The 96,167-nt window shown below is 52.6% G+C and carries 78 protein-coding genes, 1 tRNA gene and 1 riboswitch; of the genes, 34 read left to right on the top strand and 45 right to left on the bottom strand.

All coding sequences use genetic code 11. The features are described from left to right. The 6 genes from H5T67_06220 to H5T67_06195 form a co-directional block, all read right to left on the bottom strand. On the bottom strand, nt 1–2,321 hold a 2,321-nt coding region (locus tag H5T67_06220; GenBank protein MBC7244915.1), incomplete at its 3' end, for a TIGR03663 family protein. Between the two features lie 37 nt (nt 2,322–2,358). After that, nucleotides 2,359–4,104 (bottom strand): glycosyltransferase family 39 protein, encoded by a 1,746-nt coding sequence (locus H5T67_06215; protein MBC7244914.1) that lies wholly within the window; start codon nt 4,102–4,104, stop codon nt 2,359–2,361. Nucleotides 4,105–4,177: 73 nt separating this feature from the next. Continuing rightward, nucleotides 4,178–6,769 carry a hypothetical protein gene (locus H5T67_06210; protein MBC7244913.1) on the bottom strand — a complete coding sequence of 864 codons (2,592 nt, stop codon included), beginning with the start codon at nt 6,767–6,769 and terminating at the stop codon, nt 4,178–4,180. A 101-nt stretch (nt 6,770–6,870) separates the two neighbouring features. After that, on the bottom strand, nt 6,871–11,625 hold the full coding sequence (locus tag H5T67_06205; GenBank protein MBC7244912.1) for a glycosyltransferase family 39 protein: 4,755 nt from the start codon (nt 11,623–11,625) through the stop codon (nt 6,871–6,873). Between the two features lie 37 nt (nt 11,626–11,662). Further along, on the bottom strand, nt 11,663–13,753 hold the full coding sequence (locus H5T67_06200) for a glycosyltransferase family 39 protein (GenBank protein ID MBC7244911.1): 2,091 nt from the start codon (nt 13,751–13,753) through the stop codon (nt 11,663–11,665). Nucleotides 13,754–13,769: 16 nt separating this feature from the next. Continuing rightward, nucleotides 13,770–15,791, bottom strand: coding sequence for a glycosyltransferase family 39 protein (locus tag H5T67_06195; GenBank protein MBC7244910.1), 2,022 nt, complete (start codon nt 15,789–15,791; stop codon nt 13,770–13,772). Between the two features lie 260 nt (nt 15,792–16,051). On the opposite strand from H5T67_06195, the gene H5T67_06190 reads away from it, so the two are divergent. Further along, nucleotides 16,052–16,816 carry an FkbM family methyltransferase gene (locus tag H5T67_06190; protein ID MBC7244909.1) on the top strand — a complete coding sequence of 255 codons (765 nt, stop codon included), beginning with the start codon at nt 16,052–16,054 and terminating at the stop codon, nt 16,814–16,816. On the opposite strand, the gene H5T67_06185 is transcribed toward H5T67_06190, so the two are convergent. The 4 genes from H5T67_06185 to H5T67_06170 form a co-directional block, all read right to left on the bottom strand. Then, nucleotides 16,801–17,946, bottom strand: coding sequence for a glycosyltransferase family 4 protein (locus H5T67_06185; GenBank protein ID MBC7244908.1), 1,146 nt, complete (start codon nt 17,944–17,946; stop codon nt 16,801–16,803). The genes H5T67_06190 and H5T67_06185 overlap by 16 nt on opposite strands. Before the next feature lie 33 nt (nt 17,947–17,979). Then, complete coding sequence (locus tag H5T67_06180; protein MBC7244907.1) at nt 17,980–18,981, bottom strand: flippase-like domain-containing protein; 1,002 nt, start codon at nt 18,979–18,981, stop codon at nt 17,980–17,982. 61 nt (nt 18,982–19,042) lie between these two features. Then, nucleotides 19,043–20,866 carry a glycosyltransferase family 39 protein gene (locus tag H5T67_06175; GenBank protein ID MBC7244906.1) on the bottom strand — a complete coding sequence of 608 codons (1,824 nt, stop codon included), beginning with the start codon at nt 20,864–20,866 and terminating at the stop codon, nt 19,043–19,045. 85 nt (nt 20,867–20,951) lie between these two features. Further along, nucleotides 20,952–21,284, bottom strand: a complete 333-nt coding sequence (locus H5T67_06170; protein ID MBC7244905.1) for a cyclic-di-AMP receptor — start codon at nt 21,282–21,284, stop codon at nt 20,952–20,954. A gap of 183 nt (nt 21,285–21,467) precedes the next feature. On the opposite strand from H5T67_06170, the gene H5T67_06165 reads away from it, so the two are divergent. Next, on the top strand, nt 21,468–21,935 hold the full coding sequence (locus H5T67_06165; GenBank protein MBC7244904.1) for a DUF3795 domain-containing protein: 468 nt from the start codon (nt 21,468–21,470) through the stop codon (nt 21,933–21,935). A 5-nt stretch (nt 21,936–21,940) separates the two neighbouring features. Here the strand turns inward: H5T67_06165 and H5T67_06160 are convergent, their stop codons facing one another. The 4 genes from H5T67_06160 to H5T67_06145 form a co-directional block, all read right to left on the bottom strand. After that, nucleotides 21,941–23,038: a M23 family metallopeptidase gene (locus H5T67_06160; GenBank protein ID MBC7244903.1), complete on the bottom strand. Its 1,098-nt coding sequence runs from the start codon at nt 23,036–23,038 to the stop codon at nt 21,941–21,943. Beyond that, entirely contained in the window at nt 23,038–24,300 is a 1,263-nt protein-coding gene (gene rho / locus H5T67_06155; GenBank protein ID MBC7244902.1) for a transcription termination factor Rho, read from the bottom strand. The genes H5T67_06160 and rho overlap by 1 nt, the downstream gene beginning before the upstream one ends. Nucleotides 24,301–24,877: 577 nt before the next feature. Then, nucleotides 24,878–24,959, bottom strand: a tRNA-Leu gene (locus tag H5T67_06150). Nucleotides 24,960–25,279: 320 nt separating this feature from the next. Further along, complete coding sequence (locus tag H5T67_06145; GenBank protein MBC7244901.1) at nt 25,280–25,954, bottom strand: PspA/IM30 family protein; 675 nt, start codon at nt 25,952–25,954, stop codon at nt 25,280–25,282. A 301-nt stretch (nt 25,955–26,255) separates the two neighbouring features. Between H5T67_06145 and rpmH the strand changes: the two genes are divergently transcribed. Genes rpmH through H5T67_06100 form a run of 9 tightly spaced genes read left to right on the top strand, consistent with a single transcriptional unit; the run spans nt 26,256 to nt 32,253 of the window. Beyond that, a complete protein-coding gene (gene rpmH / locus H5T67_06140) occupies nt 26,256–26,393 on the top strand; it encodes a 50S ribosomal protein L34 (protein ID MBC7244900.1) in 138 nt (45 codons plus the stop codon). A 57-nt stretch (nt 26,394–26,450) separates the two neighbouring features. After that, complete coding sequence (gene rnpA / locus H5T67_06135; GenBank protein MBC7244899.1) at nt 26,451–26,810, top strand: ribonuclease P protein component; 360 nt, start codon at nt 26,451–26,453, stop codon at nt 26,808–26,810. Then, a complete protein-coding gene (gene yidD / locus H5T67_06130; protein ID MBC7244898.1) occupies nt 26,810–27,019 on the top strand; it encodes a membrane protein insertion efficiency factor YidD in 210 nt (69 codons plus the stop codon). The genes rnpA and yidD overlap by 1 nt, the downstream gene beginning before the upstream one ends. 48 nt (nt 27,020–27,067) lie before the next feature. Continuing rightward, complete coding sequence (locus tag H5T67_06125) at nt 27,068–28,144, top strand: PQQ-binding-like beta-propeller repeat protein (GenBank protein MBC7244897.1); 1,077 nt, start codon at nt 27,068–27,070, stop codon at nt 28,142–28,144. 13 nt (nt 28,145–28,157) lie between these two features. Continuing rightward, nucleotides 28,158–28,946 (top strand): membrane protein insertase YidC, encoded by a 789-nt coding sequence (locus H5T67_06120; GenBank protein ID MBC7244896.1) that lies wholly within the window; start codon nt 28,158–28,160, stop codon nt 28,944–28,946. Continuing rightward, complete coding sequence (locus H5T67_06115) at nt 28,930–29,670, top strand: protein jag (GenBank protein ID MBC7244895.1); 741 nt, start codon at nt 28,930–28,932, stop codon at nt 29,668–29,670. Before H5T67_06120 ends, H5T67_06115 begins: the two co-directional genes overlap by 17 nt. 42 nt (nt 29,671–29,712) lie before the next feature. Beyond that, complete coding sequence (locus H5T67_06110) at nt 29,713–30,561, top strand: ribokinase (GenBank protein ID MBC7244894.1); 849 nt, start codon at nt 29,713–29,715, stop codon at nt 30,559–30,561. A 10-nt stretch (nt 30,562–30,571) separates the two neighbouring features. Continuing rightward, the gene (locus tag H5T67_06105) at nt 30,572–31,336 is read left to right on the top strand and encodes a ParA family protein (GenBank protein ID MBC7244893.1); all 765 of its coding nucleotides are present in this window, start codon (nt 30,572–30,574) and stop codon (nt 31,334–31,336) included. 47 nt (nt 31,337–31,383) lie between these two features. Then, a complete protein-coding gene (locus H5T67_06100; protein ID MBC7244892.1) occupies nt 31,384–32,253 on the top strand; it encodes a ParB/RepB/Spo0J family partition protein in 870 nt (289 codons plus the stop codon). Between the two features lie 59 nt (nt 32,254–32,312). Here the strand turns inward: H5T67_06100 and H5T67_06095 are convergent, their stop codons facing one another. From H5T67_06095 to H5T67_06085, 3 genes are read right to left on the bottom strand one after another with little or no spacing between them, the layout of a single operon-like run. Then, on the bottom strand, nt 32,313–32,687 hold the full coding sequence (locus H5T67_06095; GenBank protein MBC7244891.1) for a phage holin family protein: 375 nt from the start codon (nt 32,685–32,687) through the stop codon (nt 32,313–32,315). Continuing rightward, nucleotides 32,684–33,703: a GNAT family N-acetyltransferase gene (locus H5T67_06090; GenBank protein MBC7244890.1), complete on the bottom strand. Its 1,020-nt coding sequence runs from the start codon at nt 33,701–33,703 to the stop codon at nt 32,684–32,686. The genes H5T67_06095 and H5T67_06090 overlap by 4 nt, the downstream gene beginning before the upstream one ends. Before the next feature lie 31 nt (nt 33,704–33,734). Continuing rightward, complete coding sequence (locus H5T67_06085; GenBank protein ID MBC7244889.1) at nt 33,735–33,986, bottom strand: DUF2089 family protein; 252 nt, start codon at nt 33,984–33,986, stop codon at nt 33,735–33,737. Between the two features lie 596 nt (nt 33,987–34,582). Between H5T67_06085 and H5T67_06080 the strand changes: the two genes are divergently transcribed. Then, nucleotides 34,583–35,677, top strand: a complete 1,095-nt coding sequence (locus H5T67_06080) for a hypothetical protein (GenBank protein MBC7244888.1) — start codon at nt 34,583–34,585, stop codon at nt 35,675–35,677. Nucleotides 35,678–35,765: 88 nt separating this feature from the next. Here the strand turns inward: H5T67_06080 and H5T67_06075 are convergent, their stop codons facing one another. Next, a complete protein-coding gene (locus H5T67_06075; protein ID MBC7244887.1) occupies nt 35,766–36,542 on the bottom strand; it encodes a biotin--[acetyl-CoA-carboxylase] ligase in 777 nt (258 codons plus the stop codon). 178 nt (nt 36,543–36,720) lie between these two features. On the opposite strand from H5T67_06075, the gene H5T67_06070 reads away from it, so the two are divergent. Genes H5T67_06070 through H5T67_06055 form a run of 4 tightly spaced genes read left to right on the top strand, consistent with a single transcriptional unit; the run spans nt 36,721 to nt 39,406 of the window. Beyond that, nucleotides 36,721–37,368, top strand: a complete 648-nt coding sequence (locus tag H5T67_06070) for a histidine phosphatase family protein (GenBank protein ID MBC7244886.1) — start codon at nt 36,721–36,723, stop codon at nt 37,366–37,368. Between the two features lie 12 nt (nt 37,369–37,380). After that, nucleotides 37,381–38,052 (top strand): HAD family hydrolase, encoded by a 672-nt coding sequence (locus H5T67_06065; GenBank protein MBC7244885.1) that lies wholly within the window; start codon nt 37,381–37,383, stop codon nt 38,050–38,052. Between the two features lie 3 nt (nt 38,053–38,055). Next, entirely contained in the window at nt 38,056–38,502 is a 447-nt protein-coding gene (gene rnhA / locus H5T67_06060; protein ID MBC7244884.1) for a ribonuclease HI, read from the top strand. A 55-nt stretch (nt 38,503–38,557) separates the two neighbouring features. Then, nucleotides 38,558–39,406 carry an HD domain-containing protein gene (locus H5T67_06055; GenBank protein MBC7244883.1) on the top strand — a complete coding sequence of 283 codons (849 nt, stop codon included), beginning with the start codon at nt 38,558–38,560 and terminating at the stop codon, nt 39,404–39,406. Nucleotides 39,407–39,431: 25 nt separating this feature from the next. On the opposite strand, the gene H5T67_06050 is transcribed toward H5T67_06055, so the two are convergent. Both H5T67_06050 and H5T67_06045 read right to left on the bottom strand, forming a co-directional pair. After that, nucleotides 39,432–40,244: a carbon-nitrogen hydrolase family protein gene (locus H5T67_06050; GenBank protein MBC7244882.1), complete on the bottom strand. Its 813-nt coding sequence runs from the start codon at nt 40,242–40,244 to the stop codon at nt 39,432–39,434. Nucleotides 40,245–40,581: 337 nt separating this feature from the next. Beyond that, on the bottom strand, nt 40,582–41,454 hold the full coding sequence (locus tag H5T67_06045) for a hypothetical protein (protein ID MBC7244881.1): 873 nt from the start codon (nt 41,452–41,454) through the stop codon (nt 40,582–40,584). An 8-nt stretch (nt 41,455–41,462) separates the two neighbouring features. On the opposite strand from H5T67_06045, the gene H5T67_06040 reads away from it, so the two are divergent. From H5T67_06040 to H5T67_05985, 12 genes are all read left to right on the top strand, one after another. Continuing rightward, complete coding sequence (locus H5T67_06040; protein MBC7244880.1) at nt 41,463–44,135, top strand: hypothetical protein; 2,673 nt, start codon at nt 41,463–41,465, stop codon at nt 44,133–44,135. A 5-nt stretch (nt 44,136–44,140) separates the two neighbouring features. Continuing rightward, nucleotides 44,141–44,638, top strand: coding sequence for a tRNA (adenosine(37)-N6)-threonylcarbamoyltransferase complex ATPase subunit type 1 TsaE (gene tsaE / locus H5T67_06035; GenBank protein ID MBC7244879.1), 498 nt, complete (start codon nt 44,141–44,143; stop codon nt 44,636–44,638). A gap of 63 nt (nt 44,639–44,701) precedes the next feature. Continuing rightward, nucleotides 44,702–45,358: a tRNA (adenosine(37)-N6)-threonylcarbamoyltransferase complex dimerization subunit type 1 TsaB gene (tsaB, locus tag H5T67_06030; protein MBC7244878.1), complete on the top strand. Its 657-nt coding sequence runs from the start codon at nt 44,702–44,704 to the stop codon at nt 45,356–45,358. 46 nt (nt 45,359–45,404) lie between these two features. Further along, complete coding sequence (gene rimI, locus H5T67_06025) at nt 45,405–45,977, top strand: ribosomal protein S18-alanine N-acetyltransferase (GenBank protein ID MBC7244877.1); 573 nt, start codon at nt 45,405–45,407, stop codon at nt 45,975–45,977. A 108-nt stretch (nt 45,978–46,085) separates the two neighbouring features. Further along, a complete protein-coding gene (locus H5T67_06020) occupies nt 46,086–47,480 on the top strand; it encodes an undecaprenyl-phosphate glucose phosphotransferase (GenBank protein ID MBC7244876.1) in 1,395 nt (464 codons plus the stop codon). 199 nt (nt 47,481–47,679) lie between these two features. Further along, nucleotides 47,680–48,723 (top strand): heat-inducible transcription repressor HrcA, encoded by a 1,044-nt coding sequence (gene hrcA, locus H5T67_06015; GenBank protein ID MBC7244875.1) that lies wholly within the window; start codon nt 47,680–47,682, stop codon nt 48,721–48,723. An 83-nt stretch (nt 48,724–48,806) separates the two neighbouring features. Further along, nucleotides 48,807–49,463: a nucleotide exchange factor GrpE gene (gene grpE, locus H5T67_06010; GenBank protein ID MBC7244874.1), complete on the top strand. Its 657-nt coding sequence runs from the start codon at nt 48,807–48,809 to the stop codon at nt 49,461–49,463. 21 nt (nt 49,464–49,484) lie between these two features. Continuing rightward, complete coding sequence (dnaK, locus tag H5T67_06005) at nt 49,485–51,377, top strand: molecular chaperone DnaK (protein ID MBC7244873.1); 1,893 nt, start codon at nt 49,485–49,487, stop codon at nt 51,375–51,377. A 117-nt stretch (nt 51,378–51,494) separates the two neighbouring features. Further along, a complete protein-coding gene (gene dnaJ / locus H5T67_06000; protein MBC7244872.1) occupies nt 51,495–52,607 on the top strand; it encodes a molecular chaperone DnaJ in 1,113 nt (370 codons plus the stop codon). Between the two features lie 39 nt (nt 52,608–52,646). After that, nucleotides 52,647–53,687, top strand: coding sequence for a 50S ribosomal protein L11 methyltransferase (locus tag H5T67_05995; GenBank protein MBC7244871.1), 1,041 nt, complete (start codon nt 52,647–52,649; stop codon nt 53,685–53,687). Further along, on the top strand, nt 53,617–54,504 hold the full coding sequence (locus tag H5T67_05990) for a 16S rRNA (uracil(1498)-N(3))-methyltransferase (GenBank protein ID MBC7244870.1): 888 nt from the start codon (nt 53,617–53,619) through the stop codon (nt 54,502–54,504). The genes H5T67_05995 and H5T67_05990 overlap by 71 nt, the downstream gene beginning before the upstream one ends. A gap of 59 nt (nt 54,505–54,563) precedes the next feature. Further along, a complete protein-coding gene (locus tag H5T67_05985; protein ID MBC7244869.1) occupies nt 54,564–57,431 on the top strand; it encodes a hypothetical protein in 2,868 nt (955 codons plus the stop codon). Between the two features lie 14 nt (nt 57,432–57,445). Here the strand turns inward: H5T67_05985 and H5T67_05980 are convergent, their stop codons facing one another. From H5T67_05980 to H5T67_05960, 5 genes are all read right to left on the bottom strand, one after another. Continuing rightward, entirely contained in the window at nt 57,446–57,907 is a 462-nt protein-coding gene (locus H5T67_05980) for a response regulator (GenBank protein ID MBC7244868.1), read from the bottom strand. A 29-nt stretch (nt 57,908–57,936) separates the two neighbouring features. Further along, the gene (locus H5T67_05975; GenBank protein MBC7244867.1) at nt 57,937–58,152 is read right to left on the bottom strand and encodes a hypothetical protein; all 216 of its coding nucleotides are present in this window, start codon (nt 58,150–58,152) and stop codon (nt 57,937–57,939) included. Nucleotides 58,153–58,161: 9 nt separating this feature from the next. After that, entirely contained in the window at nt 58,162–58,650 is a 489-nt protein-coding gene (locus H5T67_05970) for a DUF5317 domain-containing protein (protein ID MBC7244866.1), read from the bottom strand. A gap of 175 nt (nt 58,651–58,825) precedes the next feature. Further along, nucleotides 58,826–58,963 carry a hypothetical protein gene (locus H5T67_05965; protein ID MBC7244865.1) on the bottom strand — a complete coding sequence of 46 codons (138 nt, stop codon included), beginning with the start codon at nt 58,961–58,963 and terminating at the stop codon, nt 58,826–58,828. Nucleotides 58,964–59,170: 207 nt separating this feature from the next. Continuing rightward, nucleotides 59,171–62,419, bottom strand: coding sequence for a tetratricopeptide repeat protein (locus H5T67_05960; protein MBC7244864.1), 3,249 nt, complete (start codon nt 62,417–62,419; stop codon nt 59,171–59,173). Nucleotides 62,420–62,601: 182 nt separating this feature from the next. Here H5T67_05960 and H5T67_05955 point away from each other — a divergent pair, with 182 nt between their 5' ends. From H5T67_05955 to H5T67_05945, 3 genes are all read left to right on the top strand, one after another. After that, on the top strand, nt 62,602–63,306 hold the full coding sequence (locus H5T67_05955; GenBank protein MBC7244863.1) for a DUF2085 domain-containing protein: 705 nt from the start codon (nt 62,602–62,604) through the stop codon (nt 63,304–63,306). Nucleotides 63,307–63,433: 127 nt separating this feature from the next. Then, entirely contained in the window at nt 63,434–64,567 is a 1,134-nt protein-coding gene (gene dnaN / locus H5T67_05950) for a DNA polymerase III subunit beta (protein MBC7244862.1), read from the top strand. 49 nt (nt 64,568–64,616) lie between these two features. Next, on the top strand, nt 64,617–65,693 hold the full coding sequence (locus H5T67_05945) for a GHMP kinase (GenBank protein MBC7244861.1): 1,077 nt from the start codon (nt 64,617–64,619) through the stop codon (nt 65,691–65,693). Here H5T67_05945 and H5T67_05940 read toward each other — a convergent pair. From H5T67_05940 to H5T67_05900, 9 genes are all read right to left on the bottom strand, one after another. Next, nucleotides 65,690–67,024 carry a glycoside hydrolase family 1 protein gene (locus H5T67_05940; GenBank protein ID MBC7244860.1) on the bottom strand — a complete coding sequence of 445 codons (1,335 nt, stop codon included), beginning with the start codon at nt 67,022–67,024 and terminating at the stop codon, nt 65,690–65,692. The genes H5T67_05945 and H5T67_05940 overlap by 4 nt on opposite strands. 48 nt (nt 67,025–67,072) lie before the next feature. Next, nucleotides 67,073–68,368 (bottom strand): asparagine--tRNA ligase, encoded by a 1,296-nt coding sequence (asnS, locus tag H5T67_05935; GenBank protein ID MBC7244859.1) that lies wholly within the window; start codon nt 68,366–68,368, stop codon nt 67,073–67,075. Continuing rightward, nucleotides 68,368–72,420, bottom strand: coding sequence for an oligosaccharide flippase family protein (locus H5T67_05930; protein ID MBC7244858.1), 4,053 nt, complete (start codon nt 72,418–72,420; stop codon nt 68,368–68,370). Before H5T67_05930 ends, asnS begins: the two co-directional genes overlap by 1 nt. Nucleotides 72,421–72,751: 331 nt before the next feature. Beyond that, nucleotides 72,752–73,645, bottom strand: coding sequence for a thiamine diphosphokinase (locus tag H5T67_05925; protein ID MBC7244857.1), 894 nt, complete (start codon nt 73,643–73,645; stop codon nt 72,752–72,754). Nucleotides 73,646–73,744: 99 nt separating this feature from the next. Then, the gene (locus H5T67_05920) at nt 73,745–74,527 is read right to left on the bottom strand and encodes an ABC transporter ATP-binding protein (protein ID MBC7244856.1); all 783 of its coding nucleotides are present in this window, start codon (nt 74,525–74,527) and stop codon (nt 73,745–73,747) included. 163 nt (nt 74,528–74,690) lie between these two features. Then, nucleotides 74,691–75,686 carry an ABC transporter substrate-binding protein gene (locus H5T67_05915; GenBank protein MBC7244855.1) on the bottom strand — a complete coding sequence of 332 codons (996 nt, stop codon included), beginning with the start codon at nt 75,684–75,686 and terminating at the stop codon, nt 74,691–74,693. A gap of 99 nt (nt 75,687–75,785) precedes the next feature. Beyond that, complete coding sequence (locus H5T67_05910) at nt 75,786–76,598, bottom strand: ABC transporter permease (protein MBC7244854.1); 813 nt, start codon at nt 76,596–76,598, stop codon at nt 75,786–75,788. After that, nucleotides 76,591–76,866: a thiamine-binding protein gene (locus H5T67_05905; protein MBC7244853.1), complete on the bottom strand. Its 276-nt coding sequence runs from the start codon at nt 76,864–76,866 to the stop codon at nt 76,591–76,593. The genes H5T67_05910 and H5T67_05905 overlap by 8 nt, the downstream gene beginning before the upstream one ends. Further along, nucleotides 76,863–77,567: a class I SAM-dependent methyltransferase gene (locus tag H5T67_05900; GenBank protein MBC7244852.1), complete on the bottom strand. Its 705-nt coding sequence runs from the start codon at nt 77,565–77,567 to the stop codon at nt 76,863–76,865. The genes H5T67_05905 and H5T67_05900 overlap by 4 nt, the downstream gene beginning before the upstream one ends. Before the next feature lie 55 nt (nt 77,568–77,622). Further along, nucleotides 77,623–77,733: riboswitch (TPP riboswitch) on the bottom strand. Between the two features lie 308 nt (nt 77,734–78,041). On the opposite strand from H5T67_05900, the gene H5T67_05895 reads away from it, so the two are divergent. Then, the gene (locus H5T67_05895) at nt 78,042–79,196 is read left to right on the top strand and encodes a DUF362 domain-containing protein (protein ID MBC7244851.1); all 1,155 of its coding nucleotides are present in this window, start codon (nt 78,042–78,044) and stop codon (nt 79,194–79,196) included. Here the strand turns inward: H5T67_05895 and H5T67_05890 are convergent. Genes H5T67_05890 through H5T67_05880 form a run of 3 tightly spaced genes read right to left on the bottom strand, consistent with a single transcriptional unit; the run spans nt 79,186 to nt 82,757 of the window. Then, the gene (locus tag H5T67_05890; protein MBC7244850.1) at nt 79,186–79,497 is read right to left on the bottom strand and encodes a DUF3467 domain-containing protein; all 312 of its coding nucleotides are present in this window, start codon (nt 79,495–79,497) and stop codon (nt 79,186–79,188) included. The genes H5T67_05895 and H5T67_05890 overlap by 11 nt on opposite strands. A 25-nt stretch (nt 79,498–79,522) precedes the next feature. Beyond that, entirely contained in the window at nt 79,523–80,839 is a 1,317-nt protein-coding gene (locus tag H5T67_05885; GenBank protein MBC7244849.1) for a hypothetical protein, read from the bottom strand. A gap of 16 nt (nt 80,840–80,855) precedes the next feature. Then, complete coding sequence (locus H5T67_05880; protein MBC7244848.1) at nt 80,856–82,757, bottom strand: DUF5107 domain-containing protein; 1,902 nt, start codon at nt 82,755–82,757, stop codon at nt 80,856–80,858. A 265-nt stretch (nt 82,758–83,022) separates the two neighbouring features. Between H5T67_05880 and H5T67_05875 the strand changes: the two genes are divergently transcribed. Continuing rightward, nucleotides 83,023–85,068 (top strand): hypothetical protein, encoded by a 2,046-nt coding sequence (locus H5T67_05875; protein MBC7244847.1) that lies wholly within the window; start codon nt 83,023–83,025, stop codon nt 85,066–85,068. A gap of 116 nt (nt 85,069–85,184) precedes the next feature. Here the strand turns inward: H5T67_05875 and H5T67_05870 are convergent, their stop codons facing one another. After that, nucleotides 85,185–86,873, bottom strand: coding sequence for a long-chain fatty acid--CoA ligase (locus H5T67_05870; protein ID MBC7244846.1), 1,689 nt, complete (start codon nt 86,871–86,873; stop codon nt 85,185–85,187). Nucleotides 86,874–87,037: 164 nt separating this feature from the next. On the opposite strand from H5T67_05870, the gene H5T67_05865 reads away from it, so the two are divergent. Next, a complete protein-coding gene (locus tag H5T67_05865; GenBank protein ID MBC7244845.1) occupies nt 87,038–88,186 on the top strand; it encodes a deoxyguanosinetriphosphate triphosphohydrolase in 1,149 nt (382 codons plus the stop codon). A 57-nt stretch (nt 88,187–88,243) separates the two neighbouring features. Here H5T67_05865 and H5T67_05860 read toward each other — a convergent pair whose 3' ends face one another. The 7 genes from H5T67_05860 to H5T67_05830 form a co-directional block, all read right to left on the bottom strand. Next, nucleotides 88,244–89,293 carry a hypothetical protein gene (locus H5T67_05860; GenBank protein MBC7244844.1) on the bottom strand — a complete coding sequence of 350 codons (1,050 nt, stop codon included), beginning with the start codon at nt 89,291–89,293 and terminating at the stop codon, nt 88,244–88,246. A gap of 64 nt (nt 89,294–89,357) precedes the next feature. After that, nucleotides 89,358–90,422 carry an aminopeptidase P family protein gene (locus H5T67_05855; GenBank protein MBC7244843.1) on the bottom strand — a complete coding sequence of 355 codons (1,065 nt, stop codon included), beginning with the start codon at nt 90,420–90,422 and terminating at the stop codon, nt 89,358–89,360. A gap of 22 nt (nt 90,423–90,444) precedes the next feature. Further along, complete coding sequence (gene xerC, locus H5T67_05850) at nt 90,445–91,428, bottom strand: tyrosine recombinase XerC (GenBank protein MBC7244842.1); 984 nt, start codon at nt 91,426–91,428, stop codon at nt 90,445–90,447. Continuing rightward, a complete protein-coding gene (gene topA, locus H5T67_05845; GenBank protein MBC7244841.1) occupies nt 91,346–93,748 on the bottom strand; it encodes a type I DNA topoisomerase in 2,403 nt (800 codons plus the stop codon). Before topA ends, xerC begins: the two co-directional genes overlap by 83 nt. A gap of 44 nt (nt 93,749–93,792) precedes the next feature. Then, nucleotides 93,793–94,506 carry a lipoyl(octanoyl) transferase LipB gene (gene lipB, locus H5T67_05840; protein ID MBC7244840.1) on the bottom strand — a complete coding sequence of 238 codons (714 nt, stop codon included), beginning with the start codon at nt 94,504–94,506 and terminating at the stop codon, nt 93,793–93,795. 90 nt (nt 94,507–94,596) lie between these two features. Then, a complete protein-coding gene (locus H5T67_05835) occupies nt 94,597–94,866 on the bottom strand; it encodes an HPr family phosphocarrier protein (GenBank protein MBC7244839.1) in 270 nt (89 codons plus the stop codon). Between the two features lie 166 nt (nt 94,867–95,032). Further along, the gene (locus H5T67_05830) at nt 95,033–95,962 is read right to left on the bottom strand and encodes a methionyl-tRNA formyltransferase (protein ID MBC7244838.1); all 930 of its coding nucleotides are present in this window, start codon (nt 95,960–95,962) and stop codon (nt 95,033–95,035) included. Nucleotides 95,963–96,167: the final 205 nt, after the last annotated feature.

Below are 96,167 nucleotides of genomic sequence, written 5' to 3'. Positions count from 1 at the left end.
TCGTTGAACTGCCCTGCCCCTGTGCCAAAACTGCCCCAGGTCAGCACCGCCGAAACTTGAATGCGCCGCTTCTCGTATTCATCCTCAGGCAGTTCAAGCCCTATGCCTGCCACCTCAGGCCCATAGTCCCACAACTGCGCCGCAATGTCCTTGCGCACGTACAAGGCAAAGCGATGAACATAGGGCCACGATGTAGTGGATTGCGGATATTTGCGCGACCAGATGATATCCCACCAGAACTTACGCCTGGCTGGGTCGCGCAGATCGCTCCATATCTTGCCAGGAGTGAGATTGGAATACACATCTTGGTTGGGCCACCAGATAAGCCGGTAGTCTCGTCGTAGATACTTTGCAGTGAGTTGGGATTTCAGCTTGGACTCGTTCTCAGGGCCAATGATGACCACCTGCGCATCGCCTGACAGTCCTGTATCACCAGTGAAGAAAATGGCATTACGGTAATCCCGCAGGTACCAGACAAAAGGCCAACTGGATTCGTTGTCGTATGCCACCTTGAGATCCTTGTCGCCGGCAAGACGGCTCGACATCGCATCCAGTTCGTGCATCACTGCGCTTGTGTCGGGAGTCGAATCGGCGTACATCAGAAACTCGGTCGCATAGTCCTGATTGATAAAGGTGAGCATCCAGGCAAAGCGCACGGTTACCGCTGCCAGTACGACGAAAACCGCTGCTAGAATCATCCGCTCCCATCCACTTCGGCCCAGCGTTCGCCCAAAGCGGTACATCAAAGCCACAGCAATCAGCAACAGCACCAGAGACAACAGCCAACGCAGTGTCACCTCGAGCTGAACAATGGTCATGCCGCTGAACGGGCGAATTGATCCCGTCAGAGTAGAGAGCAAGACTAGCAAAGAGAAAAAGGCGATAGGCATCAATACCATCACATGCCCCGCTCCTTGTGCTAGCAACTTGCGCCAATCAGTGGATTCCCACATCTTACCGATGAACCAGCCCCCTAGCAATCCCAGCGGCAGGACCAAGTGCATGTTCTGCCAAGGCATTTTTTCACCCGCCCAGGTCCAGATGGCAAAGTTCGTCAGCGTCCAATACACGAGGAATGGCACGAATGCTTCTGTTCCATCCCTTATCGCTGCGCTCACTGGTGCCTCCTCCCGCTTAGCTACCCTGCGCCTGCGCCCTACTTGTACTGGTGCAGGGGCTATGGTCACCTGCTGCCCCCGTTCTGCCATCGTCTTGGGCAACCGACGCCATGTCCAGAAGTAATACACGATAGCTGCTCCCGACAGCAAAGAGGGCAAAAATTCGTACAGTGCATTCAGGAAAAAGAAGTAGTACCACGGCTGCCCGCCGCGCCGTACTCCTTGCTGCGACAGCCAGTATCCCAACATGCCCACCATGCCGGTGGCAATGCCGCGCGTATTGGTGAACAATGTCGTGTAAAAGAGAATGAAGATGACATAGTAGATTGCGGCACAAGTCAGCCAGACCTTGCGCTTCCACCACACCCCGATGGCTATCGAAACAGCCAACAATAGCAGCACCACGGTCCCCGTACGCACAATGCCAGTCGAACTATAGTCCAGGGGATTCCACTTGAACACACTGACAACCACAGGCGCAATGAGCGGTAGAGCCAGAGTCCCCAACAACAATATAATATCAAAGACTGGGTGCCCCTTCAGTTCCTTCAGTGGCTGCCGTGTGCGCACCCACTCCAGCAGCAAATACAGCACCCAGAAACTGCCGAAAATAGCGCCATAAATGAAAGCAATTGCCTTGCTGCACATCGCCACCGCTAACGCACCCGCTGTGATGTACAGCCAACGCTCCTTCCGGTCCCTCAGGTAATGGAAGAAACAAATCACCATGACCAACTCCGCCACCATCAGCCAGATGTCATGGCGGAAGTAACGTCCGCGGTACATCAAGGTTGGCGAGATGGTGAGCAGGAACATGGCTGCGATCGCTCCTGCCCGTCCTAGCCACCTACGCAGCGGCCAGACCAACAGCACCAGAGCGATGCTGAACAAGGCAGGCGCGATGCGCGCCGTGGTGTCGCTAACGCCGAAGAGGAAGAACACAAAGGCCACCACATGGTAGCCAAATGGCCCGTGATAGACGGGATCGTGGCGATAACCCTGGCCGGTGAGCAATCTCCAGGCTTCCCAGGCATGCGTGCTTTCATCGTGAGAATAGGAACGATTGCCCAGGTCACACAGGCGTGTCAACACCAGCGCCAAGACAATGAGAAACAGTACCACTGTCTTTCCATTGAGTTGCAAAACAGAGAACAGCGGCTTGTCCAAGAAACTAGGTTCGGTAGCGGCTTGATCCTTACTCATCACTCCTCACTCATTACTCCTCATCACCTCTCATTCATCACTTCGCGGTCGTACCCCTGACCCAGAGCACAACCTCCTCTGTCTGTGGCGCAGCCAGTGCTGATCTCAATCCTATCCACCAACGTAGCCACTCAAGCAGTGGATATTTCCCACCGAGCCAAGCCGAGCGCAGCCCAAAGTGCAAACCAATGTACTTTGCCGGGGCTGATGCTCCAACTGGCAAGATCACCCCTGCACCTTCTAGCTCCGCGGGCATCCTGCTGCTATAACTCACCTGCTCAAAGTCGCGCAAGTACCAGCCCAAGGGAATCTCCAGGCGCTCATCCACTAGCCAGTTCATGGCGCGCGGATCGCCCTCGAGATGGCTGGACATCTCAGCAGCTTGCTCAGCCAGTTCCAGTATCTCAGGCGAGGTCGTCGTACCCACTATGGGCTCGCGTGGGTCGCGTGCCTGGATATAGTTCAAGCGCACCCCTGTGCGCACCAGCATCAAGAACAACAACAATAGCAACGAAAGACTCGCTGCGCGCAGTGGAATCTCAGACCCAGCCATGCTCCAGAACAGAGCGTAGGCAGAAACCATGAATATCACCAAGGCAGCAATACGCAGCAGATAAACGGATACGGCTACAGTCAAATAGCTCACGAGCTGCATGAAGACTGCAGCCGAGATCACCATGCTGAGTGCTACCAATACCCAAAACACGGGCTCTTTCATGGCCACCTGCAATCCACGCCATGTCCTTTCGATAGCCTGGCCTGCAGCTAAGACGAACGGCAATAGGACCAGCAACACACTATTCGGCGGACGATACCCAGGCACAATGGTGAACAGGAGAGCAAAGACCACCCAGTAGCGCAACAGAAGGGTGAAAGTATCACAACGTTTCCGCTCCAAGAGAAACCCAGCCAGTCCACAGAACAGTGCGAGGCTTTCGTAAAAGAACAGCAATAGCAAAGCGCGGTACCACGGAGATTGTCCCAGGAAAACGAAGCCGCCAAGCCACTGGCCCAACTGGTCTAGAGTCAACTGTAATCCCAAGGGATTGTATAGAAAGGCCAGGCCAAAAACGAGAAAAAGCAAGGCAGCCAAGGTCAGCGCCCAGCGCCAAGGAGATGAATCCGCAAATGCATCGCGCCAGACCTGACGTACTTCATCGAGAAGCCTGTCCTTAGTAAACCTGGCCCGAATGCGTAAGAAGATGGGAAACGTGAGCCACAGAGTGAGCACCGTATAGGACAAAGGGCCAGCCAGAAGAGCCAACATCACCAAAACGACTGCTGCCGGGATATGCCATGTTCGTCGTTCTTCCAGATAGCCCATGAAAACGACAAGCAGACCCAGCGCAGCAAAAGCAGCGATTACACTGCCCTCCACCGCTCTGGAGAAATAGGTAAAGCTAGGGGAAATGGCCAACAACAAAGCACTGGCTAGAGCACCTATGCGGCCCAGATAGCGGCGCAGTCCATATGGCAAGAGCACAAGCAGCGAACCAAACAGAACACACCACAGACGTGCTTGGCTATCGCTGCCACCCGTGAGGAAAAACAGCAGCGCATTCAGATGGAAGAGCAAAGGACTGTGCCCACGCAGGGAGGCTGGAAGACCTCGTGCAAACCGCCAAGCAGCCAGAGTCAGCGCTGCTTCCTGCTCCAGCAATGGCCAGCGCCCCAAAGCAAAGAGGCGCAATGCCAGCGCTAGTGCCAAAATCAGACCGTAGAGGCCCACTTCTACGGTCAACACAGACCATTTATCCGCTCGCTCGCTAGTCGTTTCCGTCATCCATGTACCCCTGTTTCTAAAGCTTCACATCGTTTGGCAGCACCTAACCCTGCAATCTACGTGCCTGCCGCAATCAACGTCGGTAGATGCGGACGTTACCTACCTCATAGACCTTCTCCAAAAAGCGCGCAAATCGTTCCGCGGTGTTGGGAGGCAAGTTGTATTTGCTCGTTTCCACCGGCCCCAAATAGACATAGCGCACATTGTATTGCTCCAACAGGGACAAGACCTGCTTGACATCCGTGCTCCGGTATATCTGCTCAATATCGGGCCGGCGCTTATTGGCTTCTATCGAGTTACCTCGCCATTGATGCTCATGAAAATCCCAGCCAAGGATGGTTGGCAAGCCAGTAAAGGCGGAAACCCAGGCTGTCTCCGTATAGGAGCCGCCCGTGGATTCAACAATATACGCCACACCCCGCACATTGGATTGCAACCACTTGATAGCGGCATAATCATCGAGGCGGGCATTCTGCAGAAAGGCCATGCCATCGAGCGTAGGTTTGCCTCGGAAACCTCCTGTCTTATTGGGAATGCCCAACAATGGATAGACCATTCCCACCAATACCAGCACAACGAAGGCAACTAGCCAGAAACCACGCAGGGCTGGGTTTGCCAGCAAGGATGGCTTTGCACGCCCAAGAATGTAGTAACTACCATAGGCTGCAGCAATCGCCATCATCACCCAGGCCTGGTAGTAGAATTTGAACACTGTGTTCATGCGTGTGCCGAACGAATCGCGCAAGTACACGAATTCCACGGCCAGAGTGAGCAAAAAGCCAATCCCTGCAACCAGATAGACAAATAACAGAGCCCTTTCTGAACGACTAGACTCACCCTGCCAAGAGCGCTGAACGAGGTAGAGCAGCGCTGCGATCAGGACCGCCAGGAGCAAAAACGTCCATGGGTTGGTCAAACGCATCCAAACGGCCTGGCGCAACAACCCCATCACACCCGTGCTTCCTATCAGTGCCTTTACCCGCTCATCGGCCAGCACGCCTTGCAGGAACTGCTTGCCCGCCGGAGTGAGCATAACGGAGAGAACAGCCAATACAATTAACAACAACGGTCCTACCACTAGCCACAGGAACCAGTTCAAGAAATCGAATGGGAATCTACGCCGCTCCTCAGCGGGCAAGGACTTCACGGTTCTGACCACCTGTAGCACAATGAGAGTTCCAATGACGAAGACAAACAGACCGAACATCAGCAGATACTGGTGTACCCGTGTGACATTGAACAACACGGGTAGAACACCCCCTGCCTGTGATTGAAAGCCCAGGTAAAAAGGCAAATAGAGCAAGACGGCTGGCACTATCAGAGACAAAGCAAATGCCACGGTTGATACCAGCCATCGCGCGCACTGATGAAAGCGCTGTCCAATGAAGAATGCTCCTAAGACTGCTACAAGATGAATCGGAAAATCCCACGTGTTCAAAAAACCTAATGCGCCTAGGCAAAAACCCGCGAGCACCAAATCAAAAGCACGAGTCTGCCACAAGAAGAGCAAAGAGTCGCGCAAGGCAAATAACGGGCGTTGCAAGGCAGATGTCTCGCGCTTCGAGCTGCGCTCCGGGTCATCTGCACTCTGCTTGCTGCTTCCCTCCTTCCGTTTCCTACCCCTTGCTGCCCGTTCCCTGCTCTCTGTTTTGATCCAATCCCTGGCTCCCAATAGCAAGTTGAGTGCCAGAGCCATAGCCAGCAGGACAAAGGGCAAAGCCAACACGTGTGGATGCATGTCCCCCAGCAGGAAGCTGAATTGGGGGAACTCATCAATTACCTCCATGTGGTTGCCATACAAATCGCGGTCATTCACGACACGGGAAGCTCGCCACCACCACCACATGTCGGTGGGAATCCAGCGATTGTTTATCGGTGCCTCCATCAGGCCATTGACGTCCAGCCATTTCCAAAATGACGGCGAGCCAAGTCCCCGCGTATGCAGAACCTCGAAAATGCCCTCCAGGTTCCCAATGACCACCATGAACAGTGGTCCCAGCAGCGCCCATAACAAAGAGGATATGCTTTCCTTTGCCCGCTGTCCTTTATCCGTCGCTACCAGGTTGTAGACCAGACTGAAGGAACCTGTGGCCGTAAGGGCGAAGAGCAACGCAATGGCGAGGTTGAAAGCAATGCTAGCCGCAACGCCTGATAACTTGGTCAGCAAAGCCATCAGCAAGTAACCAAAGTAGTAGTAACTGATGGCAAAGCCAGAAAGCCACGGATCGTGGGGTGGGAACCGCTCGCTGCGTAGGATGGCATTGAGAAAAGCAATCTCCATCGGCTTTTCAGTCGCTGCTATCTCCGGATTGTAAGCTCGCACCAGAACCCATCCGAAGAAAGCTACGGCAAAAACGAGTTCTGTAGCCAGGAATAAGCGCCAGTTTTGACGCAAAAACTTTGCCATGTCCTGGCGGTCACGGCGTAGAATCAAGAACGATGCCAGCCCCACGAGCAGCAACGTGAACAAGATCGCAGTGCGAGTGTTATGTAAAAAACCAAAGGAACATCCAATCCACAGCAGATAGCCTGTCAGCAACAAGCCTAGAGGGCGCGCGAAGGCATACCCTCGTTCCGGGAGATGACGGAAAAGGCGCAGCGTAATGGGCAGTGCGAGCAGCCCAATCACTTCCATAATCAGCCACCAGCTCAAAACCGCCAACATGATATCCTCCTGATGAGCGACGAGTTATCAGTAACGAGTGATAAGTACCGAGTCATTCCTTATTTCTCGCTCGTCACTCATTACTCATCACTTATCACGTATTACTGCTTCACCTCATAGATTCTGACTTGCTCATTGTAATACGCTAAATCCAGCAAACCCTCTGCGCGCATGCGCTCGAACTTGTCCAGTCCTGGCCCGGGATAGTAGATGCGTTCCACCTCGCCCACGTAGATGTAACGCACCTCATACTTGCGTATGATATCCATAGCCACTCCTGGGTCTGGGTCACTGTAAAGTCTCTGCACATCATTCAGCCGCGTATCAATCCAGGTGCCAGGCATTGCCGACCGTTGCTGCCTCTGATGCCAGCTCCAACCGATAATGGTCGGCAATCCGGTATAGATAGCCACTCGCGAACCCCAGCGATAGAGCCCGCGGGGTTCCGTATTGGCCTCGGCAATGACCGGGGAACCCTGCACATGATCGAGCAGCCAGTTGATGGCTTCGTAATCCCATTTCAACTCGACGAGCTGGCCGCCATCATTGTACACTGCGCGTTTCATATATGCCATGCCATCCAATGTGGGTCCTACCTGCGCGTCAAAACGATCGTTGATTTTTGCCTTGGTTGCGAAAATGGGGTACAGGGAGGCTAGGAAGAAAAGGAAAGCAAACGCAGCCCACCATAGATTACGGCGATTGAGATGCCATGTGCGCAGGCGTTCTGCAAGATAGCTCAGGCCTACTGCCGCGACAACGGACCAGAGCACCCAAATCTGCAGGTAGAACTTGAACACTGTGTTCATGCGTCCAATGTCACCCCGCAGCACGACCAGGTCAACACCCAGGCTTAGAGCCAGTCCTATACCAAACAGCAGCCAGACAAAACGCCGTTTAGGCTCCATGCGCAAACGCAAAACGATCATGAGCGTACCCAAGATCAACAATAGCACAAAGATATAGAACCATTCCTTCGATTTCACTAGCCAGGCGATAAGCAGCACCATGGGCACGATCACGGCCCACCCCAGCGTGTCGAATTCCCGGCCTTTGCGCACCAAGCGCTGATACAAGGCAAACAGCCGTGGTAAGCGGTCCCAATAACGCAGAGCGAGCCGTAACATGCGCGCAGCGCCCTGCCGTACCTCGCGCCCAAACAACTCAACCCCCATCCAGGACATGGTTGCCCACAGGAACAGGCCATGGATGGCTAGATAAGCACCTAACCCTGTGCGCGGGCCTTTCCAACGCTCAAAGCTGACATAGGCTGTAGTAAAACGAGAGAGGAACGGCCAGAAGAACACATAGCTCAAGAACAACACCACACCCGCACGCCAGGCCACTGCCCACAATCCCTGCAGGTCAATGCGTCCCCGCAGTTCGTATTCGCGCAAGGCAAGCGCGATGCACACCACCAGTAAATAGGTCGGATAGTCCCAGGAGTTAATAGGGCGCAATGCCCCTACCACAAGACCCATCGCACTCAAAAGCAGCATCTCGCCCCAATCTACCCTTTGCGACAGGACAAGCCAGGTGCGCCGTGCCAATTCTTCGATGTCCTTGGGCAAGGAAGTGAATCGTGCACGCCCCGTAGTTCTCCTGCGTGCTTTCTGCCTGATGACCGCAACAGCCAATCCCAACGCCAGCAATGTGAAGGGCAGAGCGATCAAGTGCGCATGCAAATCCGCGTATAGGAAGGTGAAGAAGGGGAACTCGTTGATCTCCCCATTGGGCATCACCCGCGAGGGATTCCAATAGGGCCATTCGGGTCGAATGCCGAGTCTGGCCTGGCCACTCAGCCAACGCGATAAACCAGAAAGCACCCGAAGCAAATCCGTAAGGTAAGGGATGGAACTCTTAACCGTTGTCGTGCCCATGTCGTGCAGGGCTTTCAGTGGCACCCCGATTTCGGCCAGATTCCCCAAGACGGCCACAAACAGCGCTGCTAAGAATCCCCATAATAGCGCTGGCTGCCACCATTTTTCGACGAGCGACGACAAACGGCCTAATCTAGAGTTTGGATTCCCTCTGGAACTGACAGACCTCGCCCCTCTGGGTTTGGTCAGGGTGAGATTGTAAACAACACAAAAAGCGCCCATCGCCGTCAGAGCCGCCAGGAGAGGAATAGCCAGGTTGTAAGCCACCCAAGGAACAATGCCAGTGAATTTGATTAGTGTAGCCAAGACGATCTGGCCAAAGTAGTAATAGTTCAGATATCCTCCCGCAAACCATGGATCATACGGCGGGAAGATGCTGCTCTTGATCACGGCATTGAGGTATGCAAAATCCATCGGTTTTTCCCCACCCATAATAGGATGCCAGAGGTCGGGGTTCCCGTAGCGAATGAGCAGGAAGAAAAGGAAGAAAAGCAGAAACAAACCCTCGTTGATCCAAATCAGCCGCTGATTCGCCTTGTCCCGCCAGAAGCACAGCAGTTGCTCCCGCCTCCTCCAGAAGATGAGCGCAGAGCCGGCAGCCAGCAGAAGCAGCGCAACTCCGATGGCGGTGCGGCTGTAGCCAGTCAGGCCAAGGTTGACCAACATCCAGGTCACCCAGGTGAGCAGCAAAATGCCCAGTGATTTGGACAGAATGTAACCGCGATCGGCCAGATTGTGAAAAATCACATCAGCAAGAGGCAGGGTAATCACGCCAAGCAGTTCCACCAACAGGAGCCAGAAGAAAACAGGCAGGGCATTGCTGAGACTATCGCGTTTAAAGATCGCAGACCAGGTGCCGCCTTTGCGCTGTATCTCCTTTTCCTCCTCTGTCATTTGCAGGCCATTCTTCCAGTCAGCGACTTGAATCGGCAGCAAACGCGCAATATTTTGCCAATCAATGCCCTCGGACAGCAGCTGGTGTGCCTTTTCCGGCGAATAGTTCGCTGTCTTCTTGAAAATCAACACCTTGGGGTGGTCATAAACGGTAAAAGACTCGTCCGCCTCATCATCTCTGAATTCGATGGGGCCTAGATTAGGACGAGAAGTGATTGTCTTAATTAACTCAAATCCCAGCTCGCCAGAGAATAGGTATTTGTAGTAGCGTGTGGTCATGGGATAGCGCATGGGCAAGCGCGGGATAGAAGCATACAGTCGGTTGCTGCTGAGGATGATGTAGTCAGCCTGATTCAACCAATCCATAAACCAGCCCAATTTCTCAGGCGAATCCTCGGCATAGGGATGCATCTCGATACCAATATAGGTGCCATCGGCAAAGCCGTTGCGCCCATCCACCCCTCCCCAGGGCAACCAATCCCCCCATGCTTCTCCAGTGATAGCCGAGCCCTTGGGAATGTTTTCATAGATCCAACGGGAAGCAGTTACCCACGTATGCGGTCGAGCATAGATGCGCGTGAAAGCAAAGGCCCACAGAAATGTTCCCACTGTTACGAAGAGCACAACCGCAACAGCCGCAGGCTTGGCCCAACGAAACTGCACCGAGCGTGCATGGTCCCAGATGTAAACGAGCAGGTAAGCGGCCATCAGAGCCATAAAGGGATAGAAGGGTACTAGATAGCGTGGATTTTTGATGAATTGCGTGGAATGGTAGAAAAAGGAGAAAGTGGTCCATGCCAGCGGAAGCAAATGCTGCAAGCGTTTGTGCAACAACTCATACCACGCTAAACCCCAACCTGCCCAACTAGCCAGACCCATGGGCACTCCAACCAGCCAGAGCACCATATTGGTCAAGGTATACAACACCGGAGGGCGTGCAGCCCACTGGTGGCTGGGATAAGAATCTGCCTTGCCACTGAGGATAGGAGACCAGTTACGCATGTCCCTCAACCAATTCTCCGACAACTTTAAGCCAAAGAAACCAGGACCTTGAAAAGTATAAGGTTGCGCAATGCGGAAGGCCACAAAAGCGCAGATAGCGCATGCTAGCGTCTTGACCGCCACATTGTAGGCTGCATCCAACCAGGTACGCTCTCGCTGCTGTGCCGGGACTGCGATAACCGGCTCGCTGTGTTCACTTGGTTCACTGTGCTCATTCGCGCGGGAATTCACCTTCAGAGCAATGCGCACACCACCAAAGTTCAACTCCCATTGTCGGCGGCCTGGAACTTTGACAGGTGGCTGCACCACTACGACCGGTGACCGATATAAATAGAGATGGTAGAGACGCCACAGGACAGCTAAGCCTATGACAATAGCGATGATCGCCACATTGATACGACAAGCAACAGCCAGGCCATAGCTAATGCCCATTCCGATGAAATCGCGCCAGGACCCGCGGTCTGCTACCCATACGGCGAAATAGAAAGTCAAAGCGACAAACATAGCAGCGAAGCTGTCCATAGTGAAGAAATGCGCTTGTTGGATATTGATTACCAGACAAGCAGAGAGAAAAGCAGCAAGGAGCCCAACCCGCGTATTGTATAGCTTATGCCCAATGAGGAACATCAGCAGTACAGTTACTAGGTCGAAGTTGGCCGCCAACACGCGTCCCAGAAGGTGGATGCGATCGCCACCTACGTGCAACACCTCGCCCAGCCACTTGGTCAGAAACAAGGGCAGTGTGCCATAGACAAAGCTGCTCCCACGATTATAAGGATTCAGCGGCGATACTGCTGTGTTAAAATACTCCCCCAGATTCTTGGGCAGCGAGAGGGATATAGCTACCATCCAGATATGACGCTCGTCGGGATGGAAATGCAGAGAATTATCCCAGTTCACACCAGTGAAGCGAAAAGCAACTCCCAATAGCAGGATCAGGACCAGGCATATTGGTACAAAATACTGGCTCTGCCCAAAGCCCTCCAAACGCCTGCGGGCCTCTGCAACCCATAGCCGCCATTTCTCTCTTGGGGGAGTTACGTTGCCCTCCACAGCCATTTCTTGCTCCTTAACGATCATTCTCTATCTTCTTTAATCTTCCCCCTGATGCCATCCTTTAGCGTTCAACGTAAACTAACACAAACGCAGGAGTGCCATCAGGGAAGAGATATGGCTTGGTTGTGCTATGCGCAAAAGCATTGCGCAGCACAAACAGCCCTTCCTGGTCAGCAGGATGCAATATGAAAAGCGCCCGTTCCGTGATCAGGGACAGCGGTGGTTGATTAGGGTCAAGTTTATCCAAATAGAAGTACGGATTCCACTCCTTTTCACTTTCCTGCCGCAAGTACATTAACAACGCCCGCCCATCAAACCAATGAGGCCATACCTTGATAAAGGACGATTCTGGATCGCCATAGGTTTCTATTTGCCGGGCCATCTCCTTGGCTACGGATACATTCTGCTTGTCAGGCAGAACATTGACAAAGTCGCGGAAATAAAAGCGCCGGGTCTCTCGATACTCGAACACGAGCAACAATACCATCGCGATTGCGGGCAATAGGAGGAGCAGGCCGCGCCTTCCCAGTTGCCAAACAAATTCATATGCACCCTCAAAAGATGATAGCCTGAGTTTAATGCGAAAATCCCAATCCGGGAGTTCACTGCTCAAATCTCTCAGACACCTGCCCACCACCGGCAAGGGAAGCGCAGCCAACACCAAACCTGGCCCAATAGTGCCTGAGGCACGAAAGATATTGGGCAGCTCGCGTGGCAATGCCATCAAGCCTGATGGCAGCATGAGCACGAAGAAAAAGGCCAAGAGGATGCCATTGTTCTCGTGGCGCCACCGGCGCAATGCGTAGAATGAACCAAGTACCAATAATACCCCGCTGACAAAACCAAAATGGCGAAATGCAGGTACATTGAAACGAGAATTGCCATCCCCATATACATTGAACATGAGCAAGGTGGTGCGCATGTTGTCCATCAAGAAAGATAGGTTCAGTCCTGTCCTACGTTCATCGCCTTTGAGCAATCGCGCCTGCAAGGCGGCGCGGGCGATATATTCCTTAGGGTTCTCCAAAGCATACCGAATCAACGGCGCATACACGACCAGGGCAACCGCAAACATGATAGCCAGCAAAGGAAGAAGAACACGCCACGGCAAGCGTCGCCCGCCTAGTATGAGCAGAAGCAAGGCAAGCACAAGTGCCCCAGGGACAAATAGATAAGGGAAATAGGTGTGGAAACCCAATCCAAGCACTAGCCCTGCCAAGGCAAAATCGAAAGGGCGGTAACTCTGCAACGCCCGCACAAAGGCATATAGCACCAAGATGGAAAAAAGCGGCAGGAGGATAACGCGAAAACCAGCACGACTGAGCACAATGTGCCAGCGATTGACTGCTAGCAGAAAAGCCGCACCAAATGCGACAGACTCCGGAAACAGCCTGCGTGCTGCTAAGTACAACGCCGGAATGGTCAAGATGCCCACCAGCGCAGAGGTTAATTTGAGCGAAAAGTGGCTTAATGGAGCGAAGCGAGCTACCAAGGCGATTAAATAGAAAAATAAACCCTCCCGGCCCAGATTCGCTGGGAAGAAAATGCGATATTCCCCGCGCAGAATGGACAGCGCATCGGTAAAATTATAAGGTAAATCCCAACCAATATCCGCAGGCACCACATCCAATTGCTGCAAGCGCAGCAAGGCTCCAACCAACATGGCTAATGCGAGCAATAGCCATTTGCGCGAAATGGCCACCGTTTTCCCAGTGGCGAGCGCCGTAACCCACTCGCCCAGCCTTGTAGGGCTATCATTCACATAGAGATAACCCATACACAGGCACAGCCCGCCAACCCATAACATGAGCCCGAGAGGGCGGAAACGATTGCCGCTAAAATCCAAGCAGCCCAGGAGTGCTACAAGCAGTGATACCGCTACTACCGGGCCAATGGCTTTGAGTTTTGTCAAAGCACGGGATACCGCTACTTCATCGGGGTTTGAGGATTCTTCCAGGGCCACGTTTCCAAACGCTAGAGCGAAAGCCACTGCAGCAACCCCATAAGGCAGGTATCCGCGGTAGTCCCTGACCTTGCGATCCAGATTTCGCTGAGCAAACACGGCAAGGACAAAGCAAAGAGCAGCAATCAAGATTACTGCGCCTATGCGACGACATGTAAACAAGCTAAAGCGCTGAGAATCTGCCGACATGGCTGCTATTCCTTTCTCACCACCGAGCCGGGGCAAAGAAAATCATGAAATTTTTGTCCGGGGAAAAAGCCTCGAAACGCATCAATTGACCGTTGGGATAGTGCTCTAGCAGCCACCTCTCCGCTTCTACATTGATGGGATTATAGATATACAACCGATTGCGCGGCTCGGCCAGATGGGGCTCCATATCGCTTGGCTGAAAAATAAAGTTGGCCCAGGTAATGTCCCCCAACACCAACGAGATCGCCCACCCATCAATCCAATACGGCGTACAGATGAGATAAGCATTCTGTATACCTCCGTATATATCGCCAAACGACTGAATAACGCGCGCCATATCCGTTGCGTTCCAGGCGGAGCGACGGTAGTGTTCACGATAGTCAACGAAATAGGTCTGGAAGTTGAGCCGTGCTGCTTGCCACAGCATCAATCCAACCAAGACAACCACGAGCAAGATGCCCATGCTACCGCGCAACGTTTGCACCACCCTCTTCGCCAACAGGTACACAGGCAAAGCCACCATTAAAATCACCACAGGAATGACCGCAGAAGCACGAAGGTTGCTGGGAACCTCTATAGGAAAAGCAATCGCTAGAGTGCAAGGCAAAAGCAAGATGAAGACGGACACGACAAGGTAAAGCGCGAGTGGCTTTCGTTTCACGAGCAGCAAGTAAAGCACGTACGCCGCTCCCAGGACAAACAATCCGCCACTGACATAGTCGAGCGCAGGTCGAAGGGGCACGCTCTCTGGCCAGGCGTCGTCTCCTATCCAATTGAACATCAAGAGGGTCCGTTTTACGTTGTCAGCAAAAACTTTCAGGTTATCACGCGGGCTTGAAACTTCCAGATCTGTTGTCCGGGTCAAAGCACGGTACCAATACATCTTGGGCTCATCGTACATATAACGAAGCATCGGCAAAAAGACCAGTGCTGAAGTAATGACCAGCAAAATAAAATGTTGCACAAAGCGCCCCAATTGGAACCCTGGTTCACGATCAACTAAAACCTTCAAGGCGCAGAGGACCACAATCAGCAGCGGCATGATGCGAAAAGCGTAGTAGCCATATAACCCCAATCCGAGGGACAACCCAGTGAGCAAAAAGTCATTGCGTTGCCTAGTGCGAAAGGCGCGGAAGAGAAAGTAAAGCGTGGCCGCAGTCCACAGCGGAGCAAGCACAATGCGCAGACCAATGCGGCTGATGATGACGTGCCAGTAAGAAATGGCGACAAAGAACGCCGCCAGGAGGCCGAATCGTTTATCCACCAATTCCTTGCCCAGGAAATACATGGGGATGACATTCAATACGCCGACCAGCGCCATGGTCAATTTCAGAGTAACAAAGCCATAGCCAAGAATCCGAGATAGAGCCGCCGTCAGATAGAATTGAGTGGGCTCACGCCCCGTGTTGCGCGGGAAAAAGATGCGGTACTGGCCCTGTAGGATGTCCCAGACATCCTTTGAAGCCTCGACATGGTCGGACTCTGGATCTATCGGGATAGCATCAATGCGATAGACACGGAAGAACAGAGCCAACAAAAAAATGCCCAGCAATGCCAACGTAACCCAGTGGGTTCGTATCACCAAGACACCAGCACGCATAAACTCTTTCACAGCATCAGCGCTGGGCAACTTGATGCTCAAAGAACGAGAGCGCACTTCCCATGTTGCTAGCAGCCAGGCGATGACAGCGCCCCACCAGCACAATACTCCACGCAGGGTAAAGCGGTTCTTGGCTAGGGAGACAAACGCAACAACCGCAAGCAAAACGGTCGCATATATCAGCAGTTGTTGCACGCGTCCATGAGTCAGAGTAATTCGCTGCGACTCTTGTTGAGGAGTAGCGCTACGGGGCCACAGTGCGGAAGACCCGCTTTCCTCTCGCGTCACCACGAGCAGGAAAAGCACTACCGCAAGGGCAATAAAGACCACCCCATCCAGAACATAGTCGCGCATAGCGAGGTGGCGCTGGCCATTGATTGCCAGCCATACAGCGACAAGGCTTAGGATACCCCATAGTGAACGCGTCCTAGATCTCAATCCATGACCTCCAGACAGTTTACGTCATTAATCCATTCTACCGTGTCTATGCGTGATTGACAAAATCACACAGCCGCTGCATAATTGCTATATACAGCCTTTGCTCATGATACAGACGGGTCTTCTAAATCTTCTCTTACGTTAGGGGGCCAGTGACAGATAACTCGTGCTTGCGGAAATTTCCCATACTCATCTCCCGCTGGATCTATTACTTGTCCTCCATTCCGACCCTTTTGCTTGGAGTGAAGAATTGGACCAAGATGCTGGCCGCATTCCTTGGGCTGCCCCTCTCTCGTCCATTCGTCATCGAATTGCGCAACGGCTACCGTTTCAAAGTTCGGACTCGCATGGATATCTGGATTATCAAAGAGATTTGCCTCGAACGCCAGTACGAGAAAGCAAGCGTCGCAATAGAGAAGGATTGGGTCGTGCTGGACATCGGTGCCGGCCTGGGTGATTTTGCTGTCCATGTTGCTAAGGAGCACCCTTCTAGCACGATTTATGCTTATGAACCATTTCCACAATCCTTTGCGTTATTGCAAGAGAATCTCCTCCTCAATCGCATCGAGAATGTCCAAGCGTTCCCCTACGCAGTTTGTGCCCAAGCTGGTCCAGCGCCTTTTCACATCGCTTCGGAAGCAGTGGCACATAGCACAGTTGCCGCCCAGGACAGAATGCTGAGCGAGTGTATCGAGGTGCCTGGCATCACCCTCGAACAACTACTCGCAGAGCTGCGCTTGTCAAAATGCGATTACGTCAAAATGGACTGTGAAGGTGCGGAATATGAAGTTCTCTTTCAGACCAGCGCAGAGACCTTGCAACGCATCCACCATCTCTGCCTTGAATACCACGATGGGATCAATGGATTCTCACACCAGGATCTGGTGCGTTTCCTAGAGCAACGTGGCTTCCAAGCGATCAAACTCACGCCCTGCCCCGCTCACCGCCATTTGGGTTTGCTCTATGCCCAGAACCCACAATGGACGAGCAATTGCCCCGCTTGCGTCGGTCAATCTCCTGATTGAACCAGGCTCTGAAACAGTTGCTCGTATTTGTCAATGGTCTTCTCTAGATCGAAAATAGCAGCGATTTCCTCCCGATTGCGGATATACTTGTCGCGATTGGTCAATACCTCGATGATTCCTTCTGCCAGCGCTCGTTCATCCTGCGGCCGCACAAGACGTCCCATTTTCGTCAACTGCACGGGCACGCGCAACCCCGGGATATCCGTTGCCACGGTCGGCGTGCCACAGAGCATTGCTTCCACCTGCACCATGGGAAAACAGTCCGTGCGGCTGGGCAGGGCCAAGACATCGCACATGGCATAGAAATTCGCTACCTTTTGTGCATCGTTTAGCAGACCCAGCATAACAATATAGTCTTTCCAACGCTCCACGAGATGGCGCCATTGTTCAAAGAAAGACTCATAGACGACGTTGACTTCCCCGGCATAGACAAAACTTGCCTCGGGTATCTTGTCCAAAATATAAGGTATCGCTTTAAGCAGAAAATCGAAACCCTTTTCCTCCACAAAGCGCCCGGCAAATCCCACCAACTTGGCTTGATCGAGCCGCAGCTCACGACGCCAGGCTGCGACCTGCTCGGGAATGGGCTGGGGTATTTCAACTGGTGGCAGAACCTGAAACAACTTTTCTTGGAATGGCTTAAGGAAAGCAGAGTTATCTGCATAGTCCTGCGTGTGTATCGTGATCCGCGCTGCGCTTTTCAGTGCCTGTCGCATCAGCCAGGTGACGCTCAGTTCCACAAACTGATCAAACGGTTTAGAAGGCATCACCAAATCCCCATGATGGGTGATCACTACTTTTTTCCCTGCCCTTTTCGCCAAAGCGGTGACCAACGGAGATTCCAGGATGGGTATATGAACTTGTACCACATCATGTTCTTTGATCAACCGATAGGCTGCCATGGGAAAGCCGGGCATGACCAGTCCCCGGCTAATGCGCATCAAAGGTTCAAGGCGCACAATGCGCACTCCCTGATGCACCTCTTCCTTAGGCAGGGAGCGCCAATAGCGGGAAGTGAGCACCGTAATTTGATGTCCACGACGCGCCAATCCTTCCGCCAAACGTCTAGCATAGGCTGTCAAACCAGTCCAATGGGGATAGTAATACGTCAATATCACCAATATTTTCACCAGCCAGGTTCCTCCTGCTGCGTAGAATTTGTATTATGTAACAAGACGATTGGACTCCACCTGGTTTAGTGTCTCACGTAGACTTGTATAGGAGTAGCCCTCTATCCAAATGGCCACAAGCCCCAGCACTGCCACAACAAGATAACTCAGGGCATGGAGCACCAATGCATAGCCCAGTGCCATTTCCTTGCTCACACCGAACAGGGAAAGAGAGAGCACCGTAGTGTACTCGAACACCCCGATGTAGCCAGGCGAGGAAGGTACCACCATGCCGAGCGACGTAAAGCAGACCACAGCCAAAGCGGCAGTAAAGGGTAACTGCAGCCCAACCGCCCACATCACCACGTAGAATTCTATCGCTGTGCTGATCCAGATAGCCAGCGACCATAGCAGCACTCTTGCCGCACTTCGCAGCGAACCTAGGGCAGCCAGGCCATCCATAGCCGATGTGAAGCCTCTTCGTATCCACACCCGATTCAGAAAGCCAAATCGCGTCAGCAACCGCTCAAACAGCTCCAAACCACGCTTGCGTTGCATAGCTAAGAAGACAAGGCACACCACTGCCCCCATTGCCACCAAGCCAACGCCAAATGCCGGACGAAGAAATGCAACAGGCAGCGACAAAAAGGGAATCAGACAGAGCAGCAAAAGCAAAATGACCAGCGTGTCAGCAACGCGCTCTACGGCTACCGTGGCTAATGCGTGTACCATGCCCAGAGACTCTAACTGTGCACATAAACAAGCCCGCAATACATCCCCCAATCGCAGCGGAGAGATGTGGTTGACCAGGTAGCCAATATTCACGAGGTTGAACATCCGACACAAGCGGAATCCCGAGCGCGGGCTCAATAGGAGACGCCAGCGCAAGGCGCGCGCCAGGAAAGTGAAAACCAGAATGCCCAACGTGGGCAAAAGGAAAGCATAATGCACTTGGCTGAGCGCCGCCAGCAGACTGCGGAAATCCATGTCTCTGGCAATGAGATAGAGACAAACCACACTGACGAGGATACCAATCCATAGACGCCAATTTTTCATCGTGGGCAATTATACCCTGCCGTAAGCGTATTGCCAAACCACTCTACAGCAATTTGCGAGTTCAAGGAGTGAGCAGTGCCTGAAGTTCTTGACGCGAAAGGCGCAAGACTTTGGCAAAGATGAAAGGTTGGGGATGATCGTACACGGTAAAACTCTCATCAGCCTGACCCAGGTTGAGAACCAATCCACCGGGCTTGCTGGTTGCAAGGAGCGAAGGCGAGGATAGCAACAACCCAGCGCGCGGATTATCCAACAAAGTAATGCCCATCCAATGCGGGTACACGGCCGGGGCAGCAACCAACTGAAAGCCAAGCTGTCCTGCGAACAATCGCTGATAATAGCGGCTAGATATAGAATAACGCTCAGATAGACGCAAGATGGGCACATAGAGCCTCTGGCTGGAGAGGACGATGTAATCACAGGTTTCAATAGCACTTAACAACTCTGCCTCTTTGTCCTCCGTATCTACTGCATACATATCCAAGGTAATGAAAACATACTCCTTAGGGCATCCTCCGCGCTTAGCACCCCCTTGAACAGGCAAGGGATCATCCCAGTACTCCGTCAAAATAGTGCTTCCCGCAGGTGCATGCTGGCAAAGCCAGTCAGTAGCTTGTAACCAAGGATGAACCTGCCGGTAGATGTTGAGAAAGGCAAATGCATAGAATATCGTGGCCAGCAAAACCATACACAGTAGCAGCGCCAGCACCCATCTCATGAGTGCTTGAAAGCGCAATGCTTGGTCACTGTTCACCCTGCCAAGAGCATCCCAGGCGTGTGCCCAGATTGCTGCACTGGCTAGCGAGAGAAAGGGCAACACGGGCAAGGTATAGCGAATGAATTTGGCGTGCGCCCCACCATTCGCGACAATGTACAAAAGAGGCCAGGAGAGCAAAATGGCATCATCGCGGGAAAAATGCCGCCACAGGCGCACAGAAAGCCACAGCAAACCAACCAGACCTAGCAATCCCAAAGGCAGACCCATGGCGAACAAGAGGATTTGTCGGACGTGGTAAAGATAGGGCACAGTGCCAATGTATTGGCGTGTGTACGGGAAATCATACCACCCTCGAGCCATCGCGATCTCCTGGCCAACCCCAATGGCGAATTGGTATCCATCAATCACGGCATAGGGTTGCAGCAGGACAAAGCACCCTACAGCCAAGCCAAAGGTCGCAAATACTCTCGATTTCACCTGCTGCCAAGCCGCTCGTAATTGCTGCCAGGACTGCTTCCAGTTCCCTGGCGAGGTCCAGGCAAATACCAGCCAGGCCATCAAAATTACGGCAACCAGCGGCAACACGCTGATCTTGGTTGCCAAAGCAACACCGAAAATCAAGCCAAGCTGCAATCCATTGCGGAGCCTTCCATCTCGTGCGACATCCACTGCCTTGTTGACTGCCAAAAGGACCAACAGAGTGAGCAAGGTATCCACCGTGTAGAAATGAGCCTGTTGAATATGCAAGACGGTGAAAGTGACAAAACCGGCTGCAAGGAGTGCTACGCGCTGGCCATACACTTTACGAGCTAACAGGTATGTAGTCAACACCGTAAGCGTGTCAAAGAACGCAGAGAGAAGCCGACCCAAGAGGTAGAAACGAGATATGGACGCCCACTCTGCGCGCCAGAGCGAGAGCAGCGAAGCAAATAACCTTAGCAAATAAAGGGGAAAAGAGCCATAGGCAAAGAAGTGTGGGTTAAGTGTACTGTCAGGGGTAAAAAGCGTAAAGGGATTTTGTGGCCATGACAGCCGGGCGACAACCATCAGAATCTGGCGCTCATCCGGGTGAAAGAAAAACCCGCGATCCCAATCGAGTCCATACACCCGTAGAACAAACGCAACGGTCAAGAGCCCGAGCAACACGAGGTCAGCCCATTTTTGCATTATCCAATGGCCAAGGGATTGAGACGAGATAGGCACTCCCTTCACTGGATTCCTAGCATGAAAATAAAAGTGAAGGTACAAGTAGTTATAGCTGTTCGAAGCGTTCCACATTCAGCACAAATACCGTTGCACCTCCTACTTCAACCTCCAGAGGTTGCACCCATTGTCGCGCAGCTGCTGCCTCGCTAAGGGGCATGACTGGCGACACGAATTCGCGGCGGGCATGACAATGCTGACGCAGAATGGCCAGCACATCCTCGACACGATCGTCCTGTATGCCGATCAAAACCGTCGCGTTCCCGCGCACCAGGAAGCCACCCATCGTGCTTATCTTTGTCGCACGGTACCCCTCGGCCATCAGGGCATCCAGCAGCCCCCTTGAATCCACATCCTGTACGATGGCCACGACCAATTTCATCTCACACCTCCCGCCCGGCATAGCAACTCGCCGCTAGACGCAATTTCTTTCCTTCTTGACAGGCGCTCGCAGTTTACCACATCCTTATCCCTAAAGTCAAGACTTGCCAAGCAGGTCATTTTGCATTATTATTGTCCGGTCAACCAGATAATAGGGTAATAGATTCATGGAAGGGAAAACCCCATGCCAAATCATCATTTGATCGGACGATGCGGTCTTTACTGTGGAGCCTGCGCGATTTACCGAGCTTACCAAGATGGCCAACAATTTCAGGAAGCGCTGGCCAAGAGGCACAACTGCTCCGCAGAACAGGTTCGTTGCGAGGGCTGCCAAGACCTCACTGAGGCATGTTGGGGCTATGATTGCCCTATCGTGCTATGCCTACGAACTCAGGGGTATGAGTTCTGCTACGAGTACGTCAACTGGACAAACAAGAATTGCGAGAAGTACGCGCAAATAGCCAACTCCTATGCCGCACGCGGTGAGGATGTGTATGCTAACTTGCATGCTATTCAGGCAGGCTGTGTGAAGGACTGGCTACAGCAACAAGAGCAACGCTGGCGCTGCCCTGCTTGTGGCCAGCCCTGCGCTGTTTGGGATGACAACTGCCGCTGGTGTGGCGAAGCACTGAGCACAATAGGAAAGAGCTAAAGCCATCACTTTAGGTAAATGAAGGGGTTTCTGCGCACACCGTTCAGTTTGATCTCGAAATGTAGGTGAGGACCTGTGGATTTGCCTGTATTGCCGGAAAGACCAATGGTTTGCCCCTTGCCCACGGAGTGCCCTACCTCTACGTAGATAACACTGAGGTGAGCATAGACGGTCTGAAAGCCATTTCCATGGTCAATCAACACGTAGCGACCATACCCAGTGTCACTGCGACCAACGACCGCTATGTACCCAGAATCTGCCGCTTTCACCGGCGTTCCCTCGGGTACTCCAATATCCACAGCAGGGTGGACTTCGCTGTACCTTTGTGTAATGTAGCCACTTACGGGCCAACCGAATTTTCCTGTGCCACGCTTGGCATTCTCAGGGATGGGACCTGACCAAGCGACGACATGACGCACCTGGTAGGGTTTGCGCCCACCAGGCACGATCAGCTTCTGCCCCACCGTAATAGTATAGGGCTCCTGCAGGTAATTGCCTTCGTAGCTGGTGATATCCTCCACCCGCACCTTGTATTTCTCTGCGATGCTTTCCAGCGTATCGCCCTTCACGACAGTATGGTATACACCAGAAACGGGCAGAATAGTCAGTACATCCCCAATGTCCAGATAGTCCGGATTGTCTTCTAGATTGCCATTGGCCCAAAGGATTGTCTCGACGCTAACCCCAAACTTTTCGGCTATAGTGGAAACATTGTCACCAGCCTCAACCGTGTATGTAATGGGGTCAATACGATACCGTCTGGGAATTGTTGTATGCGGGACAACAGCGCAGACCAAAACATCAGCAGCTTCCCCGCCAATGCCGACCCTTGATACAGACACTTCGGCCAATGAAGCGCTTGGGGATCCCTGTTGCGCGGCAATGGAGGGAAACCAAAATACATCCTGGGGGAGGATCACTGCCTTGCTGAGCCAAAGACTGGCAACTAGCATAGCTAGGAAACAGACATGTAGCACAAGACGAGACAGCAGGCCCATCTGCCTAAGCTGCACCCAGAGCGTTCTCAGTCTCATCCAGGCTATATGCGATGCTACATCTTGTTGTTCGTCCGAACTACTCACGGGGTCACCGTCAGCAGTCATCACAGGTCCTTGTTTAGAGTTTCGAGAAATTCCTTATTGCTCTTCGTCTTGGCCAATCGTTGAAGCACAAGCTCTACTGCTTCCGTCTCGCCAATCGCAGAAATCATGCGCCGCAGCGTCCATACCTTGGACAGGACATCGGGTGGCAGCAACAGTTCCTCACGGCGTGTGCCAGAACGTTCGATGTCAAAGGCAGGGAAGATACGCCGCTCGGCCAGCTTGCGATTGAGGTGCAATTCCATATTGCCCGTGCCCTTGAATTCTTCGTAAATGACATCGTCCATGCGGCTGCCTGTATCCACTAAACAAGTAGCAATGATAGTCAAACTGCCTGCTTCTTCCAAATTGCGCGCTGCGCCGAAAAAGTGCTTGGGTGGATACAATGCTACTGGATCCAAACCACCCGACAAGCTGCGCCCACTGGGTGGCACAATCAGGTTATAGGCTCTGGACAGGCGCGTAATGCTATCCAACAGGATCACGACATCACGGCCGCATTCCACTAGCCTTTTGGCTCGTTCCAAGGCCATTTCTGCAACGCGGGTATGCGCCTGCACTGGCTCATCGAAGGTAGAGCTAATCACCTCCGCCTCAACCGATCGGTCCATGTCCGTGACTTCCTCTGGGCGCTCGCCAATGAGGCAGACCATCAAGTGCACATCGTTGTAATTATGCGTGATTGCATTCGCAATCTGCTTCAGCACCGTAGTCTTGCCCGCTTTCGGTGGCGAGACAATCAGACCACGCTGACCTCGCCCAATGGGTGCCACCAAATTGATCAGGCGCGTAGCGAGGATGTCGGGCCTCGTCTCCAGGTCAAACATCTTGTTGGGGAAAATAGGAGTTAGATTGTCAAAGTGAGGCCGGTTCTTGGCTACTTCCGGGTCAAGTCCATTTACTGCTTCCACGCGCAATAGGCTATAATATTTCTCTGATTCCTTTGGAGGACGCACCTGCCCGATGACCAAATCACCGGTGCGCAAGCCAAAGCGGCGAATTTGAGATTGCGAGACATAGACGTCCTCAGGTCCAGGCAATAGACTGGGGGCGCGCAGGAAACCAATGCCATCTGGCATGATCTCCAACACTCCACCGCCAAAGATGTATCCCTGGCGCTCAGCGTTTGCACGTAGCAGACGAAAGATGAGGTCCGATTTCTTCAGGCGGCTGTAACCAGTAATATTGAATTCCTTGGCCAGCTCCTGCAATTCATCGAGAGTTTTTGTTTCCAGTTCTACAATATTCACGTTATCAAACTCCATATTTCTTCACGAATAAGGGCTCCATATACATGCGATAGGTTAAGCGAAATCTTAACATTATGTGAAGTTTTGGCTCCAATTTGTGTCACGAGGTCGTGCTATCCTGAGAAAGAGCAGGACCAGAGTAACAAGCCACAGGGAAAAGCCATTTGTCTCTGCCACAATCAGTAATCACTGGCACTCCAGAACTGACTCTTCGTTGCACCCAGGGGTCCCGCTCCGCTGTCTTCACATTCTATTTTTGAGTGGAATATTGGCAAAGAACGACGCAGGAAGACATAAACAGCAACAAACAAAGGCTGAAAACATTCCCTTAGGCCGAAATGAGTTTTTGTACGGGGCATAAAGGCCCTGTTGCATCCATCTAACACACTCCGGCTATCCGATTGGGGTAATCACTAGCAAGAAGACCTGATATAATCAGCAACCATTCGCTGTCATACGAGGTTCGCTTCATAGTGGGGAAATCCAGCGAACACTAAATACCCTATGCCAACCAAGAACTGCATTTAGTATATCATCTTTTGCTAATTCAGTCAAATAATTGAGAAAAGGCCAAAAAGGCTATAGTGCAAGATGCCCGCGAGAGGACTCGAACCTCCACGCCCAATGGGCACAGGCCCTCAACCTGCTGTGTATACCAGTTCCACCACGCGGGCAACTGACAATATTATTATAACCTGATTACCCTGTTTTGTCAAGTGAAAAACGGGCTCTTCCAGGGCTTTTCCAAAGCCAGCCTGGTGGGTGCAATAGCAAGGCAAAGTTGCTTGTGGGTTGGCATTGTCGTAAAGACGCGCTTGTGGCAAGCAACACTACCCGTGCTGGAGGATCAATTTTCAATGCCTCAGCAGTTACGCACCAATGCCAGTAGGCAGCGTCTGCCCTTTCACGACTAAGGCTGATCAGCCATGGACTTTTTGCCGTGTGCCATCTTTGAGGTTTGACGGCATTCCAATCTATGAAGCGATGCCTTGATCTATTTGCCTTCAGCAGCGATCTTGGCTTTGAGCTCTGCCAGGCGAGCCTCTACCTCGATATCCTCTTGGCTTCTTTCTGCTTCGTGTACTGCAGCACTCATAGCAGCCAATTCCTCGCGGGCAGCCGCTTTGGCTGCTTCTTGCTCCATGCGCTCCTTCATCCGCTCAATGCCTTTGATGGCTTCTTTAGCCTTGCCAGCGCTCACTTTAGTAGTGGTGATCTTTTCCTGCGCCCGTGTTGTCTTGTATCGGGCTAGGAGCACTTCACGCTCGCCCTTAATCGTAGCCAGTTTCTTCTCGATCTCCTCATATTGTGCTTGCAGTTCGGCTACCTTTTCTTTTTGGATCTCCCAAGCGTCCATAGTAGTGCGCACTTCGTCCTGGTAGGCGCGCGCTGCGCGCAGAGCCGAACGCGCTGCTTCATCCTTACCCAGCCGCACAGCCTGTTCAGCCTTCTCCTCCCATTCCCTGACCTGTCGCTTGCGCTCCTCCAGCTTGGCAGCCAGACGCTTCTCGTCCGCCATGGCATTGACCAATTCCTCGCGGGACTCGTTCACGCCACTCTCCAGGTCACGGATGTACTGCTCCAGCATAACCTCCGGATTCTCAGCCCTGTCCAACAAATCGTTGATGTTAGCCTTCATAATCATGCTAATGCGCTCCAAAATACCCATGGTTCATCCTCCTTAACATTCGCTTTATAGTTGATCACCCACATTCTACCACATTTTGCCCGTTATTCCTGACAAGGCTCTGTCGGTTGGCTGACATGTGCCAGTCCTACTGCTGGTTGGAGCAATTTGACAGCATCAGATAACTCGGCCCTCTGCAATGGACACGGATGCAGGCGAAATGGGTTATACTATGGGTTTAGGATTGTGTCAAAGCTGCGTGATGGTCTTGCGCGCATTTGACAATGCTTGTCAGAAGCGACTATAATAGCCTGTATTTTCTAGCCAAAGGAAGGTAGAAACAATGCCAAAGAGAACTTATCAGCCACGAAAACTTCGACGTCAAAAGGTACATGGGTTTCGTGCCCGCATGAGCACCAAAGGCGGACGGCGGGTGTTGAAAGCACGTCGTCTGAAGGGTCGCAAGCGGGTTTCTCTGTGATTCGCTGGGACGGAAGGGACGTGAAGGTTAGACGCCACAGCTTGGGAGCATGCCAGCATGGAGAGGCGCTATCGCCTGGTTCACAGGGAGCAATTCCAGCGTGTACGTCACCAAGGGCAATCCTGGTCGCATCCATTGCTGGTGCTCCTGGCTGCCAAAAACGATTTGCCGCACAGTCGTTTTGGCTTCCTAGTGAGCAAACGCATGGGCAGAGCAGTGGTGCGCAATCGCATAAAGCGACTGATGCGCGAAGCGATGCGCATACGAGTAGGTGAAATAGCCTTGGGATGGGATATTGTGCTGATTGCCCGCATGCCAATCGTTGAAGCAGATTTCTGGCGCATTGGAGAAGCGTTGGATTCCCTGCTGCAGCAAGCGGGCTTGACAAAGCCTGTGCAGGCAACGGACGTAGTCTGATGAGACAGATTATTTTGGCGCTGATCCGATTCTATCAAAGGCGTATCTCAACTGCTTTGCCTCCTTCTTGCCGCTTTGTGCCCTCGTGTTCCGAATATGCCTATGAGGCTATTGCTAAATATGGTGTGCGCCGCGGAGGCTGGATGGCGCTAAAGCGTCTCAGCCGCTGCCATCCTTTGCATCCAGGAGGCTATGATCCCGTACCTTGATGTAAGCCAATACATGGTGCACAATAAACAAAGGAAGGAGTTTACTCTTTGAGAACCTTGTATGTCAAACTCGTTCTGATTATGATTGTACTCGCCGTGCTGGCGAGCATGTTAGGAGGCTGTGCCCCCACAGCCACAGTCCCGGCCTGGTCTAGCATCACAGTTGCCAAGGGAATATTGTATACAGGTGGGCAAGCAGGGCGCGTATATGCACTGGATGTTACAAATGGTGCAGAAATCTGGCAATACCCAGCCTCATCCGAGAAAGCAAGAGGGCCATTTTATGCAGCGCCAGTGCTGATGGATGATACGCTCTACATTGGTTCATATGACCACATCCTCTACGCTCTGGATGCCTATACTGGCTCGCAGCGCTGGTCGTTCAATTCGAACGGCTATATCCTAGCGGATGTCACCATCTCGAATGGCTTGCTGTACCTTGCTTCCAGCGATCATAAAGTTTATGCCTTGGAGGCGAAAAATGGCTTGAAAAAGTGGGAGTTTGCCACGAGCAACTGGATTTGGGGGCGTCCTGCAGTAGCCAATGGCAAAGTATATGTGGGTTCCTTTGACCATCAGCTCTATTGCCTAGATGCAGTCAGCGGCAAAGAACTATGGCGTTTTGCGGCTGGTGGTGCCTTTGCAGGCGGGCCTGTTGTTGCTGGCGATCTTGTCTATTGTGGAGCCTTTGATGGCAAAGTATATGCCCTCAATGCCAACAATGGCCAAGTACAGTGGGAGTTCAAGACCAACCACTGGGTGTGGGCCAGCCCACTGGTCGTGGAGGGCATGGTCTATGTCGGATCGCTGGACAAAAGACTCTATGCTCTAGACGCAATTACAGGTGCCCAAAACTGGTATTTCGAAGCGGATGGCCTGATTCGAGCCACGCCAACCTACGCCAACGGCCTGCTGTATATGGGCACGGATAGCGGGACTTTGCACGTCCTCGATGCGGTCAATGGGCAGCAACAATGGATTTTCAAAGCAGATCAAGCTATGCTCACTTCACCAGTGGTGGCTGATGGTACAGTGTATGTTAGCGTTCTGGGTGACACGATCTATGCATTGGATGCTGAAACAGGCGTTCAACGCTGGAACGTGGCTCCGAGCAAGAGAAAATAGGAGGTCCTCTTAGGTGGGTCAAATTTGGAATACCGTGATTTTTGAGCCAATGCTGAATGGCTTGCTCTTCTTATATTCACTGCTGGGTCGCAGTTTCGGCCTCAGTGTGATAGTTTTTACTGTGCTGGTGCGAGTGCTGACCCTGCCCATCACCATGCAACAAATGCGGTCGGCAAAGGCCAGTCAGGATCTGCAACCCAAGTTGCAGGAGTTGCAAAAGAAGTACAAAAACGACCGCGACAAACTAGCAGAAGAGCAAATGAAACTGTACAAGGAAGCAGGTGTCAACCCTCTGGGTTGTTTGGTGCCAACTTTGATTCAACTGCCTATCTGGATTGGGTTGTACCAATCCATCATCAATGCCTTACCAGATAACCCCTTGCAGTTGCTCAACCTGGGTCGGCATATCTATCAACAGTTTCCGCTTTTGTCGAGCTTGGTACCTCTGAGTCCCAAGTTTCTCTGGCTTCACCTGGGGCGTCCGGACCCATATTATGTAGTGCCCATTTTGGTTGTGGCTACCATGTGGGTGCAACAGAAGATGATGGCTACGCCGTCAGCTGATCCCCAACAACAGGCGATGAATCAGAGCATGGAACTGATGATGCCAATGATGTTCGGCCTGATTACCTTGCAGTTGGCTTCAGGTCTGGGCCTGTACTTTGTCGCGACGAACGTAGTGGGCATTGTGCAGCAGTATTTTATCAGTGGCTGGGGATCGCTAGCTACCCTGTTCAGTAGGCAGCCTAGTCAAGCCAAGACAGCTCAAACAAAGGGTAAGGGCGATGGACGAAAGAGGTAAAAGCGTGGAAGTCAGTGGCCGCTCCGTTGATGAAGCCATTCGCAAAGCACTGCAGCAATTGGGCTTGAGCCAAGATGAAGTCACCGTGGAGGTCATCAAGGAAGGAAGCCGTGGCTTGCTAGGTTTAGGTGGTGAAGAGGCAATCGTCAGAGTAAGTGCTAAAACGCCCCCGCCTACTACGGAGGAAGAACCATCGGAACCATCCCCAGCACAGGAAGTCCAAGCAGAGGCAGTGTTGCCTATCATGGTGCAGGAGACATTGGCGCAGCTTGGCATCGAGGTATTGCAGAAACTGCTCGATTACATGGGACTCAAGGCACGAGTGACCAGAGAAGAGGTCCCTGCAGAGGTTCAGGATGAATCCAATGCCGTGCTGTTCAACATCAGTGGCACGGATCTGGGCGTGTTGATTGGCCGGCGAGGAGAAACGTTGCGCGATTTGCAGTATCTCACTTGCTTGCTCATCAGCCGCCGGACGCAGCACTGGCCCAATATCGTGGTGGATGTGGAGCACTATAAATCCCGCCGGGAGAAATCATTGATTGATCTGGCTCGGCGTATGGCCAATAGAGTTCGTATCACGGCACAGCCAGTATCTTTGGAGCCAATGCCTGCGCATGAGCGGCGCATTGTGCATTTGGCTTTACGCGATGACCCCGATGTCTTCACGGAAAGCGTCGGACAGGATGAGAAGCGGAAGGTCGTCATTCTGCCCAAGAAATGAACCATTCGTTTAGTATAGTCAGGATAATGAGAGACAGGGTGTATGGCTGAATCCCCTGATTTTCTGGCCATTGGCCATGTAACGAAGGACCTGTTGCCAGATGGTAGCTATTCAATAGGAGGAACTGCGAGCTATGCCGCGCTTACTGCACAGAGGCTGGGCCTTTCAGTGGCTGTCCTCACCAGCGCTCCGCCTGATCTCGATCTGTCCAACGCTCTGCGGGACATGGCTCTGCACATCGTTCCTTCCCAGGTTGCTACCACCTTTGAGAACATCTATGAGGGACAGAAACGTCGTCAATTTGTGCATGGCATTGCAAGCCCATTGCGCGCAGCACATCTTCCCTTGGACTGGAGACAGGCCCCAATTGTGCTGCTTTGTCCATTAGTGCGCGAGCTGGGCTTGGATTGGCTCGGGGTGTTCCGTGGAGCTATCGTAGGGGTTACCCCCCAGGGTTGGATGAGACAATGGGATGAGCACGGGCAGGTGAGGGTCAGGCCCTGGGTAGAAGCGGACTCGATCTTGCCCAATGTAGAGGTATTGGTATACAGCGAGGAGGATGTCGCTGGCGATGAAGCAGCCGTGCGACACTATGCGGAGCTGGCCAAAATCGCGGTGGTTACCCGCGGTTGGCGTGGAGCAACCGTGTTTTACAATGGTATCGTGCGCGACTTTCCTGCATTTCAGGCTAAAGAGGTGGATCCAACAGGAGCAGGGGACGTTTTTGCAGCAGCCTTCCTAGTGCGGCTGAAAGAAACTGGCGATCCGTATCAGGCTGCGCACTTTGCCAACTGTGTGGCATCTTTCTCGATCGAGGGCTTGGGGACGACAACGATCCCGACTAGGCAACAGGTAGAAGAGCGTTTGCGTTTTGGCAAGCTGTATAAGTGAGAGCTGAGCTATGGGCCAGGTTTATGCTGTGGCGAATCAGAAGGGTGGCGTAGGCAAAACCACAACCGTAGTGAATGTGGGTGCATACCTGGCCGCAGCGGATAAGCGGGTGTTGTTAATCGACATTGACCCACAAGCCAATGCAACCAGCAGCTTGGGCATTGACAAAAACAGCTTGCGACGCTCGATTTATGACGTCATCGTTACGGGCAGGCCGTTGCAGAGCGTGCTGATGCTGACCAAACGCGTGGGACTTGACTTGGTTCCTTCTGCTCCGGCTCTGGCTGGGGCAGAAATCGAACTAGTCAATATGATGGCGCGGGAGCATCGCCTAAAAGTTGCGCTAGCGCCTATTCGTGACCGCTACGACTATCTCTTCATTGACTGCCCTCCCAGTCTTGGTTTACTCACGATCAATGCCCTGGCTGCTGCAGATGAAGTCATTATCCCCGTACAATGCGAGTATCTGCCGATGGAAGGGCTGGCACAATTGTTGCACACGATTGAATTGGTGCGCGTCAACCTGAATCCCAATTTGGGTATCAGAGGGCTGCTCATGACCATGTATGATGCGCGTACTAGCCTGGCACAGCAGGTTGTGGATGAAGTGCGCAGGCATTTCCCGGACAAGACTTTCCAAACCGTTGTGCCACGCAGTGTGCGTCTGAGCGAAGCCCCGAGTTATGGCGAGCCAATAGTAGATTATGCACCGCATTCGCCGGGAGGGATGGCTTACCAAGCGTTAGCCCGTGAGATCATGGACAGTGAGCAATAGGCTTCTTATACCATAGCTCGATGGTAAGAGCAGGTTAGGGGGATGCGATGAGCAGCAGGCGACGAGGTTTAGGCAAAGGGTTGGGCGCTTTGATCCCGGGTGCAGAAGTCCTCTCTGGGCTGATCGAAGTGCGGGTTGATGAAATTATACCAAATCCCCGTCAGCCCAGGCAAGACATCAGCGCGGAGAGCTTGCGCGAACTGGCAGATTCCATTCAAGAGCATGGAGTGCTTCAGCCGTTGATCGTTACTGAGATAAGCCCAGACATGGCCACCACAGGGCCACGCTATCAGCTAATAGCTGGCGAGAGGCGCTGGCGTGCAGCGATGCTGGCAGGGCTTGATGTTGTGCCGGTGTTGATCAAGGAGACTACTCCACAAGAGACATTGGAATTAGCCCTGGTCGAGAACATCCAACGCGCAGATCTGAATCCCCTAGAGGAAGCAAACGCCTATCGTCAATTGACGGAAGAATTTGGGCTGACCCAGGAACAGGTAGCTGAACGCGTGGGACGCAGCCGAGTTAGCGTGACCAACTCATTGCGTCTGCTGCGTCTGCCGGATCGAATCAAAGATGCGCTTTGGGCCAATCGCATTAGCGAGGGGCATGCGCGAGCATTGCTAGGGCTGACAGAGGAGCACCTGCAATTGCGCGTATTGCATGCCATCGAGAAAAAGGGCCTTTCCGTACGACAGACAGAAGAATTGGTGCGGCGCCTGACAGCAGGCGAACAGGCGAAGAAGCAAGCTGCGCCACAACAAACACCCGAGACACGCGCCCTGGAAGAGCGCTTTGGCAGGGCGCTGGGCACTAAAGTCAACCTCTACCGCAGCAAGCACGGTGGAAAACTAGTGATTCACTTCTTTTCCGAAGAAGAGTTGCAGGCTCTTTACGATCGGATTGTGGGCGAAGAATAACCAAAAAGGGTTCCCCGTAGAATCCGGTGCTCTATACTCGGCGTTCCGCGGTGGGGAACTCAGGATCTGTGTGTATTCTCTTCTCCAATAAACAGGCTCATGAGGAAGCTCACGATACTAATGACTAGTGCACCCACGAAAGCCGAGCCGAACCCCTGTACATAGAAGGTGACCCCGAAGAGATCCGCTAGCCAAGTGGCGAGCAGCAACATAGCCCCGTTAATCACCAAGATAAACAGACCCATAGTCAGGATGATTAGCGGACAGCTCAGCAAGGTCAAGATAGGGCGCACGGTTGCGTTCACCAGGCCAAAGATGAGCGCCATGCCTGCTAACGTTTGCCAACCGCCTTCATAGGTGATGCCTGGTACCAAACGAACGGCTGCGTACAAGGCAATGCCGGTGATCAACCAACGCAATAGAAATCGCTTCATGTTCTCTCCTTGCTATCACGCAGATTCAATCTCATCAAATCCAAGATGCGGATGGTGCGGAACCCGTTCTTATGGAACGCCTGTAACGCCTCAACATGAGAAGAAGAGACCGTTGATGCCACCTCACGATCTGGGAAATGGGCTAGTCGGTTTAGCCCTGCGGCTACTAGTCTTTCCTCGATAGTCCCACGATGGTCTGGGTGCACAGCGATCTGTAAACGATGCGCTGTCTTGGTGTATTGACCGGTGATTTGCAATAGTGCAATAACTTGGCCCTTCTCTTCCAATAGCCAATCCTGGCTTTGACGGAGATACGACAGATCATCAAACAAACGCCCAAGCCTGCGTTTTATGCTGGGTCGGTAGCGGCTACTGAGAATAGGCTTTACTTCTTGCACTGCCTTGGGTGTCGCAGCATGCAGCAGAGCGACAATACCTTGCCAGTCTTTAGGACGACACTCACGAAGCGGTAGGGTAGACGTCAACTGCCGCTTCATATCCTTGCCTTCAGGCAGAGTGAGCTCCTCTACGGTGTCGTAGATTTGAAAACCTAGTTCTTCGTACAACTGGTGGGCTGGGGCATTTTCCTTCTGCACCTCGAGTATAACCAGGCAGGCGCCATGGTGGCGTGCTTCTTGTATAGCCGCTTTCATAAGTTGGCGTCCAATACCACGTCCACGAAAGTCCGGATGTACAGCTACATTGCTGATGCTCCAGAGATTGGGTTGCTCACTTTCGCGACCCAGAGAGACATTCCCCACCAGTTGCCCATTGGCAATCCATACATAGCCACGAAGAAGGGAGGAGAGCAACCGAGAGGTTGCGTCGAAGAGCCATAACAAAGGGCCAGATCTCGCCAGCCGCCTCATCTCTGTTACGATAGGGTTGGCAGTCTGATCCAGTTCGGATTGGAAAGACAGTTCAATCAGATTTGCCAAAGGTAGCAGGTCACGCCGCATGTCAAAAGGGCGCAATCCCTCTTCTGGATTTCTGCAGGCATTGGCTCGGACGATCATGGTAACTCCTAGTCGCAAGCAGGCGGCATGGCTATTCGTCCGCGGGGGAAGGAGAGAATTTCTCCTTGTCCTCGTAGCCGAGAGCTCGAATCAGGTCAAGTAATCTGCCGCGTGCCGTGGGGTACGACATATTCAGCACTTTCCCGACCCTGTTTAGCTTGCCTTCACAGCGAATGAATGTTTCGAGAAAATGCATTTGTTCTGCATCAAGCCGGTAGAATCGAGCCAAACTAAATTGACCCCCCAGAGTCAAGCCACAGCTTGGGCAATGAAGATGCGTCACAGCCAATTCTCCACCACAGATAGGACACTTCCCTGGTACACGATGCATTTCGTCTCTTATCACTTCGATCACCACAAATTTTTGTAAAGAACGTTCAAAATATTTATAAATTGATAACGGATTTTTGTCAAATAATCCAGGATTATTTTCATCAATGGAAGTAGACAGCTCAGGGTGTCAAAACATGCCTATTGGGTGAATGCTAGCGCATGGATCACATTCTAACCAATTAACTAACTGGTAGCGTCACAACAATGGCTTGTCAGCAAATCGAATAGAAATATCCCTTCGCAACAGTATGTATACGCATATGTTACAAATTTGACACAAATTGAGATTTGATATAAAGTTGTACCAGCGAAGGCGTTAGCACAGCTACATTGACCGCAAAAATATGCAGTGCTATACCATAGGTTTATTGATTTGACACAATTTCAATATTGATGTAAATTGGTAAGTAGATACATGCAGCTAGATAATAAACGGGCTTGGGAGTGAATTTGTGCATCCTTTTCTAACAGCGAATGTCAACAATGCGAACTCATCACGATAGAAGCAATGGCATCGGTGCTTGCGGATGCAGGGGGTGACCCAGCATGAATAGGCTGCTAAGAGTCATTATCATTATTGCGTTATCGCTGGGGCTAGGAGCCTTGGTCGTAGGTACAGCCTTATCCCAGGTCGGTATAGGGACTAACGTGCGCTATTTCCAGGCGACCGGTCATAACGTCCAAGGCGAATTCCTGGCTTTTTTTGATAAATACGGAGGGGAGACAATCTTTGGATTGCCTCGCACGGAAGAATTCATCCAGGATGGTTTGAAGGTCCAGTACTTCCAACGTGCAAGGATGGAGTATCATCCCTACAACCCTTTGCCTTATCAGGTACAGCTCACGCTGCTAGGGGACCTGCTGGGATACCGTTCGCCCCCCATTTCCTCTTCGAGCATTCCCCCAGCCAATCACCCGCAGCGGCGCTACTACCCTCAGACCGGGCATACACTTTCTTACACTTTCCTAGAGTACTTTGACCGCCATGGCGGTCTGGATGTATTCGGTTATCCGATTACCGAATTGATGGTGGAGGGTGGAATAGTCGTACAGTACTTCCAGCGTGGCAAAATGGAGTGGCATCCCGAGAACCCCATTCCTTATCAGGTGATGCTGGGGAACTTGGGAGATGAGTACATCAGCCGTATCGGTCTGCCTTCATCTTATCTGGCGCCGGTCGCACCCATGTCCGCTCAGTCAGGGGGACAGACACCGATTCAGCCGACACCTACAGCGAGCAGCTGGCCTTTCTTTGATCAGGCACAGCCCACTCCCCCTGCGGAAGAGCAGCAACCGTCTCCTCCCGTTTTTATCCAACCAACACCGATTCCAGCCGTTGATTTTGCTGTTTCAGCGTGGGTCAAGTATCCTCTCCCATGGCAAGGTGGAACCCAGACTGTCTACGTGCGGGTCATGGATAACTGGGGGAACGGGGTGCCAAATGCAACTGTGGCAGCCGTCGTCCACTTCCGCAGCGGTGATCAGAGCTTTAGCGGCGGTGTTACCGATGCCTCTGGGTACAGCTCATTCACGTTTGGTATCGGCAATCAACCAGCCGGCTACACAGTGCTTATTGATGTACATGTAACTTACGCCGGACGGACGATAACAGCGCAGACTTCGTTCATTCCCTGGAAATAAAGGCGGGCATTTTAGCCCGTCTGTGACTAAGTAGCTATCACCTAAGCCCGCATGAGAAACCAGCAGATCACAGCTCCCTGACAGGGCTTCATAGAGGAGCAACATCCCCTTCCAGCACCCTTTTGACCTCGCCATTATCCAAGCGCAACATCAGAGCACCCTCGTTGTCAACTGCCTCTGCTATCCCCTGCCACGTACCATGAGCCGTATGCAGCGTAACCCTTTGTCCCAGGGTCTCCAAAGCACTTGCCCATTCTGTTACCGGCCAGTAGCCAGCGCATAAAGCCAGGTAGCGCTCTTCAATGTGCCAAAGAGCTTCTTGGAGCAACTTCACCCGCGACATGGTTCGCCCCCATTCCTGGCTGAGGCTGGTGGCATTGAACTCGGCGGGCAATAAATCGGCTTTCAGATTCACGTTCAGGCCTATCCCAACCACCACGTAGTCTAGATGCTGACCTGTACTGCACATTTCTGTCAAGATGCCCCCTGCTTTTCGACCACGCACCATGATATCGTTGGGCCACTTCAGTTGTGCGGGAAGGCAGGTGAGTTCGCGGATGGCTTGTCTGATCCCCAATCCACAGATCATGGTCAAACCTTGCACCCGCTCAGCCACGAGATTGGGACGGAAGATGAGGGAGAATAACAAAGAGGTACCACTCGGTGCTAGCCATTGTCGCCCGAGCCGTCCTCTGCCCATGGACTGCTCATCCGCGATGACCATCGTCCCTTCTGCCGCGCCTTCATTGGCCAGGGATTTAGCTACAGTATTAGTGGAGTCAATAATCTGATAGTAGATGATTTGACGACCAATGAATTGGGTGCGCAAACCATCTAGGATAAGATGTGCAGATAGATAATCCACTGCATACTCTCCTTGTTTGCTCAGATATGATACATCGTTGTCATTCTGCTGCCAACTTGCCTCAGCCATTGTTCAGCCTTGCATGGGCGCAAGCAGGTTACTTTGCGAATTTGCCATTCGGAATTATAATTTTTCATCTAGTATGTGAAAAAGAAGCCTATAGCCATATGGGGGGCGAATGACGCGCATTATTCTCATCCGACACGGACAAACGGCGTGGAATAAGGAAGAGCGCATCCGGGGCCAAGTGGATATACCCTTGGATGAAGTTGGGTTGATGCAAGCAGAGGCCACCGCTGCTCGGATCGCAGAGGAATGGAAGCCTGTTGCCATTTATAGCAGTCCTCTATTACGTGCGGTGCAAACTGCCCAGGCTATTGCCCAGAAATTCAATCTAGATGTACAGCTTGTGTCCGGTATAAACGATATGAATTTTGGACAATGGCAAGGCCTACCCTACGACGAAGTAGAACAACGCTGGCCAGAGCTGGCGCGCGCCTGGTTGAAAGAACCCCATACCGTTACCTTCCCAGATGGGGAGAACTTGGCGATGGTACGTCAACGCTCTATGAACGCGCTCAACCAGCTCATCGAGTGTCACCCAAACGATGTAATCGCCATCGTTGCACACACTGTGGTAAATCGTGTCCTGTTGTGCGCTGTATTGGGGCTGGATAACTCCGATTATTGGCGCATTGGGCAGGACACTTGCGCGATCAATGTCATTGAATGGCGCAAGGGCAAATTCTTTATTCATTCTTTGAATGACACCTGTCACCTGCGTAAGCAAGTGCTTTCTCATTGTGCGGAGTCATTACCAAAATAATAGGAGACATTCATGTACCAAGCTGTATTCTTTGATGCTTTTAATACGCTCTTTGGCACGCGCTGGGCAAAAGATACTGCTACCAAGCGACTCCCACTGCAACGGACTGTGAAACATTTTCTACATAACCTCGATGCGAGCCTGCAAGCGACTTATGGCCGCGCTCGTACTGGTGAAGCGGGTATCCCCGCTCGCATATTTGCTGCCTTTGCTGATTGGTCAGGCATGGCAAAAACCGGGCCATTGGCATTGCTTAGGCGGAATGAAACCGCGGTGCTTAGTTGGTTTCGCGTTTATTCTGATGCTTTGTATACATTGCAGGTGTTGAGCGAGACTTGCAAGTTGGGAATTATTTCCAATGCTTGGCCCTATTTGGAATCACTGCTGCATTTTCTCGGCCTTTGGCCTTACTTTGAAAGCGTGGTTATTTCTGCTAAAGTTGGCATAAGCAAACCAAACCCGGCTATCTACGAACTTGCTCTGCGGTTATTTCACATCCCAGCAGAGCAGGCTATTTTTGTAGACGACATTCCTAAAAACGTATTGGCCGCCGAGCATGTAGGGCTCAAAGGGCTGTGGCTTGTACGGACACCGCTGCCCATGGATAATGTCCCCGCAGCCTACCGCCATCTCACCCAAATTTACTCATTGCAGGAAGTGATCCCTTTTGTCATGGGAGCATAAAGGATGACTCGCCCAGAAGTGATCATCTATACGGATGGGGCTTGTGAGCCAAATCCTGGCCCAGGAGGCTGGGCAGCGATTTTGCATTGCGGCAACCACGAAAAGATACTTAGCGGCGGTGAACCACAAACTACAAATAACCGCATGGAACTTCAGGCAGCGATTGCTGCACTGGAAGCACTAAAGCAGCCCTGCCAGGTTGAATTCTACACGGATTCCCAGTACCTACAGCAAGGCATCACTGTATGGCTGCCTCGTTGGATTGAGCGTGGATGGCGCAAGAGCGACCGCAAGCCCGTTTTGAACGCTGATCTGTGGCAGAAACTCCATGCCTTGACCTTGCAACATGAGATACACTGGCACTGGGTCCGTGGTCACTGCAATGATCCACAGAATGAGCGAGTAAATCGCCTGGCTTATCGGGCAATCCCCCGTGATAGCCATACTTGATCCTCTGGACAAAGATGTGAGAGCGCACCATCGCGAAGAGATCAGGAGCATGCACATGTTGAAGGAAAATGACCAGGTTTCACAGACACAGGCAGAAGCACCTCTTACGGCAAAAGCGCTTTTGCAGAAACCGGTGGAGTTGCACTTACCAACAAAGCATAACCTCAAATTGCAGGAACTAGTGGCCCGGATTAACGCGCACAGCGAACTGCATACGTTATGGCGAGCATGCAATGTTACTGCAGTGGATCGCTTGCGCATGACTGACCATGGTCCTGTGCACGTGCAGATCATCACCAACATTGCACTCAAACTGCTGAGGTTGCTTGTAGAAAGTGGGGTACAACCCAGCGTCGTGCGTGATTATGGACTGCAGAACGAGGACGCGGAAATCATTGTCGTATTAGCAGCGCTGTTGCACGATGTGGGGATGTCCATTCACCGTGACGATCACGAACGCTATAGTCTATTCATCGCCGCACCTCTAATAAAAGAACTGCTCAATGGGCTATACGAAGTTCCTGTGCGGACAGTGTTGCTGTCCGAAACGCTGCATGCCATTATTGCCCATCGCGCTGGAGGACGTCCTTTGACCCTTGAGGCAGGGATTGTACGGGTAGCCGATGCCTTGGATATGGCCAAGGGACGTTCGCGCATACCCTTTGAAGCCGGTGTAATCAATATCCATTCAGTCTCCGCTGCGGCCATCGAGAGCTTGGAGATCGAACATGGGGAACAAAAGCCGGTGCGACTGCGTGTGCTAATGAGCAATTCAGCGGGCATATTTCAGCTCGATGAGTTGCTGAAAGAAAAGTTGCAAGGTTCAGGATTGGAGCCATACATCGAAGTCGAGGCACGCATCGAGGGTGCGGAGAAAAAGCTGATTGAGATGTATCATTTCTGACGAGTGATGAGTGATAAGTGAGAGCTTAGTACATGCGCACAATTTCGCGATAGCTACGTGGCTGGCGTACCTGAAATAACTGCGAGTCCTCACGGTTTTTCCGCACTTCATCCAAGTCAATTGTAGCCAAACCGTAACCCTCTATATCTTCATCCAGCGTATTGTATACCTCGCCTCGAGGGCCGACAGTCAAACTGTTGCCGAAGAAGTTGTAAGTGTATTCCTCACCGATGCGGTTTGCTGCGATGACGAAAAGCGAATTCTCCAATGCCCGCGTGAGAATATAGTTACGCCAGGCACTTGAGTTGGGTCGTTCCCAGTTTGCACAGACGCATAACAGCTCGGCGCCTTGCAAGGTTAAGCAACGTGCCGCCTCTGGGAAAGCCAGATCCCAGCCAAGCAGCAGGCCTACCATGCCGAATGACGTTTCCGCAACGGGGAAACGATACCCGGGTCGGAAAGCGAGTCGTTCTTCGCCGCGCAGGTGGACTTTGCGATAAGTGGTGCTTACCTCGCCATCTTGGTCAATGAGCACTGCGGCATCGTAAATAACGCTCTCTATCTTCTGCTTCTCTACCAAGCCAAAAGCCAAATGCACCCTGAAATCAGCAGCCCGTTCCGCCATATAATTCACAACGTGGCCTGGAACTGGTTCAGCCAGGTCGGCAAAGCGCACACCACATTCATAACCAGTGGTGACCAGTTCGGGAAAGACAATCAAATCCACTTTTTGATCATGGCAGATGTTTTCCACCCACTTACCCATGCGCTCGAGATTGGCTTCAACGTCAGCCAACCGAGGGGCCATTTGAACGGTTGCCACGGTAATTTGTCTCATTGCTCCTCCTATGTCGTGGTAATAGAACAATTGTGCTAATCAGCCTTCATTATATCCTATCTTGTAGTTTTCGTCAAACAGGCCGGCATTTCTGCTCCACGTGGCTCATGGTCCAGCCTGAGTCAATCCGAGTAACTTTGTTCCTCCGCCTAAATTTCTATGCTAACCCAAATTCATTCCGAGCGGCAAAGCAGCGAGGAATCCCATTTCCTGTAGACTTCCGCTTAGAATGACCAAAGAACAAAGGACGAGCAAGGTTGTCCCAACTCGTTTGCAAAGTTAAGGATGCCCTGGATTGCCCTGCCTTGAATTCCGCGTTACAATGTAGACGCAATGCTCAACAGGGGCAAAAGATATGCCCTACTTGCTTGTAATGAGTAGGATTCACACTGAAGGATGATGCACGAAAAGCCGCGATAGACTTCAGCAAATGGAGCAAGTGGACCATGCTCGGCTGGGATAGCACGGTACGCTCAGGTTTATCTCCTCTATCCGCGCGGAGCCACTGCTGATAGCTGACACAGGAACCGCTGTGATAGCGAAAAAGGTAACCTTCCAAGCCAGAGATGAGCAGTGCGAGGCTCATCGGCTCCACCGAATAGGGGCAGATGGCGAAGAGGATGCAAGTGAAGCGTTGCTTTTCCAACGCTGGGAACAGGATGTCATGCGCGATGTCCATCGCTGAGGTCAGCACAGCAAAACTAGCCCCCGCTTGCAGCGCTGCATGACCAAGAATGCGCACCGAGCAATCCGTACAGGTGGGATGAAACGGTGCGTCACTGGGCAAGTTCAAGTTCAACTGCAAAAGGTACAGGCAGTCGTGGTTAAAGCGCCCTGCGGGACATTCCTGTGCGCTTACCTTGATGCCTTGCCGTTCATCGGATTGGGTGACGCGGAGGGGCTTCTGACAAAACCCTGTGCCCACCAGCAGCCGCTCTCCGGCAAGCGCAGCACGGCGTACAAATGCATCTTCCGTGCCACGGAAGAGCGGCCGCGTCTCTGGCTGATCCGTTTCAAAAACCTGGCGATAAGTCCATAGTCCACGCAGCGTGCGCAGCGGGTGTCGCAGGACAGCATGGAATAGGAATGCACGGCCATAAGCCTGCAAGATACTGTGAAGTGAAAAGTCGAGCAGGCGCAACGTGCTGTTCACTTTGGGATCGCTTACTTGGAACATAGGCAGTTCATATTCTACCATATCATCTAACATGGGTAGTCATGTATCCAATACGCTGGCTTGAGGAAATCACCTCAGAAGACAGATCTCTGGTTGGCAGCAAAGCGTTCAACCTAGCCCGCATGGCACAGGCAGGTTTCCCTGTGCCAGCCGCTTTCTGTGTCACAACTATCGCCTACCAGGACATGATCGCAGAAAACGCACTGCAACCAGCCCTACAGGCTCTGTCGGCACTGCCACCCAACCAGGTGGAGACGGCAGCTCGGGAACTACAGCAAAGAATCCGTGCAGTGCATCTGAGTGCTCCAATGCGCGAGGCTATCGTGAATGCCTACCGCGGACTGGCAGTCAGGGCAGGGCGAATGGATCTGCCGGTAGCCGTTCGTTCCTCAGCCAGCACGGAAGATTTGCCAAGCACCTCCTTTGCTGGGCAACAAGCGACCTTTCTGAATGTACGCGACGAAGCACAGTTGCTGTCAGCCATTGTGGAATGCTGGGCTTCACTCTGGTCACCACAAGTAGTCCTCTATCGTGCAAAGCACGGGTCAGCGGAAGACGCTCCTACAATGGCAGTGCTGGTGCAACAAATGGTGGAGGCTGACTCGGCTGGTGTGGCTTTCTCACTGCATCCAGTCACAGGCGAGGAGCAAGTGCTCATAGAAGCAGCCTTTGGCCTGGGGGTGACCGTAGTCAATGGAGAAGGTGATGCTGACCGCTATGTTGTGGACCGCGATTCACTGGCAGAGGTTGAGCCGCCTGTTATCGCACAGAAATTGCACAAGCAAGTTATGACATCCCAGGGCGGATTGCAGCGCGTAGAAGTGCCTGTGCAGAAGCGCAACATCCGTGTTCTGACGCTAGAACAGGTCAGACAGGTAGCGGAGGCTGTGCTCGCTTTGGAGCAGTACTTTGGCTCTCCCCAAGACATAGAGTGGGCCTTTGCGCAGGGACAACTCTATATCCTACAGTCCCGTCCCATTACTACCAGCCCTCGTTCTTTCTTCACCGATGTCATCCCTGGGGATGACCACTTCTGGACATCGGGTTTCCTCAACGAACGCTTCCCGCTGCCTGTTTCACCCCTTGGTTGGTCCATCATCAATGAGTTATTGGAGAAATTGGCTTTCCGCGATCCGCTGCGGTACTTGGGTCTGAAGGGCGTGGAACAACTGCGTCTGACCAAACTATATCGCGGCCATCCATACGTAAACCTCTTTGTTTTTCAGACCATCTACAAGGTTTTTCCAGACTTTCTGCTGCCCGAGGATGCCTATCGTTATTTTCCATGGGGCAAAACGGAACTTCGTCGCCTGGTGAAATACCCTCGTTCGCTGTTTGACCCGCGCTTTTTGCTTTCCATGCTTTGGCACTTTCTGCACCAGCCTACCGTTTGGTCGCCCTGGCATCATTACCGCACCTGGGCAGCCTTTGCTGCCCAGCACGAGAAATGCAGCCAGCAGCTCGAAGAGCAATACAGAGCTCTGTGCAATGCTCCAGCAACATTCGAATCTATCTGGGGGATCATTGACCAAGCTCAGCAGCTCAATGCCCAATTGCTGTCCCTGCACCGCTGGAGCTTGACTTGTGCAGACCTGGCCTATACGCTGTTGCGTCGCCTGGCTAGAGCATGGATCAAGCGAGAAGATGCGCACGAACTATGCCGCGTCCTGGTAACCGGCTTGCCGAACAAGACTTTGGAGATTGATCATGCTCTTCGGGACTTGGCCCAGATCGAGGATACAACCGCGTTCCGTTGCGCACTTGATGACTTCTTGAGACGCTACGGACATCGTTCTTTCTACCTGGACATCTACCACCCATCTTTTGCAGCCCAACCAACTCAAGTTATTGAGCTAGTGCAACGTCTCAAGCACGAGGCGAGCGCTCGGAACGAGAAGCAACCCGTTAGCCCTGAGCAAGCGTGGAATATCGTGTTCCCACTTTTGGGCAATGGCCCCCTAGCGTGGTTAAAACGGGGAATCTTTGCGCACGTCCTCTTCCTGTCACGCCGCTACTTGCCGTTGCGCGAAGACCAGCGCTTCTACTGGCAAAGGACATTGGCTCTCATGCGTAAGCTTTTTCTGCTGCTTGGCAAGCGCATGGCAGAGATTGGCTTTCTTTATCAGGATACCCACATTTTCTTTCTGACCAAAGCAGAAGTTGAGGCGTATGTACGGAATCCCACAAAGTGTGCCTATGCCGCATTGGCCGCCACTAGGCAACAGCAATTTGCCCGTTTGTGCAAAGAGTTTGAAGTGGCCGCTGAACAGGCTTATCCACCCTTTCTGCACGGCAATCAACCGCTGGCAACTGAAACCGCGACATGTGGCGTACAATTTCGCGGACAAGCGGTGAGCCCGGGCCTGGCAAAGGGTCCTGTCGTTGTGTTGTTATCTCCCACCGAGTTCAACAAAGTAAAACCTGGTGACATCTTGGTGGCCCGTGGGGTAGATCCAGGCTGGACGCCCATTTTCAGTTTATTAAATGCCCTGGTAATCGAATATGGTGGGCAACTTTCCCATGCGTCAGTGGTCGCCAGAGAATATGGCTTGCCTGCTGTGGCCGGCATTCCAGGCATCACAAAATTGCTGCAGGATGGCGACATCGTGGTTGTGGATGGCCTGAACGGGACTGTGACCAAGGAAGCCGATCGGACTCACTTCCCAATCACCTCACACCAGAGTATAATACCGGACAAGGAGCGCAGCAGGTGACGCCAATTCTCACCGCCCATAGTTTAGATTTTATCAGCCATAGCACGGAACAAACGCGACGCGTTGGCGAGCGTCTTGGGCGTTTGCTACAAGGAGGTGACCTAGTCTGCCTAGAGGGAGCATTGGGCACAGGCAAAACTTGTCTAGTGCAGGGCATTGGCCGCGGGCTAGGAGTGACTTCCGCTATCGCCAGTCCCACGTTCATCATGGTCAACGAGTATCGCGTGCCCAATCGCAGACACAAATTTTACCACATAGACCTATACCGTATTGAAACAATCGCCGAAGCACGCACTTTAGGGCTGGAAGACTATCTCTATGGAGATGGCATCTGTGTTATTGAATGGGCTGAGCGCGTGCGCCAAATGCTACCCGAGGAAAGACTATGGGTCACCTTACATTATTTGGGGGATACCAAAAGGGGGTTGTTGTTCGAACCACAGGGAAAACGTTATGAGGAATTATTACAACGCTTCCGTCAGGAGGCCTTTGGAGGCGAATAGTCTCCTGGTATACAACCCTCTGCAATCTCACCCACTACGCATTATGTACCAAAGGAGTTCCTCGTGCTGCTGGCAATTGACACAGCTACGCGTATAGCAGGCCTTGCCCTATACAACCAAGACGGCTTGCAGGTCGAGCAGATGTGGAGGACAAGCGATAACCACACAGTGGAATTGATGACCTATGTTGTGTGTGCTTGTGAACAACAGGCAATAGCACCATCCGATCTTGGCGCGGTGGCCGTTTCACTAGGGCCTGGCTCCTTCACTGGATTGCGCGTTGGCATGAGCGTGGCTAAGGGATTGGCTTTGGCTCTGGACATCCCCTTGCTGGGAGTGCCCACCCTAGATGCCACAGCCTACGCTTATTCCCATCAGCCTTTGCCTGTGTGTGCCGTCATTCCTGCTGGTCGGGGGAGATGGTGCATCGCTTTCTATCAGGCACTTGCTGGTACCTGGCAACGTCGTAGCGAGTACATGCTTATTAACGTAGACGAACTCATTGCCTACCTCAAAGAACCGACACTAATCTGCGGGGAAATTGACCCGCGTTTGGGCCAAGCATTGCGCGAGGCAGTGCCCAGACAAGCTATCATTGTTAGCCCGGCTTTGGCCATGCGGCGCACAGGCTATCTCGCTGAACTTGCTTGGCAGCGATTTGTTGCAGGGGAAAGGGATGACTTGTCCTTGCTTTCCCCTATCTATCTGCAGCACGCGTGAGGGTTGGTCTGTAATGGGCAATCACATCCCCTACACCGTGGAGAAAATGACTCTTGCCGACGTGCCAGAAGTAGCAGCCCTCGAGAGGATGATTTTCAGTTTGCCTTGGTCGGCTCATGCCTTTGAGTACGAACTGCACTACAATCCAATGGCCCACTTTTTCGTCGCCCGCCCTGCACGGACGAGCACAAGTCATGGCGAGCAAAACAACGCAAACAAAACTCGCCAACAGGGCAAAATAATTGGCTATGGCGGCTTTTGGCTTATCCTGGATGAGGCACACATTTGTACTCTGGCTGTACATCCCAACTGGCGCGGCCGAGGTATTGGCGAGCTACTGCTCACGCACCTGATTGACCACGCCATAGCGCTGAATGCAGCCGTTCTCACCTTGGAGGTAAGGGTCTCGAATTCCCCAGCGCAGAAGCTCTATCAGAAGTACGGTTTCATGGCTGCCGGCCTGCGCAAGAGATACTATTCGGATAACAACGAAGATGCTTTGATCATGACCACCGAGTTGGTTACCTCGCTCTCTTTTCAGAGGCGCTTTCGAGCCCTGAAATCCTCTCTGCAACAAAAGCTGGCTGCGCAGTTGACGCAGACTGCCTTGCAGTGCTAAAATGATAGATATCAATGTCTGAGAAGTCAACGTGGTCCAAAAAGCAGCAATATGCGTTCTTAACATCTTTGTTCCTTCGGGGTAAGCCTATTCTGTGGAGATGGGAAGGTGCAGCGCAGAACTAGTTGGTTTTTAGGCCTCTTCACAGTAGCTGTGGATGCTGCTATGAGCGCCGTATCCTTTGCTGGCGCCTACCTGCTGCGACGAGTTACGGAATACCCGCGTCCGCTCGTCCCACGTCCGTTCAGCTATTATGGCGGCATGCTGTTCATCCACATTGTGACTCTGTTGGCCACTTTCTTCTTCTACCGACTATATCATTTCAAGCCCGGTCTCTCGCGTATTGATAAATCTTACTCCATTATGGCTGCCGTCTCGTTCGGTACCATTGCTTCAGTTGCCTTGACTTCCTTTGTGTACAAAAACGAGTTGGACTACCCTCGCGCCATGGTCATCTATGCCTGGCTCTTAAGCATCCCTTTGGTCATGATAGGGCGGCTTTTCACCGATTACTTGCACGCCAGGTACCGCATTGCTCATCCTACCAAAGTGCTCATTGTAGGTGCCGGTGATGTAGGGCGGATGATTTTGCAAAAGATCAACCAATCACCCAACCTAGGCTATCAACCGGTTGGATTTGCAGACGACTCACCAGGGCGCAAAGAGGTAAGCGGGTTGCCTGTTCTTGGCTCTCGTCAGCAACTAGGCTTTCTTATCCGCGAGCACAACATACAGGAAGTAATCATTGGCCTGCCCGAGGCTAGCCATGAGGAGATACTGGATCTCATCTCACAGGCCGAACGCGAAAAAGCAGCTGTGCGAGTTTTCCCTGACGTGTTTCAGATCATTGCTTCTGAGATCAGTATTGATGACCTGAACGGGCTGCCGCTGCTCACTGTCCGTGACGTGGCCTTGCGTGGTTGGCGTCTGGCATTAAAACGCGCCATGGACATTGTCGTCAGTGCTGCTATGCTGATTCTTCTCTCGCCGTTAATGTTGCTCATCGCGCTTTTGATTAAACTCGATTCGCCTGGACCAGTATTCTACGCCCAGGAACGCATGGGATTGGATGCAAAGCCTTTTCAGATGCTCAAGTTCCGCTCCATGCGCGTGGATGCAGAAAAACAAACTGGCCCAGTTTGGGCCACCAGAAATGATCCACGAGTCACCCGTCTGGGCACCTTTATCCGCCGCCATTCTCTGGATGAATTACCACAATTCATCAATGTATTGCTAGGGGATATGAGCCTGGTAGGACCCCGTCCAGAGCGTCCTATATTTGTCGAGCAGTTCCGTCAGATTGTGCCGCGTTATATGGAGCGCCACAAAGAAAAAGCCGGCATGACTGGGTGGGCTCAAGTGAATGGTTTACGTGGCGACACCTCCATCGTAGAGCGCACCAAATACGACCTGTGGTACATTGAAAACTGGTCTTTGCTTCTGGATATCAAAATTTTGATCAAGACCTTCTTCAACATCTTTCGCGATAAGAACGCTTACTAAGCAGCCAATGCCTAAGTTGAGATTGGGCATCGCACAAGAGAGCCTTTGGCGATTAACAAAGGCTCTTTTTACTATTAGACTTTTATATGAATTGGCTCAAAGATATTGACAAGAATGACATCTCGTGGTATGATTTTAGCACTCAATAGAGATGAGTGCTAACAAAGCGAGCGTTGCTGCTGGGAAGGCTAATTAGAAAATGATGGAAGAACTATCTCAAAGACAACAAGAAATTTTGGGCGTTGTTGTGCGCGAATATATTGCGATGGCCAGACCGGTCGGTTCCGAGATTATTTGCCAGCGTTATAGCTTGGGCGTAAGCCCTGCGACAATCCGCAATGAGTTTGCCGAACTGACCGAATTGGGCTATCTCATGCAGCCTCATACCTCAGCCGGCCGCGTGCCGACGGCAAAGGGCTATCGTTATTTCGTTGAGAAGCTCATGGAAGAGTCAGAATTGCCCTTGTCGGAGCAACTCATGATCCGACATCAATTTCACCAGATTAGTCTCGATCTGGACCAATGGATGAGACTGGCTGCTGCCGTACTAGCCCGCACGGCCCAGAGCGCCTCTCTGATCGCCGTGCCGCAGGCCCGGCAAGCGCGCTTCCGCCATGTCGAACTCATCTCTATTAGTGAACTGACGGGCTTGATGATCTTGGTGCTGCAAGATAGCTCCGTACACCAGCAAATGATGGTGTTCAGCAAACCTGTAGCTCAGGAGGATTTGAGTCGCGTCTCGAACAAACTGAATCAACAGTTTGCCAATCTCGATGCACATCAGGCACAGGCAACAATACAGGCCAAGATTTATCCCGAAGAAGAGACTCTCGAGGCCGAAGTCAGCAAACGCATTGTGGAACTGATGCAATCCCATGAAGCCCAAGGCACTCGTGAGATCTACCGCGATGGCCTGGTGCACATCCTGCGTCAACCCGAGTTTGTCGAGATCGAACGAGCGCGACAGGTCCTGCAAATCCTGGAACAGGATAATACACTACAGGCTATTTTGAGCGAAGCCCAATTGGCCAATGGCATTCAGGTAATCATTGGCAACGAAAGCAAATGGGCGGAGCTTAGGGATTGCAGTCTGGTCTTGTCTGGATATGGCTTGCCTGGCGAAGCGAATGGCATTCTAGGCGTGTTGGGTCCCATGCGCATGCCGTATGGGCGAGCCGTCTCTGTAGTGCGTTATGTTGCTAGCCTGATGAACGACTTGCTGCACCGTCTGTACGGAGCATGACCTCGTTTGAGGCAATGACCTAGACACGAATCCTAGCTCATTGCAGCACAGGTAGAGAACAACGTTACAGGAGGGTAAGCATCATGTCTGAAGAAGAGAAAAGCCAAGTAGAAAAAACTGCTGAACAGAATCAGCCCTCAGAATTCAAAGCAGACGCAACGGAGACAACTGCACCGGCTGAGGAACAAACTCGGGATATCGAGTCGCTTCAGCAGGAAATGGAGAAACAAAAGAAACTGGCTGAGTATCATCTAACGCAATGGAAACGCACGGCAGCGGATCTGGAGAATTATCGCAAGCGCGTGGATAGGGAGCGGGCAGAATGGCTCAAGTTTGGTCAGGCTGACCTGATCACTAAGCTACTCGCGATACTGGACGACTTTGAGCGCGCATTCCAGACAATGCCTGCTGCGTTGAATAGCCTTACCTGGATCGAGGGCTTGGCTCTCATCGAGCGCAAGTTGCGCCTCATCATGGAGCAACAGGGCCTCAAAGAAATCGAGGCGGTGGGCAAGCCCTTCGATCCTTCTGTGCATCAAGCAGTCAAACAGGAGGAAAACACTACCTACCCAGATGGCCAGGTGATTGCTATCGTACAAAGAGGTTACACTCTACACGATCGAGTGCTCCGCCCGGCCATGGTAGTAGTATCCAAAAACACACAGAACAACAAAGCAGCAGAAGAAACCCGTGCTGCTGAGCAGGCAGACAACCAAGAGGAACATAGTACAACCAAGTAATTCATTCCCAGGAGGAAACATATGGGCAAGATAGTAGGTATTGACTTAGGAACAACATTTTCTGTAGTTGCGGTGATGGAAGGAGGCGAGCCGGTAGTTATTCCCACCTCGGAAGGGGAAAGGCTCTGCCCTTCAGTGGTAGCCATCAATCCCAAGACCGGTGAACGCTTGGTGGGTTGGGTAGCTCGCCGCCAAGCCGTCACCAATCCCGAGAATACAATTTTCTCCATCAAACGCCTTATGGGGCGAAAGTTCAGAGACCCCGAAGTGCAAAAGGCAATGAAGCGCTTACCTTATAAGATCATTGAAGCACCGAATGGAGATGCATGGGTCGTCATGGGTGGCAAATCGTATTCACCACCCGAGATTTCGGCGATGATCCTACAAAAGCTCAAGGCTGATGCGGAAGCATACTTGGGCGAACCAGTCACACAGGCCGTCATTACCGTTCCGGCCTACTTCAACGACTCACAGCGCCAGGCTACAAAGGACGCAGGCAAGATCGCTGGTTTGGAAGTGCTACGCATCATCAACGAGCCTACAGCATCCTCGCTGGCCTATGGGCTGGACAAGAAAAAAGATGAACAGATTGCGGTTTACGACTTGGGAGGTGGCACCTTTGACATCTCCATTCTGAGCATCGGCGAGGGTGTATTTGAGGTGATCTCCACCAACGGTGACACCTTCCTTGGTGGCGATGATTTTGATATGCGCATCATCGATTGGATTGCAGACGAGTTCAAAAAGGAACATGGCATTGATCTACGCCAAGATCGCATGGCTCTGCAACGCCTTAAGGAAGCGGCCGAAAAAGCCAAGAAAGAATTGTCTACCGTGATGCAAACGGAGATCAACCTGCCCTTCATCACTGCGGACCAGACTGGTCCCAAACACTTAGTCATGACCCTGACCCGTTCCAAACTGGAACAATTGGTGGGGGACTTGGTGGAAAAGACTATTGGACCAGTCGAGCAGGCGTTGAAGGATGCAAAGCTCACTCCGGCAGATATTGATGAGGTCGTGCTAGTCGGTGGCCAGACACGCATGCCACTGGTACAAGAGACCGTACGCAGGTTCTTCGGCAAAGAGCCCAATAAGAGCGTCAACCCAGATGAAGTGGTGGCGGTGGGTGCGGCTATCCAGGCTGCTGTGCTAGGTGGTGAGGTCAGGGATGTATTGCTGCTCGACGTCACGCCATTGACCTTGGGCATCGAGACCCTGGGCGGCGTTGCCACCCCCATTATCGAGCGCAATACCACCATCCCCACGAGGAAGAGTCAGATTTTCTCCACAGCGGCCGATGGCCAAACCAGTGTGGAGATCCATGTGGTACAGGGTGAGCGCCCAATGGCGGCTGACAACAAAACCCTTGGCCGCTTTATCCTAGATGGCATCCCGCCAGCGCCGCGCGGCATCCCGCAGATCGAGGTAACATTTGACATTGATGCCGATGGCATCTTGCATGTTAGCGCGCAGGACAAGGCGACTGGCCGCGAGCAGAAGATTACCATCACTGCATCTAGCGGACTCACCAAGGAAGAAGTGGAGCGCATGGTACGCGAAGCCGAGCGCCACGCGGAGGAAGACCGTCGGCGCAAAGAAGAGGCCGAAGCGCGCAACAATGCCGACTCAATGGCTTATACCGCAGAGAAGACGCTGCGGGAACTGGGCGATAAGGTGCCAGCCAATATACGCAGCGAGGTAGAAGGCAAAATCGCCGCTGTGCGCTCCGCCCTGCAAGGCCAGGATATCTACCGTATCCGCAGTACCACGCAGGAATTGAGCGAGGCTTTACAGCGTATCGGGGCAGCGATGTACCAACGTACTGGCCCTACTTCGCCCCCACCTGGTGGAGAAAGCCGGCAAGAGCCACCGGATGAAGGCACAGTCGAAGGAGAATTTCGAGAAGTATAAGGCAAGTAGTACGTCGTAGCAGCAAAAGGGGGATTAGGGGGCAATCCCCCTTTTCGTTTGTTCCTCATCAAGCATTGGTGTATACTATCATCCAAATGCGGATGCTGAAAGACCGATATGGGTACAAAGCGTGACTATTATGATATATTGGGCGTAGATCGCAATGCCAGCACGGACGATATCCGTAAGGCTTACCGTCGACTTGCCCGCATGTATCATCCTGATGTGAACAAAAGCCCCGAAGCCGAAGAGCGCTTCAAAGAGATCAACGAAGCATACGAAGTTCTCAGCGATGAGCAGAAACGGCTGGCTTATGACCGCTTTGGACATAGCGGGGTAGAGGGCGGCTTGGGCGATTTCGCTGGCTTCCCCGACCTGAGCGATATCTTCGAGAGCTTCTTCGGTGGCTTTGCTGGCACGCGTACCCAAAAGGGGCCTCGCGCGGGCGAGGACCTCCGCGCTGACTTGTCCTTGTCCTTCGAGGAAGCCGTGTTCGGCGTCGAGAAGGAGCTGGAAATCGAGCAGCTCGCGCTCTGCCCGACATGCAATGGCACTGGTGCCGAGCCAGGCTCCCGTCCCACCCGTTGTCCCGAATGCGGGGGGACAGGCCAAGTACGTCGAGTGCGTTCGTCCATTTTCGGCTCATTCGTCAACGTTTCCACATGCCCAATTTGCCAAGGAGAGGGAAAAGTCATCTCTAATCCTTGTCCTGAATGTCGCGGACAACAGCGGGTTCGTCGCAGAAAACGCATCACGGTAACGATCCCACCAGGTGTAGATGATGGCATGCGCATTCGCCTCGCTGGCGAAGGCAACGCAGGCATCAATGGAGGTCCTCCGGGTCATCTCTATGTTTTTGTCTCGGTAAAACCTCATCGCTACTTCCGGCGGAAAGAAAATGACATCCATCTGAACATCACCATCAACATGGTTCAGGCTGCTTTGGGCGATGAAATCACCGTTCCCACCCTCGATGGTGATGTGAAACTGACCATCCCGGCAGGTACTCAAACAGGACAGTCTTTTATCATCAAGGAAAGAGGTGTACCGTATTTACGTCGTAATGGTCGGGGAGATCAAGTGGTGACCGTCTTTGTGGCCACTCCCACCAACTTGACCGCAGAACAGAAACGGTTGTTGCGTGAACTTTCCAAAACCATGGGCAAGGAGGCTATCCTCCAAGACAACCGCAACGTGTTTGAAAAGCTCAAAGATGCGTTTCGCATCTAACCTGTGTTAATTGCCGTTATGAAGTTGTTTGAGATTAGCGTGGAAACAGATAGCGAGGCGGCAGAGGCAGTGAGTGCCCTATTCAACCAATATAACCCAAGCGGTGCAGTGATCGAAGAAGTGTGGCTGGGAACACGCAAATCTCCTACAGTCAGGGTGAAAACATTCCTCTCAACCGAGCAAAGCGATGTCATCCTACCAAAGATCGAAGAAGCTCTGTGGCACCTAGGACAAATTTACCCCATTCCATCCCCCGCTACACGTTGGCTCTCCCAAACAGACTGGGCAGAAGCTTGGAAATCCGACTACAAGGTACAGCGTATCGGAAAACGCATCGTGGTCAAGCCTTCTTGGCTTTCGTATACGGCCACTCCAGGTCAAATAGTCATTGAACTCGACCCCGGCCTGGCCTTTGGAACTGGCCTTCACCCTTCCACACGTTTGAGCCTGGAGGCTCTCGAGCAGCATCTGCAGCCTGGTCAACAAGTGCTGGATGTAGGCACTGGTTCGGGCATCTTGGCAATTGCTGCGGCTAAGCTGGGAGCAGGCCACGTCGTGGCTTTGGATATTGATGACATGGCTCTACAGGTAGCACGTGAGAACCTTGCTCGCAATTCAGTACAGGAAATCGTATCGCTACAAAAAGCTTCCCTAATCCTCACATCTTCTTTGGACGGGTCAAGCGTATTACCAGCCTGTTCCGCTTCTGAAGAAGTAGAAAGCCTCGTCTGCCTCATGGCAGGTCCGACAACGAAGGAAGCGAACCACATACCAAAGATTTTCAATGCATCTGGGCTTTGGAATGGAGTCTTTGATGTGTGCGTCATGAATATCACCGCCGATGTCATTGCCAGGTCAGCCCATGTAATGGCACAATGCCTGGCCATGGGCGGTACATTCATCGTTTCAGGAATCATTCAGCCACAAGAAGATGCGGTATGCAAAGCTCTATCGGCAGCGAATCTGGTGGTGCGTAAACGTCGCATGAAGAAAGACTGGGTTGCGCTGATTGGACAACGCCCACACAACGGGTCAAGACGAGGTAGAAAGGAGGGAAAGCAGAGCGGCACAGTCCGATGACGTGCGACACTCGGCAATGCTTCTCTGCCCTTTTCACATGCACCGCTTTTTTATACCTCCCACCTGGCTACAGGGTAATAAGGTTACCCTTAGCGGCTCAGTAGTGCACCAAATCCGTGATGTCTTGCGCCTCAGGCCAGGCGACGTCATCACAGTCCTGGATGATTCGGGCTGGGAATATGAAGTGCGCTTGACCGAGGTCGAGCAGGCACAAATAACTGGCCTGATCGAACGAAAAGTGCTCACACGCACAGAGCCCAGGACCAAGATCACCCTGTATCAGAGCCTGCTCAAGGGCGATAAATTCGAATGGGTGCTCCAAAAGGGCACAGAACTGGGCGTGGTCGAATTCGTGCCAATGGTCTCAGATCGCTGTGTGATTGGTAGTGTAGAGGAAGTGAGCAAGGCCAAGTTCGAGCGCTGGCAGAGGATCACCTTGGAAGCAGCAGAGCAATCGCGGCGTGCTCGTCTGCCGCGATTGCACACGCCATTGCTCTTTCCCCAGGCCTGTGAACGAGCTCGGCGAACCGATCTGGCGGTGTTGCCTTGGGAAGAGGAGAAAACACGAACGCTGCGCTCCATGTTAACTGCCTCGGACCCTGCATCTATCAAAGTACAGGGTAAGAATGTGATCATTCGCAAGCCATTTTCCATTAGCATAATTGTGGGCCCTGAAGGAGGTTTTACGGCGCGGGAAATTGACCAAGCTCGTCGCTACGGCATTGCTCCGGTCACCCTGGGCCCACGCATCCTGCGTGCCGAGACTGCTGCTTTGGCTGCAGTTACGATTATCCTATACCAACTTGAGGACATGTAGTGTCCAGTAACAAGTTTTCATTGTTTTGATGGGGCATTTGCCCCCTAGATTGGAGTCTGATGGGCCGTATTTACGTAGCCCTCGATCTCGAAACCACCGGTCTGGATCCCGAACGGGATGACATCATAGAAATCGGCGCAGTCAAGTTCCGCGACCACCAAGTGCTGAATACTTGGTCTACGCTGGTCAATCCGCAACGACCTATCCCATACAAGGTGCAGAAGCTGACCGGCATCACTCCACAGGAGGTACAACAGGCGCCTGGCCTTGCCTCTGTTATCGCGCGCCTAGCCAGTTTCATTGGTGACTACCCAGTTGTGGGTCACACGGTGGGGTTTGATGCTGCTTTTCTCCGCAAGCATGGTCTTTTGTTGCGCAATCCACTGATTGATACCTTCGAATTGGCACGTATCCTATTGCCCAAATTGCCTACCTATAATCTGGCTACGCTAGCGGCTATCCTCGGCATTGCGCCCCAAGAGCATCACCGCGCTCTACCCGATGCCATAGCCGCCAAGGATCTGTTTCTCGCTTTGGTCGAGCGGGGGCTGCAGATGGATCTGGCTGTCTTGCAGGAGATCAACCGCACCGCTGCACGCAGCTATTGGCCACTGCGACAATTCTTCTTAGACCTGGAACATGAACGGGTGCACACCGCTTTCGCGAGCAATATACGCGAGCAACTGCTTGCCAAGGGGAGCCTGGATAGCGATACACTGGGGCTTGTGCTGGACCGTCGCGAACAGCCGGAGCCTTTACGCCCTTCGGCTAGCAAGAGCCTGCTCGACGAGCAAGAACTGGTTGCCATACTTTCACCAGGGGGATTGCTATCCCAACGATTTCAGGGATACGAGCACCGTCCACAGCAGATCGAGATGCTCCGCGCCGTTACCCGAGTCCTTAACGAAGGCGGCCAGCTCCTCGCAGAAGCAGGTACAGGAACTGGCAAATCTCTGGCTTACCTGCTGCCAGCTATTTACTTCGCAGTGAGCAATGGCCGTCCCGTGGTTGTCTCGACCAACACGATTAATCTGCAGGATCAACTTTGCAATAAGGATATTCCAGACTTGCAGAAAATTTTGCCCTTTGAATTCAAGGCTGCCTTGCTAAAGGGACGCAATAATTATATCTGTCTGCGTCGTTTGGCTCTCTTTCGGCGCAGCGAATCGCTGGAAACAGAAGAGGTACAGGTACTGGCTAAAATCCTCGCTTGGCTCCCGGTTACCGAGACCGGCGATTTGGCTGAACTATCGCTACGGGATCAGGAGCTTGCCGTATGGAGCCAGGTGCAGGCTGAGCAGGAAAGCTGCCTGGGCGATCGCTGCCCCCATTTCCGCAGAGGACGCTGTTTTCTGCACAGGGCACGCCGCAATGCGGAAGCAGCTCATATCGTTGTGATCAACCACGCCTTGCTGCTATCCGATATGGTGGTCTCAAACAGGGTGCTGCCCGAGTATCATCACCTGGTGATTGATGAAGCGCACCACCTGGAAGCTCGCGCTACGGAGCAATTGGGCTTTGCCGTAAACTATAGCCAGGCTGCTTCTTTTCTAAGGGGGCTGAGCCAACAGACCATCACGGGACAGTACCGAGGCTTCTTGCACGAGATTCCACAGCATTTGCGCGGCAGCACAATAAGTGCAGTAGTGCAACAACAAGTCAACGCTTATCTGGTTAACATGCAGGGCCAAGTGGAACAGGCGCTCTTATCCTTGGATAACTTTTTCACCACTCTGCACACTTTTGTCAAGGATACTTTGTCTCCGGAGTTCGAACGTCCGAATGAAAACTATGACCGCCAGATTGAATTGACTAGCGGGATCAGAAAACAGCCTGGTTGGTCTCAAATCGAGATCGTAGCCGATGAACTAGACAATGACTTGCTCAAAGTAGAACAAGGCCTGCAAGGATTACATCACGGCTTCTCCAATTTAGAGGGCCAGAATATCCTGAATTATGAGGACTTGCTGCAGGAAATTTGGGCCCGACTTGAGCACATGCGAGAGATACGCGAGCAATTGCGCGCCATCATCAGTCAGCCAGTGTCCGGGGGCATCTACTGGCTTAGCATTGGGGCCAAAGATGAGGACATCACCTTGCACTCGGCTCCCCTACATGTGAGTTCATTGCTGGTGCAGCATCTGTTTTCCAAACTGGAGAGCGTAGTTCTGACCTCAGCAACGCTGCGCACAGCGAAGGATTTCGCCTACATCCGTGAACGTCTGGGACTGCAGGACGCAGAAGAGTTTGCTGTCGAATCGCCCTTTGACTATGCAAACTCCACCCTGCTTTACCTGCCCACTGATATTCCAGAGCCAGCCCAACCAAACTACCAGAATATCGTATCCAAAGCGATCACCGAGTTATGCTTGGCGACTAGAGGACGTACTCTCATTCTATTCACTTCCCACCATCAGTTGCGGAATACCTACTACGCCATCGCCAGACCATTGGAGGAAGCAGGCATCATTGTCTATGGACAGGGCATTGATGGCTCGCGCCGGCAATTGCTCGAGAACTTTAAGACCACTCCTCATTCGGTATTGCTAGGCACAAGGAGTTTCTGGGAAGGCATAGACGTGGTAGGACCTGCACTTAGTTGCCTGGTCATCGTACGTCTGCCCTTCTCTGTACCATCAGACCCGGTATTCTCAGCACGCAGTCGCACCTTCGAAGATCCTTTTGGACAATACGCGGTACCTGAGGCAGTACTGCGCTTTCGGCAAGGATTTGGCCGTCTGATCCGTAGTTATACCGATCGCGGTGTCGTCATCGTGCTTGACAAACGAATTCTTAGCAAAAGCTACGGTTCATCTTTTTTAGATTCATTGCCAGATTGCACCGTGTGCCGTGGTCCGCTCAGCGAGCTGCCTAACAAGGCTGCGCTTTGGATTCAGGCCAATCAGGATAGCGAATTGGCCAAATAGGGACAGCAGATTTCTCAAGTCGTTGGCAAAACGACTGCCTCTGTTTGAGACCGCTGTGAGGGCGGGACTGGAATCGGGGCGCGGCATACAGCCAACTTGTACGATACCATTTCCAACACGGTGCTCAGTTGGAACGGCTTGAAGATTACCGGGGCGCCGGTGCAGTTCAAAAAGCTTTGCGTGGCCACATCAGCTGTATCACCGGTACAGAAGACGACGCGCTGGCTCAAGTGGGGATACAAAGCACACAATTGGCGATAGAATGCCCGCCCATCCAGAACGGGCATCCTAATGTTGGTAATGATCAGGTCATAATCCTGATACGCTATCCTTTGCAGGGCCGCCTGCCCATTGCTAGCCGTGTCCACTTCGTACCCTGCCGGTCTCAGCACTCGTACCAAGATATCGAGGATCTCCTGCTCATCATCAACGAGCAATATCCTGCATGGCATCAAAGCACGAGAAGATTGGTTCATGAAGTAAATTCCCGCTATTCTATCCTAAACTATGCCCACTCTGGTTCGTGATCGTTCATCCATACAATCAATTGCTCAGCGAACTGCTCGATTGTGTTAGCGCGGATGGACGCGATGCTGCGCAGTTCATTGGCCTCCAGATTGAACTGGGCTAGAGCGCGCTTGGGATTGCTCAAGAGAGCGCTCCGAAAACCGTCATCAATAACGGCTGTGCCAATAATTTGAGAAAGAGATGCTGTCGTCATCATTCCCTCCTAAACCGTTTTATCGGCGCCAGCGCTTCCCACATGTCCCAACATCGCTCCTTGTATGAGCAAAAAGACACCCGCTGCAACCAATATATCCCCGATGCTGAAAACCGTTGGGATTGGGAAGGGCCTGGCCAAGACCAAGACATCAGATAGAAACTGCAATTTCGTCCGCTCCCTTGGCAAGATAATGTTCTTGCTGCTATATACGCGTGTACCAGATTCCAAGGAAGGGACAAGTCCAGTATGTCCTACCTTAACCACTGCCTCAGGAGTAACCGGCATCCAGCCCCCGTTAACAACCATCACGATAAAGTTCAGCAGCAAACCCAGTCCGATTAGTTTGACTCCGGGCAGATGGCGGTTTGCCCAAACAGTCGCCAGCAACAATAGATGCGACACCATAAAGAGTATCTCTTGCCATCCCCAGACGCCAATGCTTTTGTGTATCGGCTTTTGGTAAATAAAGAGGGCTTGAATGGCAAACGCTGTCACTGCCAGAAGCCCCCATCGTAACGGAATGTTAATTAGATTAGTAAACCGTCCCCCTCGTAGCAGCGCAACGACAATGGAAGCCACAATCGCAGCTATAAGGATCATGTCAAGAGAAACGCGCTAGGCAATATGTAGCACAAGAGTCTATACACTGGTCATGCAGCCTAGACCACAATCATCCACCGCCAGTGCCACCAAAAGCTTCAGGAGCACCGCTGCCTAGCACCAATGCACTGATAACCAGCAAGATCCACACTAGGCGCACGGTATTGCTGTTCGCGAGTTTGTAGATAGTTGGCAACCACTTCCTCATTTCTTTATCCTCCTCTCAAGTTTGCGCACAGCATTGCCGCTCTCAAGAATAAGTTCCGCAATGCTCATTTCTGTATCCATTGTAGCGGAGGGTGCTTACAAAAGTGCTTACAAAAAGGCCCAAAACAGGCTGCTAGTGATGAAAAAGGGGCTTTCCCAGCCCCATTTTCGTGCAAATCCAACTATGCGAATGCGACTATGTCACTGTTCAACCTGGGCCGATTTCCCCGCGCAGGATCTGCTCATAGAGTTCGGTTGTCTCGCGTGCAGGTTTGGCATCGAGCTCCTCTTCCAATACCTTGGCCAGGCGATGGTAGGTCCTCAGTGCGGCACTACGTTCACCCAACAGTGCTTGGCATCGCATCATTTCCCAATATGTATTCTCCTGATAGTTATCTACTTCTAGCGCTTTTTCATAGAAGTCAATTGCCGCCTTATAGTTGCTTTGATCAGCGTGATATTGCCCCAGGCGGTGTAAGGCGATATAATACTGCTGACGAAGTTCTTCCCTCTTGAAAAGGCACCATTCTTGAGCAGATGAAAGATCCTCCAGGAAGTCGCCGTGATACAGAGCAATAGCTGCATGGTAGTATTGAGCTGCCCTAGCTCGGTTCGTAGCCCAGACCGAAGCCGCGTTCTGAATAGCATGCTCAAATTCCTCTACATCAAACCAGTAGTTGATGCGTCGGTTGAAGAAATACCGATCCTCCTCATATTTCACACAATCGTGCTGTGCTAAAGCACGACGCAGGCGGTAAAGGGTAACGTGAAAGGAAGCACGTACCTTGGCTGTAGATGATTCTGGCCAAAGATCGCTAGCGATCTGATCTTTGCGTCGTTGTTTATGACATAGCAGATAAAACAAGAGTTCCTTTGCCTTGGTCGTGCCCCATTCGGAGTTCGGAATGAGTCGATCACCTCTTAAAACCTTGCTCTCGCCAAAGGCGTAAATACATAAGATGGGTTGAGCAACAGGTTCCGGTGTAACAGCGACCTCCATGGCCGGCATTGTAGCTGCATCCACTTTCTTTAGCAACTCACTGATCAAGGTGTCTGCCATGCCATTGGCTACAGCGTATTGAATCACCCGTTTGGTTTCCCTGGCAACGGGCAAGAGAAACTGGTCATAACCCAACGTCAATAAGCAATCCAATACGGTCTGTATGCAGTCTAAAGCCTCTTGGAAACGGCCGCCAATATAATAAGCGTGTGCAAGGTAGAGGCTTGCTTTAGCCAATTCCCTTTTTGCATTGCTACGCATGAAGACGGTGCGCGCTTGTCCAAGATATGCCTCCGCTTGGCGAATGCTGCCTTGCTGGCAGTGGAGCGCACCCAATGAAATCTGATACAATGCTATCTCATAAGTAGAATCTCGTTCCTGTGCTCGCTCATAGGCTTGGCGTATGAGAGCTATTGCTTGGGCAAAGTTGCCCATCAGGCGATGGGTGTTGCCAATAGCATCCAACAAATAGCTAATGATAAAGCTTTCCCTAGATTGGCGCGCTGCTTGTAATCCCTCTTCATAGGCTTTCAATGCTTCTGCGTATGCACCCTGGTCCTTATACACATCCCCCATACCAGCTAGAATGAAAGCCATCGGGCGATCCAAGCCTGCTTTGCGCGCCTGTTGCAAGCCCATTTCATAGAGCTGAAGTGCTTCAGCGTATTCCCCACGATAATAATGGCCAACGGCTATGTTGTTGATAGTCAGAGCGGCCATGCCCACATTCCCCAATTTTTCCCAAATCTCGAGCGCTTGTCGGAAGTGCAGCTCAGACCCTGTCAGATTGCCTGCACGCCGCAGGATAGCCCCCAGGTCATTGTGTACATAGGCGATATTGGTCGTTGAACGTAATTGCTCATAGATATCAAGGGCCTGACGTAATTCTTCTTCGCCTTGCGACAGATTGCCCAGGTTCGCCTGGCAGGTGCCAATCTGCCGATGGGCATCCGCAATAACGCGCAGCGCATCATCCCGCTGCCCAATTCCCTGCGCCAAAGAAATGGCTTGCTTACAGGCTTCTATGGCCTCCCTGAACTCGCCCTGAAAGCGCAAAACGGTGCTCTTGTGTACCAATGTGAGCGCCTGACCCAGCAAATCCTCAGAGCGAGCAAATCCGGCATATGCCTGCTCAAAAAGTTCGGTCGCCTGCTCCAATTGTCCCATGTCAGCATGTATCTTGGCCCGAAACCACAACAAGCGAGGTCTATCTTGGAGCATGTTCGGAGGCAGAGCATCAATCCAACGCGTCAGGGTTTCGAGCTTGCCAGCATCAAAGGTTTCGCGGGCTATCTGGAGAATGGCTTCCACGGCACTGTGATAGTCCTGGGCGAGCAAATAATGGTGAATCGCCTGCTCTATCGCCCCGCTTTCCCAAAGTATTCTAGCAGCGCGCGCATGCAATGCGCGGACCCGTTCGGGCTTTTCCTCCTGGAACTTGGTCTGCAGAAATTCCCGGAATAAATGATGGTACCGATACCATCTTTCCTCTCCCCGTTCCAGGCGGATCAGAAACAGGTTCTTCTCCTCTAGTGACTTGAGCATATCGCGAGAGTTGCTGACCTCAAGTAGCTCATCGCAGAGTAGGGGACTCATTTCATCCAGGATGGATGTGGAAAGCAAAAAATCTTGCACCTGGGGGGGTTGGAGATTGAACACCTCGTTGACCAAGTACTCGTAGACCCTGCTGTCAGACCCCTGGATGCGGACCATGCCTTCGAAAAGTCCTTTCCACATCGTGTGCGTGGTCAACAATATGCCCGTAATCCAGCCCTCTGACTTCTCGGCCAGTTCTTGCGCCGCTGCGTCAGAAAGTCGTTGTCCATAGTTCTGCCAAAGAAGTGCTTGAATTTCCTCGGGTGTGAAACGCAGATCTTTCACGCCGAGACCAGCGATCTGTTGACGAGCAGTGAGCAAGGCCAAGCCACGAGGAGTCAACACAGGGATGCTACGGCTAGAAATGATGAAATGGCAGTTCTCAGGCAAGTGCTGAATCAGAGCATCCACGATATGGTTAACCGCACGGCTCTCGTCAACGAGGTGATAGTCGTCTATGATCACGACGAAGTAATCGGGGATTTTCTCATAGATCTCATTGACCAATGTGCCAACAAACAATGTGGGATCAGAGAGCGTTTCGCTAGATTGCAGCAAGTTGCGCGAGTTCTCCCCAAATCCAGGGAAATGGTGATTGATCGCAGCAATCAGATAATCCAGAAATACACGAGGGTCGCGTGCTGACTCCACTATGGATAGCCAGCAAACCGGCAAATCGGTATCATGAGCATAATCAATGAGCAATGAGGTCTTGCCATAGCCCGCCGAGGCGGAGATGAGCAGCAACTTGCGGTCAATATGCTCGTGGATAAAGTCAACGAGCCGCGGCCGGTGCAGCAAATCGGGACGCTTCTTGGGCGTTAGTATCTGAGTAACGATCAACGGCGAAGAACTAACCATGCCTCTGCCACTCTAGTGTAAGTTGTTCACGTTCCAACTCCTTGTTCGTACTTATCACAAATTATAACACATTGTGAGAACAAAATACCAGCACCAACCTTTGCCTGAAAAATTGACAGTCCATAGCATCGCCCTATAATTGCAACGATATGCAATCTCCTTTTCTGCAAGCAGCGGGGCTTTTGAAATACATTGGGCTGTTCTTGAGCGGTGTCTGCCATCAACTTCCAGACCACTCTCTTTTTGTCGCAGGCATCCAGATGCCGTTGTGCGCACGGTGCATGGGCTTGTACTTAGGAGCCACGCTGGGATTATGCTCTGCTTGGTGGAGGGGGCATTTTCATGCTAGCAAGTTGCCGCCAGGAAAGTTGTTGATTTTGTTGCTCGTTTTCCTCGTCTTTTGGGCCATAGATGGACTGAATTCTTATTTTTACTTCCTCACTGGCAGGCCAGCGCTCTACATTCCCAACAATTCCCTGCGCCTGGCTGCGGGGATGGCCAGCGGCCTGTCCCTGAGTTTTTTGGTTTTGCCCCTGTTTAATTCTACTCTATGGCGAGAACCCGAAAAGCAACGCATCGTCAGTACTGCAGGAGAACTGGCTGTGATCTTGCTGCAAGCCCTCGCACTCGGATGGTTGTTACAGACTGACATTTCGGCTTTACTTTATCCCTTGCTTCTGGCAAGTGTGTTAAGCGTTCTATCCCTGCTTACCTTGGTAAACGCGGCTATTCTTGTTCTCCTGCTCCACCGCGAGCAGCAGGCCCGGAGTTGGAGGGAAGCATGGCTTTCTCTTGCCCTGGGGCTGGTGCTCTCTGTCATAGAAGTAGGCAGCCTCGCTTTGCTGCGACACATACTTGCGTCTGTCTTTCCCATATCCCATCTCTGAGGCTAGACCCACCCCTACTGTTTATCCGGGAGTTCCGAAAAAGGCATCAATTTTCACCCTGTATTTGAAGCAATCTGAAATTTGCTGTATACTATTATCATCCGATACTGAGAGCAAGGAGGTCCCGATGAAAGTTTCCTGTCTGCAAGAGAACTTGGCCAAGGGCCTGGCTATCGCTAGCCGTGCTGTAGCCACCCGCAGCACATTGCCTGTGCTTTCTAACGTCCTGATGGCCACGGACGAAGGACGGCTGAAATTATCCGCAACTAACCTGGAAATTGGCATCAATTGTTGGATTGGGGCTAAAGTAGAGGAGGATGGAGCTGTTACTGTGCCTGCGCGCCTGCTCACCGACTTTATCAATTCCTTGCCTCCGGACCGCATTGACATGCAGTTGGTAACGCGCACTCAGACGCTCAACCTGAAATGTGCCAACTTCGAAGCAAATATCAAGGGCATTGATGCGCAGGAATTCCCTCTGATTCTGGCCTTAAGTGAGGATACTGGAGTCAGCCTTGAGCCACCTACATTGCGTGAAATGATCAATCAAGTCTCTTTTGCCGCTGCGGTGGATGAAAGCCGCCCAGTGTTAACAGGCGTGTTGGCTGAGCTCTCTGGCACCCGGTTGACAATGGCTGCAGCAGATGGCTTCCGACTCTCAGTACGTCACACGGAATTGTCGGGAACAGCCCCTGCATCAGTTACTGTGATTATCCCAGCTCGTGCATTGCAGGAACTGGCCCGCATTAGTGCGGATGAGGAGAATCCTATCCGCATGACCATAGCGCCCAACCGCAGCCAGGTCTTCTTCCGTATGACCAATATTGATCTGATATCGCAGCTCATAGAGGGCAATTTCCCAGATTATAAGCAGATCATACCTAAGAGCTACACGACGCGCACTGTGGTAGATGCAGCCGAATTCTTGAAGGCAGTGAAGATTGCCTCCTTCTTCGCTCGCGATGCAGCGAATATCATCCGACTGCGTATTGTGCCTGGGGAAGCAGGTCTAGGTGGACGGATGACCGTTATGGCCACTAGCGTGGAGCTGGGTGATAATGTAACGGAACTGGACGCTGCAGTGGAAGGCGCGCCCATCGAGATTGCCTTCAATGCCAAATACCTCATTGATGTGCTCAGCGTGATTACCAAGCCACAAGTGGCACTGGAAACCTCCACTCCTTCAAGCCCTGGCGTGATCAGGCCAGTGGGTGACGAGACCTTCGTACACGTCGTCATGCCCATGCACATCGCACGCTAACGAAACAGTCTCCTGGGAACCTACCAGGTCCCTGGACTCGAGATGAGCAATGAACAACCTAAACGGGCGAAAACCGACCCGCATCATCACCAGCGTTGCACCCATCCGCATCTGCGATAACGGTGGCTGGACCGATACCTGGTTTGCTCAGTACGGCAAGGTCTTTAATATCGCTGTTTCACCCTGTGTCGAGGTACAGATCGCAGTCTATCCCTACACGCCTGGTCAGGATCGCATCATCCTCTACGCTGAGAACTATGGTGACCGCTATGCCATACCCTCCGGACAGCCCAAGTGGATGCATCATCCACTGCTCGAGGCAGCCATCGCGCGCATGGGTGTGCCAGAACATTGTGCCATCGAGGTTTCCATCTACTCCGCAGTCCCCAGCGGCTGCTCCACGGGAACATCGGCAGCCGTTTCTGTGGCGCTCATTGGGGCACTGGATCGCCTTACGCCGGGGCGGTTAAGCCCTCACGAAGTGGCCTACACCGCTCATGCGGTAGAGGTGGAAATGCTCAAACAACAATCGGGTATCCAGGATCAGTTATGTGCGGCCTATGGTGGCATCAATTACATCGAGATTCCCCAATATCCCCACGCCATTGTCTCCCCGATTCATGTACCAGATTCAATCTGGTGGGAATTGGAACGGCGGTTGATTCTGATTTACCTCGGCAGAACCCATGATTCTTCGGCAGTCCACGAGAAGGTCATCGCCGAACTGCAGCACGAAGGCCCAGACTGCAAACATCTACAGGATTTGCGCATGACAGCAGCTAAATCGCGGGATGCGCTATATGCTGGTGACTTCGTTGCACTAGGTCGGGCGATGATCGAGAACACAGAAGCACAGGGGCGATTACATCCATATCTGATCAGCCGGGATGCGCAGCAAGTGATCCAAATTGCCAACGAATGCGGGGCCATCGGCTGGAAAGTGAATGGCGCTGGCGGCGAGGGTGGCTCCATCACCATTCTCTGTCCTGAGCTTTCCTATGTCAAAAGGGAAATAGTTCAGGCAATTGAAGCAGCCAATCCACTTTTCAGGCACATACCCATTCATCTGAGCCGGTATGGGCTAAGGATCTGGGAGCAAGAAGAACATCACCATGAGACCCACTAGGGGCTGACAAAAAGCTGTGTTTTGAGCTCGGGGGCATAGCGCTCAACCATTTCCCGCGTGATGGCACCATTCCGGCAGATTTCGCCATACAATTTGCCGCTATCCTTTACGGTGCGCTTTCCAGTTTGCAGGTCAAGGCCAATCAGTCCAAACCGAGCGCTGAATCCCTCCGCCCACTCGAAATTATCCACCAAGGACCAGAAATAAACGCCTTTAACTGGCACGTCTTCGGCAATTGCGCGATAGACCGCAGAAAGATGAGTAATGAGAAAGCGTGGCCGCTTGGAATCATCGTTATCCGGCACACCGAATTCTGTCACATAGATGGGCTTACCATACTGCTGCAGGCGCTTGAGCAGGCGGTACAGTCCTTCGGGGTAGATTTCGCCCCAGCCCTCCATGCTGAACTCTGTACCCGGCATGACCGAGCGCCGTCCAAAGAGTAACTGCGGCCTGGTGATGTCAAAGCTGACCATATCGCGGGAATAATAGTTCAGTCCGATATAGTCCTGCGAATCCACCAGTTCCGGGATCTTGGTGTTCCAACCTAGGGGAAGACGGAGCACTCCATCTACTGGCGGTTCCAGCACAATTCCATTGAAGAGATAATCCTGCAACCATGCCGCCCAACGATCCAGGATGGAGTGCGGACGCATAGGGTCGAAAACGCGCAGATGCTGCGCTAGCCCTACCTTGGCTGTGGGCTGCAATCGGTGAATAGCGCGGTAAGCGAAAGCATGTGCCAACAGTTGATGGCATATGACGCGGAAGGCGAGCCTGATATTGCGCTTCTGCGGCGGCCAATTGCCCAGCAGATAGGAATACACGCCATAGACATTTGGCTCGTTGATCGTGCACCACAGGCTGACCAAATCACCGCATTCTTCTACTACTCGGGTTGCAAAGCGCTCAAAATAGCGCACAACGCTCTCGTTTTCCCATCCACCCTTTTCAACCAACCACAGGGGGCTGACAAAGTGGAACAATGTCACCATGGGCTCGATGCCCCGTTCGCGCAGAGCGCCCAACATGTGGCGGTAGCGGGCAAGCGCTTGCTTGTCCCATTCCCCCTCGCGAGGTTCAATGCGGCTCCAATCAACCGAGAGCCGCAGCGCATTTTGACCCATGGCCAGAGCAAGGTCGAAATCCTCCAAATAGCGACCTGCCCACCACTCACAGGCACGGCTCGCGTCCGTGCCATCTTTAACATGCCCGGGAACCTGCTCCCAAGCCCACCAATCGCTGTTCGCTGGCTCACCCTCCACCTGGTGTGCAGCCGTAGCCGTACCCCAGCGAAAATCAGCCGGAAACTGCAATGATTCTGTAGCCATCCTTTTCACCTTTTACGCCTTACCACCTTACGCTTTACGTTTTACACTTTATGGATATATCCTCTCCAACATACGTGGGAAAGCGATCGTCTCGCGGATATGCTGAATGCCACAGACCCAAGCTACCGTACGCTCCACACCCAAACCAAAACCTGAGTGCGGTACGGAACCGTAGCGACGCAAATCGAGATACCATTCGTATGCTTCACGTGGCAAATTGTGCTCCTTAATGCGTCGCTCCAGCAATTCGTAGCTAGCTGTACGTTGTCCCCCACCGATAATTTCGCCATAGCCTTCCGAAGCCAGCAAATCCACCGATAGACATACTTCTGGGCGTGCAGGATCCTCTTCCATATAGAAAGCCTTAATCGCTGTCGGATAATGATGCACGAACACGGGACGATCAAAGTGCTCGCCAATCGCCGTTTCATGTGGTGCGCCAAAGTCATCGCCCCACCTGAAATCAAAGCCTTTTTCCTGCAGCAACTTCACGGCCTCATCGTAACTGATACGCGGGAAGGGCGGCACCACCTTCTCCAGCCGTGTGGTATCCCTCTCCAAGGTGCGCAGTTCCGCAGCACGCCTCTGGAGCACAGTCTGCACAATATAGCTAACGAACTGTTCTTCTATCTCCATGCATCCTTCCAGATCGACATAGGCCATCTCGGGTTCTACCATCCAGAACTCGGTCAAATGACGGCGCGTCTTGGATTTTTCGGCGCGGAACGTCGGCCCAAAACAATATACTCTCCCAAACGCACCAATAGTTGCCTCATTGTAGAGCTGGCCGCTTTGAGTAAGGTAAGCCGGCTCGCCAAAATAGTCCGTTTCAAACAATGTGGTGGTATCCTCACAAGAGGAGGGAGTCAGAATAGGAGTATCCACATTTACAAATCCGTGGCTGTCCAGCCACTCACGAATGGCTTTGATCACCTCCGCACGAATGCGCAGGATCGCATGTTGTCGAGAGGAGCGAATCCAAAGATGGCGATGCTTCATCAAGAATTCTATCCCGTGCTCCTTGGGAGTGATGGGATAATCCTGCGTCAGTTGGACAATCTGCAGGTCAGTCAACAGAAGTTCATAGCCACCTGGCGCACGTGGATCAGCGCGGACTTGACCCGTGACGATAACGGATGATTCCTGCGTGACTCTTTGTGCTGCAGCAAACACATCCGGAGGCAAGTCCTTTTGAGAAGCCACGCACTGGATAATGCCCGTGCCGTCGCGCACCAGAAGAAATTGCAATTTACCCTTGTCCGTGCGATTATAGAGCCATCCTTTGATAGTCACTGCTCGGCCGACAAAATCTGCGATCTTTTCTATGTATGCCCATTCACTCATCACATACCTCCTATACCTAATAATGTCAACCGCCTCCTTACACCAGCCGGCAACAACTGCATGACCAGCGCCACATCGGGCTGGCGGAAAGTGCCCAATGCTACAAGTATCCCGAAGTAGGTAATGGCTGCTGCCGGAATGGTTAACAAAACCGTCGCACCACGTAACAGCCACATGACCGCAGCCATCAGCGCTGCGGCTGCAGTCGGCTGCCAGAATACGTCCACCCACGGCAATGTGGTGAGGTTCTTCCGCACACAATAATAGAAGGGAAGGAACAATGCCACTTCCGACAAAGCAGTAACGATCGCCGCCGCGACATAGCCATAGCGTGGAATCAAAAGCAAGTTGGTCAGGATATTGAAACTCGCACCAAACACGAACGCTTTGGTCAAGAAGCGCTGTTGATTAATGGCGATGAGCACATAATGGGTGACGCTGTTGATGAAACCAACGGGCATGTACCAGATGAGAAATTGCAAGGCAATCATGGAATGCGGCAGGTAATCTGCTCCTGCCAAGACAAGCATTAATTCACGCGCAATAAATGTAGTGCCAACAGCGATAGGCAAGGCAACCATGACCAACAGCTTGACCGACAGGATATAAGCACGAACCAGGGACTCGCGACTTGACTCAGCGAAACGCGAAATCAAGGGGAAAATAGCCAAAGTAAAGTACGAGGGGATGATGTCCAGCGCACGAATGTAGCGATAGGCAGCACCATAGTAGCCAACTTCGACATCGCCTCTCAACGGTCGCAGAAGGAGCACGTCCACTTGGAAAAAGATCCTGGATAGCAAATTGTTCACCACCAACGGCAGGGATTCGCTGGCCATGGTGCGTGCAAATGGAGGGTCGAATTCCAACTTCGGGCGGAAGAACATGCGAGTTGCCAGGAAACCTAGGATCAACGCCGTGCCAACATTGACCAGCAAGGTCGTAGCCGCCATCCCCACAAAGCCATAGCCCAGCAGCAGCGCCAGCGTGCCCAACGTCACGCGCATGATTGTGGTTACCGAAGTGATTGCTGCCGGGTACTCCATCTTCTCATGGGCATGAAAGACGGCGGTGAAGGAATCTGCTATCAGGGAGGGAATCAGAGCGACGAAGAAAAAGAGGATGGCTACAACCGTATCCAAGGGCAGGTCGAAAAAGCGCACATAGCCGTAGACGATCATGCCCAACACGGGCAGCAAAACCAGCCAAAAGAGCATGCGCAACACCACGCTATTGCTCACATAACGGTTTGTCTGCTCACGATGTTTAGCCATTTCCCTGGTGATCAACGTGCCCAAGCCAAAAAGAAGTGCGGTTTCGAAGTAGCCAATGAAGTTTGTAGCAAACTGATAACGGCCAGTCCCTTCGGGAGCAAGGACGCGCAGATAAAGCATAGCGAAAACCATGTCAATCACGCGATTGAGCAAGGACAACACCATGGGCGTCAATGCGTTTTTCGCCACACGTTGCACATCCAATTCATCCTGTGTGCTCCGGTACAGACGCCGCCACAGCCAGTAGCCCACCAGCAACAGCAAAGTGACGCCTGCCATGAAGCTTATGAACAAACCTAGTTTGAACGACAACGGCGTATATTTGAAACGCACGGAATGCTGGCCAGGCCCCAGAGCTACGGCGCGGAAAGTGCCATTCGCCCGATAGAGAGGTATCTCTTGTTCCATCTGACCAGGCTGGGTATCATAGGCTTTCCAACCGGGGAACCAGTTGTCTGTCAGCACCAAGTAGCCATTGTCTGGCAGGTTCACCTCGATTATTACTTCGTTCAAGCCATAAGTGGTAATAGTAGCTGGCATCCAACCGCTGCCTTCGCTGCTGAAGGCGCCTCCTAATGGCTCCTCTTCCAGGATCACCGTCTGTCGTGGGTTGAATTGCTGCAAGACTTGTCTGCGCGCCCCTGCATTAGGGATGACCTGAGCCTGATAGACCACAAAAGCACGCGGCAGATAATCCTCATTGCGGTAGACGCGCACCTCATTGTCGTAGACGAGCGTGTAGTTCGGCCGGTCAATGGTAGCTGTTGTGACTACATATTTGACGTTCAGCAGGTCCAGCAGAGGAGAATCCAGAGCATGTTCCGTGCCCAGCGGCGCAATGCGGTTGTAGAGCAACTCTCCTTGTGGCTCGATTAGTTGCATGTAATCTACATACTGCTGCATAATGATCGAGTCATAACCGCGCACATCGGACAAATCGTAAAACATGCCCGCATTAGCATTCAAGGTCTTTTCGCCGGGCGCATTGAGTGTGGTAAAGCGCCATAATTCCTTGTCTTGGCGAAGAAAGGTCACGACTGGTGGAGTAAACTCGAGGATAGCCGGGTCTGCGGCAGGGTTAAAGGGCATACCGATGGTGAACAGCTCAGCCAGGATGACCACAAGCGCTAGCAATGGCCACAATGGGATTCGCCCTATGCACAAACGGGTCGCGCTCACTATCAGAGTCAGGCCAGCACCAGATAATGCCAGGAAAAAGATCAGGAAATTGCGAAACTGGTAAGAGTAAAATGCGCGTCCATCGGCAAAGGCTTCGGGAGCCTGTGCTAGAGAAAGCATAACCCGCTCTGCCAGTGCGATCACTGGTTGGGGGAAACGCAGGCTAATTGCCAGTGCGCTCAGTCCTAATACCCCTAAAATGAGCGCAAGCGCGCCAAGGATGCGGACGAAACGAAGCCTACTACCAGGGAACGCGCTGGCTAGCCACGACGCCCCATAACCAGCGAGGATAGCCATGCTCAAAGTATAAGGGAATATCCAGCGGAATGGCGAGTGGAGTTGTTTGATGCCCGGCAACAGATAGTAGAGCACGGCATACAAGGGCGTGCCAAAGACAAAGCACAGTGAGACAACCGCTAGCGTCAGAAAGATCCAGACGTACCTCGTCCTCGACTTCCACACGGCAACCAGAGCCAGCAACAATGGCAGGACACCGACATAGCTGCCACCTTCTACATAGTTTTTCACATCCCAGTAGATGGTGCGAATGGGTTCACCCCGTGCATTGCGCAACGCGGTCACCGTCTGCCAAGTGAAGACATCCATGTAACTATGATGAGCCGGATTGCCAAAGAAATCGGGGATCAAGAAAGCGATCAACCGCCGCCAAGGATAGGCCCATCCGATGATCTGTTGGTAGGTAGCCGATTCCTGGCGAAAGTTCTGCGTAACCACCTCGTACAATGGCACGACCTGGATCGCCGCCAAGCCAACGCCAATCGCGACAATAAGCACGACGCCTGCCGCGAGTTTGCCTACCTGCATGCCATTGCGCGTCTGCCACCATAGCATAGCCAGACGGCAAAGGGCATAGAAAGCGGTCACCAACACCACGTAGTAGGCAATCTCCACATGGCCAGCCAGGAACATCAAGCCCATGGCCAGCGCTCCCAGAGCAATCCATGGGATATAGGCTACCGGTTTGGGGTTTTGCCCTGCTACTTGTATCTCCTGGGTCTGAATCAACCGTTCCACGATGGCCAACAGCAGAGGCAGCCAGGAAGCAGCTGCAATGATCATGGGATGAACGACACTGACGATCATGAAACCGCTGAACGGGAAAACGATCGCAGCGACTACGCTGCCTATCCGCTCCAGCCCAATGGTGCGGGTATAGAAGTACATGAACCCGCCTGCCAAGAGCAGCTGCAGGACGATGAAATATCCATACGCCTTCACCAATGGCAAGACATAGAACAGCGCGCTCAACGGATACAGTGCCGAATGTTGTCCTGCCGCCAGGAATGGCTGACCCGACAGGATGTACGGATTCCACAGGGGGAGCTGCCTGTTCTTCAGCGCCTGGACGATAAAGCGCTTCCATACATAGTTTTCCAGGATGAGGTCGCTGAGCAACTCGTTATGTGGGATGTCAATCTGGAACTGCGCGGCAAAGCTCTGCCATGGTGGGAAAGCGAACAGGTTATCCAATGGCAAGAGTGTCTTGCCGCCCAGGATTACCGGCCAGAAGAAGATGACCAGCAGAACCAACAGTCCCAAGATGATGGACAGGTTGATGAGCACATGCTTTCTCGTCAAATAACCAACCGCCTTTCGCGTAACTGGCTGACGGTGATTATACTGGGAGAATAGGCGGTGGTCAACAAGACACTCGCACCGATAAATTTGCTATATGTGATTAAATTATTTATGTAAAATGATAGTCAGCGCTCACTCCTCTGCGTGTAAAAGTTGGCTTTGCGTTCCGTGCGCCCGGTAACCGGGCCTAGGTACAGAGGTGTTTTTACACTGTGAATTCCTTTCTGTATGACCTGCAATAGAAAGGCCTAATGATTACGTGAATCTCGTTATGCGGAGCAAATGATATTGCGCGCGTAGCGGGGTAATATGATGTTTAGCCTTTGCAAATTCACCGATCTTCGTTCGCCTCACTCAATACCCTCCGCGCCTCCTCCACATCCTTCGCACGCACCAGGATGCGCACTTCGCCAATGCCGTCCACGGTGAGGCCGAAGACGAGGCTGGCTGCATCATAGGACAGGATGGCTGGAATGCCTGCTGCCTCCAACTTGGCTTTGATCACGTTTGCCCGCAAGTGCCCTTGTTCTTTGCATACCTCAACCAATTCGCTCGTTTCCTGTCCCCCGGCTATCTCTGCTATCTCCTCTCTAACCCGGAATACCAGCAGCAGACCCGTGCGCAGCGAGACTCGCGCTCTCTCCGCAGTCATGACATTGCTCACCCCACGCGCCGGGCCAAAGCGCAAGGTGTCGTCGCACAACACCCACTCCAGGCCACTGCTGTCGATGCCCACCGCATCCTGACCTAGAGGCAGCAAGGTTACAATATCGCCTGGCCGACCTTGGATTTCCAACTCGTTCCCACCGCGCAGCAGCCAGACTTCAGTATGACCTGCTATAATCTTGGCCTTCTTGCCTTCAAGTCGGGGCATGCCCAGCAAAAAAACATTGGCCAGTGTGTGATCCAAGCGATCGCCAGTGGCAGCGAGGAGCACAATTTCGTCCGCTCCCTGTTCCAAGGCATAGCGAATGGCCAATTCTGTGTCCGTCTCGTCTTTGCGCGCAGGGTGACCTACAAACTGGCACCCGTGCTCCTCCAATCGGATACGAACCTCTAGTGGCAACGAGTCCAGGTCGCCGACGACTACACGAGGTTCAAGCCCCAATTGGAGCGCGACCATTGCTCCCCCGTTTGCAGCGATGACCCAATCGTCAGCACGAGCCAGGCTTCGGTAATTCTCGCCCTCTTCAATACGTCCATTGGCTACAATGATGGCACGCATATCCCCTCCAATATGAAATATCGGCTGGGCGAAACAGGTTACAATACGCGCTCAAGAAAAGCCTGCCTAGCAGTACTGTACCTCAAATGGATTGATTCATCAAGTAGCGGTAGGCAGAGCGTTGGGGCTATCCTGCAAGGCCTCGAGCAATTGCTGTTTGAGCGCTGCAAACTCTGGTGTCAGGGTCATGGCACGCTGACGGGGGCGCGGCAGAGGGATCAACAATTCCTTGCGCACACGCGCAGGACGCGCGGTCAGCACATAGACTTTGTCCGATAGAAAAACCGCTTCCTCGACGTCATGGGTGATGAACAGGATGGTGTAGCGAAAGCGCTGCCATACCTCCAGCAGCCATTCCTGGAGCCCATTGCGCGTGATAGCGTCCAGAGCACCAAATGGCTCATCCAAGAGTAGGATGTCCTTGCGGCACAGGAATGTGCGGAGCAGTGCGGCACGCTGGCGCATGCCGCCCGAGAGTGAGGCGGGGTAGCTATCGCCAAAGCCATCCAAGCCAAAGAGGGGCAAGAGATCGCTTGCCTCGCGCCGGGCTTTTGCTACATCCTCACCATGTATCTCTGGCCCCAGGATGACATTATCGAGCACCTTTCGCCAGGGCAGCAGCAAATCGCGTTGCGGCATATAGCCCACTGCTCCCAGGCGCTGCCTGACTGCCACACCATCGAAGAAAATTTCACCGCGGTCTGGCTGCTGCAAGCCACAAATAATACTGAACAAGGTGCTCTTACCACAGCCACTGGGACCAATAATGGTCACGAAGGTGCCAGTGGACGCGCAAAGGCTCACTCCAGCCAATACCTCTGTAGGCTGTCCGTCCACCTGATACGCCTTGTAAATATCGCGTATCTCTACTTTGCAGGTCATCTCATCGTTCACGGAATATCGCTCTTTTCTTCAGGATAGGGCAAAGCCCGATGGCAAAACCACAGGCACGTATGCTATCTCTTGCTGACGCTTCGCTCAGACCACCAGTCCGCACTTGGGCTGGACTGTAGCCCAGCCCAAGTGGGTTAACAAGCCGTGTTTGTCACGGTAAAAAGTCGTTGGTAAAGGCTTTCTGCGGGTCAATGGGCTTGGCGATGAGATTATTCTCGTACATGAACTGGGCAAAGTTCTGCCAGATTTCGAGTTTTTGCACGCCCCAGCGCGGTGCATCGTCCTGATAGCGCGGGCTGAGCCATTTTTGGCTGCGCCGGGCTAGGTCAGGATCGGTCTCCGGTGAGGCTTTCAGCAGGATTTCAGCCGATTCCTCTGGGTGGGCGATGGCATACTCGTAGCCGCGCGCAGTTGCCCTTATGAACCGCCGCACCAAATCCGGTTTGTTGGCAATAGTAGTCTCCCCGGCGATGATCAACGGTGTGTAGTAATCCGGCACACAGCTGCCATACAAAGGCAGGAAATTCAACTGGATTCCCTTGATCTCTGCTTGCACGCCATCCCAAGCCATGAAAATCCACGCCAGGTCAACCCGCTTGCCAATCAAAGCAGGGAAGGCATCAAAGCCTACGTCAATGAATTCAACTTTGTTAATGTCGCCGCCATCGCAAGCCATCAACTGACCTAGGATGGGACGCTCGATGGGCAAGCCATACGAAGCGTAGCGCTTGCCTTCGATATCCTTTGCCCTCTGGATGCCTGTTTCGGCCAATGAGGCAAAGGCAGATGTGTTGTGCTGGATGATCGCAGCCAGCGACACAACCGGGATGTCATTGGAGCGGGCGATGGTCACCTCTTCCTGGAAACTGACCCCAAATTCCGTATTGCCATAAGCGACCTGCTTGAGCGCAGCAGCAGGGTCGGAAGGAATTTGGATTTCCAGGTCAATTCCCTCCTCGGCATACCAGCCCTTCTCCAGAGCCACGTAAAAACCTGTGTGATTGGTATTGGGTACCCAGTCGAGGGACAGGACTGCTTTGATTGGCTTCGTCGCCGTGGGTTGTGGAGCTGGTTGTGCTCCGGCACAGCCAACGACCATTCCCACGATGAGCAAGATCGCCGTCATGTGCACCCATCTCGTCAACATACTCACCCTCCCTTTGAGTAAATTTCAGTAGCCGGTTGATTAAACCTTGCTTTTGACACTCAAGTGCTTACTACGAACTTTTTCTACTCGGAGTTACATTCATGCCTGCATCTCTTCCCAACGTTCCGCACGCGCGGATGTATAGTACCAGGGCAGAGCCAAACGCTCGATCATCGCTACTGCCAAGAAAAGCAGAATGCTGAGCAAAGAGCTAATGGCAATGGCAACAAAAACCCAATCCGTACGGAAAGAATTGGAAGCACGCAACATGAACACACCCAAGCCTTTGCTGGCGCCTACCCATTCGCCAATGATGGCGCCGATCACGCTGTAGGTGATAGCGATCTTGATACCAGAGAATACCGCGGGCAAAGCTCCAGGCACGCGTACTTTCAAAAACACTTGCCGACGTGTAGCACCCATAGCTTGCAACAGTGCCAGCAACTCCGGATCAGCCGAGCGCAGACCATCGGCTGTAGTCACGACAATGGGGAAAAAGCACACTAGAGCAACGACAATGATTTTAGGCCAGATGGTGTAACCCAGCCAGATGACCAGCAGTGGTGCAATGGCCATGATCGGGACGGTCTGTGTCACCACCAGTAGTGGGTACAACGCACGACGGAGGAAGGCAGAGAGGTCAATGGCTAGGGCTAGGAGCAACCCACCGACCAGTGCAAGAGCAAAGCCCAGCAACGTTTCTCGCAACGTTTGCTGTATATGGTCGCTGAGCAAACCCTGCGCTTGCACACCTGCCTGAACAATGCGCACTGGCGAGGGCAACAAGTATGCCTCGATGCGCCACAGCCAGGTAGCACATTGCCATACCACTAAGAACAGTGCGATCAAGATCGTTGGCGGAAGGTACTCCTGAAAAGCCTGTGTAAAAAGCCGTTTGAACCCTTTAGGCATGGTCTATCTTCTCCTTTTGCGATGGCAAGTGCGGACAGGCATTGGATACGGTAGCAACCATCACAGTCGCTCCATGTTGGCTTGCAGCGTGGAAAGCACTGCGCAATGCCGCAAACAGTGCTTCTTCTTCACCCTGCACCAGCGTGCTCATCGGCCCGGGCTCGTAGTGCAGCCCGTGCTCCTGAAACACCTGCCACACTGCCTCGATGGCAGGAGAAAGATCAGGCTGACCAAGCGGATAGATGCTTACTTGTGCACTGGTGCTCATTTCATCACCCTCCCCACTAGCAAGGCGCCAAATGGTCGGAATAGAGCACGCCCTATTCTTTCCAAACCCCAAGCTCGGCTCAACCCGGCACCATGCGGACCGATAAAAACAGAACTGCTCCAGGTCACCACACCCAACCCACTCAGCAACTTAACGAACTCCCAGGGATAGAAAAAATGCGCGTGGGAGAATGGTGTCTCCTGTTTCCTGCTCTCTCGTCGGCGCGCCCACGCCCAAGGACTGAGCGCATTGAGCACTCCCACGACCAGTCGTCCACCGGGTCGCACTGCCCGCCACATCTCGCGGATGGCCCGCTCCGGGAGAGCCACAAACTCCAGTGCCGTGACGGAAAGCACCAAATCGAATGATTCTGACGCCAGTGGCAATGCCGCTGCGTCCCCCCGAACAAGATGCACATCAACGCCTTTGCCCTTTGCCACGCCCAGCATTGGCGCTGACAGATCCACGCCTACCACGATCAATCCGCAAGAGGCCAAATCAACCGCAAAATGTCCTGTGCCCGTGCCAACGTCCAACGCACGTTGTCCGCTTTGTAGCCCGGCAAGACGATAGAGCAGATCCTTCTCCAGTTCGTCTACGGTCTGCCCGAGCGGAACCTCAAACCACGAATCGTAAAGCGAAGCCACGTTGTCAAAAGCGTGCTCTGATGGCGGCCTTGATATTGGTTGCATGCTACTCACTTGCTCTGAGCCTCCATAAAACAATACCGCTGACCCAGACAAGGCCAGCGGCATGACAGCACAGATAATCCCTCCCTACGCTAGCATTACCTAGGTCAGGTTCAAGGGGTCGATGGCTTACGGCCATCCTCTCAGCCCGGCTCACCGAGCTCCCCACGGCGTTCACATTTATTCCGTTGCAGTTATAATTATATCATAAAGAAAAGAGAATGTCAAACGATGCGTGCGCTTGTGTTCTCGACGTCTGAAAGTTATGTGGCTGCACAATCGAGCATTCCATTGCATTCTCTATAGCCAGAGCGGCTAGTTTGTACTCTGAGGTCAAGATACTACGTGGTTGTGGGACTTGCGGCATATGGTTCCCAGAAGCCAATATCATAAAGAATAATGAAGACGCCTGAGAAAAGCCGTATTGCATCCAAGCGCCCCCAGAGATCAAGAGGATGAGCAACATGAATACACGAGGAGAGAAACTTGAGCCGAGTTTATATCGCCAAGTGCCCAAGCTATGATCAGCAAGCGGTCGAGACTGCACTACATGAGAGCCTGCAGGCATTCCCAGAAGCAACGAAACGGATCAAGCCAGGCCATAAAGTCGTGCTGAAGGCTAACCTGCTGCAAGCCAAACCGCCAGAAAAGGCGATCACAACGCATCCAGCGCTTGTGGTAGCAGTTGCGAAATGGGTGCGAAAGCTCGGCGCAATACCTATTATTGCCGATAGCCCTGGACCAGGCACCCTGTTTAATCCTCGCGCGTTGCGCCATGTGTACCAAATTACCGGCATGGCCGCTGCTGCAGAAGAGGGAGACGCCATCCTCAACTATGATGTGCGCACAGTGCAAGTGGCTTACCCAGAGGGCCGTGCGGCCAAGACCCTGGATGCAATCAAGATGGCGGTGGAAGCGGATGCCATTATCTCCCTACCCAAGCTCAAGACTCACGATTTGACTCTGTTCACTGGGGCAATCAAAAACCTCTTTGGCACCGTGCCTGGCATTGTCAAATCAAGCTATCATGCCCGCTTCCCCTCGGTGGACCAATTCGCCGCCATGCTGGTAGACATTCTCAGCTATTACAAACCGGTCCTGACGATTATGGATGCTGTAGTGGGCATGGAAGGAGATGGGCCCTCTGCGGGGACACCACGCCACATCGGCTTAATACTGACAAGCACGGACGGAGTGGCTTTGGATGTCGTGGCCACCGCCATCGTAGGCATACCACCTCGCAGTGTGCCCCCTATTGCTGCAGCAATGCGCAGGGGACTTACTACGGGGCATCTTGAGGATATCGAGGTACTAGGAAATCCCATCGAGGCAGTGAAAGTATCTGGGTTCAGGCTCCCTCGTACTAGCGGCCAAAATATGCGCATGATTCCCAGTTTTGTGCCTGCTTGGATCACGGACCAGATGCTGGCCAAGCCACAGGCCGGGCCAAAATGTACTGCTTGTGGCACTTGCGTCGAAAACTGCCCTGTAAAGGCGATCACTATTGTGGACAGAAGGGCGCGGATGGACCTCGACCACTGTATTCGCTGCTACTGCTGCCATGAACTATGCCCTGAGAATGCAGTCGAACTGCACCTGCCTCCATTGGCTAGGCTCATTAACCGGTTCTTCAGTGCTTAAACCCGATGGGGCGCTCCTCACCAAATCCATGTTCGGGGGTCTTGATCTCCCCGAACTGCGCTTCGTATTTGGCCAAGTTATCCCCTAACGCACGATGCAGCAGCTTGGCGTTCATGGGCGTCATGATCACCCGTGCATAGATTTTGGCTTTGGGCACATTCGGCAGTACGCGGGCAAAGTCAATTACGAGTTCCGATGGGGAGTGGGTGATCATGGCGAAATTCGCGTAAACAGCCTCTAGTTCTGCTGGCAGTTCAATGCTGATTTGCATTGGCTGTGGTGGTGTTTTTTCTCTGTTCATGTTGCTCTCCTATTCTTGATTCCCACTATGGTTGTGGACGAAATTCCACCCACACGAGCTTGCTCCAATCGGCTTTCACCGGCAGAGGGATGGTGGGCAAATCAACCAGCGTGACTGTGTAGGTAACCGGGTTGCCCAAGCCATCAAAAGCAAAGATGCCGTCCTCGTTCGTGGTAGCAGGAGGCGCAGACCAGTCCCAAGCAGATAGGCCAACCTTGACGCCAGCGACGGGTCCACCCTCTGCATTCAGCACTCGCCCTCGGATCATCATTGCTGTTTGCAGGCCAACGTCCTCGATCTTGACCACCTTGCCTACGAATGTCCCACGAGGAGGAGGTGTGCTAGTTGGTAGAGAGGCAACGGCACAGGACTGTGCTGCCTCTTCTCGCTCCGCTTTCAGTTCCTCACTGAAGCTCATCGCCAGGGCACGATCATATTGTTCTCGAGCTGCACACCATTCACCTTTCGCAGATAAGGTCTTGGCATAGGATACATACGCATCGTACAACCGCTGCCGCGTGTCTTTATAATCAGGTTGCAGTTGGTAGAGCGCGTAAAAAACCTCAATTGCCTCCTGCCAATTGGCCCCCCAATAGCCTAGACCAACAAGGTAAAGAGAGGCCAAGGTCTTCTGCTCGCGGATTGCCTGCTCTGCGGGACGCAATTCAAGCGCACGGTCAAAATAACGAATTGCCTCTTCCAGACGGTTTTCTTCCACGAATTTCAATCCCACCTTGTAATAGGCTTCGACCAACAGCATAGAGACCTGTTCTCGTTCATATTCAGGATCGAGAGCCTGGACTTGTTCTAGCTTGGCGATAACACCCTCCCAATTGCCCTTGTTGTAAAGCTCACGAGCCTCGTTGTACAGCAATACAGCTGTTTGATAACGCAAAGCTGAGGTAGGCGTGGGTCGCTTGCTCAGCAAGGCTTCTACCTCGGCCAATTTGGCTTCTGCATCGCTATTCTTGGGGTCGAGTTGCAAGGTCAGAGCGAATTCTGCCCGAGCAAGTTCGTAGTTCTCAGCAATGAAATATTCTAGCCCTTTGTGATAATGCTCCGAGGCAGCGGCACGGTTCAAGCGTGTACGCTCCTGTATCCCTTGATAGACACCAAAAAGCCCTATACCTAGGATCAGCAGGATAGCGCAACCTGCCAGCATGCCCGCGATCATGGCCCAACCACAGCCTCTTGGCCGCGGTTCAGGCTCTGTGAGCTCTGCCTCTTCAGGGATTGTCTCCTGCTCTTCTGAAGCCCTAACCTCAGTCGCCAGATAATGCCCACAGTTGGGGCAAACCAGCGCATCGCCTTCTACTTTAGCCCCACATTGGTTGCAATACATGAAATTGCCTCCACATCTAAAATGTACTCGTAAATTCTAGCAGGGTTGCTCCGCCCTGATCGTGCAATTGTACACTCAATTTACCAGGCAAATTTGCGTCTGCAGGAAGAGGCACCTCGAGTAGAAGTGGCCTCTCTGGAGCAAGCTGTACTGCTTTCTCGTAAAACACTTGCTCGTTCCACCTCAACAGCAACTGCCCCAACCGTGCCTTGCTAACCGCAATCCCTACGTGCACCTGGTTGCCTTGCACGCTGACCTTGCCCACGGCTTCTGCACTGGCCTGATCCAGACCGCCGATGTAACTGAATGGCAGCCAGATTTCACTCCAACTAATAGCCTGGCCTGCTCCAACGAGCACGTCATCCTCCGGCCAGAAGGTTTTGCAAGGGCCGGCCCACATCTCAAAGTATTCCGACCCATCATCCGTATACTCCCCATGAGCGGGAAAATCTTTGCCAAATGCAAAAAGCTTCAGCCCGGGTACGGCTTGGGCAGCGAATATCCGCACAATGCCTAGATCCGTATCATGGTTATAAGCACCTGCATAGCCTTGCTGTATATCTGGAACAAAGACGCCCAGCCAGTTGTGCCAGTTCCTGTAAAAGGAAAAATCTCGCCCATCGTAGATAGGCCAGGGCATTATCTGGTGCTCACCGGGCAGCGCGTTGTCGCCAGTGCTGTGCACGATCACGTGCTCGGTGGGATAGATGAATTCCGTGTTCGGTGATACACTCGCCGAACCCAAGGTCAACGCAGCATTGAGCCAGAACTGACAGGCAATCGGTTGAGAAGTCGGATTCACTAAGCGCGGTTCAACCACAAAGTAAGCGCGATCAGTGGGCAGTGTGACCCGGATCTCAGCACGTAGTCGGTCATTTTCATTGTAATCACGCAGGAGTATAGAAGCGCCATCGCTTCGCCGCTCGACACGATAGGTCCAGGGCAGTCCCCATTCGTAACCATGCTCGTGCACAGGCAGAGCCCATTCCATGCCACCGACGGCTAGCCACCAATTCTCAGCGCGGCTGAGCGGTCCCCAGTAGGATGGCTTCAGGACTGCATTCTCGTAGAAAACCTTTTTCCCAGTAGGCTTGAAAACGCATTGATAAAGCCGTCCGCCTAGTTCTGGCAGGAAGGTCAACCTCAGATATGGGTTCTCCAAAACAATGGCGGTAAAAGCTCGTGGTTGCGGCTGTGGATTTGACGCTTCATATGCAGCACGATCCAACCAGACGACCTTGAAGTTGTAGCGAATATCCAGCTTCTCTTTCAAGTAAGGCTCATAAGGGTAAGCAGGTAGAGTGATTTTAGTCTCGTACACTTTCACTTCCGGCTGCACAGTAACAACCTCTCGCGGGGTGGGAGATGGCAATGGCGTTGGTACAGCGTGAACCTGGACGGTGCTTGTAGCACGTCCCACATTGCCAGCCATGTCTCGCGCCTCGATCTCAACCATATAAAAGCCAACAGCAGCATCCTTGGTGTCCCAAACATAATCCAGAAGTTCGTCATTCGCCTCAGTTATCAGATTCCTACCAATAGAGAGGCGTAGGATAGCCACAGCTTCGTTATCCGAGGCCTGGGCACGGATATGCACAGGCTGTCCAACTTGCACAGAAGTTGTCACCAGATCGAATCCCACCACAGGTGGAACGACATCACGTAGCGCAGCGCTAATGTGCAACTCCTGCCCTGGTATAGGCGAAACCTCGCGCTGCAAGATCTCGTAACCATCGTGCTGGATGAGGAGGGTGTATTGCCCTGCTAAAACATCCAGTTTCAATGGAGTACAGCCCTTCTGCTCACCATTGAGATAAACCTTCGAGCCAACTGGCAACACTTCGACATGTAGATGGGCCAGAGCGGGCGTGGCAGAAGGGACAGGTGTTGGATTGAGAGAAGGTGATTTACAAGCCATAATGGCATACAACAGCCATAATGCTGCTATACAAAATACCAAAATGCCCCACCGCAGCTCAGTTCTGGACCGATAACCCGTAACCCATTTCATCTGTTGACCGTCATTATACTTGGATTAGGGAAACATGACAAGATTTAGCAGGTACACGAAGCCTTTGTACTGCGTTCCCCTTCACAACCAAGAAGCAAGCACATGACTGTTGGCTTTTCGTCAACTTCGATGCTATAATGGACAGTACGTTTATCACACGAGGTGCTCCAGCATGGGCAGTGGGTCCGCTGCAGGTCGAACCCTGTGGTTGCAAAAAAGAATCGTGCCCGTCTTGGCCACATTGGCTCTGGCGCTGCTCGCGTTTTGGATCTGGAAGCAGCGCGTTATTCTCTCCTTTCCGACTTTAATCCCCGCTGCTCCCGCCGAAGCACTACAGCGCTGGGTGCCACTCAGCAGCCCCTTCGATGGCAAAATCAACGCCTTGTTAGTCGAGGACCCCAACGGCGTGCGCCTGCTCTATGCCGCTACCGATGGCGGCGTATTCAAAAGCGATGATCAGGGCAAGACATGGACTGCCTGCAACAATGGTCTGAATGAACGCCTCATCCGTGCCTTGGCCATTGACCCGGATGATCCGCGTATACTCTATGCCGGCACCTGGAATGGCAAAGTCTATGTCAGCATGGATGGGGGGACAAACTGGAAGCAATGCAGTCAGTACAGTGAAAGCGCGGATCAATTGCCCCCTTACGAAATCCGGTCTCTGTATGTGCACACCTTCAACCCTCAAAAACTGTATGCCGCTGTCCAAACGGGCGTCTTTACCAGCCCTGACCGTGGTCTGAACTGGTACCCCGCCGGTGATTTTACCAGCACCTTGCAATGTATGGCGATGCATCCAGAACAGCCAGATACCCTTTATGTAGGTACTTCTGCGTATGGCATCTACAAGAGCCGCGTTGTCAGTGGGGAACTACGGTGGGACCCCTTGCCATTCAACGATCCTGACGACGTTTCTGAACTGGCCATAGTGCCTCGGACACCAAACACTGTCTATGCCATCTCTAAGGGAAAGGTTTGGAAGACCGAAGAGGCAGGGCTCTTCTGGAGATATGTGGACTCGTACCGCGAACCCCCTGTAGCACGTTGCCTGGCCGTCAATCCCAGGAATCCACAGGAGGTCTATGTCGGAGGACAGGATGGCATATACAAGAGCGTGGACGGCCGCAAGACTTGGTTCAAAAGCAATACAGGACTACAGGGATCTGATGGGCAACCGGTAGATGTACACATCATCGTGGTAGACCCAATCGTGACCAGCACCATTTATGCCTGCTCGGGCAACACGCTGTTTGTCAGCAGCGACTCAGGAGAAACCTGGGCATGGAGTTCAAGCATAACAGCCAGCAACGAAGCCAGCATCCTGGCATTGAAAGCGGATCCTAAGGATGGACGCACCTTCTATGCCAGTGTAGCAGGTGGAGGGTTGTACAAAACCACTAATGGTGGTGATGAATGGCAGCATATCGGAGAAATAGATCCGTTTGCACTCATTCGCTCTTTCTCGCAAATAACAGCCATAGAAGTAGACCCGCTTGACACCAAGACTGTATATATAGGCGTATCTGAAGGCTTGGTGTTCAGAAGCACGGATAGTGGGATGACCTGGATGCCAACAGGGATGGTCACCGAAGCTCTCATCAATGCTCTTGTAGTTGATCCAGAACACACTACGCGCATTTACGCTGGCACGCAGGGAAAAGGCCTTTACCGCTCCGATGATGGAGGCATGACCTGGGTGCATAAGAGCCAGGGTATCATCGGCAGCAATGTACAACGCATTGTACTTGATCCAAGAGGAGCGCAAACGATCGTTTATGCTGTCACAGAAGAGGGCGCATTCAAAAGCAACGACAACGGAGAAAGCTGGCGACAGTGGTTGTTGGGTGTATCTGATATCGCTCCACCTATCAAAGGCAGCGTGCAACTATTGGCTGTGACCCAAGTCGAGGTAAGCGAAGCCCAGGGGGAGGGTCGCAACGAGGCCATCTTAGTACCACAGAATTATGTAGCTCCGAGTGCAGAACTGACACAATTGACTGTAAGCCAGGCCATGCCACCCTTTGTCTATGCCTTGGTCAAGCACAAGGGTGTACTGTTGAGCGAAGATGGCGGTAAATCTTGGAGACCGCTGGGCTCGGGATTGGAAGGGCGTGAATTGCGCGCATTAGCACTGAGCCCCGATGACACTAATCTCATCCTGGTTGGCACGGATAAAGGCATCTATCGCTATCAGCAGGGGGTAGGTAGCGAATAAGAAAGGCGTTCGCAGGCCAGAGATCTAAAAACTCTACGCTGCGAACGCCTTTTGTTCAGAACATCGCGCAGTAAATAAGGGACGGCTAAATCACGACGCAAAACACTCTCAATCTGCTACTTCCCCTGCTCTGCCAGTTTTTTCTTTTCTTCCTCGACCAGCATGCGGCGTAGCACCTTGCCCACCATCGTCTTGGGCAGCTCTGTGCGGAATTCCACCGCAGTCGGCACCTTGTACTTGGCCATATTGGCACGACAGAATTCAATGATCTCCTCCGCTGTGGCCGTCTCCCCTTCCTTCAGCACAATGTAGGCCTTCACCGTCTCGCCGCGATACGGATCAGGAATGCCTGCCACCACTGCCTCTTTTACCTTAGGATGCTGGTAGAGCACTTCCTCCACATCCCGCGGATAGATATTGAACCCACCAGCGATGATCATGTCCTTCTTGCGGTCCACGATCTGGAAGTAGCCTTCCTCATCCATCCTGGCTATGTCCCCTGTGTACAACCAGCCATTGCGCAGGGCAAGCGCTGTCTCCTCCGGCATGTTCCAGTAGCCTTTCATCACTTGTGGCCCACGCACGATCAGTTCCCCTATCTCACCTGGCGGCAACTCCTTGGTGCCCGTCTCCAAATCCACGATCTTGGCATCTGTATCGGGCCATGGCAGGCCGATGGTGCCGATCTTGTTCTTGCCGTAGATTGGGTTGGCATGAGTCACCGGTGAAGCCTCGCTCAGACCATAGCCCTCTACCAATCGAGCACCGGTCAATTCCTGGAACTTGGTCTGCACCTCCACCGGCAGTCCTGCCGCGCCACTGATGCAGGCGCGGATGGACTTGACATTGTACTTCTGGAGATCGGGGAAGTTGTTGAACGCCACGTACATGGTGGGCACACCAGGGAAGAGAGTTGGGTGGTGCTTGTTGATGTTCTGCATAAGCGTCGGGATGTCGCGTGGATTGGGGATGAGCAGCAGGGCTGCTGCTGCATAGATGCCCAGGTTCATACAGGTGGTCATGCCATAGCTATGATAAAGTGGCAGCGCAGTCAGAATGACTTCCTTCGTTTCCTGAATGTCATGAAGCCAGTGCCTACACATGACAGCGTTGGACATGATGTTCGCATGGCTGAGTTCGGCTCCCTTGGGCACGCCCGTGGTACCCCCTGTGTACAGAAGACACGCGGTATCGCTGGGCTTGACCTCTACCGGCGTAGGCTTGGCGGGCGCCTTGCTGAGCAAATCCTGAAGCCAGTAGGTATTGGCATCGCCTGAGATGTCCTGCCGATCCCCCTCGTGCTTCTCCTTGGCCAACGTGAAGAGCAGCTTGATCAGCGGTGGGAAGTACTCCTTGATATTAGTCACAATAACATGCTTCAGCGCAGTACGAGCACGCACCTGCTTGACGATGGGATAGAAGCGGCTCATCACCAGCATCGTCTCCGCTCCCGAATCCTTGAGTTGGTGCTCTACCTCGCGCGCGGCATAGAGCGGGTTGAACGAGACAACGATGGCTCCAGCTTTGAGTGCGCCGTAGTACCCGATGATGAACTGGGGACAGTTGGCCAAATAGATGCCCACGCGGTCGCCCTTCTTGACCCCCAGTTGTTGCAGGGCAGCGGCAAAGCGGTCGGCCAGGGCATTGAGCTGCGCGTAGGTCAACTTGGCGTCCATGAAGATGGTAGCAGTAGCATTAGGGTACTTGCGCGCAGATTCTTCCAGGTTGGTATGCAGCGGACGCTCGGGGTACTTGATCGTGTGCGGGACTTGAGGCTCGTAATTCTTCAACCAGGGCTTCTCCATTGTTTCCACTCCCTCCTTTGGGTTAATAGTGTGCCATACATACAAGCGGCTTCCATAGTATACCATGACTTGTGCAAATGCGTCAAAAATGCAAATCGCTCTTTGGATACCTAATATATTGACCGTATAATTTGTATGCTAGAATTTTGATTAGGAGGTGTGACCTGTTCGCACGTCAAGAACTAGAAGAAATCGAGTTACAGCGTTTGGCTTCTTATGCAGTCAAAAGCCGTGAATCGCGTGGGCGGGCCTATCCCGAACCGGAACATCCTTACCGTACTGCGTTTCAACGCGACCGCGATCGCATTATTCACACCACAGCGTTCCGGCGGCTTGAATACAAAACGCAAGTTTTCGTCAACTATGAGGGGGATTACTACCGCACGCGGCTGACCCATAGCATCGAGACAGCTCAGATCGCACGGACGATGGCCCGTGCATTGGGAGCCAACGAAGACTTGGCCGAGGCGATCTCCCTCGCACATGATCTAGGACATACCCCTTTCGGACACTCAGGCGAGGTGGCTCTGAATGAGGTGATGAAAGAATACGGTGGGTTTAATCACACTGATCAGAGCGTGCGCATCGTAGAGAAACTCGAACGGCGCTATCCAGATTTCCCTGGTTTAAACCTGACTTGGGAAGTACGCGAGGGAATTGTGAAGCACACCACCGAATACGACGTCGCCGAAGCCGTAGAATACGAGCCGGATAAACGAGCAACTTTAGAGGGCCAACTGGTCAATGCTGCGGATGAAATTGCCTACACCACCCATGATCTTGACGATGGCCTGCGCTCCGAGTTGCTCCAAGTGAGCGATTTGCACGATATACAATTGTGGAGGGAGGCTCTTGAGGCATTAAGCATCCAGGAATCCCCCTTCACTGAGATGGATCGTCGTCGGGTTATTCGCTACCTGATCAATCTGGAAGTAACCGATGTCATCCAGACCGTAGAGCGTAAACTAAGGGACCTGGGCATCAAGTCACCTGAAGATGTACGCCGTGCCCCTTACAACCTAGTGGGTTTTTCCGCAGAGATGCAAAGTAGGAATCGCCAGTTGAAGGATTTTTTGTTTGCGAATCTGTATTGTCATTATCGAGTAATGCGCATGCAAGTGAAAGCGCAACGCCTGATTTGCCAGCTTTTCGAAGCCTATCTGCACGAACCCCGTCAACTTCCACTGGAAATTCAGGCTAGATTCGCCGATGAGCAACCAGAGCGTGTCATCTGTGACTACATCGCAGGCATGACGGACCGCTTCGCTATTCAGGAATACCGTAAGCTGTTCGATCCCACCGTGCGTGGATAAAAAAGGACGCAAGGGAAAAACCCTGCGTCCTTCGACTGCCAATGCACAGAGCCAAAACTAGGCAATAGCCCCTTTCGCCGAGATTTCCAGTTTAGTTGTTAACCTGGCAAAGACTCCATTGTTCGAGCCACTCTCGTACTCAAGGCCAGTAATCATGGCATCCAGGCGCAGATTTGCGGTTTCGAGAGTTACAACCTGGCCCTCTACTGCGCGGATCAATTCACCTTTGTCGGCAAGCTTCTCTCGCAACGCCTGATCGGCGAAGGCGCGCTCGCTCATTAGCACTTTGGTCACCGTGCGAGAATCCAGTTTGTCAAACAGCCAGACATCAAAGGCAGTGAATCGCATAGGTGCGCCGCTACCTACTTTCTCCATGGCGCTGACCCCACACTCGCCAAGAAACTCACCTGTAACCGACTCGATGCTGTAGGAGACGTCATACTCCTCATCGCCGAGTTTGTATGTGGTCTCAAAGTGCCCAAAAGAGCCCTCTGCTGGCGAGGGTGCCGGGCTGACCTCGCGCTCCACTTCTGGCACTCTGGCTAGAGCCTCGCCTGTATACGGTGATGGGCGTCTGCGTCGCGAGGGTTCTCTTTTTTGTAGCTGTGTCAAAAACAGTAGCGCCCCTACACCGAGAAGGAGTAAAAAGAACAGGATGCCAAAAATGCGCAGAATTTGCCTTCCTGTGGTCGTAGCAGGTTGCACGGGTGTTGGAACAGGAGTAGGAACTGGCGGCAAACCCATACCTGATAAAAGTCCTTGCAGGCGCATGGCCTCCATTGGCTTGCCCGCCTTAACCTGCGCTTGAATTAGATCGCTCAGCATGATGGATAAATCGACATCCTTCTGTCCGGGCCTCTTCAGTGCTTCCAGCCTTGCGCGGGCTACTTCAGCATTACCAGTTAGAGCATACGACTCGGCGATCATTTGCAGGTAGGTTTCCTTGTGGCTCGGCCTCAGATCAGCCGGATCAGCATTCGTCCATTGCACTGGCCAAAGCCACCAGCCCAGCACAACGAGGCCCAGGACGAGGCCTAGGACGAACGCAATGACAACTTCGATAGTGATTTTTTTGCGAATCCAAGCGCTCATATCCTTTTCGGCCATTTTGCACCTCCGGTACAATTATAGCACAACTTGACAGCAAATACAAGCGGCAAATGACGGGCAATTACTGTGCACAGAGTTCCTTGCATGCCTTGCTCAGAACCTCTATTCCATCCTCTTTGAATAGCACCATGTCCTCAATCCGTACCCCACCCCACCCAGTGAGGTAAATGCCAGGCTCTATAGTGCAAACCATGCCCGGCTCCAGAACGGTGGTAGATGTCATGTTGACTCCTGGGCCTTCGTGCACAGCTAATCCTACGCCATGTCCAAGTCCATGCCCAAAATACTCCTTATAACCAGCTTCAGCGATGATGTTACGTGCGATTGCGTCGACTTCCTGCCCTTTCATGCCTGGTCTGGCCTGCTCTTCAGCCGCCAACTGCGCACGCAAGACAACCTGGTACACCTCCTGCAACTTCTGATCTGGTTTGCCAAGGCATATCGTACGGGTTAGGTCAGAGTGGTAGCCATCTACTTTAGCGCCCATGTCCAGGACAATTGGTTCGCCCTCTTGGACGGGCCGGTCCTGAACGACTGCATGTGGTTTGGCCCCATTGGGTCCAGAGCCTACAATAAAGGGAAAGGCAATGCCTTCGGCGCCATGAGTACGCATGTAGGATTCCAGTTCCCAGGCAATTTGCTTCTCAGTCATGCCTGGCTTGACAAAGCCTCGGATATAATCGGATGCCATATCTGCTATACTGACTGCTTTCCTAATTTTCTCCAATTCGCCCTCATCCTTGATCATGCGAATGGTTTCCACCACGTCTTTGGTCGGAACCCATTTGATGCCCCGTGTGGCTCTTCTCCATTCCTGATATTGGGCAAAGGCCACGTGTGTGCTTTCAAATCCCAAGTTTTTCACTGCTCGCGTCTTGAAGAGACGTTTGAGCACTTGAGGCATCTTATCTTCTAGTTTTACGAGCTGGAAATCCGGAGCTTCTTCCGCAACCTGCTCAAAGTAACGAAAATCAGTGAGCAATAGCGCTTCGTCCTGCGTGATTACCAATGCGCCTTCTCCGCCTGTGAAACCACTTAAATAGCGCTGGTTTTCCGGCCTCGTGATAAGGATTGCATCCAATGCCTGTTCCGTGAGAACTCGTCGTAGCTTCGCTAGGCGCATTATTGTCCTCCCTATGTAACAAGATTTAACCATGGATGTTACCATCTGGACTTGCCTTAGCCAATGGATGTGAGCGGAGATATACCTCACGAGCACGGCTCTGGCTGACGTGAGTATAGATCTGTGTTGTGGTCAGAAGAGCATGCCCTAGCAATTCCTGAACTGACCTCAGGTCAGCACCGCCATCCAAGAGATGTGTGGCAAAGGTGTGCCGCAACGTATGAGGCGTGACTCGCTTCTCCAAACCGATCATACGACTATACTTTTTCAGCAAGTTCATAATGCTGCGTGTGGTAAGCCTGCTGCCCAAGCGGTTCAGAAAGAGCGCGGTGCTCGTCTTATCCTGCAGCAGATAGGGCCGACCTCCCTCGAGATATGCTCGCAGCGCTGCTAGAGCTGGCTGTCCAAGGAATACAATACGCTCCTTGGCGCCCTTGCCTAATACCCTCAGTTCGCTTCGCCCCCAATCTATATCATTTATGTTTAGGCCTGCTAATTCGCTGACGCGCAATCCACTGCTGTACAGTACTTCGAGAATAGCACGATCGCGCAACCCCTGTGGGGTGGTCGCATCCGGGGCGCTGAGCAACGCCACCGTCTCTTGCACTGAAAGGGGTACAGGGAGATGCCTGGACATCTTGGGTGAGGACACGGCACGGAATGGGTTGATAGGGACAATGCCCTCTCGCATGAGAAAACGACCAAAAGAGCGCAGTTCCGACAGCCGCCGCACCACACTGGCTTTCGCATAACCTTGGGCATTCAGCCAAGCCAGATAACGCCGCAATACCAGTCGGTCTACATTATCCCAGGTGCGCACTCCCTGTTCCTCTAGAAATGTCAGACATTCCTCAATCTCACGCCGATAATTATCAATGGTGTGAATCGAGGCGTTCTTCTCGGCTATCAAGTAGGTCAGAAAGCGTTCAAGTTCTCTTCTCAGATTCCACCTCGCTCTTGAATACCTGCTGGCAACGCAAGCATTTTGCTTTCCCTTTGCCAGATTCAATGAGCAAACCACCACAGTTTGGGCAAGCCTTTGCCAAAGGACGTTGCCAGATGGTGAACTGGCAAGTAGGGTAGTTGGCACAACCGTAGAAAATGCGCTTTTTGCGAGTCCTTCTCTCCAGCAAATCCCCACCACACTGGGGGCATTTGGCTCCCGTTTTAACTACGTAAGGTCGGGTATTGCGGCACTGAGGAAAATTGCTGCAGGCAATGAATTTTCCGTAGCGTCCTAACTTGACCACCATAGGACTGCCACACTTCTCACAAATTAGCCCTGTTTCTTCAGGGGCTAGGTCTATTTTTTGCATGTTTTGCTCGGCCATCTGCAAAGTGCGCTCAAAAGGTCCGTAGAATTCGCGCAGTACAGCCACCCACTCTCGTTCCCCTGCGGCAATGCGATCGAGGTCTTCCTCCATGTGCGCTGTGAATTGAACATCCACAATATCTGGAAAATGCTCCACCAAGAGGTCATTGACCAGGAACCCCAGTTCCGTAGGTACCAAATGTTTATTCGCCCGATCCACATAACCTCGTTCCTGTATCGTGGACAGTATGGGAGCATAAGTGCTGGGTCGGCCAATGCCATGCTTCTCAAGTTCGCGTATCAGGGAGGCTTCGGTATAACGCGGAGGCGGTTGAGTAAAATGCTGCTCCGGGATCAACCGAAGCAAATCCAGAATCTCGCCAATTTCGAGCCGGGGCAGGGCACCCGCGTCTTCTTCCGCAATCACGCCCTCATCTTTTGCCTCCTCATACACCAGCAGGAAGCCAGGGAAGGCAAGAGTGGAACCGGTGACACGAAAGAGATAAGGCAGCGCATCTAGGAACGATTGAAGAGCATTACCTTCAGGCACAGTCCTCTCTGCTTCCAGATGGCCAGCCTTGATATCCACAGAGGTCACATCATAGATAGCTGGACGCATCTGACTGGCGATGAACCGTTTCCAGATTAGTTGATAAAGGCAATATTGATCTGTATCCAAGTAGTTTTTGATGGCATCTGGCTCACGCCAGACCGAAGTAGGGCGGATGCACTCGTGAGCTTCTTGCGCCTTCACGGCGCGCGTTTTGTAAAAGGGCGGTTTTTCCGGCAAAAAATTGCCGCCAAATTTCTTTTCGATATAAGATCTTGCTTGTCCAACTGCTTCTGGAGCAATATTGGTGGAATCCGTGCGCATGTAGGTAATCAAACCGACGCGCTCGCCCTGACCTAGGTCTACGCCTTCGTAGAGCTGTTGAGCGACGGCCATTGTACGTTTGGCAGTAAAGCCCAAATGGCGGAATGCCTCCTGCTGCAGGCTACTAGTAATGAACGGGGCAGGCGGCTTGCGCTGCCGCTGAAACTTGCGTACATCACCCACAATGTAGAGGGCGCCTTCCAGGTCATCCACAATAGACTGGGCTGCTGGTTCATCCTTGAGGTCAACTTCCTCGCCGCGGATCTTTATCAATTTCGCAATGAAACTGGGTCGCGGCTCAAGTGCGCGCGTCTCCTGCTTGGCTAGTTCTGCCGCAATAGACCAATACTCGACTGGGATGAAAGCCTGTATCTCTCGTTCGCGCTCCACGATTAGGCGTACCGCTACAGACTGCACCCGACCGGCTGAAAGACGGCTGCGCACTTTATGCCACAGTAACGGGCTAATTTTATAGCCTACCAGGCGGTCTAGGATGCGCCGGGCTTGTTGGGCGTTGACCAGATCCATGTCCAGTTTCCGAGGGTGCGCAAATGCTTCCTTAACCGCTGCATCTGTAATCTCATGGAAAACAACGCGGTGGGCAATTTCTTCGGGAATGGCTGCAGCAGCAATCAAATGCCAGGCGATGGCCTCTCCTTCACGGTCGGGGTCAGTGGCCAGGTAGACTTCTCTGGCATGGCTAACCACTTTTTTCAAGCGCTGGACGGTTTCGCGCTTCTCCTTTGGCACGTGATAAGTTGGGGCAAAGTCGTTCTCCACGTCCACGCTCAGACGGGAACGCAGAAGATCCCGTACATGCCCAACTGAAGCCTCAACCTGGTATTCCTTGCCGAGGAATCTGCCCACAGTCCTCGCTTTGGCTGGGGATTCAACGATGACCAACCGACTGTTGCGTTTTCTCTCTGCAGTATCCTCTGCCTTGCGAGTACGGGCTGTACGTGGGGGTGCGGGTATAGCAGCATGGGCTTCCGTACGGCCCATTTTCACTAGAGTAGTGCCGCAGACCGGACATCTGCCGCGTGTTGCTGGGTTCCTTGCCGCGGTATAGATAGGTTCAGGATTTTGCAGAATCCTTTTTTCACGGCATTTCAGGCAGTAGGCGATGACTTCCTGCCCTTCCATTAGGAAATCCCCTTTGGAGAATACACCATCTAGCGTAGTACCCTTCAGTGCGTTATGGCCAGCGGACCAGTCTCAAAGCCGGCCTCTCGTGGGTTGGATAAAGGGAGTTGGGCAAGAGTCACCTCTTTCATGGGCGCTGCAAAGACCTGACCAAAATTCCATATCACTCGCTCGCGCACAAAATGCATCTCAACAGGTTTTCCCAATTCGCGTTGCATGGAGGTAACAGATGCATCCGTCAGTCCGCAGGGCACAATCAGAGCAAAATGTTCCAAGTTAGGAGCCACATTCAAGGCAAAACCGTGATAGGTTACTCCCCGTTCCACCCGTGCACCCAGTGCCGCGATCTTTCTTTCGCCAACCCATACGCCAATAATACCTGTTCGGCGGTAAGCGGATAAGCCAAAGTCGTGTAAAGTGCGAATCAATACATCTTCAAGGGCATGCATGTAATCGGAGACACCCAAGTGATGCGCCTCCAGATGTAGAATCGGATAACCCACCAGTTGCCCTGGGCCATGATAGGTGACATCTCCACCGCGTTCCACCCTGTGTACCACAATGCCTGCCTCGCGCAGTTCATCCGCAGAGGCCAGGATGTGGCTTGGATCGCCGGTGCGACCAAGGGTAATCACAGGCTCGTGCTCGAGCAGTATCAGAATATCGTCAATGCGCCCCTCTTGCCGGGCCTTGACCAAACAATGCTGTAATTCCCATGCACGTTCATAAGGCTCTAAACCCAAATTCAGGACGAGCAAGGGATACGCCACCACCTTCTAGTAGGTAGCAAACAAAACGGAGCATGAAACACTCATTCCTCATCACGAGTATTTCTTACTCAGCGCTCCTCATTCGGCTTCACCAAAATTCGCCTCCACCAACTCTTGGAGGGCTTTCAGGGCTTGTTCCTCATCCTCACCATTTGCTTTGACCGTGATAACAGAGCCCTGGTTCACTCCGAGCGTAAGTATGGAGAGAATGCTCTTAGCATTGGCCTCACGCTCATCTTTTCGCACAAGAATTTCAGACTTGAATTGCTTCGCTGTCTGGACAAACATGGCTGCGGGTCTGGCGTGCAAACCCACTTTGTGTCGAACAACTAATGTGACTTCTTGCATAGTTACCGGTCTTATCTCTCCTCTTGAAACATGCTGCGTACGCAATCACTGGCAGACTACGCATCGTAGAGATTATAGAGGCAATAGGCCTTCTTGACAAATAGCCCAAGGGTGCCAATTATCGCTACCCAAGCGTGATCGAGCTCGTTGGCTATCACACAGAACCTTACTGCAGCAAGGACCCTACAAAGTCTCGCTGACCACGGACAAACTCTGGACCTGTCAATGGACGCTTCCCGGCTAGTTGCACCTCTTCCAGAACAAGCAATCCCTCTCCTGTAACCACGGCTATCTCAGAATTGACTCGTATTACCTTGCCTGGTATCCTTTCGGGATAAGGCGCCAAACAAGGCCGTGCGCGCAGCACTTTGAGTTCTCTCTCTCCCCAGAAAGTAAACGCCCCTGGCCAGGGATAAAAAGCGCGACATTTCCGTGCAATCAACTCCGCAGGCTCGGTCCAGCGAATGTGACCATCCTCCTTACGCAAAAGTTTGCTGTATGTGACTAGACGGTCATCCTGCTTTTGCGGCGTGATCTCGCCTGCCAGCCAGCGGGGCAAGGTATCCAGAATAAGTTGCCCTCCTAGATTCCCTAATCTTTCCGTAAGCGAAGCGGTGGTGTCATCAGGGAGAATCTCTAGTGCTGCCTGACCCAAAATCGGGCCAGTGTCCAAACCCTCATCCATGAGCATAATCGTGACGCCAGTTTGTGCGTCACCAGCCAATATCGCCGCCGGGATGGGTGCTGCCCCACGGTGGCGTGGCAGCAAGGACGCATGTACGTTGATGCAGCCATACGGCGGCAGGGATAGAATCGTGGGGGGCAGGATTTGCCCAAAAGCAGCCACCACAATGGCCGTTGGTGCTAGATCGTGCAATTGTTGGACGAACTCAGGCTGCCGCACCTTAACTGGCTGCAACACCGACAAGTTATGCGCCAGCGCCAGAGCCTTTACTGGAGGGATAATTACCTTTCGGCCACGTCCGCCTTCGCGATCTGGTTGGGTGACCACCGCCACAACCTCATAGTGGCCAATGAGCGCTTCCAGAATCAACTGACCGAAGCGCGGCGTGCCCATGAAGACGATGCGTTCCATGTCAACCTTTCTAGAAAACGGAAACCAGAAGTCATTCTATCACAATACACTGCAAAAGGGAAAAGCAGTCACATGCACACGTAATTGTTCAGATTAGGGCTAGCTGTGGTATACTGAGCACATGACACTGGAAGAAGAAGTCGTTGCCCTCCGTGCTGAGAACAATACTTTGCGCGCACAAGTAGCTGCCTTGCAAGAGGAGCTA

The organism is Chloroflexota bacterium, from assembly GCA_014360905.1.
GTDB lineage: Bacteria > Chloroflexota > Anaerolineae > UBA2200 > UBA2200 > JACIWX01.
This window is presented reverse-complemented; position numbering and strand designations above follow the sequence as displayed.

Bases quoted from the DNA above. Each gene is read 5' to 3' on its own strand.
- H5T67_06215 (MBC7244914.1), bottom strand. From the start codon at position 4,104: ATGACGGAAACGACTAGCGAGCGAGCGGATAAATGGTCTGTGTTGACC.
- H5T67_06210 (MBC7244913.1), bottom strand. From the start codon at position 6,769: ATGTTGGCGGTTTTGAGCTGGTGGCTGATTATGGAAGTGATTGGGCTG.
- H5T67_06205 (MBC7244912.1), bottom strand. From the start codon at position 11,625: ATGATCGTTAAGGAGCAAGAAATGGCTGTGGAGGGCAACGTAACTCCC.
- H5T67_06200 (MBC7244911.1), bottom strand. From the start codon at position 13,753: ATGTCGGCAGATTCTCAGCGCTTTAGCTTGTTTACATGTCGTCGCATA.
- H5T67_06190 (MBC7244909.1), top strand. From the start codon at position 16,052: ATGCTGGCCGCATTCCTTGGGCTGCCCCTCTCTCGTCCATTCGTCATC.
- H5T67_06180 (MBC7244907.1), bottom strand. From the start codon at position 18,981: ATGAAAAATTGGCGTCTATGGATTGGTATCCTCGTCAGTGTGGTTTGT.
- H5T67_06175 (MBC7244906.1), bottom strand. From the start codon at position 20,866: ATGCAAAAATGGGCTGACCTCGTGTTGCTCGGGCTCTTGACCGTTGCG.
- H5T67_06170 (MBC7244905.1), bottom strand. From the start codon at position 21,284: ATGAAATTGGTCGTGGCCATCGTACAGGATGTGGATTCAAGGGGGCTG.
- H5T67_06165 (MBC7244904.1), top strand. From the start codon at position 21,468: ATGCCAAATCATCATTTGATCGGACGATGCGGTCTTTACTGTGGAGCC.
- H5T67_06160 (MBC7244903.1), bottom strand. From the start codon at position 23,038: ATGACTGCTGACGGTGACCCCGTGAGTAGTTCGGACGAACAACAAGAT.
- rho (MBC7244902.1), bottom strand. From the start codon at position 24,300: ATGGAGTTTGATAACGTGAATATTGTAGAACTGGAAACAAAAACTCTC.
- H5T67_06145 (MBC7244901.1), bottom strand. From the start codon at position 25,954: ATGGGTATTTTGGAGCGCATTAGCATGATTATGAAGGCTAACATCAAC.
- rpmH (MBC7244900.1), top strand. From the start codon at position 26,256: ATGCCAAAGAGAACTTATCAGCCACGAAAACTTCGACGTCAAAAGGTA.
- rnpA (MBC7244899.1), top strand. From the start codon at position 26,451: ATGGAGAGGCGCTATCGCCTGGTTCACAGGGAGCAATTCCAGCGTGTA.
- yidD (MBC7244898.1), top strand. From the start codon at position 26,810: ATGAGACAGATTATTTTGGCGCTGATCCGATTCTATCAAAGGCGTATC.
- H5T67_06115 (MBC7244895.1), top strand. From the start codon at position 28,930: ATGGACGAAAGAGGTAAAAGCGTGGAAGTCAGTGGCCGCTCCGTTGAT.
- H5T67_06110 (MBC7244894.1), top strand. From the start codon at position 29,713: ATGGCTGAATCCCCTGATTTTCTGGCCATTGGCCATGTAACGAAGGAC.
- H5T67_06105 (MBC7244893.1), top strand. From the start codon at position 30,572: ATGGGCCAGGTTTATGCTGTGGCGAATCAGAAGGGTGGCGTAGGCAAA.
- H5T67_06100 (MBC7244892.1), top strand. From the start codon at position 31,384: ATGAGCAGCAGGCGACGAGGTTTAGGCAAAGGGTTGGGCGCTTTGATC.
- H5T67_06095 (MBC7244891.1), bottom strand. From the start codon at position 32,687: ATGAAGCGATTTCTATTGCGTTGGTTGATCACCGGCATTGCCTTGTAC.
- H5T67_06090 (MBC7244890.1), bottom strand. From the start codon at position 33,703: ATGATCGTCCGAGCCAATGCCTGCAGAAATCCAGAAGAGGGATTGCGC.
- H5T67_06080 (MBC7244888.1), top strand. From the start codon at position 34,583: ATGAATAGGCTGCTAAGAGTCATTATCATTATTGCGTTATCGCTGGGG.
- H5T67_06070 (MBC7244886.1), top strand. From the start codon at position 36,721: ATGACGCGCATTATTCTCATCCGACACGGACAAACGGCGTGGAATAAG.
- H5T67_06065 (MBC7244885.1), top strand. From the start codon at position 37,381: ATGTACCAAGCTGTATTCTTTGATGCTTTTAATACGCTCTTTGGCACG.
- rnhA (MBC7244884.1), top strand. From the start codon at position 38,056: ATGACTCGCCCAGAAGTGATCATCTATACGGATGGGGCTTGTGAGCCA.
- H5T67_06055 (MBC7244883.1), top strand. From the start codon at position 38,558: ATGTTGAAGGAAAATGACCAGGTTTCACAGACACAGGCAGAAGCACCT.
- H5T67_06050 (MBC7244882.1), bottom strand. From the start codon at position 40,244: ATGAGACAAATTACCGTGGCAACCGTTCAAATGGCCCCTCGGTTGGCT.
- H5T67_06045 (MBC7244881.1), bottom strand. From the start codon at position 41,454: ATGTTAGATGATATGGTAGAATATGAACTGCCTATGTTCCAAGTAAGC.
- H5T67_06040 (MBC7244880.1), top strand. From the start codon at position 41,463: ATGTATCCAATACGCTGGCTTGAGGAAATCACCTCAGAAGACAGATCT.
- rimI (MBC7244877.1), top strand. From the start codon at position 45,405: ATGACTCTTGCCGACGTGCCAGAAGTAGCAGCCCTCGAGAGGATGATT.
- hrcA (MBC7244875.1), top strand. From the start codon at position 47,680: ATGATGGAAGAACTATCTCAAAGACAACAAGAAATTTTGGGCGTTGTT.
- grpE (MBC7244874.1), top strand. From the start codon at position 48,807: ATGTCTGAAGAAGAGAAAAGCCAAGTAGAAAAAACTGCTGAACAGAAT.
- dnaK (MBC7244873.1), top strand. From the start codon at position 49,485: ATGGGCAAGATAGTAGGTATTGACTTAGGAACAACATTTTCTGTAGTT.
- dnaJ (MBC7244872.1), top strand. From the start codon at position 51,495: ATGGGTACAAAGCGTGACTATTATGATATATTGGGCGTAGATCGCAAT.
- H5T67_05985 (MBC7244869.1), top strand. From the start codon at position 54,564: ATGGGCCGTATTTACGTAGCCCTCGATCTCGAAACCACCGGTCTGGAT.
- H5T67_05980 (MBC7244868.1), bottom strand. From the start codon at position 57,907: ATGAACCAATCTTCTCGTGCTTTGATGCCATGCAGGATATTGCTCGTT.
- H5T67_05975 (MBC7244867.1), bottom strand. From the start codon at position 58,152: ATGACGACAGCATCTCTTTCTCAAATTATTGGCACAGCCGTTATTGAT.
- H5T67_05965 (MBC7244865.1), bottom strand. From the start codon at position 58,963: ATGAGGAAGTGGTTGCCAACTATCTACAAACTCGCGAACAGCAATACC.
- H5T67_05960 (MBC7244864.1), bottom strand. From the start codon at position 62,419: ATGGTTAGTTCTTCGCCGTTGATCGTTACTCAGATACTAACGCCCAAG.
- dnaN (MBC7244862.1), top strand. From the start codon at position 63,434: ATGAAAGTTTCCTGTCTGCAAGAGAACTTGGCCAAGGGCCTGGCTATC.
- H5T67_05945 (MBC7244861.1), top strand. From the start codon at position 64,617: ATGAACAACCTAAACGGGCGAAAACCGACCCGCATCATCACCAGCGTT.
- H5T67_05940 (MBC7244860.1), bottom strand. From the start codon at position 67,024: ATGGCTACAGAATCATTGCAGTTTCCGGCTGATTTTCGCTGGGGTACG.
- asnS (MBC7244859.1), bottom strand. From the start codon at position 68,368: ATGAGTGAATGGGCATACATAGAAAAGATCGCAGATTTTGTCGGCCGA.
- H5T67_05925 (MBC7244857.1), bottom strand. From the start codon at position 73,645: ATGCGTGCCATCATTGTAGCCAATGGACGTATTGAAGAGGGCGAGAAT.
- H5T67_05920 (MBC7244856.1), bottom strand. From the start codon at position 74,527: ATGACCTGCAAAGTAGAGATACGCGATATTTACAAGGCGTATCAGGTG.
- H5T67_05915 (MBC7244855.1), bottom strand. From the start codon at position 75,686: ATGTTGACGAGATGGGTGCACATGACGGCGATCTTGCTCATCGTGGGA.
- H5T67_05910 (MBC7244854.1), bottom strand. From the start codon at position 76,598: ATGCCTAAAGGGTTCAAACGGCTTTTTACACAGGCTTTTCAGGAGTAC.
- H5T67_05905 (MBC7244853.1), bottom strand. From the start codon at position 76,866: ATGAGCACCAGTGCACAAGTAAGCATCTATCCGCTTGGTCAGCCTGAT.
- H5T67_05890 (MBC7244850.1), bottom strand. From the start codon at position 79,497: ATGAACAGAGAAAAAACACCACCACAGCCAATGCAAATCAGCATTGAA.
- H5T67_05885 (MBC7244849.1), bottom strand. From the start codon at position 80,839: ATGTATTGCAACCAATGTGGGGCTAAAGTAGAAGGCGATGCGCTGGTT.
- H5T67_05880 (MBC7244848.1), bottom strand. From the start codon at position 82,757: ATGGCTTGTAAATCACCTTCTCTCAATCCAACACCTGTCCCTTCTGCC.
- H5T67_05875 (MBC7244847.1), top strand. From the start codon at position 83,023: ATGGGCAGTGGGTCCGCTGCAGGTCGAACCCTGTGGTTGCAAAAAAGA.
- H5T67_05870 (MBC7244846.1), bottom strand. From the start codon at position 86,873: ATGGAGAAGCCCTGGTTGAAGAATTACGAGCCTCAAGTCCCGCACACG.
- H5T67_05860 (MBC7244844.1), bottom strand. From the start codon at position 89,293: ATGGCCGAAAAGGATATGAGCGCTTGGATTCGCAAAAAAATCACTATC.
- topA (MBC7244841.1), bottom strand. From the start codon at position 93,748: ATGGAAGGGCAGGAAGTCATCGCCTACTGCCTGAAATGCCGTGAAAAA.
- H5T67_05835 (MBC7244839.1), bottom strand. From the start codon at position 94,866: ATGCAAGAAGTCACATTAGTTGTTCGACACAAAGTGGGTTTGCACGCC.
- H5T67_05830 (MBC7244838.1), bottom strand. From the start codon at position 95,962: ATGGAACGCATCGTCTTCATGGGCACGCCGCGCTTCGGTCAGTTGATT.